Genomic DNA, 109,367 nt, shown 5'->3' on the forward strand with positions numbered 1-109,367 from the left:
TCCGCAACTCTCCGATGTGCCCGCGCCCAGCCAGGCGATGCGCGATAGCCAGTTGCTGTTTAACGAGCCCAAATACATTCGCCTGGACGAAGGCGAATTGCATACGCTGGAATCGAACGGTCTCGTGATGAAAGAGGGGGTGTACTACTAATGGCTTACAACACTATTGTCGAAAACAACATCGACATCCTCGTCGTCGGCGCGGGCCTGGGCGGCACGGGTGCTGCGTGGGAAGCGCGCTACTGGGGGCAGGACAAGAAGATCGTCATCGCCGAAAAGGCCAACATGGACCGTTCGGGTGCGGTGGCGCAGGGCCTCTACGCGATCAACTGTTACATGGGCACGCGTTGGGGCGAGAACCAGCCTGAAGACCACGTCCGTTACGCGCGGATGGACCTGATGGGGATGGTGCGCGAAGACCTGCTTTTCGATATGGCGCGTCACGTCGACTCCGCCGTTCACCAGTTCGAAGAGTGGGGTCTGCCGATCATGCGCAACCCCAAGACCGGCACCTATCAGCGCGAAGGGCGTTGGCAGATCATGATTCACGGCGAATCCTACAAGCCGATCGTCGCCGAGGCCGCCAAGAAATCCGCCGACAAGGTCTTCAACCGGATCTGCGTCACCCATTTGCTGATGGATGACGCCAAGGAGAACCGCGTGGCCGGCGCGGTCGGCTTTAACGTCCGTACCGGTGATTACCATGTCTTCAAGTCGAAGACGGTGATTGTCGGCGCGGGCGGCGCTTCCAACATCTTCAAGCCGCGCTCAGTGGGTGAAGGCGCGGGTCGCGTCTGGTATGCGCCGTGGTCGTCGGGCTCGGCCTATGGCCTGATGATCCAGGCCGGCGCGAAAATGACCCAGATGGAAAACCGTATCGTACTGGCGCGATTCAAGGACGGTTACGGTCCGGTGGGCGCCTACTTTCTGCACCTGAAGACCTACACGCAGAACTGCAATGGCGAAGAGTACGAGTCGAAGTGGTTCCCCGCGCTGACTGAAATGGTCGGCAAGGAATACCTGGATACCGAAGGTCAGCATCTGTCCCACAAACCGATTCCGACCTGTCTGCGCAACCACGCCTTCATCTCCGAAGTGAACGCCGGTCGCGGTCCGATCCACATGGTGACGATGGAGGCCTTCCAGGATCCGCACCTTGAGGAGATCGGCTGGCATAACTTCCTCGGCATGACCGTGGGTCAGGCCGTGCTGTGGGCGGCGACGGATGTCAATCCGAAGTATGAAAACCCTGAACTGACCACCTCCGAGCCGTATGTGATGGGCTCGCACGCGACCGGTTGCGGCGCCTGGTGTTCGGGTCCGGAGGACCTTTCCCCGCCGGAGTACTACTGGGGCTACAACCGCATGACCACGGTCGAAGGTCTGTTCGGCGCCGGCGATGCCGTCGGCGGTACGCCGCACGCGTTCTCGTCGGGCTCGTTTACCGAAGGGCGTCTGGCGGCCAAGGCGGCGTGCAAGTACATCGACGACGGCAAGGCCGAGGGCATCCGGGTATCCGATGAGCAGATCCAGCGTCGCGGCGAAGAAATCTTCAAGCCGATGGAGCACTACCGGGTCAACCGAAACGAAATCACCGCGGGCAGCGTCAACCCGCACTACATCAACCCCAGACAGGGTCTGGACCGGCTGCAAAAGTTGATGGACGAGTACTGCGCAGGGGCGACGGTCAACTACATGACCAACGACAAACTGCTGCAAATCGGCCTGAAAAAACTCAAGATCATGGAAGAAGACCTTGAAAAAATCGCCGCCGAGGACATCCATGAACTGCTGCGCGCCTGGGAACTGAAGCATCGCCACCTCACCTCCGAGGCGGTCATGCAACACACCCTGTTCCGCAAGGAAACCCGCTGGCCGGGCTACTACTACCGGGGGGATGCGATGAAGCTCGACGATGCAAACTGGCACGTTCTCACCGTATCGCGTCGCGATCCCGAGACCGGCGAATACACCATGGAAAAGGCCCCGTGCTACCACCTGGTCGGCAAGGACGAATAAGCCGAAGCCCCGGCGGTGCGCCTGCTGGCCGCTGCTGGCCTCCCTAAAGACCCGCACGTTTATTGCGCAGTTATTTTTTAGCGAACCATCAGGAATGACTCATGAGCAGTTCTGTTGTCGAAGCCACACCCAAGACCTCCATCAACATCATCGATCACACAGACGAGGCGATTCTGGAGCTCGCCCACCCCATGTGGAACGACCTGATCAAATACTCCAACCAGGGGCAATACGGCAAATTCATCCGCAAGTTCTCCTACGACCTGCTGCTCGGCCTCAATGAAATCGAAGTCGGCAAACAGTTCGCCAACAGCGAACTGACCCGAAGCCTGCACAAAGAATGGGATTACCTTGGCATCATCCGTAGAGGGCAGCATGTCACGGTGCTATACCGGGTCCGAAGCACGAAGCGGGAAGGGGAATGGCTCGGCCGGCTGGTCCTGGGCTATGAACAAGGCGAGGTGCGCATCTTTGCCGCCTCCATTTTCTGAAACCTCGGGATACCCATGAAAGCCATCATCGAAGCCAACAAATATGTCGAACTGACCTACAAGGTCATCGACCAGAAAACACGCCAGGTGCTGACGCAGGTCGAGTTTCCGCTGGGCTATGTTCATGGCGTCAACGAGATCTTGTCACCCCGGGTCATGGACGCGCTGGAAGGCAAATCCGAGGGCGATATCATCGAAGTGCACATCGACTGCAACGACATCTATGGCCCCCGCGATGAAGCACTGGTGATTATCGAAGCCATCGCGAACGTCCCCGAGGCCTACCGTGAAGTCGGCACCGCCATCCTGATGGAAAACGACAATGGTCAAACCAGGAGTTTTCTGGTGACCCGAGTGGACAAAAAAACGGTGACGATTGACGGCAATAACCCGCTGTGCGGCCGGGAAGTGATTTTCAAGCTTGAGATCCTGATGGTGCGTGATGCCACAGACGCGGAAATCCAGTACGGCGGCAAGGTGGAAGCGGCCCCTGACCTAAACAACTGTCGCGCCGTTCCCGTTTGAATGATTTGCAAACTGCCGGATACGGTGTTTCCAAGCCCAATTTTCCAATGAGACGAGGTAAACCATGAGCGAACCCACCAAAATCAAGCGTCCAGTCCCGGAAGGTAAATCACGCTTTGTGACCACCCGGCAAAAAGCGCCGACCGAGAAGGGTTACGTCGGCTACGACACCATCTGGGAACCGTTCCATAAAGTGGTCAAATACACCACGCCCAAGAAGCCGTAAATCCGGCGGCCACGCGGATCTGACCGGTCGCGCGGAGATCCGCAATGACGTAGAAACGGCCCGCAACCGCGCAGGCCGTTACAAGATAACGTCAACATCAGGCAGTTGGCTCCCGAGCCAAAAGCAGACATGAAAAAGGCCCGCATCACTGCGGGCCTTTGTATTTTGGCTCCCCGAACTGAGCTCGAGCCCGGGACCTGCGGATTACAGCTGCTTGGTACCCATGCCTCGAAGCATTTCGATATACAGCGATTCCACACGCTCCCGTGCCCACGGGGTACGACGAAGAAATTTGAGGCTCGACGCAATACTCGGGTCATGGGTGAAACAGCGGATTTCGATTTTCCGCCCCAACGCATCCCAGCCATAGAACGTAACCAGTTCGTTCAATACCTGTGCAAGCGTGACACCGTGTAGCGGATTGTTGGGCTGGATCTCTTGCATGGTTGCAAACCTTGTCAGACAACGCCTGGCATATCGATGCGATAACAGCTTGATGGGGTGGCTGACGCGTTGATCGATTCCCAGCTGTGCAGTGCGTATGCTGATTGCATAACCCACCGGGCAAGCGTGGGCTGTACGGATCCAGACGCTATCAGGCTTCGGCCCGCAGGGTCAGCGTGCGCATCCTGTCCAGCTTCTCGACTACAGCCTGATAGAGATCGCCGTCGGAATCGGGATTGCGGTCAGGGTGGTGGGCGCTGCGGATCTTTTTCAGCGCAGTCGCATCATCGGGCAGGTCATGCACCTTGGTCACCCGGTCGCCGTTCTTGGCCATCTCGCGCTGAAGCTCGGCTTCTGCGCTTTCGCGGGTGTCGTGCAACCGCTTGCTGCCAAGACGCCAACCATCCTGGTTCTTGCGCGGGGATTGATGTTTCTCGCCATCAAACCAGATCCATTTTCCAGTTTCAGGATTCAATTCAAAACGCACGGTGGTGATGTCGTAGGTGTAGACGGGCGGCTTGAGGTCCCTGGCGAACATCTTGAACGTGCCGACAGTATTCACGGAAGCAAGGTAATACGCGCCCGCCTCATGGGGGCAGAACACGCTGCTGGGCGTGGGTATAGGCGTAGGCTCAGGCTGGCTGGCGTTACCTGAAGACTTCTCTTTGGCCTGCCTGGCGAGCCAGGCAGCTCGGCGTTGTGCGTTGGTCACGGGGGGTGCTCTTAAAATTGGTTGAAACCCACTGGGATCACCCCTCGCTGAAGGGATCACCCGCTGGACTCCTGGACCGAATATGCTTCGATGGCTGCCGCGTTGCTAGTCGGATGAGACGCTTTTTCCAGCCTTGCGACCGGGTGCGACGGGCGGCACATAACCCGAAATACGGCACTGAAACCCCTCAACACGCTTGTTGCCGTTGAAGTGGGTGACGCTGCACTGGGATATTTCCTTGCGTGCCATCAAGTCAGCAAGTACTTTGCGTACCTGAGGCAGTGCGATGCCGGTTGCCGAGGCGATTTCCAGGTCGAGAAGCTGGCCATGTTTTTTCAAGTGGTTTAGAACCTGGTCTGTCTGCATGTCGATTCCTTTGACGTGTGGATGAGCGAGAGACGCTAACCGGGCCCCCTGGAGCGGCCTGCACAGACCCGGAGAACGCAAAAAGACCACCCCTGAGGTGGCCTAAGTGCATGAATTCGTGGCTCCCCGACCTGGGCTCGAACCAGGGACCTGCGGATTAACAGTCCGTCGCTCTACCGACTGAGCTATCGGGGAATAGGGAAGCGCGCATTCTAGAGATGACGGGCGTTCCGGTCAAGTCTCAACCGTCACTTTCCACCTGCAATTCGGGCACATGGCTGAAGGCGATGCGCATGGGCGCGGCGCCGCGGCCATGGTGGGCGCCGCCAAAATACAGGGTATTGGGGCCGTAGCGCTGGTTGATCCGGTCGAGCACGCTGTTGAGGGGCGCGTGCTGGTCCTCGGGGTCGAACAGGTCGCGGGTGACCTGGTTGTGCTCGACCAGGTGGGTGAGGACGACGCCGACCTTGAGGAGGGGACCGGGATCGGGCGGGCGGCGCTGCCACAGTTCGGCCAGCACGGGGTTGAGCCGGAGCGTGTCGGCGTGCGGCGAGAAGCGGGCCTGGTCGACCCAGTGGGCGTGGCCGGCGGCGGTTTTGAGATAGCTTAGGTGCAGGCCGAGGCCGCCAGCGCAATAGCCGTAGTGGCGCAGACGCATGGCGGCTTTGTGCAGCAGGCGGTGGAGCACGGCGAGTGCGGAATCGGGCGTGCGCAGTTCGGGCGCGAGCACATGCGAATGGCCGATGCTGGCGCGCTGGGTGGGCAGCGAGGCGAGTACGTCGCCGCGCAGTTTGGCGTAATAGCGCTCGCCCTCGACGCCGCCCCAGGCGTGGCGCAGGGTTTCGCGGCTGGCGGTGCAGAGCTGCTCGACGCTGTGGATGCCGAGCTGGTTGAGGCGCTGTTCCATCGCGCGGCCGATGCCGTTCAGGGCGCCGAGTTTCAGGCCGTACAGCCGCTGCGGCAGTTCGTCCTGGCGGATGACGACGAGGCCGTCGGGCTTTTGCATGTTGGACGCGGTCTTGGCGAGGAAGCGGTTGGGCGCGATGCCGACCGAACTGTGCAGCACTTCACCGACCTGGGTGTAGATCGCCTGCTTGATCTCATTGCCGAGTTTGACGGCATGGGCTTCCTGGCGGTCGCTGCCCATCAGTTCGCAGGCCATTTCGTCGATCGACAGCACTTCGCCGACCGGGGTGCACGACTCGACCGCGGCAATGATGCGATGGTGGATCTCGACATAGGCGGCCGGCCGTGCCTGCACGAAGACGATGTCCTTGCACAGCTTTCTGGCCTGCCACACCGGCGTGCCGGTTTTGATGCCAAAGCGCTTGGCGTCGATGCTGGCGGCGATGCAGCAGGTGGTGTCGGCCATCACCGGCAGCACGCCGACCGGGCGGCCGCGCAGCTCGGGTCGCAACTGCTGCTCGGCCGAGGCGAAAAAGGAATTGAGGTCGACGTAAAGCGAATGCAGGGACATGGGGTGCTCCGGGGGAACACTCAATCCTCGCCCGGCTTTTTTCCGGGACGACGACAGATGTTAAATATACTGTATATGCATACAGTATATCCGATCCTCAGCCCGGGTTCGCCAGGTTCATCCGCTCCAGCCGCTGGCACAGGATGTCGATGATGCGGCGCGACAGCGGGGCCGAGTGGCGCATCAGTTCTTCCATGATCTGCGGCGGCAGCGCCAGCACGGTGATCTCGGTTTCGGCCACCACTGAGGCGGTGCGTTTCTCGCTCAAGAGATAGGCCATTTCGCCGAACAGCTGGCCTTCGCTGAGGGCACCCAGATGGCGCCGTCCGCTGTCGGTGTTCTTGTAGACCACGGCGGTGCCGGCATAGAGGAAATAGGCGGTGCGCGAGTCGTCGCCTTCCTCGATCAGGATATGGCCGGGGGGATGAACCTGGCCGTATTTTTCCAGCAGGCGGTGGGCGTCGCCGAAGACGAAGCCTTCGAGCTTGCTGGCGCCTTCGCCGCTGCCGCCGAGAAACAGCTTTTCCAGCGCGGTGATGTCGGCCTTGCCATAGGCATACAACGCCTGCGCCCACAGATACAGCAGCAGGAAGGCGAAAAAGGCGCCGATCAGCACGAACACCACGCCGCCGACCGCGCCGTACAGGCTGTTGTAGTTTTCCAGCTTGAAGAAGGCGCCGAACAGCACCAGCAGCAGCGCCAGGTTCACGGTGGCCAGCAGCGCGAACACGGCGGCGACGCGCGCGCGCGGATGCTGGCGCGGCAGCCGCCAGTAGGCGGCGAACAGCAGCATCCACACCATGGCAAAGCCGAACAGCGCGTTGAGCGCCTGGAGCACCAGCGCATTGCCGGTGCCGATGAAGTCGTTCTGCGCCAGAAAGTTCAGCGCCACCTGGGCCACGGCGGCTAGCCCCATCAGCAGGAACAGCACCGGCAGGATGATCAGCGGCAGCACCCACGACAGCACCATGTTGTGTTTGCCCTGGCTGGGGAACAGGACGCGGAAGGCGCCTTCGACCGAATGCACCAGCCCGCGCGACGACACGATCAGGGTGACGAGGCCGACGCCACCGGCGGCAAGCTGGGTCTGACGCGGGATGAAGCCGAGCGTGGTCAGGCTGTCGAGTTGCAGCTGGCTGTAGAGCGCGGCCATCAGGATGCTGGCGGGCACCGAGTTTTCGGCGAGCTGCCCCAGCAGTTGCAGCGCGTAGCTCAGCAGCAGCAGCAGCGGCGTGGCCGACAGCAGGAAATAGAACGAAGTCGCCGCGGCGTGGTTCTGCAGACTGTTCTGCTTGAACAGGCGCGCAGTGGTATAGCCCAGCTGCAGCAGCCAGGACAGCGTGCCGCGCGGAGGGGGCAGGGTGGGAGTGCGCATGGTCGCTAGCCTACCTGCGCGGCGGGCACGAGGCTAGGCCAGTGCCTGGGCGATGCGTTTGAGCGCCTTTTCCAGATTGGCTTGCGAGGTGGCGAACGACAGCCGGATGTAGCCTTCGGCGCCGAAGGCCGAGCCGGGGACGACGGCGACGTCGGCGGATTCCAGCAGGTATTCGGAAAACGCGATGTCGGTCGGCGCTTCGATGATGTCGCGCGCCAACAGGTTCATGATCGCGGGACGCACGTCGGGAAAGGCGTAGAAGGCGCCGCCGCTGTCGACGCACTTGAAGCCGGGGATGGCGTTGAGCGCATCGACGACGTAGCGGTGGCGAGCCTTGAAGGCGTCGAGCATCGGGGTGATGCAGCCCTGGTCGCCGTTCAGCGCGGCTTCGGCGGCCACCTGCGAGATCGAGGTGGGGTTGGAGGTCGACTGCGACTGCACGTTGGTCATGGCGCGCATGATGGCTTCGGGGCCGGCGGCGTAGCCGATGCGCCAGCCGGTCATCGAATAGGCTTTCGACACGCCGTTCAGCACCAGGGTGCGGTTGTAGAGGTCGGGGCAGGCGTTGAGGATGTTGACGAACGGCACGTCGTCCAGGCGGATGTGCTCGTACATGTCGTCGCTGGCGATCAGCACGTGCGGGTGCTTCTTCAGCACTTCGCCCAGCGCGGCCAGCTCGTCGCGGGTGTAGACCGCGCCGGTGGGGTTGGACGGGCTGTTGATGACGAACAGCCGGGTCTTCGGGGTGATCGCCGCGTCCAGCTGCGCCGGGGTGATCTTGAAGCCCTGCTCGATGCCGGCCTCGACGATCACCGGCTTGCCGTCGGCAAGGATGACGATGTCGGGATACGAGACCCAGTACGGCGCCGGGATGATGACCTCGTCGCCGGCATTGATGACGGCCTGGACCAGGTTGAAGAAGCTCTGCTTGCCACCGCACGACACCAGGATCTGCTTGGGCGTGTAGTCGAAGCCATTGTCGCGCTTGAACTTGGCGATGACCGCCGCCTTCAGGCCGGGGGTGCCGTCGACCGCGGTGTATTTGGTGAAACCCGCGTTGATCGCCCCGATCGCCGCGTCCTTGATGTGCTGCGGGGTGTCGAAGTCGGGTTCGCCGGCGCCGAGGCCGATGATGTCGCGGCCGGTCGCCTTGAGCGCAGCGGCGCGGGCGGTGACGGCCAGGGTGGGCGAGGGCTTGATGGCCTGTACGCGGCGGGAGAGTTCCACAGTGGTTCCTTCAGAGCATCCGCCAAGGCGGAAGTGCTACTATCGTCAAGTTTGAGCCGCGCGATTTTACCTGTGTTCGTCACCTTCCCCAATAGCCCCTTCCGTCTGTTTCAGCCGTTTCCGCCGGCCGGCGACCAGCCGGCTGCGATCGCCCATCTGGTCGAGGGCATCGGGGACGGCCTCGCCTACCAGACGCTGCTGGGGGTGACCGGTTCGGGCAAGACCTTCACCATGGCCAACGTGATCGCGCAGACCGGCCGCCCGGCGCTGATCATGGCGCCCAACAAGACACTGGCGGCGCAGCTGTATTCCGAGATGCGCGAGTTCTTCCCGGAAAACGCGGTCGAGTATTTCGTCTCCTATTACGACTACTACCAGCCCGAAGCCTACGTGCCGGCGCGTGACCTGTTCATCGAGAAAGACTCCAGCATCAACGAGCACATCGAGCAGATGCGGCTGTCGGCGACCAAATCGCTGCTGGAACGGCGCGACACCATCATCGTCTGCACCGTGTCGGCGATCTACGGTATCGGCGACCCGTCCGACTACCACAGCATGATCCTGCTGTTGCGCGAGAACGAGAAAATGACGCAGCGCGACGTCATCACGCGGCTGACACAGATGCAGTACGACCGCAACGACGTCGAGTTCAAGCGGGGCGTGTTCCGCGTGCGCGGCGATGTCATCGACATTTTCCCGGCGGAACACGCCGAAACCGCGATCCGCGTCGAGCTGTTCGACGACGTGCTGGAGACGCTGCACCTGTTCGACCCGCTGACCGGGCAGATCTTGCAGAAGGTGGCGCGCTTTACCGTGTTCCCGTCGAGCCATTACGTGACGCCGCGCGAGACGACCTTAAAAGCGATTGAGAAAATCAAGGTCGAGCTGCGCGATCGGCTGGAGTGGTATTACGCCAACGGCAAGCTGGTCGAGGCGCAGCGGCTGGAGCAGCGCACCCGTTTCGATCTGGAAATGATGCACGAACTGGGCTTCTGCAAGGGCATCGAGAACTATTCCCGCCATCTGTCCGGGCGCCAGCCTGGCGAGCCGCCGCCGACGCTGATCGACTACCTGGCGAAGGACGCGCTGATGTTCATCGACGAATCGCACGTCACCGTGACCCAGGTCGGCGGCATGTACAAGGGCGACCGCTCGCGCAAGGAAAACCTGGTCGATTACGGTTTCCGCCTGCCGTCGGCGCTCGACAACCGGCCGCTTAAGTTCGAGGAATTCGAGGGGTTGATGCCGCAGACCGTGTTCGTCTCCGCGACGCCTGCGAAATACGAGGCCGAGCACGCCGGCCAGGTGGTCGAGCAGGTGGTGCGTCCGACCGGCCTGGTCGATCCGCTGATCGAGGTGCGCCCGGTCGGGACGCAGGTCGACGACCTGATGAGCGAAGCGAAGAAACGCACCGCCGTCGGCGAACGTGTGCTGGTCACCACGCTGACCAAGCGCATGGCGGAAGACCTGACCGACTACCTCGCCGAGCACGGCATCAAGGTGCGCTACCTGCATTCGGATATCGACACCGTCGAGCGCGTCGAAATCATCCGCGACCTGCGGCTGGGCGAGTTCGACGTGCTGGTCGGCATCAACCTGCTGCGCGAGGGCCTCGACATTCCGGAGGTGTCGCTGGTGGCGATTCTGGACGCGGACAAGGAAGGCTTCCTGCGCTCTGAACGCTCGCTGATCCAGACCATCGGTCGCGCCGCGCGCCACCTGCACGGCACCGCGATCCTCTATGCCGACCGCATCACCGATTCGATGCGCCGCGCGATGGACGAAACCGAGCGCCGCCGCAACAAGCAGATCGCCTTCAACACCGAACATGGCATCGTCCCGCGGGGCGTGGTCAAGCGCATCAAGGACATCATCGACGGCGTCTACGATGCCGACGCCACGCGCCAGGAGCTCAAGGCGGCGCAGACGGTGGCCGAATACAAGGTATTGGACGAAAAGACGCTGACCAAACGAGTCAAGAAGCTGGAAAAAGAGATGCTGGACGCGGCGAAAAACCTGGAATTCGAAAAAGCTGCGGAACTTCGCGACCAGTTGAAGCAACTCAAGCAGGTGTTATTTGGCGTGGAAGAACATGACTAAGGTTTTGATGGTGTGCATGGGAAACATTTGCCGTTCGCCGATGGCGGAAGGCATGCTGCGCAAGGCGCTGCAGGGCGCGGGGCTCGACCGGCACGTGGAGGTGGATTCCGCCGGCACCCATGCCTATCACATTGGCTCGTCGCCCGATCCGCGTGCGCAGCAGGCGATCCGCCAGCGCGGTGTGGACATCAGCCAGTTGCGCGGACGCAAGGTGGAGGACGCCGATTTCGAGCGCTTCGACTACATCCTGGTGATGGACGGCGATAACTATGACCGGCTGATCGATCGTGCGCCGGCGCACCACCACGCCAAGATACGCCGCCTGCTGTCGTTCAGCCGCAAGTACCCCAACCTCGACGTGGTCGACCCGTATTACGGGGGCGCCCATGGCTTTGAGGAAAACCTCGACATGATCGAGGACGCGGTGCAGGGACTGGTCCGCGAGATCAGCGGGGAGAGCAGGGTGAAAATGCGCCCGGGCGCCTGACGGCTTTTTCGGGCCAAAAAAACGGGGCCGCTGTCAGCGGCCCCGTTTTTTTGTGTGGGTGCGGCTTTATTTCGCCTGCGTTTCCACCTGTACCAGCGGCTCCTGCACCGGCACCGCCTGCGGCCGCGAACGTCTGCGGGTGGGGTGGGGTGCAGACGACTCGGTCGTTTCCACGACCGGGGCGACCGGCTCGGTGGTTTCCACCTGCATCAGACTGACCGGCTCGGCCTCGGCCTTGACCGTGGGGCGACGACGGCGACGCGGACGGCTCGGCTCGCTGCCGGCAGCTGCTTCGGCGGCGGCCTGGGTTTCCACCTGTTGCAGATCGGCCTTGCTGGTCGCCAGATCAGCCAGGATGGCAGCGGGCGACGCCGTGACGGCGCCCGGCAGCGGTGCGGCCGCCGGCGTGTCCAGTTGCAATGCCTGCTGCGCGGATGCCGCAGCCGGTGCCCGAGTGGGGCGTGGCGCGCGCGCGATTTCGATGATCGCGCGGTAGCCGGCAAGCTCGATGACGGCGTGCGGCGCACCCGATCCATTCGCGCCGGTCTCCGGACGGCCTTCACCGCGACCGCGGCGGCCGCGTCCACGACGGCTGCGCGGCTCACGTTTCTCTTCGCCTGCAGCGTCGTCACGCGGCGTGTCGGAGACGAGGGCCTCGTGCGGCGCGGCTTCGGGGCGCGGCTGCTTGGGTTGGCGCGGCGGACGCGGCTGCTTGGGCTGCTCGCCACCGCGTGTCTCGCGCGGTTCACGGGGCTCGCGCGCTTCCCGCGGCTCACGCGGTTCGGCCGTGCGTGCGCCGGGCTGGCGCGCTTCGCCGTTGCGACCTTCACCACGGCCTTCACTGCGGCCGCGGCGCTGGCCGGGCTTGCGGTCACGTCCACCCGAGCGTTCGCCCGCCGGACGTTCGCTACGCGTGAGCGCGGCCACCGGTGCGGGGGCGGGCGCGGCTGCCGGCGCATCGTCGCTGCGCTTTTTCAGCCAGCCGAAAATGCGGTCGAACAGGCCACCCTGTGCAGCGGGTGCAGCCGGTGCGGTCGGCACGACGGCGGCCACGGTCGGCATCGGCTGCTGCAGCGGCGCGATCGATTTGACCGCGGCCACCTGGCGTGCGGGCGCGGATTCCTGCGCCGTCTGGTAGACGGATTCGGTTTCCGGCACCAGCGCCATCTTGTAGCTGGGCTCGGCGGCGCCGCTCAGGTTGAGCTCGTCGTGGCGCAGCCGGGTGATGGTGTAGTGCGGGGTTTCCATGTGGACGTTGGGGATCAACACCACATTCACCTTGAGGCGCGATTCCAGCGTGTGGATGTCGACGCGCTTCTCGTTGAGCAGGAAGGTGGCGACATCGACCGGCAGCTGCACGTGCAGGGCGCCGGTGTTTTCCTTCATCGCCTCTTCCTGCAGGATGCGCAGGATGTGCAGCGCGGAGGATTCAGTGCCGCGGATGTGGCCGGTGCCGTGGCAGCGCGGGCAGGGGTTGTAGCTGGTTTCGCCGAGCGAGGGCTGCAGCCGCTGGCGCGACATTTCCAGCAGGCCGAAGCGCGAGATCTTGCCGGTCTGCACGCGGGCGCGGTCGTAGTGCAGGGCATCGCGCAGGCGGTTCTCGACTTCGCGCTGATGCTTGGGGTTTTCCATGTCGATGAAGTCGATCACGATCAGGCCGCCAAGGTCACGCAGGCGCATCTGGCGGGCGATTTCATCGGCCGCTTCGAGGTTGGTGTTGTAGGCGGTCTGCTCGACGTCGCTGCCCTTGGTGGCGCGCGCCGAGTTGACGTCGACCGAGACCAGCGCCTCGGTGTGGTCGATCACGATCGCACCGCCGGCCGGCAGGTTGACCTGACGCGAATACGCCGACTCGATCTGGTGTTCGATCTGGAAGCGCGAGAACAGCGGCACGTCGTCGTGGTAGAGCTTCACCTTGTTGACGTTGCCCGGCATCACGTTTTCCATGAATGCGCGCGCCTGTTCATAGACGTCTTCGGTGTCGATCAGAATTTCGCCGATGTCGGCCGAGAAGTGGTCGCGAATCGCCCGGGTAATCAGGTTGGATTCGAGGTAGATCAGTTCAGGCGCCCGGATCGTCTTGGCCGCGCCGTCGATCGCTTCCCAGATGCGCAGCAGATAGCTGAGGTCCCACTGGAATTCCTCGGCGGTGCGGCCGATGCCGGCGGTGCGGGCGATCAGGCTCATGCCTTCGGGGATGTCGAGCTGCGCCAGGGTGTCGCGCAGTTCGTTGCGTTCCTCGCCCTCAATGCGGCGCGAAACGCCGCCGCCGCGCGGGTTGGTTGGCATCAGCACGACATAGCGGCCGGCCAGCGAGATGTAGGTGGTGAGGGCAGCGCCCTTGTTGCCGCGTTCGTCCTTTTCCACCTGGACCAGCAGTTCCTGGCCTTCTTTCAGGTTTTCGGGGACGCGGCCGCCGTTGGGCAGGCAGGTGCGGGAAATTTCCTTGAATGGCAAAAAGCCGTGGCGTTCGCAGCCGTAATCGACGAATGCGGCTTCCAGGCTGGGCTCGACGCGGGTGATGACACCCTTGTAGACGTTGCCCTTGCGTTGTTCCTTGCTGGCGGACTCGATGTCAAGGTCGACGAGTTTTTGCCCGTCGACGATGGCAACCCGGAGTTCTTCCGCCTGGGTTGCGTTGAATAGCATGCGCTTCATTGTTTACTCCCGCGCGCGTGCATACGGGACAGGGCAGACTGCCGCTCGCCTAGAGCGGGCGGCTCATGCGATCACGGTTAGTTGAGGTGAAACGGCATGGAGATTGGGTGTCCTGTTCCTGGAGAGTGTCACCGGCAATGCCGGGGCGGTCTTTCCGGTTCCCGCTGCAGGCTGGGCCTGGGCGTGAACGTTTATTTCGTATGCTTGTGGTCGCGTCATTGATAACATCGCTGCTTTGCCGACTGGCGGGGCGTGTGGTTTCGACTGTTCGTGTCAGCCTGATGTGGGCTGGGCGGCAGGAATCCAGACGGGCCGGGCAGGCGGCGGCCGGTGAGCGTTGTAACCGGCGTGATCTCAAAATTTCCGGCATGAATGCCGGGCAAATTGGTCAGGCAAAACTCAGCCCGAACCGGCGGTAGTGTATATGAAAAAGAATGACTTAGAGAAAGATTCGGTCCGGCGCGTGAAGATCGACGACAGCGCTGACGGCCAGCGTCTGGACAACTTTCTGATGGCACGGCTGAAAGGCGTGCCCAAAAGCCGCATTTATAAGCTGGTGCGGGGCGGTGAGGTGCGCATCAATGGCGGTCGTGTCGAGGTCAGCTACCGCCTGCAGCTGGGCGACGAGGTGCGCATTCCGCCAGTGCGCACCGCGGTCCCGGTCATCACCCCCGCCACCCATTTGCCGCAGGGCGGCATCCGCCTGCTGCCGCACATTCTCTATCGCGACGACGCCCTGATTGCGCTGAACAAGCCGTCCGGCATGGCGGTGCATGGCGGCAGCGGGATTTCGCGCGGGGTGATCGAGCAGATGCGGCTGGAACTGCCGGAATGCCGCTACATGGAGCTGGTGCACCGCCTCGACCGCGAAACCTCGGGGGTGCTGCTGATTGCGCTGAAGCGCCGCGCGCTGACCGGGTTGCATACGGCGATGCGCGACGGCAAGATCGAGAAGCGCTACCTGACGCTGGTGGCCGGGCGCTGGCCGAACCCGGTGCAGCACGTGAAGCTGCCTTTGCACAAGCGCGTGACCGATGACGGCGAAAAGCGCGTCACCGTGCGCGACGAGGGGCAGACCGCGCACACCATCTTCCGCCGTCTGCAACAATTCGCGGACTTCACCCTGCTGGAGGCGGAACTGAAGACTGGGCGTACCCATCAGATTCGCGTCCACACCTCGCACCTCGGCTTTCCGATCGCGGGAGACGACAAATACGGCGATTTCGAACTCAACAAGCGGCTGATGAAGCAGGGGCTGAAGCGCATGTTCCTGCATGCTGCGCAGCTCAGCTTCGAACACCCGATTTCGGGCGAGCGGCTGCTGATCGAAGCGCCGCTGCCCGCGGAACTGGCTTCATTTCTGGATACTTTAAACAATGCGCCATGATTATTAAACCCAGGCAGTTTGACTTACTGATTTTCGACTGGGACGGTACCCTGATGGATTCCGCCGGGGTGATCGTCGATTCGATCCAGCGCGCCTGCGAGGACATTGGCCTGCCCGCGCCGAGCGACCGCGCCTCGCGCCAGATCATCGGCCTCGGCCTGATCCAGGCGCTGCAGACCCTGCTGCCGGACCTGCCGGCCGATGACTATCCGCGGCTGGTCGAGCGCTACCGCCACCACTACCTCGGGCGCGACGCGCAGATCCCGCTGTTTGCCGGGGTGGACAGCGGCATTCGCGAACTGCACGCCAGCGGCTTCACACTCGCGGTGGCCACCGGCAAAAGCCGACTCGGCCTGTCCCGCGCGCTCGAGAGCAGCGGGCTGGAGTCGTGGTTTGCCGCCACCCGCTGCGCCGACCAGACGCATTCCAAGCCGCATCCGGCGATGGTGCTGGAGCTGATCGCCGAACTCGACGCCGACCCGGCGCGCACGCTGGTGATCGGCGACACCAGCCACGACCTGCTGATGGCGTCGAGTGCCGGCGTCGCCAGCCTTGGGGTGACCTATGGCGCGCACGAGGCGGGCGATCTGCATCCGCACGCGCCGCTGGCGCTGATGGACAGTTTCGACGAGGTATATGCGTGGCTTGCCGCGAACGCCTGATCTGCGCCGCCGCCGATCTGGCTGAACTGGGCCGCGGTGTGCGCTTTGAGGTGGTGCGCGCGGGCCAGCCGCAGCCGGCCTTCGTGGTCCGCTTCGGCGGCCAGCCGCGCGCCTTCCTCAACCAATGCGGCCACGTGCCGGTGGAACTCGACTGGCAGGAAGGCGAGTTCTTCGACGACTCGCGGCTATACTTGATCTGCTCCACTCACGGCGCGCTCTACCATCCCGCGAGCGGGCACTGCGTGGGCGGACGCTGCGCCGGGCGTGGCCTGATTTCCCTGTCGGTCGTCGAACGTGACGGCCATGTTTATCTGATGGAAGAACAATGAGCGAGCAACAAGACCCCAATTGGGAGCGCAGCGTGCTGGAAAAACTGGCCCTGTCCGCGATCCAGGAACAACGCCGTAGCCGCCACTGGAGCATCCTGTTCAAGACGCTCGGTTTTCTGTACCTCTTCATCGTGCTGTTTCTGGCGGCCGGCTGGTTCCAGGGCGACGGCGTCAGCATTCCCCAGGAACACACCGCGCTGATCGACCTGCAGGGCGTGATCTCGTCCGACGCAACCAGTTCCGATTCGATCATCTCCAGCCTGCAGGGCGCCTTTGACGACAAGAACACCCGCGGCGTGATCCTGCGCATCAACAGCCCCGGCGGCAGTCCGGTGCAGGCCGGGCAGATCTACGACGAGATCAAGCGCCTGCGCGCCAAGCATCCGAAAACGCCGCTGTATGCCGTGATCGACGACATCTGTGCCTCCGGCGGCTATTACGTCGCCGCCGGCGCCGACAGGATTTACGTCGACAAGGCCAGCATCGTCGGCTCGATCGGCGTGCTGATGGATGGCTTCGGCTTCACCCAGACCATGGAGAAACTCGGCGTCGAGCGCCGCCTGCTCACCGCCGGTGAAAACAAGGGCTTCCTCGACCCCTTCTCCCCGGTCGATCCCGAGCAGCAGGTGTTCGCCAAGCAGATGCTGGAAGAAATCCACGGCCAGTTCATCGCCGTGGTGCGCGAAGGCCGCGGCAAGCGCCTGAAAGAAACCCCCGAAACCTTCAGCGGCCTGGTGTGGAGCGGCGAAACCAGCATCGAGCTGGGGCTCGCCGACGCACTCGGTTCGGTGGAGTCGGTCGCGCGCGACGTCATTAAGGCGGAGCACATTGTTGACTACACCGAGCGTCCCGGCTTCGCCGAGCGCCTCGCCGGCCGTTTTGGCGCCAGCATGGCGAAGGCGTGGTCGCCGTTCGGACAGGCGGGCGTCAACCTGCGTTGAGCGACGCGCCGTATCAGCCCATCCCCTGCGCCCAGCATGAGCGGCTGGAGTTTGCCGCGCTGACGCAGCAATGGCTGGACGTGCGTGTGGGCGGCGAGGCGCAACGCCTGCTGCCGCTGGATGTGTATACGCGGGATGGCGCCGAGTGGCTGAAGGCGCAGACGCCCTCCGGCGAGCAATGGATTCTGCGGCTCGACAGCCTGCAGTTCTGAGCGTCTAAACCCCGATCCCGATTCCGAACACCACGAGCCGATCCTTGACCGCGTCGGTCTGGCCGCGCCAGGCTTTTGCGCTGCGGGTCTGGATCAGCTGGCCGGGCAGGCTGAGGTCGGCGCCGACGCTGATCAACGTGTCGGGTGCCAGTGCGCTGGCCAGCGCGTCGAGCAGGGCGACGCTGCGGTAAGGCGTTTCGATGAAGAGCTGGGTGGCGCGATCGCGCCGGGCCGTTTTTTCCAGTTCGCGGATGGACTGACTGCGCTCGGGCTCCTTCGCCGGCAGATAGCCGTGGAAGGCAAAGCGCTGGCCGCCCAGCCCCGAGGCCATCAGTGCCAGCAGAATCGACGACGGTCCGATCAGCGGCACCACCGGAATGTTTGCTCGATGGGCAGCCAGCACGAGTGCGGCGCCGGGGTCGGCCACGGCGGGGCAGCCGGCCTCGGACAGCAGGCCGACGTCATGGCCGGCCTTGAGCGGTGCCAGCAGGGCGGGAATGGCGGCAGCCGGGGTGTGCTCGTTGAGCTCTTCAATCTGCAGCGCCTGAATCGGCTGCGGGTGTCCCATCGCTTTCAGGTGTGCGCGTGCCGTTTTGGCACGCTCGACGACGAAGTGTTCGAGACGGCGCGCGACGGCGAGGGTGTCGGGCGGCAGACAGGCGTCCGGACTGACCGGACCCAGCGGTACCGGGATCAGGTAGAGGCTTGCCATGTGAGCACGTCGACGCCTTCATTCATGAGCATCTCGGTCAGCGCCATCAGCGGCAGGCCGATCAGCGCGGTGGGGTCGGGGCTGTCCATGCGTTCCATCAGCGCAATGCCGAGCGACTCGCTCTTGGCCGAGCCGGCGCAGTCGTAGGGCGTTTCCTTTTGCAGATAGGCCGCGATCTGCGCGTCGGTCAGCGGACGGATGTGCACCACGGTCGGCACGTCGCGCGTCTGCGCGTGGCCCGTGCGGCTGTTGAGCAGCGTCAGCGCGGTATGGAACACCATCGCGCGGCCCTGCATTTTTTTCAGCTGTGCAAAGGCATTGTCGTAGTTGCCGGGCTTGCCGAGCTGCTCAGAATCCAGCATCAGCACCTGGTCGGAGCCGATGATGAGCGCATCGGGATAAGCGCTGGCGGCGGCCTGTGCCTTCAGCACCGACAGGCGCAGCGCAGTGGCCGAGGGCGTCTCACCCGGCAGCGGGGTTTCATCGACGTCGGGCGAAAGGATGTCGAACGGCAGATGCAAGCGCGCCAGCAGGTCGCGCCGGTAGCGCGAGGTGGATGCCAGAACCAGCTTCATCGCGGCTTATTCCGGCTGGATTTCCACCAGCGCCATGTCCGGCGTCACCGCGTCGCCTTTCTTGGCGGAAATGCTGATGACGATGCCGGCGATCGGCGCCTGCACTTCGTTTTCCATTTTCATCGCCTCGATCACCAGGATGCCGTCGCCGGCCTTGACCGTCTGGCCGATGCTGACCAGCACGTCAACAATGGTGCCGGGCATCGCAGCGGTGACGTGGCCGGGGTGGCTGGCGCGCGGTTTCTGGCCGGCGGCGGGCGCGGCGGCCGCCTTGCGCGGCGTGCTGTCGCCGCCGTTGCCGGAGATGGCAACCTCGTTCAACGACTCGACCAGCACTTCTTCGGTGACGCCATCGATTGCGACGAAATAGGGCCGCTGGCTGGAGTCGCTGCGGCCGCTGCCCGACAGCTTGATGTGATAGGTCTCGCCGTGCAGCGTGATCTTGAATTCATCGGCGGCGTAGTGCGGCGCGCATTCCTGCTGCGAGCCGCTGCCGGGCGGCAGCAGCTGCTCGGGCTTGAGGCTGCCGGCAGCGCGCTCCTGCAGCCAGGTCTTGCCGATTTCGGGGAACATCGCATAAGTCAGCACGTCCTCGTCGGACTTGGCCAGGCCCTCGATTTCGCCGCGCAGCTTGTCGAGTTCGTCGCCCATGAGGTCGGCCGGGCGGCAGGTGGTGACTTCGAGGTCGCCGATCGCCATCTTGCGGACTTCCTCGTTGATGTGGCCCGGCGCCTGGCCGTAGCGGCCCTGCAGGTAGAGCTTCACTTCGTTGGTGATCGACTTGTAGCGCGCGCCGGTCAGCACATTCAGCGCGGCCTGGGTGCCGACGATCTGTGAGGTGGGCGTCACCAGCGGCGGGAAGCCGAGGTCTTCGCGCACGCGTGGGATTTCCTCGAGCACGGCGTCCATGCGGTCGAGCGCGCCTTGCTCCTTCAGCTGGTTGGCGAGGTTGGAAATCATCCCGCCCGGCACTTGGTTGATCAGCACGCGCGTGTCGGTGCCGGTGAATTCCGATTCGTATTGCCAGTATTTCTTGCGCACTTCCTTGAAGTAGGCCGAGATTTCCTCGATCAGCGGCAGCGACAGTCCGGTGTCGTAGGCGGTACCGGCAAGTGCGGCGACCAGGCTCTGCGTGGTGGGGTGGCTCGCACCCTCGGCAAATGCGCCGACGCAGGTGTCGATAATGGTGGCGCCGGCTTCCACGGCCTTCAGGTGCGTCATGTGCGACAGCCCGGAGGTCGCATGGCTGTGGGTGTGGATCGGCAGTTGGGTGGCTTCGCGGATCGCGCAGACGAGGTCATACGCGGTGTATGGCGTGAGCAGGCCCGCCATGTCCTTGATCGCGATGGTGTCGCAGCCCATCTCGGCCAGGCCCTTGGCGAGCGCGACGAAATGCGGGATGTCGTGCACCGGGCTGGTGGTGTAGCAGACGGTGCCCTCGGCGTGCTTGCCGGCGGCCTTGACCGCCTCGATCGAGACTCTGAGATTACGCAGGTCGTTCATCGCGTCGAACACGCGGAACACGTCGACGCCGTTGTCGGCGGATTTCTGCACGAAGGCGCGCACCACGTCGTCGGAGTAGTTGCGGTAACCGAGCAGGTTCTGCCCGCGCAGCAGCATCTGGATTTGCGTGTTGGGCAGCGCTTTTCTGAGCTTGCGCAGGCGTTCCCACGGGTCTTCACGCAGGAAACGCACGCAGGCGTCGAAGGTGGCGCCGCCCCACGCTTCCAGCGACCAGAAGCCGACCGAGTCGAGCTTGCTGCAGATCGGCAGCATGTCTTCGGTGCGCATGCGGGTGGCTATGAGCGACTGGTGGCCGTCGCGTAGAACGAGATCGGTGATGTGTACTTTGGCCATAGTTTACGTTTACAAACCCTGGTGTGCGGCGATGGCGGCGGCGATGGCGGCAGCCATCACTTCCGGCGGTTTCTTTTCAGTGTATTGGGTAAGTTCCGGGTGCTCGTCCACGAAGCTCGTGTTGAAGCGACCGCTGCGGAACTCGGGGTTTTTCAGGATTTCCTGGTAGTAGGGAATCGTCGTCTTCACACCGTATACCAGCATGTCGGCCAGCGCACGCTGTCCGCGTGCCAGCGCGGATTCCCAGGTCAGGTTCCACACCGTGAGCTTGGCGCACATCGAGTCGAAGTAGGGCGGGATCACGTAGTCGGTGTAGATCGCCGCGTCGACACGCACGCCGGGGCCGCCCGGCGAGTAGTAGCGGGTGATGCGGCCGAGGCTGGGAAGAAACTCGTTCTTCGGGTCTTCGGCGTTGACGCGGAATTCGATCGCATAGCCGCGGTGCTGGATGTCTTCCTGCTTGTACTGCAGCGGCTGGCCATCGGCGATGCGGATTTGCTCCTGCACGATGTCGACGCCGGTAATGGTCTCGGTGATCGGGTGCTCGACCTGTAGCCGCGTGTTCATTTCCATGAAATAGAACTGGTTGTCTCGGTCGAGCAGGAATTCCACGGTGCCGGCATTGACGTAGCCCACCGCCTTGGCGGCGCGTACCGCCAGCTTGCCGATGTACTGGCGCTGCGCCTCGGTCAGCTGCGGGCTGGGCGCAATCTCGATCAGCTTCTGGTTGCGGCGCTGGATCGAGCAATCCCTTTCAAATAAATGGATCACGTTGCCCTGCGTATCGCCCAGGATCTGCACCTCGATGTGCTTGGGCTGCACCACGCATTTCTCGACGAAGACCTCGGGCTTGCCGAAGGCCTTGCTGGCTTCCGACACCACGCGGTCGTAGTTCTTCAGCAGGTCTTCCTCGCTGTCGCAGCGGCGGATGCCGCGCCCGCCGCCGCCGTTGGTGGCTTTCAGCATCACCGGATAGCCGATCTTGCTGGCCAGCGTGCGCGCCTCCTCGACGTTTTCCAGGTTGTGGTCGGAGCCGGGCACCACCGGGATGCCGGCGGCGAGCATCGCGTTGCGGGCCTGGATTTTGTCGCCCATGCGGCGGATCACCTCGGGCGAAGGGCCGATGAAGCGGATGCCGCGGCGTGCGCAGATGGTCGCCAGATCGGGGTTTTCGGAGAGAAAGCCGTAGCCGGGATGCAGCGCGTCGCAGCCCGACGCGGCGGCCAGGTTGACCAGGGTGTGTGCGTTCAGATAGCCCAGAATCGGGTCCTTGCCTATGTGGTAGGCCTCGTCGGCCTTCTTCACATGCAGGGCGTGGCGGTCGGCGTCGGTATAGATGGCGACCGACTTGATCCCAAGCTCGGCGCAGGCGCGCACGATGCGTACGGCGATCTCCCCCCGGTTGGCGACCAGTATTTTCTTAAGCATGGTCACCGTTTCTTTGACAAAAATAACGCGAAATCATATCATTGCGGGCTAATGTTTAACCGGGTGCGTCATGTCGGGTCTGTCCGACGCCGCGCCAGTACGTTGATTGGATGCGCCAAGTGTCGATTTGCCATGCTACAGCCTGTTGAAATCGACCCCGGGCGTTTCTGCCGGGATGGGCAGACGTGGGAAACCCGGACCGAGGTGTCTGCGTTTCCGCGTCTCGCTCTGGAATTTACGCAAGGCGAGCTGTTCTGTCGAGTCACCGGACGGACGGATGCGCGTGGGGGCCGGTCGTTCAGGCTGGCGATCAGCGGCGAAGTCGAACTGACCTGCCAGCGTTGCATGGGCCCCATGCGGCACGCGGTCGAGATCGGCCGCACGCTGCACCTGGCGCGCAATGAAGCGGAGCTGGAGCGGCTGGATGCGTTGCCCGACAGCGATGCGATCCTGGTCGGCGAAACGTTGAATCTGGTCGATCTGGTTGAGGATGAAGTGTTGTTGAGCCTGCCGCTGGCAGCAATGCACGCAGAAGGTGAATGCCCCGTCTGAGGGGTGCACGAAATTTTTTTAGGAGCAAGAAATGGCAGTCCAGCAGAACAAAAAGTCCCCGTCCAAGCGTGGCATGCACCGTTCGCACGATTTTCTGACCAACCCCCCGCTGGCCATCGAGCCGACCACGGGTGAAGCCCATCTGCGTCACCATATCAGCCCCAACGGCTTTTATCGTGGCCGCAAGGTCGTCAAGGCCAAAGGCGAATAATTCCCTGACGCGCTGCGCTGTAGTCATTAGACGGCCTGGCGCGCTTGATTCAGCCCACGCTTCCGGCTGTATGAGAAACATCACAGTCGCCATTGATGTCATGGGGGGCGATCACGGCCCCCATGTCACCGTCCCGGCGGCGATCCGTTGTCTTGCGCGCTACGCCGACCTGAGTGTCATTCTGGTCGGACCGCAGGACATCATCGCCGCCGAGCTCAAGACGCGCCGTGCCACGCCCGGCCCCCGTCTCCTCGTGCGCCACGCCAGTCAGGTGGTGGCGATGGACGAGGCGCCCGCGCTGGCGCTGCGCGGCAAAAAAGACTCCTCCATGCGCATTGCCATCGACCTCGTCAAGTCCGGTGAGGCCGACGCCTGCGTATCGGCCGGCAACACCGGCGCCCTGATGGCGACCGCGCGTTTCGTCCTCAAAACCTTGCCCGGCATCGACCGTCCCGCCATTGCGGCCGTGATGCCGACGATCAAGGGGCATGCGTTGGTGCTGGACATGGGCGCCAACGTCGACTGCACGGCCGAACACCTGCTGCAGTTCGGCGTCATGGGCGCGATGCTGGTATCGGCCGTCGAGCACCGGACGAACCCGAGCGTGGGCCTGCTCAACATCGGCGAGGAAGACATCAAGGGCAATGAAGTCGTGAAGCAGGCCGCCGAACTGTTGCGCGCGAGCCACCTGAACTTCTACGGCAACGTCGAGGGCGACGACATTTTCAAGGGCACCACCGATGTCGTGGTGTGCGACGGCTTTGTCGGCAACGTCACGCTGAAAGCCTCCGAAGGCCTGGCCAAGATGATCGCCACCACGCTACGCGCCGAATTCAAGCGCAACCTGCTGACCCGCATTGCCGGCCTGATCGCGATGCCGGTGTTGAAGGCGTTCAAGCAGCGGCTCGATCCGCGCCGCTACAATGGCGCCACGCTCTTGGGGCTGAAAGGCGTGGTGGTGAAAAGCCACGGTTCGGCCGACCGCTATGCGTTCGAGCATGCGATCGAGACGGCCAGCGACGAAGTCCGCAACAATGTTCTGCAGCGCATCAGCGAACAGATTCAACTTATTCAACGGGTAGCCGCTTGACCTATTCCCGCATTCTCGGCACCGGCAGCTATCTGCCGGCCCGCATCCTCACCAACGCCGATCTCGAAAAACTGGTGGAGACCAACGATCAATGGATCGTCGAGCGCACCGGCATCCGCGAGCGCCATATCGCCGCCGAGGGCGAGTTCACCAGCGATCTGGCGGTCGAGGCGGCGCGTGCCGCACTCGACGCGGCGGGCCTTGCGATCGACGACATCGACCTGCTGCTGGTCGCCACCACCACACCCGATCTGGTGTTTCCCAGCACCGCCTGCATCGTGCAGTCCAAGCTCGGCATGACCAATGGCCGCCCGGCGTTCGACCTGCAGGCGGTGTGCAGTGGTTTCGTCTACGCAATGAGCGTGGCCGACCAGTTCATCAAGACCGGCGCAGCCAAACACGTATTGGTCATCGGCGCCGAGACGCTGTCGCGCATCACCGACTGGAACGACCGCGGCAACTGCATCCTGTGGGGCGACGGCGCCGGCGCGGTGGTGCTGGGCGCATCTGCTGAGCCTGGCATCATCGCCACCCATATCCACGCCGACGGCCGCCACAAGGAATTGCTGCGCACCACCAATGGCACTTCCACCGGGATGAAGGAACCTGCGCTGATGCGGATGGAAGGCAATGCCGTGTTCAAGATGGCGGTCAACACGCTCGACCGCATCGTCGACGAAACGCTCGAAGCCAACGGTCTGCAGAAATCTGACATCGACTGGCTGGTGCCGCACCAGGCCAACATCCGCATCATTTCCGCCACCGCGAAGAAGCTCGGCATGAGCATGGACAACGTGGTGACCACCGTCGCCGGCCATGGCAACACCTCGGCCGCCTCGGTGCCGCTGGCGTTTGACGTGGCGGTGCGCGACGGGCGCATCAAGCGCGGCCAGACGGTGCTGATGGAGGCCTTTGGCGGTGGTTTTACATGGGGCTCCGTGCTCCTGAAGTACTGATTCCATGGAAGAGGGCAATGCTGTGAAACTGGCTTTTGTATTTCCCGGGCAGGGCTCGCAATCGGTCGGCATGCTGCAGGGTCTCGCCGCACGGCCCGAAGTGCGCCTCACCTTTTCCGAAGCCTCGGACGCGTTGAGCCAGGACCTGTGGACGCTGGTGAGCGAAGGGCCGGCCGACGCGCTGAACCAGACCGTCAACACCCAGCCCGCCATGCTCGCCGCCGATATCGCGACCTGGCGCGTATGGCAGGCGATGGGCGGGCCGCAGCCCGAGTGGCTGGCCGGCCATAGCCTTGGCGAATACGCCGCGCTGGTCGTGTCGGGCGCGATGAGCTTCCCCGATGCCGTCAAGCTGGTGCGTTTCCGCGCCGAGGCGATGCAGGTGGCAGTGCCCGAGGGCAGCGGCGCGATGGCGGCGATCCTCGGCCTCGACGACGACGTGGTGCGGGCCGTGTGCCTGGAGGCGGCAGCCGGCGACGTAGTCGAAGCGGTCAACCTCAACTCGCCCGGCCAGGTGGTGATCGCCGGCAGCCGCACGGCGGTCGAGCGCGCCATGGTGCTGGCGAAAGAGAAGGGCGCCAAGCGCGCGCTGCCGTTGCCGGTGTCGGTTCCTTCACATTCCTCGCTGATGTTGCCGGCCGCCGAGAAATTGCTGGCGCACCTGCAGGACGTGGCGATCATCGCGCCGACGATTCCAGTGCTGCACAACACCGACGTCGAGACGCACGCCAGCCCGGAAGCCATACGCGTGGCGCTGGCCAGGCAATTGCATACCCCGGTGCGCTGGGTCGAAACCGTGCTGGCGCTGAAAGCCGCTGGCGCCGAGCGCGTGATCGAATGCGGCCCCGGTAAGGTGCTGGCGGGCCTGACCAAGCGCATCGACGACAGCCTGCCTGCCGTGGCGCTGGTGGATGAAGCCAGCCTACAAGCTGCACTCAGCCAATAAGGAGACATCATGCTGCAAGGACAGATCGCTTTAGTAACCGGCGCCAGCCGTGGAATCGGCCAGGCCATCGCACTGGCGCTCGGCCAGGCCGGCGCGACCGTGGTTGGCACCGCCACCAGCGAGAAGGGCGCGCAGGCGATCACCGATTACCTGGCCGCCGCCAGCATCAAGGGCAGCGGCATGAAGCTCAACGTCACCGACGCCGCCGAAGTCGACGCCGTGATCGCGGCGATCGAAAAGGATTTCGGCGCGATCGGCATCCTGGTCAACAACGCCGGCATCACCCGCGACAATCTGTTGATGCGGATGAAGGACGAGGAGTGGGACGACATTATGGCGACCAATCTGACTTCGGTGTTCCGCCTGTCGCGCGCGGTGCTGCGCGCGATGATGAAGGCGCGCACCGGCCGCATCATTTCCATCGCCTCGGTGGTCGGCGCCATGGGCAATGCCGGACAGACCAACTACAGTGCGGCCAAGGCCGGCATCATGGGCTTCACCAAGTCGCTGGCGCGCGAAGTCGGCAGCCGCAACATCACGGTCAATTGCGTCGCGCCGGGCTTCATTGACACCGACATGACGCGCGCGCTGCCCGACGCGCAGCGTCAGGCGCTGCTTGCGCACATCCCGCTGGGACGCCTCGGCGCAGCGGAAGATATTGCGCAGGCAGTCGCGTTTCTGGCCTCACCCGCAGCAGGGTATATCTCGGGCACCACATTACATGTCAACGGCGGCATGTACATGGCGTAATCGCCCCCTCAAGTTTGGTAAAATCGTCCGGCTTCAATTTTGTTGAAGCCTTATTTCAAGAGAGGATCAGGAATGGATAACGTACAGCGTGTAATCAAAGTCGTCGCCGAGCAACTGGGCGTGAACGAGGCAGACATCAAGAACGAGTCTTCCTTCGTCGGCGACCTGGGCGCTGACTCGCTCGACACCGTTGAACTGGTGATGGCGCTGGAAGAAGAGTTCGGTTGTGAAATTCCCGATGAAGAGGCCGAGAAGATCACCACCGTTCAGCAGGCCATTGATTACGTCAACAGCCACTCGAGCTGATCACCCGCGCAATTGATCGGTCTTCGCCCGGTTCGGCGAGCCGCATCAAGCCAGCGCAGATTTCAATGTGGATCGATTCGGCATGCGCCAAGCCCGCTCTGCAACGGCAGGCGGGCCTGCCACCCGGCCATTCAATTCCGGTTGTGCCGAATCCCTGAATAAGGACTGACTTTTGTCCAAACGTCGCGTCGTCGTCACTGGCCTGGGGATCATCTCCCCGGTCGGCAACACCATCCCGGAAGCGTGGGAGAATCTGGTGGCTGGTCGCACCGGCATCGCCCGCATCGCCCGCTTTGACCCGTCTCCTTTCGCCTCTCACATGGCGGGCGAAGTCAAAAACTTCGATGTTGATCAGTATCTCAACCCGAAAGAAGCCCGCCGCATGGATACCTTCATCCAGTACGGCATGGCGGCCGGCATCCAGGCGATCCGCGACTCGGGCATCGAAATCACCGATGCCAACGCCGAGCGTATCGGCATCAATATCGGTTCCGGGATCGGCGGCCTGCCGCTGATCGAGGAAACGCACACCCTGTTGCTGGAATCCGGCCCGCGGAAGATTTCCCCCTTCTTCATTCCGGGTTCCATCATCAACATGATTTCCGGCAACCTCTCGATTCTGTATGGAATCAAGGGGCCCAATCTGGCAGTGGTCACCGCCTGCACCACCGGCCTGCATGCGGTGGGTCTGTCGGCCCGCATGATCGAGCACGGGGATGCCGACATGATGGTCGCCGGCGGCGCCGAGTGCGCGATTTCGCCGTTGGGTCTCGGTGGTTTTGCCGCGGCGCGCGCGCTGTCCACCCGCAACGACGACCCGGCCACCGCCAGTCGCCCGTGGGACAAGGACCGCGACGGCTTCGTGCTGGGCGAGGGCGCCGGCGTGCTGATGCTGGAGGAGTACGAGCATGCCAAGGCGCGCGGCGCGAAAATCTACGCCGAGGTCTCCGGCTTCGGCATGAGCGGCGACGCCTATCACATGACGGCGCCGAGCACCGACGGCCCCAAGCGCTCGATGCTGAATGCGCTGCGCGATGCGGGCGTGAATGCCGACCAGATTCACTACATCAACGCGCACGGCACCTCGACCCCGTTGGGCGACAAGAACGAGACCGATGCGATCAAGCTTGCGCTCGGCGAGGCGGCCTACAAGGCGGTGGTGAACTCGACCAAGTCGATGACCGGACACCTGCTCGGCGGCGCCGGCGGGGTGGAGTCGGTGTTCACCGTGCTGGCGGTGCATCATCAGGTCTCGCCGCCCACCATCAACATCTTCTCGCAAGACCCGGAATGCGACCTCGATTACTGCGCTAACACGGCGCGTGATCTCAAGATCGACGCCGCGCTCAAGAACAATTTCGGGTTCGGCGGCACCAACGGCTCGCTGGTCTTCAAGCGCGTTTGACCGTCGCCGCGGAGTGCATGCATACGCCCGAAATCCGGGAATGGCCGCTGCGGCCCGAACAGCAGCGGCCTGACCTGATCGGGTTGCAGGCGGCCCATCCGCAGCGTTATCCCGGACTCTTTCTCAGCAGCGGCGATAGCGGCTGGGACATCTTGTTTGCCTTTCCGCAAGACCCCACCCGCATCGATGCCGCAGACGGCCTCGCGCGCCTGCAGGCGCACCCGGCGATGCAGTGCCGACCCGTGCCGGCCGGCACGGCGTCCGCGCTGCCTTTCAGCGGTGGCTGGCTGTGCGCATGGGCCTATGAACTGGGCGGCCTGTTCGAGCCCAGCGCCGGCGCGGTCGCGGACGATGCCGACTTTCCCGTTGCGTGGCTGGTGCGCATTCCGGCGGCGATTCTGTTCGATCGCGCCAGCGGCCGCTGCCTGCTGCTGGCCGAAGCCGGCCAGTCTGCCCTGTTCGATCGGATGCAGGACGATCTGGCCACGGCTGTGCCGCCGCTGGCTGAGGTGCCGGCCCTGCGTGTGCTGCAGGAAGATGACCCCGCCGCGTTTCTGGCAGGCGTTGCACACATTCAGGATTACATCCGTGCCGGCGACGTGTTCCAGGTCAACCTGTCGCGCGGCTGGCGCGCCGAATTCGCGGCGCCGGTCTCTGCCGCCGCGCTGCTGGAACGCCTGATGCTGAAAAACCCGGCGCCGTTTTCCGCGTTGCTGCAGATGGAAGACTGGGCCATCGTGAGTTCTTCGCCGGAGCGGCTGGTGCGCCTCGGGCGGGACGGTGTGCTCGAAACGCGCCCGATTGCCGGCACCCATCCGCGCAGCGAAGATGCGGCGGAGGACGCTGCGCTGCGCGCGCGCCTCGAAGCCCATCCGAAGGAGCGCGCCGAACATGTCATGCTGGTCGATCTCGAACGCAACGACCTCGGGCGGGTCTGTGAACCGGGCAGCGTGGAAGTGGCGGCGCTGATGGAAATCGCCAGCTACCGCCACGTCCACCACATCGAATCGACCGTGCGTGGCCGGCTGCGTGACGGCGTCAGCGTGTTCGATGCCTTGCGCGCGGTGTTTCCCGGCGGCACCATTACCGGCTGTCCCAAGGTGCGCACCATGCAGATCATCCGTGAACTCGAACAGACACCGCGACGCAGCTATACCGGCAGCGTCGGCTATATCAACTGCGACGGCAGCTTCGACTTCAACATCCTGATTCGCAGTTTCCTGCTGCGCGGGGACACAGCCGATTTTCGCGCCGGCGCCGGCATCGTTGCCGATTCGGTGGCGACGCGCGAACTCGATGAAACGCGTGCCAAGGCACGTGGCCTGTTGCGTGCGCTTGAACCTGGAAACGGCAGTTGACCGCTCATCTGCCTTCGTCAATTCGCAAGGATGCCCAATGAGTGCCTCCGACATACTTTTTCCTATGGATAAGGTTCCGACATGACCCTCGTCAACGGCCAGCCTTGCGAAAGCATCGACGCGCACGACCGAGGTCTTGCTTACGGTGATGGCGTCTTCCGCACGCTGCGCACGCAGGCCGGCCAGCCGCTGTGGTGGTCCGACCATTACGCCACGCTCGCTGCCGACTGTGCAGCACTGAAGCTGGCGTGTCCCGACGAAGCGGTGTTGCACCGCGAAGCCTGCGCGGTGGCCGAAGCCGGGGCGGGCGTCGTCAAGATCGTGATCACGCGTGGCGTCGGCGTGCGTGGCTATGCTCCATCTGGCGGACAGGCCGTCACCCGGCTGGTGTTATCGGCGCCGCTGCCGCCGCATGCCGGCGCCGACGCGTCGCAGGCGATCACGGCGCGCTGGTGCAGCCTGCAGCTGGCGCGCCAGCCGCGGCTGGCCGGCATCAAGCACCTGAACCGGCTGGAGAACGTGCTGGCGCGGGCCGAATGGGACGACCCGGCCATTATCGAAGGCCTGCTGTGCGATACGGACGGCATGGTGATCGGCGGCGTCATGAGTAATCTGTTCTGGGCGCGGGACGGCGTGTTGTTCACGCCGGATCTCGGCCAGTGCGGCGTCGCCGGCGTGGCACGCACGCGTCTGCTGCGTGCGGCGGCGCGACGCGGCATCCCCACCCGTATCGAACGCCTGCCGCCTGCCGCTATACTCGCGGCAGACGAGCTGATGATCTGCAACAGTCTGATCGGCGTGCGCCGCGTCGCCCGGCTGGGTGACGCGAACTGGTCGCCCACCGGTTGGACCGACACCCTGAATGCGGCCTTGTATGAAGACAATTAAACGACTGCTCGCGCTGGTGCTGATCGCCGCGCTCCTGCTGGCAGGCGGCGTGGCCTGGTACGCCAGCCAGCCGCTGCGCATCGAGGCCTTGCCTAAAACCATCAACGTCGTGCCCGGCACGCACCTGCGGCAGCTGAGCACGCTGCTCGAGCGCGAGGGCGTGATCGACAACGCCCCGCTGTTCTGGCTGCTGGCGCGCGCGCTGGGCCGCGGCGACGCGCTCAAGGTCGGCGTCTACACCTTCGACCGGCCGCTGACGCCGCTGGCGCTGCTGGCCAGGATCGAGCGCGGCGAGGTGTCGCAGGTTGCGGTGCAGTTGATTGAGGGCTGGAACTGGCGCGAGGTGCGCGCCGCGCTCGCCGCGCAGCCGCTGCTGAAGAACGACAGCGCCGGCATGAGCGACGCCGAGCTGATGCAGGCGATCGGCGCCGAGGAAAGCCATCCCGAAGGCTTGCTGTTCCCCGATACCTATTTCTTTGCGCCGCACTCGTCCGACCTCAACGTGCTGCGGCGCGCCTATCGCCTGCAGCAGGAAAAACTGATGGCGGCGTGGGAGACCCGCGCGCCGGGCCTGCCGTATGCCACGCCCTACGAGGCGCTGATCATGGCGTCGATCGTGGAAAAAGAAACCGGCGCCGCGTTCGAGCGCCCCGAAATTGCCGGTGTGTTCGTCAACCGCCTCAGGCTGCGGATGCGCCTGCAGACCGACCCCACCGTCATCTATGGTGTAGGCGCGCGTTTCGACGGCAACCTGCGCAAGATCGATCTGCAGACCGACACGCCCTACAACACCTACACCCGCAGCGGGCTGCCGCCGACGCCGATTGCAATGCCCGGCGAGGCGGCGATCCGGGCCGCACTCAATCCGGCCACGACTGATGCGCTATATTTCGTTTCGCGCAACGACGGCACTCACGTGTTTTCCAGCAATCTTGAGGCGCACAACCGCGCCGTCAACCGCTACCAGAGACGATGAGCGCGCCCGGCAAATTCATCACCCTCGAAGGCGTCGACGGCGCCGGCAAGAGCACGCATCTGGACTTCGTCGCCGACTGGCTGCGCCGGCAGGGCAGGGAGGTCGTCGTCACCCGCGAGCCCGGCGGCACGCCGCTCGGCGAAACCCTGCGCGAACTGCTGCTGCATCAGGCCATGGATCCCGACACCGAACTCCTGCTGATGTTTGCCGCGCGCCAGCAGCACCTGGCCGAACTGATCCTGCCGACGCTGGCGCGCGGCGCCTGGGTGGTATCCGACCGCTTTACCGACGCCAGCTATGCCTACCAGTGCGGCGGGCGCGGCATTGCAGCCGAACGCATCGCCGCACTCGAAGCCTGGGTGCAGCGGGGATTTTCGCCCGATCTCACGCTGCTGTTCGACGTGCCGCCCGAGGTGGCCGGTGCGCGTCGCGCCGCCGCGCGCACCGCCGACCGGTTCGAGCGCGAAGCCGACAGTTTTTTCAGCCGCGTCCGGAATGCCTATCTTGAGCGGGCACAGGCCGAACCGGTGCGCATTCGCGTACTGGATGCGCGCCAAAGCATCGCGGCGCTGCAGGCCGAAATCGGCCCGCTGCTGCAGGCGCTGGCATGAGCGCACCCTACCCCTGGCTGGCGTCGCCCTGGCAGCGCCTGCTGGCCACCCGCGCCCGTCCGGCGCAGGCCCTGCTGCTGACAGGGCCGCGCGGCGTCGGCAAGGGCGCGCTGGCGCTGGCATGGGCGCAGGCCCTACTGTGCGAGGCGCCGCAGCCCGACGGCGCGGCCTGCGGCCAGTGCGCGGCATGTCACTGGTTCGAAACCGGCGGCCATCCCGATTTCCGCCTGGTCAGCCTGCAGGAAAAAACCACCAAGGACGGCGAAACCCGCCTGGCCACCGCAATCGAGGTCGATCAGGCGCGCGAGGCGGTCGATTACGTCCAGCTGTCCACCTACCGTGCCGGTTTCCGGGTGGTGCTGGTGAACCCGGCGGATAGCCTCAACCTCGCGGCCGCCAACGCGCTGTTAAAGGTGCTGGAGGAACCGCCGTTAAATACGGTGTTCGTACTGGTGTCGGATCAGCCGCGGCGCCTGCTGCCGACTATCCGCAGCCGCTGCACCCGGCTCGACATCGGCTTGCCGCCGCTCGATCTGGCTGCGCAATGGCTGGGGGCGCAGGGGGTGGCCGATGCGATCCAGCTGCTGGCGCTTTCGGGCGGCACCCCGCTCGATGCGCAGCGCTGGGCCGAGGGCAGCGAACTGGACGAACGCCGTGGCGTGCTGGAAAGTCTGGCGCGTCCCGCAAAACTCGATCCGGTGACCCTGGGCGAGCGCTGGAAAGCCGTCAGTCCGCAGACCTGGCACAACGTGGTGTACAAGTGGCTGGGCGACTTGCTGGCGGTCAGACTGCGCGGCAGTGTGCAGTTCAACCGCGACTTTGTCGACGTGCTGGCGCAGCTGGGCCAGCAGGCCGACCTGGCGAAGCTGCTGGCGCTGGCCCGCATGCAGGCGAACGAAGGCAGGACCCTGGCGCATCCGCTCAACCGGGCCTTGCAGCTGGAGGCCTGGCTGATTCAGTACCGGCACGTGTTTGATTGATGAGAGACAAACGATGAACGCAACAGCCAACGATACAGTAGGACAGGTCCGCCCCGGCGTGCTGTCGCTGTCGATCAAGGAAAAATCCGCCCTGTTCGCGGCCTACATGCCGTTCGTCAAGGGCGGCGGCCTGTTCATTCCCACTAACAAGAGCTACAAGATGGGCGAGGAAGTCTTCATGCTGCTGACGCTGATGGAGGACCCCGTCAAGCTGCCGGTGTCCGGCAAGGTGGTGTGGGTGACGCCCACCGGCGCGCACGGCAGCCGCACCCAGGGCGTCGGCGTGCAGTTCGCGTTCAACGAAAGCGGCAAGGCGGCGCAACACAAGATTGAAGGTTTGCTCGGCGGTTCGTTAAAATCGGTGCGTCCAACTCACACCATGTAGGGCAGGTACAAGATCCAAGTGACAAGAGCGGCGCCGAGCCCTTATATAAACCAAGGCGCCTTCAAGAACTTGTACCTTCTGCCTTGGATCTTGTACCTGAAATGTTCGTCGACTCCCACTGCCATATCAATTTCCCAGACCTTGCCGGCAAGCTGCCCGAGGTGTTCGCACGCATGGTGGCCAACCAGGTCAGCCACGCGCTGTGCATCAGCGTTGAACTGGAAAAATTTCCAGAAATCCGCAGCCTTGCCGAAACGCATCCCAATGTGTATGCCTCGGTCGGCGTGCATCCTGATCACGAGGACTGCACCGAGCCGACGGTGGACGAGTTGGTGATGCTGGCCGACCATCCGAAGGTGGTGGCGATCGGCGAGACCGGTCTGGATTATTTCCGGCTGACCGGCGACCTCGAATGGCAGCGCGAACGTTTCCGCACGCACATCCGTGCAGCGCGCGCCTGTCAGAAACCGCTGGTGATCCACACCCGTTCCGCTGCTGACGACACCCTGCGCATCATGCAGGAAGAGCACGCGGGCGAAGCGGGCGGCGTGATGCACTGCTTCACCGAGAGCCTGGCGGTGGCCGAGGCGGCCATCGAGCAGGGCTTCTACATCTCGTTTTCCGGCATCGTCACCTTCAAGAATGCCGTCAGCCTGCGCGAGGTGGCCGCCGCCATTCCGCTGGAGCGCATGCTGATCGAGACCGATTCGCCGTACCTGGCGCCGGTGCCGCACCGCGGGCAGACCAACGAGCCGGGCTTCGTCATGCATGTGGCCGAGGAAATTGCGCGGGTGCGCGGGATGCGCCTCGAGGCGGTGGGCGAGGCGACCACGCAGAATTTCTTCCGGCTGTTCGCCGCGGCGCGCCCCTGAGTCGGCCTGCGCGCGGCTTCAGGTAAGCTCGCGCAGCCGGATCCGCGCGGGTGATTGCTGCCCCATTTTTAGTTTTTCATTGAAACATAGAAGTATTTCGGCCAAGACCCAGCATTCTTAACTAGACGTGCTTGCCTGTGCAGCCAGACGGTCAAGCACCCGCGCTGCCGCCCGCAGGCCGAAACTGGCGGTGACGCACACCGAAGACCCGAAGCCAGCGCAGTTGAGCCCGTGCAGCGCCGCGTCCTCGGGCCGCTCGTCGCATACGGCGGCTTCGGCCTCGGGGTAGGCGAGTGGCTCAGTGGAATACACGCAGTCGACGCCGAACTTGCGGCCGGCTGCGGGATAGCCGTGCTCGCGGCGCAGGCGGCTGCGCACCTTGGCGAGCAGCGGATCCTCTGTGGTGCGGGCAAGGTCGGCCAGCGCGATGCGGCCGGGGTCGGTCTGGCCGCCGGCGGCGCCCACGCAGACCAGCTTCATGCGCCGCCGCCGGCAGTGGGCGATCAGCGCGACCTTGGCGCGGGCGTTGTCGATGGCGTCCACCACGTAGTCGAAGTCGCCTGCCAGCAGGTCCGCCACATTGTCGGGGGTCAGGAATTCCTCCACCCCCGTCACCCGGCAGTGCGGGTTGATGGCGTGGATGCGCTCGGCCATGGCTTGGGTTTTCGACTTGCCGAGTTCGTGCGTCAGCGCATGCACCTGACGGTTGATATTGGATTCGGCCAGATGATCGGGGTCGATCAGGGTCAGCCGGCCGATGGCGGTGCGCGCCAGCGCCTCGGCCGTCCAGGCGCCGACGCCACCGATGCCGATGACGCAGACATGCGACTGTTGAAAGCGCGTCAGCGCCGCCGCGCCGTACAACCGCCGCACGCCGCCGAATCGCCGTTCGAAATCGATTGCGTGTTCACCGGAAAAAAGCTCGGTCATGCAGCGGAAGGAAAAGGGGGGAGCGGAAAGTCAGCGGCCGGGAGAACCCGGCCGCTGAGGTTTACAGACTGGCGCTTTCCAGTTCGAACTGGATTGCCTGGATGCCGGCCTTGGCGCAGGCTTCGTCCTGCGCGCCGGTGGCCGCACCCGAGATGCCGATCGCGCCGATGATGTTGCCGGCGGCCTCGATCGGCAGGCCGCCTGCAGAGAACACTAGACCCTCGACCTTGCCGACCGAGAACGGCTGGGTGAAGCGGTTTTCCATGCTCGAGGTGGCGGCATTGAAGTTGACTGCGGTGTTGGCTTTTTGCTTGCTGATCTCCAGCGTGATGCGCGGCGCCAGGGTGTCACGCAACACCGCCATTGGATCGCCGCTGCGGTCCACCACGGTGACCCCGATCTGGATGCCTTCCTTGCGGCAGGCGTCGAGCGCGGCGCGCGCCATTTTTTCCGAAGCCTCGACCGTCAGTCGCGGAATCTTGACGATGACCGGGACATCGGCGGCCAGGGCGGGAAAGGCGGAAAAGGCGAAAAATACGGCACAGCTGGCAACGATCAGCGAGGGTTTGCGCATGTTCATGTCTCCTTGGTGTGGTGGAAGCAAGGCGGATCCCGCTCCGGAATCTCCGAGGCGTGAACCCGGAGTTTACTGCCCGAAGAAGGATTTCACCTTGTCCATGAACGACTGCGCGCGCGGGTTATTGTTCCGCCCTGGGCTCAGCGCCTCGAATTCCCGCAGCAATTCGCGCTGACGCTCGGACAGGTTGACCGGCGTTTCGATCTGCATGTGGCACAGGAGGTCGCCCGGCGCATTGCTGCGCACACCCTTGATGCCCTTGCCGCGCAGGCGGAACACCTTGCCCGACTGCGTCTCGGCTGGGATCTTGATCTTGGCGTGGCCTTCCAGCGTGGGGATCTCGACCTCGCCGCCGAGCGCGGCGGTGGCAAAGCTGATCGGCATTTCGCAATGCAGGTCGTCGCCGTCGCGCTTGAACACCGGGTGGTCTTTCAGGTGGATGACCACATAGAGGTCGCCCGCCGGTCCGCCGTTGACGCCGGCTTCGCCCTCGCCGCCAAGACGGATGCGGTCGCCGCTGTCGACCCCGGCGGGAATTTTCACCGACAGCGTCTTGTGCTTCTTGACGCGTCCTTCGCCGTGGCAGGCGGTGCAGGGATCGGCCACCATCTTGCCGGTTCCGCTGCAGCGCGGGCAGGTTTGCTGCACCGAGAAAAAGCCCTGCTGGATGCGCACCTGGCCGTGGCCGCCGCAGGTGGCGCAGGTGGTTGGCGTGGTGCCCGGCTTGGCGCCGCTGCCGTGGCAGGTGCCGCATTCCTCCAGCGTCGGGATGCGGATCTTGGTCTCGGTGCCACGCGCGGCTTCTTCCAGCCCGATTTCCAGGTTGTAGCGCAGGTCGGCGCCACGGTAGACGCGGTCGCGGCGATTACCGCCCGCGCCGCCGCCGAAGATGTCGCCGAAGATGTCGGAGAAGGCATCGGAAAACCCACTGCCGCCGCCACCCATGCCGGCCTGCTGGTCGACCCCGGCATGGCCGAACTGGTCGTAGGCCGCCCGCTTGTCGGCGTCGGACAGGACTTCATAGGCCAGCTTGGCTTCCTTGAATTTTTCTTCCGCACCCTTGTCGTCCGGGTTGCGGTCGGGGTGGTGCTTCATGGCCAGCTTGCGGTAGGCCTTCTTGATGTCTTCGTCCGAGGCATTCTTGGCGATGCCGAGGACTTCGTAGTAGTCGCGTTTTGACATGGGGTGATAAGAAAAGTGGGAAGGGTAAAGGGGGAAGGGTGAAAGGAAAAGGGAAAAGGGAGACTGGTTTTACCCTTCTCCCTTGAGCGCCGCAGACGCGGTCCCTTCCCCCTTCACGGACTTACTTGTCCTTCACCTCTTCGAACTCGGCATCGACCACATTGTCGTCGGCTGCGCCCGCGTTGCCGCCGGGTGCGGCACCGGCCGGCTGCGCCTGGGCCTGCTCGGTCTTGTACATCTCCTCGGCGAGCTTGTGGCTGGCGGTGGCGAGCGCCTGGGTCTTGGCTTCGATCGTGTCCTTGTCGCCTTCGCGCACGGCCTCCTCGCACTCCTTCAGTGCGGTTTCGATCGCAGCCTTTTCGTCGGCCGACACCTTGTCGCCGTAGTCGGCGAGTGACTTCTTCACCGAGTGGATCATGCCGTCGGCGGCGTTGCGTGCAGTCGCCAGTTCGACGGCCTTGTGGTCTTCGGCGGCGTTGGCTTCAGCGTCCTTCACCATGCGCTGGATTTCTTCTTCGCTCAAGCCCGACGACGCCTGGATCTTGATCTTGTTCTCCTTGCCGGAAGCCTTGTCCTTGGCCGACACATGCAGGATGCCATTGGCGTCGATATCGAAGGTGACCTCGATCTGCGGCATGCCGCGCGGCGCCGGCGGGATGTCGGACAGGTTGAACTGGCCGAGGCTCTTGTTGCCCGAGGCGATTTCACGCTCGCCCTGCAGCACGTGTACCGTCACCGCGCTCTGGTTGTCGTCGGCGGTGGAGAACACCTGGCTCGCCTTGGTCGGGATCGTGGTGTTCTTCGGGATCAGTTTGGTCATCACGCCGCCCAGGGTTTCGATGCCCAGGCTCAGAGGCGTCACGTCGAGCAGCAGCACGTCCTTCACTTCGCCCTTCAGCACGCCGCCCTGAATCGCGGCGCCCACGGCCACGGCTTCGTCCGGGTTGACGTCACGACGCGGGTCCTTGCCGAAGAAGTCCTTCACCGCGTCCATCACCTTGGGCATGCGGGTCTGGCCGCCAACCAGGATGACGTCGTCGATCTGCGAGGTGGTCAGCCCAGCGTCCTTCAGCGCCATCTTGCACGGCTCGATGGTGCGGCTGATCAGGTCTTCCACCAGCGCCTCGAACTTGGCGCGGGTGATTTTCACAGCCAGGTGCTTGGGACCGGACGCATCGGCCGTGATGTAGGGCAGGTTGACTTCGGTCTGCTGCGCCGACGACAGCTCGATCTTGGCCTTCTCGGCGGCTTCCTTCAGGCGCTGCAACGCGAGCACGTCCTTCTTCAGGTCGACGCCCGAGTCCTTCTTGAATTCTTCCGCGATGTAGTCGATCAGGCGCTGGTCGAAGTCCTCGCCGCCGAGGAAGGTGTCGCCGTTGGTCGACAGCACTTCGAACTGGTGCTCGCCGTCCATTTCGGCAATTTCAATAATGGAAATGTCGAAGGTGCCGCCGCCAAGGTCATACACCGCAATCTTGCGGTCGCCTTCCTTCTTGTCCATGCCGAAGGCGAGCGCGGCTGCGGTCGGCTCGTTGATGATGCGCTTGACGTCGAGGCCGGCGATGCGGCCGGCGTCCTTGGTCGCCTGACGCTGGCTGTCGTTGAAGTAGGCCGGCACCGTGATCACGGCTTCGGTCACTTCTTCGCCCAGGTAGTCCTCGGCGGTTTTCTTCATCTTGCGCAGGGTCTCGGCCGACACCTGCTGCGCCGCCATTTTCTGGCCGCGGACTTCCACCCAGGCATCGCCGTTGTCGGCCTTGACGATCTTGTAGGGCATCAGGCCGATGTCCTTCTGTACTTCCTTCTCTTCGAACCGACGTCCAATGAGCCGCTTCACCGCATACAGCGTGTTCTTCGGGTTGGTCACCGCCTGGCGCTTGGCCGGCGCGCCGACCAGAATTTCGCCGTCTTCGGTGTAGGCGACGATGGACGGCGTGGTGCGCGCGCCCTCGGCGTTCTCGATGACTTTCGGCGTGCCGTTTTCCATCACCGCCACGCAGGAGTTGGTGGTACCCAGGTCAATGCCAATAATGCGTCCCATGATGCGTTCCTTCTAAAAGAGATTGAATTGATTCAAATGTGGGGGAGGTTCGGTTTATTTCAAGGCAGCGCTACCCAAGCTCGGCCGCAGTGTCTTTCGCGGCTCAGCCGCCGGGGCCCTTGGCCACCATTACCAGCGCCGGCCGCAGCGTGCGCTCGTTGAGGCGGTAGCCTTTCTGCAGCACCGTCACCACGGTGTTGGCCGGCTGGTCGGACTCGACCACCTGGATCGCCTGATGCAGGTGCGGGTCGAATTTTTCGCCCAACGGGTCGATGTCGTTGAGATTGAATTTGCCGAATGCGGCGGTCAGTTGCTTCAGCGTCAGCTCGACGCCGTCGCGGAGGTTTTCCACGCTGGGCGACTCGGCGGCGAGCGCGGCTTCCAGGCTGTCCTTCACCGCCATCAGTTCGCTGGCGAAGTTTTCCACTGCAAACTTGCGTGCCTTGTCGACGTCTTCCGCCGCGCGGCGGCGCATGTTCTCGGTTTCCGCCTTGGCGCGCAACCAGGCGTCGTGGTGCTCGGCCGCCTGCAGTTCGGCTGCCTTCAGCAGCGCTTCCAGGCTCGGCATGGTGTCTTTTTCGGGGTGCTCGCTGGCGTCGGCGTCGGTTTTGAGTTCGTCCTGCATGTGGGCTCCAATTGGGTTCTCGCGAAGACATGGGGGCGCCTGCAGGCTTTTCAAGCCCCCGGTGCAAATTAGCGGGCGGGCCCGCTTTCAGCGGAAGACCGGAATAAAGCGGCGTGCGCTGCCGTTTTGATCAAAGGGAGGGCGAAGCATGGAACGATACTGATCGAGGGCTTCACGCCCACCGCTGGCCGCCGTGGCGATGCGCAACGCCTCCCCGCATCAGCCGGCGTGCCTTGGATTGCGGCGCCTCTCCGGTTTGCCTTAACCCGGCCGCTCGATTAGAATGCGCGGCTCCCGGAGAGGTGGATGAGCGGTTTAAGTCGCACGCCTGGAAAGCGTGTTTAGGATAATATCCTAACGCGGGTTCGAATCCCGCCCTCTCCGCCAGCATTCGCGGTATCGCCTGTTTCCCGCCCCCTCAGCCGCATCTCGCGGCATTACGTTCCAGCCTTTTTACCTGAACGCCCGAATCGAGCTGCCCTGCCACGGCGCCGTCGAAATCGGCGCGTTGGTATAAATGAACTAAAATACCGACTGCCCAAACCCGCGCGTCAGCGTGCCGCCAGCGCGATCACGCCATACAGCAATGCCGAAACATGCCTATCACGGCAGGTTGTCCGTGGTCGTACCCGTCAAGAACGAGCAGGACAACGTCGAGCCGCTGGTGCGCGAAATCGCGGCAGCACTGTCCGGCAATACTACGTTTGAAATCCTCTATATCAACGATGGCAGTACGGATGCCACGCAAGCACGTCTGCAATCGCTGAAAACCGAATTCCCGATGCTGCGCGTGCTTCGCCACCGCGAGTCGTGCGGGCAGAGCCGGGCGGTGACCACCGGCGTAACGGCGGCGCGCTACGAATGGATCGTCACGCTCGACGGCGATGGACAGAACGATCCGGCCGACATTCCCGCGCTGCTGGCCGAATTGGCTAATCCAGCTCAACCGGCGAATCTGGAACTGCTGGCGGGCTGGCGTGCCAAGCGCAACGATACCTTCGTGCGCCGCCTGTCGTCGAAAGTCGCCAACGGCGTGCGTTCGCGCATGCTGAAGGACAACACGCCGGACACCGGCTGCGGCCTCAAGCTGTTCGCCCGCGAGACGTTTCTGCAACTGCCCAACTTCGATCACATGCATCGCTTCCTGCCGGCGCTGGTGCTGCGCAACGGTGGTGCGGTGGTGTCAGTGCCGGTATCCCACCGCGCGCGCGAACGCGGTATCTCCAAATACGGCGTGCACAACCGGCTGTGGGTGGGAATCGTCGACCTGTTCGGCGTCGCCTGGCTCCAGCGGCGGGTGCGCCTGCCGCAGATCGAGCCCGACTCCGATCTTTAAATGAAAGCGCGACTTATTTTCAAGGGTCTGGCGCTCATATTTAGCCTGGCTCTGCTGGGCTATCTGTTCCATACCAGCGATCTGGGTGGCAGCCTCAATGAAGCCTGGATCGATAGGCGGGTACGCGGTCATGGCGTCAGCGGTGAACTGTTGTTTTTGCTGATGGGCGGGTTGTTCACTGCCATCGGCCTGCCACGCCAGATCATCGCCTTTCTAGGCGGCTATGCTTTCAGCGTGGAAATGGGCACGCTGCTGGGCGCGATGGCGGCCTTGCTGGGTTGTATGTTGACCTTTGCTTACGCGCGTTTTTTCGGCAGAGAACTGCTGCGCGCGCGGATGGGCGAGCGTGCCGGACGGTTTGATCGATTCATTCACGAACACCCCTTTACCATGACGGTGCTGATCCGGTTGATGCCGGTGGGCAACAACCTGCTGACCAACCTGGCCGCGGGTCTTTCGAGCATCCGACCGCTGGCTTTCTTTTCCGGCACTTTCATTGGCTATCTGCCGCAGACGCTGGTGTTTGCGCTGGTTGGCAGCGGCGTGCATATCGCGACTACGCAAAAAATCACCTTGGCCATGGCCCTGTTTGTGATTTCCGGCGCGCTGGGCGCTTATCTCTATCATCGTTTTCGCCACGGCCAGAGCCTCGATACACGGATCGATGCCGCGCTGGACGAAACTGAACCTTCACCCGATGAATCTGAAACAAAGCTCTGACGCCTCCAGGCGGGGCCTGCTGCTGAGCCTGCTGCTGCTGGTCGTGCTGGCCGCTGTGGCGCTGTGGGTGCGCCCGCTGACCCCGATCGACGAAACGCGCTACGTCAGCGTGGCGTGGGAGATGTGGCTGCGCGGCGATTTCCTGGTGCCCTACAAGAACGGCGAGCCCTACAGTCACAAGCCGCCGTTCATGTTCTGGATGTTTCACGCCGGCTGGGCGCTGTTTGGCGTCAACGACGCGTGGCCGCGGCTGGTGATGCCGCTGTTTTCCGCCGGCGCGCTGGTGCTGACCTTCCTGCTTGCCCGCCGCCTGTGGCCGTTGCATGTCGGCCTCGGCGGGCAGGCCACGTTGATACTGGTCAGCGCGCTGCTATGGATTGTTTTTTCCACCACGGTCATGTTCGACGTGATGCTGGCGTTCTGGGTGCTGGTTGGCATGCATGGCGTGCTCGCCGCTGCCGAGGGCACGCGGCGCGGCTTCGTCATGCTGGGCATCGCCATCGGACTCGGCGTGCTGACCAAGGGCCCGGTGATCTTGCTGAACCTGCTGCCGATCACCGTGCTGGCGCTGTGGTGGAATCCTGGCCTGAACTGGGGGCGCTGGTTCGGCGGCGTGGGGCTGGCGGTGTTGCTGGGCGCGGCGATTGCGCTGGCATGGGCGATCCCGGCGGGACATGCCGGGGGCGAAGCCTATCGCAATGCGATTTTCTGGGGGCAGACTGCCGATCGCATGGTCGAGTCCTTCGCTCACCGGCGTCCATTCTGGTGGTATCTGCCTTTGCTGCCCTTGCTGCTGTTTCCGTGGTTCGTCTGGCCGGGCTTCTGGAAGGCGCTGGTCCATCACCGGAAAATCGGCCTGGACCGCGGCACGCGCTTTTGCCTGGCCTGGATGGTGCCGGTGTTCGTCGCGTTTTCCTTCATCAGCGGCAAGCAGCCGCATTATCTGGTGCCGATGTTCCCGGCGTTTGCCCTGCTGGCGGCGCGCGTGCTGGCTGATCGACCTTCATCCCGGGTCGGCGTGCCCGCTTTACTGACAGCGGTTTTGGGCGGTGTGCTGATGGTCGCGGCCAGCGGGCAGATCGCCGCGTTGCAGAATGAAGTCGCTGCTGTGCCACCGCTGTGGCCGGGTGCGCTGCTGGGGGTGGCGGCGCTGGCGGGCTGGGCGGGGGGCCGGCGCGGCGTGCAGCCGGTGGTGAATCTGGCGCTGCTGGGTGTGGCGGCCCTGATCGTGCTGCAGTTCACCCTGATGCAGTCGCTCAGGCCGTTCTACGACATCAAGCCGATGGCGCTGGCGATCAAAGCGGTGCAGGACGAAGGCGGACGGGTCGCCAATGACGCCAAATATCACGCCCAGTATCAGTTCCTGGGCCGGCTGGAAGCGCCGCTGGACGAACTGCAGGGCAATGAATTGGCCCCGTGGCTGGAAGCGCACCCCGATGGGTATGTGGTGATGTATCTGAAAGACAGGCAGGCGCTCGAGTCGATCCCCGCCCGCTACGGACAGGGCTATCGGGGCGGAGCGGTCGTGCTGGTAGACGCGCCGACGGCGGCCAGTTTGCTGGCCGCCCGGGTCGAATAAACGGTCAGGCCTCGGCGTCGCGCGGCGGCAGCACCACTTCGCGCGACGGCGATATGGTCGAGATGGCGTGCTTGAAGATCATCTGCGCGGCCTGGTCCTGGCCCTTGAGCAGCACCACGAACTGGTCGAAGGATTCGATTCGTCCCATCAGCTTGATGCCGTTGACGAGAAACACCGACACCGGAATGCGCTCTTTGCGCAGCGTGTTGAGAAAAACGTCTTGCAGTTGATTATGTTCTTTGGCCATGTTCGGCTCCCTGTCAGGTGAAGGCCGGTTGATGCCGGCCTTGACTCATTATTAGTCGTTTATTCGATTTTTGCACTGGCGCGTGCTTTGAGGATGGCATCGCGCACGCGCGTTTGCTGCACCTGCTTGACGATTTCACCGCGCACAGCGTCCAGCGGCGGGATCTGCGGCTTGCGCGTGTCGTCGAGGCGAATGACGTGGTAGCCGAACTGGCTCTTGACCGGCGTCTTGGTGGTTTCGCCTTTTTTCAGGGTGGCCAGCGCGTCGGAAAACTCGGGGACGAACGCACGGCGGTCGGACCAGTCAAGTGCGCCGCCGTTCTTGGCAGAGCCGGTGTCGAGAGACTGTTTCTTCGCCAGATCCTCGAATTTGGCCTTCTTGCCGAGGTCGGCAATGATTTTTTTCGCTTCCGCCTCGGTCTTCACCAGGATGTGGCGGGCCCGGTATTCCGGCTCGGTGGCGCCGGCCTTGGCCTGGTCGTAGGCGGCCTGGATTTCGGCGTCGGTCACCGGGTTGGCTTTCACGTAGTCTTCCAGATAAACCTTGGCCAGCGTGTCCATGCGGCGGATGTCGAGGCTGGCGGCGACGCGTGCGTCCTTGTCGAGGCCCTTGTCGACGGCGGCACGCGACAGCAGCTCCAGATTGACCAGCGACTCGCGCACGCGGGCGTCAAGCTCCGGCGAGTCGGGCTGGCCTTGCGCCATTTCGCGCTTGACGATGTCCGCATAGATCGGGGGAATGGCCTTGCCGTTGACGACGGCCATGGGCGCGCTCGGGGTTGCAGGGGCTTGCGCCTGCGCCAGCGGGGCGAGGGCAAGCAGGATCAGGGTGGGGAGTAAGGCAATACGCATTCGAGTTCCTTTTAGAGTTCTTCGGGGGTGAGGGCGGTGATCGACAGCGCATGAATCTCGCGCTGCATCAGTTCGCCCATGGTTTCATACACCAGCCGGTGGCGGGCGAGGGTGGAGAGATTACGGAATCTGGGTGACACCAGTGTGAGACGGAAATGCCCGCCGCCCGAGGCAGCGCCGGCATGGCCCTTGTGCTGGGCGCTTTCGTCTTCCAGGGTGAAGGTTTCGGGCTCCAGCGCGGCCAGGCGCTCGCGGATCAGGTCGGCCGTGCTCATGCGGGAAAGACTTTCTTGAAAGGTTTGACGCTGACGCCGGCATAGACGCCCGCCGCCACGTAGGGATCGGCATCGGCCCACGCCTGCGCATCGGCCAGGGTGTCGAACTCGGCGACGATCAGGCTGCCGGAAAAGCCCGCAGCACCCGGATCGGTGCTGTCGGTGTTGGGAAATGGGCCGGCCAGCAGGAGGCGGCCGGCCTGCTGCAGGGCCTGCAGGCGTTCCACATGCGCGGGACGGGCGGCAACTCGCAGATTCAGACTGTCGGGCACGTCCTGCCCGACGATGGTGTAGAACATTATTGCTTTTCTTCCTTGTCCAGTTTGGCCTGGTCCAGATCAGCCTGGTCCAGGTATTTGGTCAGCATCATGCTCTGACCGACGACGAACACCAGCATCAGCCCCAGGCTACCGAACAGCTTGAAGTTGACCCACGCATCCGTCGAGAAGTTGAAGGCGACAAACAGATTTGCAAGCCCCATGAACGCAAAAAATGCGCCCCAGCTTGCATTCAACCGACTCCAGGCGATGTCGGGAAGTTCCATCTGCTTGCCCATCAGGCTTCGGATGACATTGCGGCCGAAGGCTGCGGCGCCAAAGATGATGGCCGCAAAAATCCAGTACAGCACGGTCGGCTTCCACTTGATGAAGCTCTCGTCGTGCAGCCACAGGGTGGCGCCGCCGAATACCACGATGATGCCCAGCGTGACCCACAGCATGGTCTCGACCTTGTGGCCGCGCAACTTGACCCAGCCGATCTGCGCAAAGCTGGCGACGATGGCAACCAGGGTCGCGAGGTAGATGCCGGGCTTTTCGCCGGCCGCCCCGGGCTGCGGCAGGCCCACGCTCGCCATGAAGGCGCGCGTGGCTTCGACGTTGGCATCGCCGAGCTTGTAGGCGATGAAGAAGATGATGACGGGGAACAGATCGAACAGCAGTTTTTTCATCTGGCTTTTTATCGTTCAGGTGGCGCCTCGCCCCGTGTAATTCGGGCGGCCGCTTATTTTGCTATGATTCCCCCTCCTGACCAAGTGCTTTTGGCCCTGGTCGCCCGATCCCGATCATCGATGCTCAATATCGATCTGCATTGCCATTCCAACGTGTCCGACGGTGTACTGCCGCCCGCCGACGTGGTTGCCCGCGCCGCGGCCAACGGCGTGCACGCGCTCGCCCTGACCGACCATGACGACGTGGCCGGCATCGCTGCGGCGCAGGCGGCGGCTGAGACCGCCGGGGTGGTGCTGATCCCGGGCGTCGAAATTTCGGTCACCTGGCGCGGGCAGACCGTCCATATCGTCGGGTTGCGCATCGATCCGCTGCACCCGGACCTCGCAGGCGGTCTGGCCGGCATCCGCCGTGGTCGCATCGAGCGTGCCCGCCGCATGGGCGACGACCTGGCGCGGTCCGGCATCACCGGTGCCTATGAGGGCGCGTTCGGCTACGCCGTCAACAAGGAAATGGTGGGCCGAACGCACTTTGCGCGCTGGCTGGTGGCCCAGGGCCACGCGCCCGATATGCGCAGCGCGTTCAAGCGCTTCCTCACGCGCGGCAACCCCGGCTATGTCGAGCACGAATGGACCGCGCTGGAAAACGCCGTCGGCTGGATCCGCGCCAGCGGCGGCATGGCGGTGATCGCGCACCCCGGGCGCTATGCGTTCAACGCGCGCGAACTGCACCTGCTGCTGGATGCCTTCCGCGCGCTGGGCGGCGAGGGCATCGAGGTCATCACCGGTAGCCACCACCCGTCCGAATACGGCAAGTTTGCCGACCTCGCGCGCGCCTTTGGCCTCAAGGCCTCGCGCGGGGCCGATTTCCATGCGCCGGGCGAGAGCATCGACCTCGGCCGCCTGCCCGCGCTGCCGCATTATTGCCAGCCGGTGTGGCAGGGTTGGCCCGAACTGGCCGACCATTTTTCTCCTTCGCTGGCCTGAGACCGTATGGCGCAATTTTTCAATATTCACGCAGACAATCCGCAGCCCCGGCTGATCCAGCAGGCGGTCGACATCCTCAAGCGCGGCGGGGTGATCGTCTATCCCACCGACTCGTGCTATGCGCTGGGCTGCCACGTCGGCGACAAGGAAGCGGCGATGCGCCTGCTGTCGGTGCGCGGCCTCGACACCGGGCACGACCTCACGCTGATCTGCAGCGACCTGTCCGAGCTCGGGCGCTATGCCCAGGTCGACAACAGCCAGTTCCGCTTTCTGAAGGCGCACACCCCGGGCGCCTACACCTTCATCCTGCGCGGCACCCGCGAAGTGCCGAAGCGGCTGCTGCACAAGAAGCACGACACCATCGGCCTGCGGGTGCCGGATCATCCCATCGTGCAGGCGCTGCTGGCCGAGCTGGGCGAGCCCATCCTGTCGTCCACGCTGCTGCTGTACGGCGAGGACGTGCCGCTGACCGAGCCATGGGAAATCCGCGAACGTCTGGAACACCTGGTCGATCTCGTCATCGACGGCGGCGCCTGCGGACTGACGCCCACCACCGTGGTCGATCTCACCACCGATACGCCCATCGTGGTGCGCTTCGGCAAGGGCGACACGGCGGACTTCGAAACGTGATGTGTTTCCCGATTTCCCTCTACCCAACCCTGATGGGGCCACCAAGCAATCGACTCAGCCCACAAGCGGGCAAGTCGCTGCTAATCCTCCGCTTGCGGGGGAGGGGGCAACCGTGCCGCCATGCGGCGCCTGAAGCATGATCGAGCTCACGCTGATCCAGAAAATTGCGGTGTTCGCGCTGCCGGTGATTTTTGCCATCACCCTGCACGAAGCCGCGCACGGCTATGTCGCGCGCTATTTCGGCGACATGACCGCGGCCGCCGCGGGCCGTATCACCGTCAACCCGATCAAGCACATCGACCCGGTCGGCACGATCCTGGTGCCGCTGCTGATCCTGGTGGCCAGCAAGCTGCTGGGCGGCGGCGCGCTGCTGTTCGGCTGGGCCAAACCGGTGCCGGTCAATTTCGGCAACCTGCGCCGTCCCAAGCAGGACATGCTGTGGGTGGCCGCCGCCGGGCCCGGCATCAACTTCGTCATGGCGGTGTTCTGGGCGCTGATGATTCAGGTCGGCCATGCCCTCGGCAGCGGCTTTGCCAGCGCGCCCTTGATGCTGATGGGCGCCGCCGGCGTGTTCATCAACGTCATCCTGATGGCCCTGAACCTGATCCCGCTGCCGCCGCTCGACGGCGGCCGCATCGCGGTGAGCCTGCTGCCGGTGCGGCAGGCGATCCAGTATTCTCGCATCGAGCCCTATGGCCTGTTCATCCTGCTCGGCCTGCTGTTCACCGGCATCCTCGGCTTTGTCCTGTGGCCGCTCATCAGCGTATTCATCGGTCTCATCGCGCTGGTCACCGGCCTTGAACCCATGCAGCTCGCAGGCCTGATCAATGTTGTGCTGAAGTGAACACCCCCCTCATCCCTAGCCCCTATCTCCTAGCCCCTACTCCCTGACATGTATTCCGATCGCGTTCTCTCCGGCATGCGCCCCACCGGGCGCCTGCATCTTGGCCACTACCACGGCGTGCTGAAAAACTGGCTGCGCCTGCAGAGCGAGTACCAGTGCCTGTTCTTCGTCGCCGACTGGCACGCGCTCACCACGCACTACGACACGCCGCAGATGATCGAGGAAAACGTGCGCGACATGACCATCGACTGGCTCGCCGCCGGCGTCGACCCGGCGCAGGCCACGCTGTTCGTGCAGTCGCGTGTGATCGAACACGCCGAGCTGCATCTGCTGCTGTCGATGATGACCCCGCTGGGCTGGCTGGAACGCGTGCCGACCTACAAGGACCAGCAGGAAAAACTCTCCGAGAAAGACCTCTCCACCTACGGCTTCCTCGGCTACCCGCTGCTGCAGTCCGCCGACATCCTGATCTACCGCGCCAACCTGGTGCCGGTGGGCGAAGACCAGGTGCCGCACATCGAATTCACCCGCGAAATCTGCCGCCGCTTCAACCACCTGTATGGCCGCGAGCCGGGGTTCGAGGACAAGGCGCGCGCCGCCGTCAAGAAGCTCGGCTCGAAAAAGGCTCGGCTGTACGAGGAATGCCGCACCGCCTACCAGGAAAAAGGCGACGACGAAGCGCTGGAATCCGCCCAGGCCTTGCTGAACGACGCGCAGAACCTGTCGCTGAACGATCGCGAGCGCCTGTTCGGCTACCTTGAAGGCTCCGGCAAGATGATCCTCGTCGAGCCCGACGCGCTGTTGACCGAAGCCTCGAAAATGCCGGGACTCGACGGCCAGAAAATGTCCAAGTCCTACAACAACACGATTGCATTAAGGGAAGACCCCGAGTCGGTCACCAAGAAAATCCGCACCATGCCCACCGACCCCGCGCGCGTGCGCCGCACCGACCCGGGCAACCCCGCCAACTGCCCGGTGTGGCAGTTCCACATGGTGTATTCCGACGACGCCGTGCGCCAGTGGGTCACCGCCGGCTGCACCAGCGCCGGCATCGGCTGCCTCGACTGCAAGCAGCCGGTGATCGATGCCGTGCTGGCCGAACTCGCGCCGATCCGCGAGCGCGCGACCTACTACGAAGACAACCCCGACCAGGTGCGCAACATCCTCGCCGATGGCTGCGAAAAAGCGCAGGAACTTGCGCGCGACACGATGCGGGATGTGCGCGAGGCGATGGGGCTGACGTTCGGGTAAACCGCGTTGGCTATACCAATGCGATCCGGTTTCTATTTCCGGGCGCTCCACTGCTAAATAATTGAGCGGACATGAAGAACGGGTTGGTGGTGCTGTATTGCACGACCTGAGCCCGTCTCCTGACCCTGGTCGTCTCCTTGGTCAGGTTCGCTGTCGTTCATCCGGCGTCCGGGTGCGTGCTCCGGGCCGGATGGCGTTTCAGGCGACTTTCCGCATTGCAGGGGCTTCGACGCGGGGCAGGGTGCGCGCCGCCCGGCTCGGCGTCCGTGCATGGCGGGGCGCGGAGGTGATGTGCGTCTGGGTCTGCGCCGCAATGTCGGCTTCGATGCGGAACACCGCGACGGCTTCGACGAGCTCGCGTGCCTGCGAGCTGAGGCCGGTGGCCGCGGCGGCGATTTCCTCGACCAGCGCGGCATTCTGCTGGGTGGTTTCGTCCATCTGGGTGACGGCTTCGACGACTTGCGTAACGCCGGCGCTCTGCTCGACGCTCGCTGAGCTGATCTCGCCCATGAGGTCGGTGACGCGGCGGATGCTCGCAACCACGTCCTGCATGGTGGCGCCGGCGCGATCGACCAGCGTCGAGCCCTGATCGACGCGCGCGACGCTTTCCTCGATCAGGTGCTTGATCTCCTTGGCGGCCTCGGCGCTGCGCTGCGCCAGGGTGCGGACCTCGCCTGCGACCACGGCGAAGCCGCGGCCCTGCTCGCCGGCGCGCGCGGCTTCGACTGCGGCGTTGAGCGCAAGGATATTGGTCTGGAAGGCGATGCCGTCGATGACGTTGATGATGTCGCCGATCTTGCGGCTTGATTCGCTGATGCCGCGCATGGTGTCGACCACCTGTGCCACCACGTCGCCGCCCTGTTCTGCGACGCCGGCGGCGCTTTTCGCCAACTGGTTGGCCTGCTGGGCATTGTCGGCGTTCTGCCGCACGGTCGAGCCCACTTCTTCCATCGAGGCGGCGGTTTCTTCGAGTGCGCTGGCCTGGCTTTCGCTGCGCGAGGAGAGATCCTGGTTCCCTTGCGCGATTTCGGCGCTGGCTGTGGCCACCGATTCGGCGCCCTGGCGCACCCGGCCCACAACCTTCGTCAGTGCAGTCTGCATCTCGTCTAGCGAGGCCAGCAGAGGGCTGAATTCGTCGCGCGCATCGTCGTGGATGTGGACGGTCAGATCACCATCTCGCACGCGGTTGGCGACTGCCTGCGAGATGGCCACCCGGCGTTTGAGCACGCTGCCGATGTGCCAGGTCATGGCCAGCAGGCCGAGCGTCACCGCCAGTACGGCAGACACGACCAGGATGCGGGTGCTGTCGTTGCCTGCCTTGATGACCTCAAGCTCCTTGTCGAGGTGCTCGGTCTGGTAGGTCTTCTCGGCTGCCAGCACGTCGAGCAGAAGGTTGCGTGCAGGGATGGTATCGTTGACCAGCATCGCGAAGGCGGCGTCCTTGTCGCCGGATTCGATCAGCCCGATGTTCTCGCCGCCGATGCGCCAGAAATCGTCCATCAGAGGCGCGGCCTTGGCAAACAACGTGCGTTCGGCCTCATCGATGATCCCGGACTCGAATGCCTTGATCGCATCGTCGATCTGGCGGCGCTTGTCGGCAATGTCGGCGAGCGTCGTGCGCAGGTCGTCTTCCGAAGTGACCAGCATGGCGTGGCGAATCTGCAGGGAGACGCGGGTGATGTTCAACTCGACCGAGGCGATGCGCATCAACTGCGGCATGCGGATTTCGCCGGCCCGGTCGGCGAGGGCGGCATCCTCCTTCAGGGCGATCCAGCCGCTGATCGAGACGGCGGCGAGCGCGGCGATCAGAAGGAAGGAGATCAGGTAAAGCCGTTTCGCGATGCTGAAATTGAAGAGCGTGTGCATGGTCTTGTCTCGGTTGGTTATCGATAGTGTTTCCGGTGCGGTTCACTGGATCGAGTTGCCTGTGCACCCTGTGGCCGCGTGCAGAACGACCGGATGGATGACCCCTAACAAAGATATCGTCTGTCCTAGACAAAACTTTAACTAAACTGGCAATATAAGTATTTATGTACGATATTGAGTAGACAAATCGAGCGTAGCACGCGAGCAGGACTGAACACCATGGCGGCCATCGCCGAGAATATTGCTGTGCATTCTTAGACGGTGAACAGAATAGTGGCGCGTTATGAGCTGCTCGGGCGTGAGAGGCCTGCCTCGGCTGGTATTCGTGCCGTTTACTGCCTGAAATCCACGCGCCCGACCCCATGCGGTGCTTTGCCGGCCTGCAGTTGCAGCAGCACGCCCTCGCCTGAGCCGACCCCGGAACCGGCGATCGCCTGGATGTTGACGAAATGGGTCACCAGGATGATCAGCGGGCCGTCCACCGGTTGCCGCGCGAAAAATGCGTTCAGCGCGACGAGGCGGCTCATGCGCTCATGTTCGCGCTCGAAAAACGAGTTGAGCGCGGGCAGCGGCGTCACCGGACCGAGGTCGATCAAACGCGCGGTCTCCAGGCTGCGGCACCATTGGCTGGAATAGACGCGCGCGTCCCGCACCCCCTGACGCCGCAGCCATTCGCCTATCGCTGCGGCCTGGACACGACCGCTGGCATCCAGATTGCGCTGGGTGCTGCAGTCGTCGAGTTTGAATTGCGCCGGATCACCAAAGCCGGGGGCGTGTGCGTGCCGCAACATCAGGACGTGACCGCCTTGTTGCAGGCGCGTTGTGAGGTCGATTTCGCTCGCATAGGCGAGCGCAGGCAGCAGTAGGCCCAGTAACAGCATCCACGCGCCAAGCCGTCGTATCCAATATGTTCGCAAGGGGGTCATGGCGAATCCTTTCCTGAATTGTTCGTGCAGCTGGATAACCTGCTTGCGAGCGTCGCGCTAGCTTTGTAGCACCGATTCGAAATGATCATCAAGACTCGGCACGTGTACCCGGAGGCTTCAAGTGTCCGTCCCCGGCTTCACCGTCCGCAGTTTCTTGGTTTCTCCCCGCCGCTGCTTGCTGTCCAGCCGCCGCTTCTTCGACGCCAGCGTGGGGCGGGTCGGCCGGCGCGGCTTGTCGACTTCGCAGGCTTCGCGGATCAGCTCGAGCAGGCGTTCCAGCGCGTCGTCACGGTTGCGCCGCTGGCTGCGATAGCGTTCGGCTTCGATGATCAGCACGCCGTCCTGGGTGACGCGACGGCCGGCCAGGGTGATCAGGCGGGCACGCACCGGATCGGGCAGCGAAGGGGAGCGGGCGACGTCGAAGCGCAGTTGCACCGCAGTCGACACCTTGTTGACGTTTTGCCCGCCGGGGCCCGAGGCACGCACGAAGTCCTCCTGGATTTCGCGCTCGTCGAGCTCGATCTGGGCGTTGACCCGGATCATGCGGAGGGCGGGGCGACTACCACTTCACCACGTGCACGTTGTTGAGCGTGCGGCCGAGAAAACGCTCGCCGATGGTCTGGAAACGCAGCGGCAAGTCGGTGACGTAGAAATCGTAGCGTGGCTGGGCGGGACCGGGGTTGGCCAGCTTTTTGTCGGCCAGCACCGCGGCGACCTGCTCGGCCATGGCTTCGGCCGAGTCGACCAGTTGCACGCCGTCGCCAAGCACCTGCCGCAGCAGCGGCTTCAGCAGCGGGTAATGGGTACAGCCGAGCACCAGGGTATCGATGTGTTCGGCCTGCAAAGGCTTCAGGTAATCCTGCGCAGTCAATCGCGTCACTTCGTGGTCGAGCCAACCTTCCTCGACCAGCGGCACGAACAGCGCGCAGGCCTGCGAATGGATGCGCGAATCGGGCGCGTAGTCGTGGATGGCGCGCGCGTAGGCGTTGCTGTTGATGGTGGTGGGGGTGCCGATGACGCCGATTTTCTTGCCGCCGCGCGCCGACACCGCGCCGGCGTCGATGACGTCGAGCACCGGCACCGGCGACAGGTCCTTGACGATCTGCGAGGCCACCGCCGCCATGGTGTTGCAGGCGATGACCAGGAGCTTGACGTCCTTTTCCAGCAGGAACTGCGCGATCTGGGTGGTGAAGTGGGTGATGGTCTCGACCGATTTCACGCCGTAGGGCACGCGCGCGGTGTCGCCGAAATAGACGATGTTTTCAAAGGGCAGGCGCTCCATCAGCGCGCGCACCACCGTCAGTCCACCGATGCCGGAATCGAATACGCCGATCGGGGAGTTTGTATTCGTGGACATGGGTGGCAGGATGACGGAATGAGAAAGACGGCATTTTACCTGCAGGGCCCGATCCGTAGGCATTCAGCATGAGCGGCTGCGGCTGCGATTCGGTCTGCGGCAGCGCGCCGCCCGACCCGCGCTACCGGCGCGCGTTGTGGATCGCGCTGGTGCTGAACGCGCTGATGTTCTTCGTCGAGATTTTCGCGAGTTTCGCGGCGCAGTCGGTGTCGTTGCTGGCCGATGCGGTGGACTTCCTGGGCGACGCGGCGAACTATGGCGTGGCGCTTTTCGTGCTGGGCCTGGCGCCGGTGTGGCGCTCGCGCACCGCGCTGTGGAAAGGCTGGCTGATGGTGGGCTTCGGCGTCTTCGTGCTCGGCAAATCGGCCTGGCAATGGTCGGCCGGCGTGGTGCCCGAGCCTTTCATCATGGGCTGGGTGAGCCTCGTGGCGCTGGCGGTCAACGTCGGCGTGGCGGCGCTGCTGTATGCCCACCGCCAGGGCGACGCGCAGGCGCGCTCGGTGTGGCTGTGCTCGCGCAACGATGCACTCGGCAACCTGGCGGTGATGGGCGCGGCGGGCGGGGTATGGGCGACGGCGCACGGCTGGCCGGATATCGCGGTGGCCTTGCTGCTGGCCTGGCTGGCGCTGAGCTCGGGGGTGTCTGTGATACAGCATGCGCAGCGTGAGCTGCGCGTGAAATAAGACAGCGCCAAGCAGGAATTAAAGTAGGCTTAAACCGTTTGCTGGCCTTTTAGCGCCCATGCCACGTGCTCGCGCACCAGCTCGGACGGATGATCCCGACGCGCGCCGAGTGCTGACTGGATCTCAGGCGAAGCCGGCGCATTCCCCAGCGCGACCGCAATGTTCCTCAACCAGCGCGCGTGGCCGATGCGGCGGATCGGTGAGCCCGCCAGCCGATCGTTGAAATCCGTTTCACCCCAGCCAAACAGGTCCACCAGCCGCGCACTGTCGAGGCCGTTTCGCACGCCGAAATCCGCCAGTTCGGCGGTCTGCGCAAAACGGTTCCACGGGCATACCAGCTGGCAGTCGTCGCAGCCGTAGATGCGGTTGCCGATGAGCGGACGCAACTCGACCGGGATGCTGCCCTTCAATTCGATGGTCAGGTAGGAAATGCAGCGCCGCGCATCGAGTGTATAGGGGGCGACGATGGCCTGCGTCGGGCAGACGTCGATGCAGGCCTGGCAGGTGCCGCAGTGGCTGGCTTCAGGCGCGTCGACCGGCAGCGGCAGGTCGGTATAGATCTCGCCGAGAAAGAACCACGAGCCGTGCTGCCGGTTCAAGAGCAGCGTGTGTTTGCCGCGCCAGCCGAGCCCGGATTGAGCGGCAAGCTCGACTTCCATCACCGGCGCGCTGTCGGTGAAAACGCGGAAATGGTGCTCGCCAACTTTCGCGCTGATTTTTTCGGCGAGACTCTGCAGCCGGTTGCGTAGCACTTTATGGTAGTCGCGTCCCAGTGCGTAGCGAGCCACATAGGCGGCGTCGGGGTCGGCCAGCACGGCGTGCGGATCGGCCGACGCCGGCGGAAAATAATCCAGCCGCGCGCTGATGATGCGGACGGTACCGGGCACCAGTTCGGCCGGCCGGCTGCGCTTGGTGCCGTGCGCCGCCATATAATCCATCTCGCCATGAAAGCCCCGATCCAGCCATTCCTGCAGACCGGCCTCGGCCGCGCCCAGTTCGCTGTCGGCAATGCCCACCGCGGCAAAACCGAGCTCGCGCCCCCAGTGCTTGATTTGCTGCGCCAGTCGGCTTAGCTCAGTTTTATTTAAGGCCTGCTCATGCATACATCCGATGATACCGTGCGCTGCCATTGCCATCTGGCCGATGAGGCCGCGACGCTGGCGTTTGGCGCGCAACTGGCGCGGGAACTGATTCCCGGGCTGACGTTCTACCTCGAGGGCGACCTCGGTGCCGGCAAGACCACACTGGTTCGCGGCATGCTGAGGGGGCTGGGATACAACGGTCGGGTAAAAAGTCCGACCTATACCCTTACCGAAACCTACAGCCTGCCGGCGTTTGAGCTGTATCATTTTGATCTGTATCGGATGCACGACCCGCGCGAGTGGATGGACGCCGGGTTTCGCGAAGTCAGCGACGGCCATGCGGTCAGCCTGATCGAATGGCCGGACAAGGCTGCCGGCTGGCTGCCGCAGCCGGATGTGATCATCCGGCTGCGGGTTGCCGACGAGGCACGCGAAATCGAGTGCGAGGCCGCAAGCGCGCGCGGCGCACATTATCTGGAGACGAGTTGCACGCTTTGCTGAAGGTTTTCCTGTTGTGCGGTGTGTTGGCGTCGGGCTGGGCCCAGGCGCTGCAGCTGACCGCGACCCGCCTGTGGCCGTCGCCCGACTACACGCGGATCACGCTGGAGGCGCCGCAGCAGGTTAAGCACACCTATTTCAGCCTGGCGAATCCCGAGCGGCTGGTGATCGACCTCGAAGGCGTCGAGGCGGGTCACGCGCTCAATGCGCTGGCCGGACAGCTGGGTGCGGACGACCCCTATATCAGCGCAATCCGCGTCGGCCTGAACCGCCCCGGCGTGATGCGCGTGGTGCTGGACCTGAAAACACCGGTCAAGCCGTCGATCTTTCAATTGCAGCCGCTGGCGCAGTATGGCCACCGCCTGGTGGTGGACCTCTATCCGGCCCAGCCGGGCGTAGCGGCGTCGAACCCGGCGATCGCGCAACCCGCGACGGCGCAGCCCTCCAGGCCGGCGGCGGTGCCGCAATACGCCCGCCTGATCACCGTGGCCATCGATGCCGGCCACGGTGGCGAAGACCCCGGTGCCATCGGCGCGAAGGGCTCGTATGAAAAACACATCACGCTGGCAGTGGCGCGCAAGCTCAAGGAAAAGATCGACGCACAGGAAAATATGCGCGCGGTGCTGATCCGCGATGGCGATTATTTCGTGCCGCTGGCGCAACGCGTCAACAAGGCGCGTGCGGTCAAGGCCGATCTTTTCCTGTCGATCCACGCCGACGCCTTCATCAAGCCGCACGCGCACGGTTCGTCGGTGTTCGCGCTGTCGGAAACCGGGGCCACATCGGTCGCCGCGCGCTGGCTGGCCAAGAAGGAAAACGACGCCGACCTGGTGGGCGGCATCAATATCGACGTCAAGGATCCCTTCCTCAAACGCACGTTGATCGACCTGTCGCAGACGGCCACCATCAACGACAGCCTCAAGCTGGGTCATGCCGTTTTGAAGGAAATCGGCACCGTCAACAGGCTGCACAAGCCACATGTCGAGCAGGCGGGGTTCGCGGTGCTGAAGGCGCCCGACATTCCGTCCATCCTGATCGAGACCGCCTTCATTTCCAATCCGGAAGAGGAAAGGCGCCTCAACGATCCCGGCTACCAGGACAAGCTGGTCAATGCCATCGTCGTCGGCGTCAAAAACTACTTCAACACGCACCCGCTGACCGCACCGGCGCGGCTGACCCTCAATCCATGACCGCCAGCCTGCTGGGCGCGGCGGCCCCGGGTTTCGACCGGCCGCTGGCGGTGCTTGAGGCCTGCCACGGCCGCATCACCAAACAGTGCAACACCCTCGAAAAACTGCTCGCCCATTTGCCCGAACACGGCGCTGACGCCCAGGCGCAACAGGCCGCGCGCGCGGTGCTGGCTTACTTCGACACTGCGGCGGTGCACCACCACGACGATGAGGAGCGCAACCTGTTTCCGCTGCTGGAGCAGGCCGGCGCCCCCGGCGCCTGTGAGCTGGTCGAAACCCTGACGCTGGAGCACGACGCGCAGGCGCTGGTCTGGCGGCGTCTGCGAACGGAGTTGCAGGCGATCGCAGCCGGCACGGTAGCCGCGCTGGACGCGGATCTGACGCGCCGCTTTGTCGACATGAACCGTACCCACCTCGAATTCGAGAACACCCATGTGCTGCCGCTGGCGCGCCAGGCACTCGGCGCGGCCGATCTCGAACGCCTCGGCCGCGCGATGGCGGCGCGGCGCGGCGTGTCGTACGAAGGCCGGCTGTGAACATCCGCGTCCTGCCCGATGTGCTGATTTCGCAGATCGCCGCCGGTGAGGTGGTCGAGCGCCCCGCTGCGGCGCTGAAAGAGATGCTCGAAAACAGCCTCGATGCCGGCGCCACCGACATTCAAATTGATCTCGAGCAGGGCGGCATCAAGCGCATCCGTGTGAGCGACAACGGCTGCGGCATTGCGCGCGACGAGCTTGCGCTCGCGCTGACCCGACACGCCACCAGCAAGATCGCCAGTTTGGCCGACCTCGAGCAGGTGGCGAGCCTGGGTTTCCGCGGCGAAGCGCTGGCGTCGATTGCCGCCATCGCGCGGGTCACGCTCACCAGCCGCAGCGCCAACGTCAATCACAGCGCCGCCGAGCACGCCTGGACGCTGCAGGTCGAAGGCGGCCGCCTTGGCGAGCCGGTGCCGGCCGCGCGTGCGACTGGCACCACCGTCGATATCCAGGATCTCTTTTTCAACACGCCGGCGCGGCGCAAGTTTCTCAAGACCGAGGGCACCGAATACGCGCACTGCGCCGAAACCGTGCGGCGGCTGGCGCTGGCGAACCCCGAGCTTGCGTTCACGCTGACCCACAACGGCCGCGTGCAGCTGCGGCTCAATGCCGAGCCGGCCCACGCGCGGGTGCGCCAGGTGATGGGCGAGGCGTTCGAGAGCCATGCGATTGCGGTCGATGCGGCCGGCGGGGCGCTGCGGGTGAGCGGCTGGGTGATCCGTCCCGGCGCCGCCACCGCCAGCCGCGACAGCCAGCACGTGTTCGTCAACGGCCGCTACGTGCGCGACAAGCTGATCGTCCATGCGCTGAAGGAAGCCTACCGCGACGTGCTGCATCACCAGCTGAACCCGGCGTATTGCCTGTTCATCAGCCTGCCGCCCGACGGTGTCGACGTGAACGTGCACCCGGCCAAGACCGAGATCCGCTTCCGCGACAGCCGCGGTGTGCACCAGTTTCTGTTCCATGCGGTCGAGCGCCTGCTGTCGGCACCGGTCGAGGCCGGGGCGACGGTTGTGCCGGATGGACAGGCGCCGGCCGGGTTCAGGCCAGCCTGGGGTGCACCGCAGCAGGCGTCGATGCCGCTGCAGGTGAACGAGGCGATGGCGTTCTATGCGCCTCTTCAGGGGTCAGGGGTCAGGGGTCAGGTTTCAGGGGAGGGTGTTGCGCCTGTGGCGCAGCCCTTGCCTGAAGGGGCCGACTCGCCGCCGCTGGGCTATGCGCTGGGGCAGCTGCACGGCGTCTACGTGCTGGCGCAGAACGCGCAGGGGCTGGTGCTGGTCGACATGCATGCCGCCCACGAGCGCGTCGTCTACGAAAAGCTCAAGATCGCGCTCGATGCCCGTGCGGTGCCGGCGCAGACGCTGCTGATTCCGGTCGCGCTGACGGTCGATGCGCGCGACGTTGCGGAAATCGGCCCGCATCTGGAGGCGCTCGCCGGCATCGGCTTCGAGCTGTCGATCACTTCGCCGACCTCGGTGGCGGTGCGCTCGGTGCCGTGGCTGCTGAAGAATGCCGATCCGGTCGAGCTGACGCGCGCGGTGCTGCGTGAAGTCGCCGAATTCGGCGTCGCGCGCCTCTTGGCCGAACGACGCAACGAACTGCTGGCGACGCTGGCCTGCCACGGCGCGGTGCGCGCGAACCGGATGCTGACGCTGCCAGAAATGAACGCGCTGCTGCGCGAGATGGAAGCCACCGAGCGGGCCGGGCAGTGCAACCATGGGCGCCCCACCTGGTTCCAGATCAGCCTCAAGGAGCTCGACGGCATGTTCATGCGTGGGCGCTGATTTGGCACCTGGCGCTTTTGAATATAAGCTTGAGCTAATTAGTCAGGTATTAACGAGATTCCCATGAGCGAACGCAACGAACGCAAGACCATTCCGATTCAGGACGTCAACGAGGCCAGCAACTGCGCCAGCGCCGAACCCTATGCATTGATGGTGCTGGGCGACTCGATGCTGCCCGAATTCGAGGAGGGCGAGATCATCGTGGTCGAGCCGTCCGGTCTGGTCAAGGATGGCTCCTACGTGGTGGCCTTCGTCAACGACGAATACATCTTCCGCCAGATCGTGAAGCACGACGACGGCTGGATGCTGAAGCCGCTGAACCCGATCTACGAGAATATTCCGGTCGCAGACATCGATGTTGCCAAGGGTGTGGTCATCCTGAAGAAGCGCCCCGGCAAGCGCAGCGAGCAGAAGAGCTACATCTAATTGTCAACAAACATCCACATCTTGTTGATAATGTTAGATATACACAGAATCACCATTCATTGTTTTTATTGATCACCCCATTAAACTATTAAATAAATTAGTTGACTGATTTAGTAGGAATTAATACACTGACGCCTGTTCAACCTTAACCAACAGCAGGAGGCGTAACCATGAGTGGACTGATCGCAAATTTTCCCAACGACGGTGTTGTGACCATCAACCGGGTGATTCTCAAGCCCGAATACACGGTCGACGACCTGCAGGAACGGGTGGCGTTTCTCTGCGAAAACGTCAAAACCTATCATTCGGATACAGGCTTTGTCGGCGGCTTCGTCGCGCTGAACTCGGGTGCGGTGTCGAATGAAGGCTCGACCATCGGCCAGGCCGTCGAAAGCCCGATGAAGGGCAAGGAGGCGCTGATCGTGACCTTCTGGACCACCTTCGATGAGCACGAGAAGTCGCACCAGTCGGAAACCTTCCAGCCGCTGTTCCAGAAAGTGCTGGACCTGTGCGAGAACGGTAACGAAGAAATCGCCTACGAAATGCTGTGGTCGGGCAAGGCCTACGGTCCTGATGAAATCGCGGCAGCGCGTCAGGCCAAGGCGCAATACGCCAACGCGAGCTGATCGCGGCAGTAGCACGCCAAAGCAAAGCGGCGGGGGAAACCCCGCCGCTTTTTATTGTGGCAGCCGATCGCGCTGTCCCGTTCGGCTCAGGCGGCGTTTTCCATGCTGCGGGCATATTTGCCGGCACGGGCCAGGCCGTTCAGGTGGCAACGATTCAACAGCGCACGCTGCGCGGCGACGACGTTGTCCTCCTGCCCCAGCCAGGCCTCCAGCACCGGCGCCTGCAGCGCGCGCCCATAGGAAAAGCTGACTTGCCAGGGTTGTGGCTCCATTGCGTTCATCGCGTTGAGGTGATCGGTCGCATCGGCGGCGCTTTGCCCGCCGGAGAGGAACACAATGCCGGGAACCGCCGCCGGCACGGTGCGCCTTAGGCAGCGCAGCGTGGCCGCCGCCACCTCCAGCACGCTCGCCTGGACCGGGCACAGCTTGCCGGCAATCACCATGTTCGGCTTCAGCAGCATGCCCTCGAACACCACCCGGTGAGCGTCGAGCTCGGCAAACACCGTCTGCAGCACCTGTTCCGTCACCGCCTCGCAGCGCTCGATGCTGTGGGCGCCGTCCATCAGCACTTCCGGTTCCACGATCGGCACCAGCCCCGCTTCCTGGCACAGCGCGGCGTAGCGGGCCAGCGCATGGGCGTTGGCGCGGATGCCGAACGGCGAGGGGATGTCGTGTTCGTCGATTTCGATCACGGCCCGCCACTTGGCGAACTGCGCGCCCAACTGCCGGTATTCGGCAAGCCGCGCGCGCAGGCCGTCGAGGCCCTCGGTCACCTTTTCACCCGGATACAGCGCCAGCGCCTTGGCGCCCTGGTCGACCTTGATGCCGGGAATGATGCCCCGCTCCGCCAGCAGCTGGGGGAAGGGGACACCCTCATGCGAGCACTGGCGCAAGGTTTCGTCGTACAGGATGACGCCGCCGACCGTGGCTTCGATGCCGTAGGCGGTGAACAGGATTTCGCGGTAACGCCGACGGTTTTCCTCGGTGGATTCCACCTGGATCGAAGCGAAGCGCTTCTGGATCGTGGGGTTGCTTTCGTCCGCCGCCAGCACACCCTTCTGCTCCGCGACAATGGCATTGGCCACGGATTTGAGTTCGTCGATATTCATTTGAGAGGACTCCGGTCTGGAAAAGTGATCAGGCAGCGCATTCATGCCCACCTCGCACTTTAGACGCTGTTTGTGACGCTGGGCCCGGCCGCGGCGTGCCGGCGCAGCGCCGGCGACCGCCAAGCTGGGGGATAATCGCCCTTCATGTCCGCCCCCAGCCTGCCTCCCGCCATTTTCCTGATGGGCCCGACCGCGTCGGGCAAGACCGCGCTGGCGGTGAGTCTGGTCGAGCGTTTTCCGCTGGAAATCATCAGCGTCGACTCGGCGCTGGTGTACCGCGGCATGGACATCGGCACCGCCAAGCCCGACGCCGCCACGCTGGCGCGCGCGCCGCACCATCTACTGGATATCCGCGACCCCACCGACGCCTATTCGGCAGCCGCGTTCCGCGACGATGCGCTGGCGCTGATGGTCGACATCGTCGCGCGCGGGCGCGTGCCGCTGCTGGTGGGCGGCACCATGCTGTACTTCCGCGCGCTGCTGCAGGGCCTGGACGACCTGCCGCGTGCCGACGCGGCGCTGCGCAAGCAGCTGGAAGCCGAGGCCGCGGCCCGTGGCTGGCCCGCGCTGCACGCCGAGCTGGCCGGGATCGATCCGGAAACCGCTGCCCGGCTGGCGCCGAACGATTCCCAGCGCATCGGCCGCGCACTGGAAATCTTTCGCCTCAGCGGCAAGCCCATGTCCGCGCTGCTCGACCGTACCCAGGCCGACTTGCCCTACCGCGTGCTGCAGCTCGCGCTGATCCCGTCCGACCGCGCCGTTCTGCACCAGCGCATTGCCGAGCGTTTCGATGCCATGCTGGCCGAAGGCCTGCTCGACGAAGTGAAGGTGCTGCGTCAGGCCTTTGCGCTGACCCCCGACCTGCCGGCGATGCGCGCCGTTGGCTACCGTCAGGCCTGGGCCCACCTCGACGGTGAAATCTCGCTGGATGAACTGCGCGAAACGGGCATCGCCGCCACCCGCCAGCTCGCCAAGCGCCAGCTCACCTGGCTGCGCTCATGGCCGGATGCGGTGGCGCTGGATTGTCTGGCGGAGGATCTGGAAGCGCAGGCGACGACGCGGGTGGCGCGCCATTTGAAGGCCTGAGCGGCCTTAATCCTTGCTGGTTGAATCGATCGTGGCGCGGGCCTGTCCGCGGTGGAAACGGATGCCGATTCTTTCGCCGGCATTCAGCGCTGAAGCATCCTGCACCACTGCGCCGTTGTCCTGCAGCACGATGCTGTAGCCGCGCGCCAGCACGCCTTCCGGGTTGAGGTGGGCGAGGCTGCTGGCGTAGCGGTCCAGCGTGAGTTGACGCTGACCGAGGCCACCCGCGACCGCGCGTCGGGTGCGCAGGCCCAGCGCGTCCAGGCGCTGCTGGTCGCGCCGGATGACGTGGATCGGCGTCACCAGCCGCTGACTCAGCCGCGCGATGCGCAGCTGGCCGCTCGCCAGGCGCGTGCTGGCGGCGTGGCGCAGGCGCTGTGCCAGCTGGGTGAGTTCGGTCCGGCGGCGACGCAACTGCTCGGCCGGGTGGACCAGGCGGCGTGCCAGGTAATCCAGGCGCTGCATCTCAGTCTGTTGCCGGCGCACAAGATGCTGCTGCAGCCGGCGTGCCAGCTGCTCCAGCTGCATCAGCAGTTCGGCGCGCACCGGGCTGGCAAGTTCGGCCGCCGCGGTCGGCGTCGGTGCGCGCAGGTCGGCGGCAAAGTCGGCCAGGGTGAAATCGGTCTCGTGGCCGACCCCGCTCACCACCGGCATCGGGCTTGCCGCGATCGCACGCGCCACCGACTCGTCGTTGAACGCCCACAGGTCTTCCAGCGAACCGCCGCCGCGGCACACCAGCAGCACGTCGCATTCGGCACGCGCGCCGGCGGTGCGGATTGCGGCGGCGATCTGCGCGCCGGCGCCGGCGCCCTGCACCGGGGTGGGGTAGAGGATCACCGGCAGGCCCGGCATGCGGCGCGCCAGCGCAGTCAGCACGTCGTGCAGCGCCGCCGCCTGCGGCGAGGTGACGATGCCGATGGCGCGCGGAAAACGGGGCAGGGCGCGCTTATTCGCCGGGTCGAACAGGCCTTCGGCGTCGAGCTTGGCTTTCAGCTTGAGGAAGGCTTCGTACAACCGCCCGGCGCCGGCGCGGCGGATCTGCTCGGCACCGAGCTGAAATTCGCCGCGCGCCTCGTACAGCGAGGGCAGGGCGCGGATTTCGACATGATCGCCGTTGGCCGGGGTGAAATCGGCGAACTGGTTGCGGCCGCGAAACATCACGCAGCGCACCTGCGCGGTGGCGTCCTTCAGCGAGAAATACCAGTGGCCGGAGGCGGCGCGCATGAAGTTGGACACTTCGCCTTCCACCCACAGCAAGGGCAATTGCGACTCGAGTGCGCGGCGCGCCATGCGGTTGAGCTCGCTGACGGTGAGCACGGGCAGGGCCGCAGGGCTGCCGGGAAGGTCGTCCGAAAATTCCATGGCGCCGAGGATAACGGGTTCGCGCCGGCATGCTTCATGCACAGTCACGGTTTCGCCATAAAAATTATTTTGATCACCCTATTGACGATAGTCGTGTTTTTATAAGCCCTTGATACTTATACAAAAACCGGATTGGCTACTTTTTGTGCCGAAACGGTTTTCCCTTTGTGGCCGGGCCTTTAGGGCATGCGGTTGGCAGTTCCTCACAGACTTATCCACACGAATTGTGGAGAAGTCGATGGCTCTGCGAAATCTGCTGCTGCCGACAATTCGTGCTTGCCCAAACCTGCACGCGGGGGCTACATTTCGCCTGGTGTTTTCAATGTGGAGTGGTATTCAGTGTTAGCCATCATCGAGGCGGCCGGTTGGCCGATCTGGCCGTTGATCCTGGCGTCGGTCATTGCCGTCGCCATCATCATCGAGCGTGCCTACAGCCTGCGCATCTCGGAAGTGGCGCCCGCCGGCCTGCTGCTGGACACGGTCAAGCGCTATCAGGAACGCGGTGTCACCCAGGAGCTGGTGACCCAGCTGGCCGAGGGGTCGCCGATGGGCCGGATTTTCGCGACCGCGCTGAAAAACGCGCACAATTCGCGCGAGGTGATGAAGGAATCGATCGAGGAATCCGGCCGTGCCGTCACCCATGAGCTCGATCGTTTTCTCACTTCGCTCGGCACCATTGCCAGCATGGCGCCGCTCCTGGGCCTGCTCGGCACCGTGATCGGCATGATCGAAATCTTCGGCGCGCAGACCTCCACCGGCACCAACCCCGGCCAACTGGCGCACGGCATTTCGATCGCGCTGTACAACACCGCCTTCGGCCTGATCGTGGCGATCCCGGCGATGATCTTCTACCGCTACTTCCGCAACAAGGTGGAATCGCTGGTGGTCGACATGGAACAGCAGGCGATCAAGCTGGTGGAGATCGTCCACGGCGAGCGGAAATAAATCAGTCTTATGAACTTCAGACGTGGCCGCCGCGAAGACTATCCGGAAATCAACCTGATTCCGTTCATCGACATCCTGCTCGTCATCGTGATTTTCCTGGCGGTGACGACCACTTACGCGCGCTTTGCCGAACTCAAGATCAACCTGCCCACCAGCAGTGCCGAGCAGACGCCCAGCCCGCCCAAGCAGATCGAAGTCGCCGTCGCCGAAAACGGCCGCTACCAGATCGACAACATGGCCATCGGCGATGCCTCGGTCGAGGAACTGGCCGCCGCGCTGCAAAAGGCCGCCGGCTCGCTGTCCGAGCCGGTGGTGGTGATCAACGCTGATGCGCGGGCCGCGCATCAGTCGGTGGTGAACGTGATGGAAGCGGCGCGCCGGGTCGGGCTGTCCCGCATTACCTTCGCCACCCAAACCGCCCCCTAAGCGGGCCACGCATGCTGTCCGTGCAAACACTGTGGGCGCGCACCGGCGTGCTCACCCTGCTGCTGCTTCCTTTCTCCGCCGTGTTCGCCGCCGTATCCGGGCTGCGCCGCCTGGCGTATCGGCGCGGCTGGCTGGCCTCGGTGGCGGTAGGCGTGCCGGTGATCGTGGTCGGCAACCTTACTGCCGGTGGCAGCGGCAAAACCCCGCTGGTGATCTGGCTGGTGCAGCAGTTACGCGCCCGCGGCCATCGCCCCGGCGTGGTCAGCCGCGGCTACGGCGGCGCCGCCCGCGGCTGCGTCGAGGTGATGCCCGACAGCGCCGCCGCCGAAGTGGGCGACGAGCCGCTGCTGATCCGCACCAAGGCGGATGTGCCGGTGGTGGTGGGGCGCGACCGGGTGGCGGCGGCGCGCACCCTGCTGTCCCGTCATCCCGGCGTCGACGTGATCGTGTCCGACGACGGCCTGCAGCATTACCGCTTGCAGCGCGACCTCGAACTGGCGGTGATCGACGCGGCGAGCGGGCTCGGCAACGGCTGGCCGCTGCCGGCCGGACCGCTGCGCGAACCGCCCAGCCGCCTCGCCCGCGTCGATGCCGTCGTCCAGGTGGTGCGCGGCACCGCCGTGCCGCGCCCCCTCGAAGGCGCTTGGCGCGCCGACTACCGCGCAGGCCTTGCCTATCGCCTGCAGGCGCCGCAGCACAAAGTTGCGCTGCACGAACTGCCGCAACACGACTGGATTGCCGCCACCGGAATCGGCCGGCCGCAGGGTTTCTTCGATATGCTGGCCGCGCAGGGCATCCGTTTCAGTCCGCGCGCCTTTGCCGACCATCATGCTTTTCAGGCCGGTGATCTGCCGACCGACGCTGCCGTGCTGATGACGGAAAAAGACGCGGTAAAATGCCGGACGATCGCAGGAGCGAACTGGTGGGCGGTGGAACTCGACGTTGCCCCCGAAGCCGGTTTCATGGACTGGTTGGACGCACGCCTCAAACGATAACAATCCGGGCGCGCGCGAAGGAGGGAACGATGGGAAAGCCATACACAGACTGGAGCGACCGCCGCCATCCGTGCCGCTGGGAATCGATCGAGGGCGAGGCCGGCTTCTGGATGCCCGACCGCTCCGAAATCGTCACACAGTTCTTCACCCGCTATCTGTTCTTCTCGCTGGCAGTGATCTATTTCTCCACGCTGGAGAGCGTGCCCTCGGTGCTGTTCACCATCGAGCAGCTGCTGATTGCGCTAGGCGTTTATTTCCTCTTCAACACCTGGTTTTTCAGGCAGGCGCTACAGGGCGTCACGCTGCTGAATATCCGCAGCGCAATGACCGCCGACCTGATCATCGTCGCCCTGTGCGTGATCCACGACCCCAATCCGATTCCGCCGTCGGCGCTGGCCTTTTTGATGGTGCTGCTCGGCAACGGCATGCGCTACGGCATGCGCCTGTTTGCCGAAGTGCTGGGCGGCGCCTTCATCGGCATGGCGCTGTCCTTTGCCATGCGCTACCGCATCGGCGGTTTCGAAATCAGCGCCGGCGACGTGTTCTTCGGCGTGTTCTGGGTCAGCCTGGCCTTGTATGCCTACATCCTGATGGGGCGCATCGAAAGCCAGCGCAGCCAGCTCGACTACCGCAGCCGTTTCGACACGCTCACGGGCCTGCTCAACCGCCACGGTCTGCTGGCGGCGGCCGACCGCATTTTCGACAAGGCGAATCCCGACGTGCCGGTCACCGTGCTGTTTGCCGACCTCAACCAGTTCAAGGCCGTCAACGACCGCTATGGTCATGGCGTCGGCGACCGCGTGCTGGCCGAGTTCGGGCAGATCTTCAGCGAATCGGCCGAAATGGGCGTGTGCGGACGCTGGGGCGGCGACGAATTCGTCGCCATCCTGCCGCAGCGGAACGAGGCGGACATGCAGCAGATTTTCGACCGCATCGAGACGCGCACCCAGGCCTGGAGCAACAGCAACGGCCTGCCGATGGCGGTGAGCCTCGGCACCAGCCAGGCGCCGCAGGACGGCCATGATCTCAACACGCTGCTCTCGGTTGCCGACATCCATCTCTACAAGAGCAAATCGCAGCAGCCGGAAACGGACGCTGCCCCCGCGTTTTACAGGACCCTGACGAATGAACCCGAAGCTACTTGATATCCTTGTCTGTCCGGTCTGCAAGGGTCCCCTCGACTGGAAAAAACCCGCGCAGGAACTGGTCTGCCGGGCCTGCCGCCTGGCCTATCCCATTCGCGACGACATCCCGGTGATGCTGCCGGAAGAAGCGCGCACACTGAATCCAGACGAAATCCACGGCAGCTGAGCATGCATTTCAGCGTCGTCATTCCCGCGCGCTATGCATCGAGTCGACTGCCGGGCAAGCCGCTGGCCGACATCGGCGGGCGGCCGATGGTGCTGCATGTGCTCGATCGCGCGCTGCAGGCGGGGGCCGAGTCGGTCGTTGTCGCCACAGATGACGTGCGCGTGCAGCAGGCGGTCGAGGCCGCCGGCCACCGCGCGCTGATGACCTCGCCCGATCACCAGTCCGGCACCGAGCGCCTGGTCGAGGTGGCCGAAACCCTCGGCTGGGCGGACGACACGCTGGTGGTCAACGTGCAGGGCGACGAGCCGCTGATCGATCCCGACCTCATCCGCGAAGCGGCGCGGCAACTGATTCTGCACGACGACGCGGTGATGGCCACGCTGGCGCATCCGATCCACGACCACGCCGACTTCATCAATCCCAACGTCGTCAAGGTCGTCGCCGACGAGGCCGGCTACGCGCTGTATTTCAGCCGCGCGCCGGTGCCGTGGCCGCGTGACGCCTTTGCCGACCGGCAGCCGATGCCGCACGAATTCGGCGCGCTCCGCCACATCGGCCTGTATGCCTACCGCGCCGGTTTCCTACGCACCTATGCCAGTCTTGCCAGCTCGCCGCTGGAGCGTCATGAAATGCTGGAACAGCTGCGCGTGCTGTGGCACGGTTACCGCATCAGCCTCGGCATCACGCCCATGGCGCCGGCTCCCGGCGTCGATACGCCGGAAGACCTGGCACGCGTGCGCAGCCTGTTTGCCGCGGCATAGCAGCCGCTTGAATCCCCCAATAAAAATTTTTAAGTGTTGCTCGCATCGCGCTTGGCTTAGGCTTAGGCGGTTTGGCATCGTCATATCAATCAAGGGAGACTCGCAATGCGTTTGATTCTGTTGGGCGGCCCTGGCGCCGGCAAAGGCACCCAGGCCAATTACATCAAGGAAAAGTACGGCATCCCCCAGATCTCCACCGGCGACATGCTGCGTGCGCAGATCAAGGCCGGCACCGAGCTCGGCATGAAGGCCAAGGCCATCATGGACGCCGGCGGCCTGGTGTCCGACGACATCATCATCGGCATGGTCAAGGCCCGCCTGACCGAAGCCGACTGCCAGAACGGCTACCTGTTCGACGGCTTCCCGCGCACCATTCCGCAGGCCGAGGCAATGAAGGCCGCCGGCGTGCCGATCGATTTCGTGGTCGAGATCGACGTCCCCGACGCCGAAATCGTCAAGCGCATGTCCGGTCGCCGCGTCCACGTGGCCTCCGGCCGCACCTACCATGTCGTGTTCAATCCGCCGCGTCTCGAAGGCAAGGACGACGTCACTGGTGAAGCCCTGATCCAGCGCGACGACGACACCGAAGCCACCGTGAAGAAGCGCCTCGACATCTACCATGCGCAGACCGAGCCGCTGGTGAAGTACTACGGCGACTGGGCGGCGCGTGGCGATGCCGGCGCACCCAAGTACATCAAGGTTCCCGGCACCGGCAAGGTCGAAGGGATCCGCGATTCGATCTTCGCCGCGCTGGGTTGATCGGGACAGCGTTAATCTTCACGCCAGACCGCCATGCCGCAGCAGATTCATCCGATGACCGACACCGAACGCTGGATCGTGACCGGCGCGGTGAAGGAACGCTACGGCAAGGCGGTCGAGATCCAGGATGTCGAAACCGAAATCCGCCTGCATATCGACGACCGCGAACTGACCCTGTGCCCGGGCTTCTACTGGAACGAGCGCGGCTGTCATTTCGTGTTGTCCAAAACCGGTGACTCGCGCTATCGCAGCATGTTCTTCTACCGCATCCGCGACCGCTTCGCGACCGGCCGCGAGGAATACGACGACATCGGCGACTGCGTCACCACGCTGCTGAAAATGCAGGCCGACGAGGAAGCCAAGCGTCTCGCCGAGAACGAGGCATCCGGCAACAGTTGAATTTTTAAGCCAGCACGCGCTGGCTTTTTGTTTTGCAAACGACCACACAGATAATCAAGGAGACAGCACCATCATGGCGAAAAAAATGAACGCCTTTTACGCACAGTCCGGCGGCGTCACCGCAGTCATCAACGCGTCCGCCAGCGGCGTGATCGAAACCGCGCGCAAGCACAAGGACAAGATCGGCAAGGTCTACGCCGGCCGCAATGGCATCATCGGCGCGCTCACCGAAGACCTGATCGACACCAGCAAGGAATCCGCCGCCGCCATCGCCGCGCTGCGCAGCACGCCGTCCGGCGCGTTCGGTTCCTGCCGCTTCAAGCTCAAATCATTGGAAGCCAACAAGCGCGAATACGCCCGCCTGATCGAAGTCTTCAAGGCACACAACATCGGCTACTTCTTCTACAACGGCGGCGGCGATTCGGCCGACACCTGCTTCAAGGTCAGCCAGCTGTCCGAACAGATGGGCTATCCGATCCAGGCCATCCACGTGCCGAAGACCGTCGACAACGACCTGCCGATCACCGACTGCTGCCCCGGCTTCGGCTCGGTCGCCAAGTACATCGCCGTGTCCACGCTGGAAGCCAGCTACGACGTGCGCTCGATGGCCAAGACCTCGACCAAGGTGTTCGTGATCGAAGTGATGGGTCGCCACGCAGGCTGGATCGCCGCGGCCGGCGGCCTGGTCGAAGACCACGGCATTCCGGTCGTGATCCTGTTCCCCGAGATTGAATTCGATCAGAAGAAATTCCTCGCCCGCGTCGACAAGCTGGTCAAGGAACACGGCTACTGCACCGTCGTCGTCTCCGAAGGCTGCCACTACCCGGACGGCAAGTTCCTCGCCGAGCAGGGCACGCGCGACGCCTTCGGCCACGCCCAGCTGGGCGGTGCCGCCCCGGTGGTCGCCAACATGATCAAGGAAGCGCATGGCCACAAGTTCCACTGGGCCGTCGCCGACTACCTGCAGCGCGCCGCGCGTCATATCGCCTCCAAGACCGACGTCAAGCAGGCCTACGAGCTGGGTAAGAAGGCCGTCGAGCTGGCCGTGAAAGGCCACAACTCGGTGATGCCCACCGTCGACCGCATTTCCGACGTGCCCTACAAGTACAAGATCGGCATGGCCGATTTGAAGGATGTCGCCAACGTCGAGAAATTCATGCCGCGCGACTTCATCACCAAGGACGGCTTCGGCATCACCGACAAGTGCAAGCGCTACCTGACGCCGCTGATCCAGGGCGAAGACTATCCGAAGTACAAGAACGGCCTGCCGGTCTACGTGACGTTGAAGAACGTCGCGGTGGCGAAGAAGCTGGCAGCGTTCAAATTGTGAGGAACTAGGGATCAGGGGTCAGGATTCAGGGATCAGGGGAGGGGCGGGCATGGCCCGCGCCCTTTAAATTACGGCGAAGCCGCACATTCCCTGACCCCTGGCCCCTGAATCCTGACCCCTAAAAACAATGACCCTCGACCGCGCCAGACAACTGCTCAAGGTCCAAGCCGACTTCGGCGGCTTCTACAACGGCAATTCGGCCAAGCTGATCTTGTCCGAGGTGCAGCGCGAGCATGGGCAGGGGGCGGTTGATCAGATGATCCGGGAGTTGGAGCTTGACCGGATCTTCGGGTTCGAGCCCGGCACGCGCTTCGAGGGCGGGCTGGCGATGGGCAAATAATAGGAATGACGGCAGCGCAAGCTGCCGTTTCGTTTTTCATGTAGCGCTTCGTAGTTCCACAAAATGACAAGGAGGAGTAGATGGAGACGCAGTTGATATGGGTGTTGGCCAGTGCAATTCTGGCCCTGCTATACGGTGTGGTATCAATCGGCTGGATCCTGAAGAAACCGGCTGGCAACGCGCGCATGCAGGAAATTGCGCTGGCGATCCAGCAGGGGGCTCAGGCCTACCTCAACCGCCAGTACACCACCATCGGCATGGTGGGTGCGGTGCTGTTCGTTGCGCTGTGGCTGGCGCTGGGTGCGCACACCGCGATCGGCTTCCTGATCGGCGCGGTGCTCTCGGGCGCGGCGGGCTACATCGGCATGAACGTCTCGGTGCGCGCCAACGTGCGCACCGCCGAAGCCGCTTCGCACGGGCTGAATGCTGCGCTCAACGTCGCCTTCAAAGGCGGCGCCATCACCGGCATGCTGGTGGTGGGCCTGGGCCTGCTGGGTGTGGCCGGTTATTACGCCGCGCTGACCGCGATGGGCTCGACGCCGATGGATGCCATCCATGCGCTGGTCGGTCTCGGCTTCGGCGGCTCGCTGATTTCCATCTTCGCGCGTCTCGGCGGCGGCATCTTCACCAAGGGCGCCGACGTCGGCGCCGACCTGGTGGGCAAGGTCGAAGCCGGCATTCCCGAGGACGACCCGCGCAACCCGGCGGTGATCGCCGACAACGTCGGTGACAACGTCGGCGACTGCGCCGGCATGGCGGCCGACCTGTTCGAGACCTATGCGGTGACGCTGATCGCCACTATGCTGCTCGGCGCGCTGATGTTCTCTGGCACCGGTGCGGTCATCTACCCGCTGGCGCTGGGCGCGGTGTCGATCGTCGCCTCCATCGTCGGCTCCTTTTTCGTCAAGGCGCGCGACGGCGGCAAGATCATGAACGCGCTCTATCGCGGCCTTGCGGTCGCGGGTGGCCTCAGCCTGATCGCCTTCTATCCGGTGACCACGATGCTGGTCGGCGATGGCCTCACGATGAGCGACGGCACCACGATCTCGGCAATGAGCCTGTATTACGCCGCGTTGATCGGCCTGGTGCTGACTGCCGCGATGGTCGTCATCACCGAGTACTACACCGCCACCGAATACGCGCCGGTACGCCACATCGCGCAGGCATCGACCACCGGCCACGGCACCAACATCATCGCCGGCCTCGGCGTGTCGATGAAATCCACCGCGGCGCCGGTGCTGGCGGTCTGTCTGGCGATCTGGGCGTCCTACACGTTCGCAGGTCTGTACGGCATCGCGATCGCCGCCACCGCCATGCTGTCGATGACCGGCATCATCGTCGCGCTCGACGCCTACGGCCCGATCACCGACAACGCCGGCGGCATCGCCGAAATGGCCGACCTGCCGAGTTCGATCCGCGACATCACCGATCCGCTCGACGCCGTCGGCAACACCACCAAGGCCGTCACCAAGGGCTATGCCATCGGCTCTGCGGGCCTTGCCGCACTGGTGCTGTTTGCCGACTACACCCATGCGCTGGAAGCGATGACCGGCGACGTCACCCTGTTCGACCTGTCGAATCACATGGTCATCATCGGCCTCTTCATCGGCGGCATGATTCCCTACCTGTTCGGCGCCATGGGCATGGAAGCGGTCGGCCGCGCCGCCGGCTCGGTGGTGGTGGAGGTACGCCGCCAGTTCAAGGAAATCCCCGGCATCATGGCCGGCACCGCCAAGCCCGATTATTCGCGCGCGGTCGACATGCTGACCAAGGCCGCGATCAAGGAAATGATCGTGCCCTCGCTGCTGCCGGTGCTGGTGCCGGTGCTGGTCGGCGTCATCCTCGGTCCGCAGGCACTCGGCGGCGTGCTGCTCGGCGCCATCGTCACCGGCATCTTCGTGGCAATCTCGATGACCACCGGCGGCGGTGCGTGGGACAACGCCAAGAAATACATCGAGGAAGGCAACCACGGCGGCAAGGGCAGCGAAGCGCACAAGGCCGCCGTCACCGGCGACACCGTGGGCGATCCCTACAAGGACACTGCCGGCCCCGCCATCAACCCGCTGATCAAGATCATCAACATCGTGGCCTTGCTGATCGTGCCGTTGATTGCGTGAAACCAGCCGGGCCTGGCCCGGCTGCCCAATAAAACAGTGCGCCTGCGGGCGCACTGTTTTATTTTCGATGGTAATGGCATTTTCTCGACGGCCTGAAAGCCGCATCCAGACGCCATTTTTGATGCAAACGTTGTCTTGAAACAACACAAATCCAGACGATTAAAATAAATGTTTGCAAACGGCCTCAAGAAGCCTACAGAAGCCGCAAACGGCGTCGTAACAGCCAATACGGTTGTGTATCCCTCGTTGGAATCGACCGGTAACGCTGTCCGCACGCTGATCGTACTATTGACTTCGATTTGTATCTTGAAAGTTTGTCGAGAGTGCACGAAGTGATCAGCGGATTAAGGAAGAGAAACAGAAGGGGGCTGTTGTCATGCGCACGCTGAACCCGCGCGCGCGTCATGGCAGACCCTGGGCGGATGGCGATTTATCCAATCGTCAAAGGAGAACGAAAAATGAGCAATATGAGCGCGAAAGACCGTATTACCCGCACCGTCATTGCCGCGGGCCTGATTTATTGGGCGATGACTCCCGCCGGCCCCACGCTGGCTGCGGGCTACACCAGCATGTTCATGCTGGCCACCGCCATCATCGGCTGGTGCCCGCTCTACTCGCTGGTCAGCTTCAAATCCAAAAAGCAGTAAACTTCCGCAGCGCCGCAAGGTCTGCATAAGTGCGCCCCCGTGGCGCACTTTTTTATTTCCGGAATCCTGATCCCATGCGTCTACTGTTCCTGCTCTTCGCGTTCGCCCTCGGCGGCGCAGCCCACGCTGGTGGCGTCGACCGTCTGCAGGCCTTCATTGCCGGCGCCAAGACCGCCGAAGCCGACTTCACCCAGACCGTGGCCGACAAGAACGGCCGCGTCACGCAACAGGCCAGCGGCAAGATGGCCTTTGCCCGCCCTGGCAAATTCCGCTGGGACTACAGCAAGCCCTACGAACAGGTGATCGTCGGCGACGGCGTCAAGCTGTGGCTGTACGACACCGACCTCGACCAGGTCACCGTCAGGACGCTCGGCGACGTCATCGCCGGCACCCCGGCCGCCCTGCTGGCCGGCGACAACGCCATCGAGAAATACTTCGTCCTGAAAGACGCCGGCGTGGCCGACGGCCTGGAATGGCTGGACGCCACCCCCAAAACCAAGGACACCAGCTTCGAGCGCATCCGCATGGGCTTCAAGGGCGACATGCTGGTGCAGATGGAACTGTTCGACTTCTTCGGCCAGCGCACCACGCTCAAACTCAGCAAGATGGTGCGCAACCCTGCCATCCCGGCGTCGCGCTTCACCTTCACCCCGCCCAAAGGCGCCGACATCATCGGCGAGTGATCGCGTCGGCACCGCCCGCAACGGCGCCCGGGTTCTGGGGGATAATTTCGCGCACATGAGCACCCCCGACCTGTTCCAGACCGACACCCCCGCGCCCGCGCGCGACGACCCGCATGCGCCGCTGGCCGAACGTCTGCGCCCGCACACCCTCGCCGACGTCGTCGGCCAGACCCATCTCCTGGGCCCCGGCAAGCCGCTGCGGCTTGCATTCGATTCCGGCAAGCTGCATTCGATGATCCTGTGGGGGCCGCCCGGCGTCGGCAAGACCACGCTGGCGCGGCTCACCGCGCAGGCCTTCGGCGCCGACTTCATCGCGATCTCGGCCGTGCTCTCCGGCGTCAAGGACATCCGCGAAGCCGTCGAGCGCGCGCGCATGAACCAGACCCTGGCCCGCACCACCATCCTGTTCGTCGACGAAGTCCACCGCTTCAACAAGTCGCAGCAGGACGCGTTTTTGCCGCACGTCGAATCCGGGCTCTTCACCTTCATCGGCGCCACCACCGAAAACCCCTCGTTCGAAGTCGTCGGCGCGCTGCTGTCGCGCGCCCAGGTCTATGTGCTGAAGTCGCTCACGCCCGATGAACTCGGCCAGCTGATGCAGCGTGCGCTCACCGAACTGCCGGACCTGAAGCTGGGCGAGGGCGTCGACAAACTACTGGCCGCTTACGCCGACGGCGACGCCAGGAAGCTCCTCAACCTGCTGGAACAGCTCGACACCGCCGCGCGCACCTCGCAGGTGGAGTCCGTCGATGCCGCCTTCGTCGAAAACGCGCTGGCGCAATCGATGCGCCGTTTCGACAAGGGCGGCGAAGCCTTCTACGACCAGATTTCCGCGCTGCATAAAAGCGTGCGCGGCAGCGACCCCGATGCCTCGCTCTACTGGCTGGTGCGCATGCTCGACGGCGGCGCCGACCCGCGCTACCTCGGCCGGCGGCTGATCCGCATGGCAAGCGAGGACATCGGCCTGGCCGACCCGCGCGCGCTGCGACTCGCGCTCGACGCCGTCGAAACCTACGAAAGACTGGGTTCCCCCGAAGGCGAACTCGCGCTCGCCCAGGCCTGCCTCTACATGGCCTGCGCGCCCAAGAGCAACGCCGCCTACGTTGCCTACAACGCCGCGCGCGCCTTCGTGCAGTCCAATCCCTCCAACGACGTCCCCATCCATCTGCGCAACGCCCCCACCAAGCTGATGAAGGAACTGGGCTACGGCCGCGCCTACCGCTACGCCCACGACGAGCCCGAAGCCTACGCCGCCGGCGAGCGCTATTTCCCCGACGACATCGATGAACAGCAGTTCTACGCACCCACCCCGCGCGGCCTCGAAGGCAAGATCGCCGACAAGCTGGCGCATCTGAAAAAGCTGGATGAAGAGGCGGGAAAATAGCGCCTGACGGCGCTGCGTTTGGCAAGAGCCGGCTTACAATGAATTGATAATATCGATCCGACCCATCACCACACCGTGCTCAAAAAAATCAGTACCAGCGATCTTCGACTCGGCATGTATCTGCACGAATTGTGTGGTTCGTGGATGGAACACCCGTTCTGGCGCAGCAAGTTCACCCTGACCGACCCCGAAGATATCAAGCGCATCCGCGAGAGTGGCATCGCCGAGGCCTGGATCGATACCGACAAGGGCCTGGACGTGCTGGGCGGAGCCAAGGCAGAGACCGAAGAATCGGTCACCGACCTGCTGATGGAGGCGGAGATCGCCCAGCACGGCAAGCCAATCGGGCCGGTGTCGATGAGCGAAGAGCTCAGGCGTGCCGCCATGATCTGTTCCACGGCCAGGAAGGCGATTGTCTCCATGTTCCAGGAAGTGCGCATGGGCAATGCCATCAGCGCCGAGGCAGCCGGCGAACTAGTCGAGGAAATCTCCTCATCGGTGTTGCGCAACCCGGGCGCACTGATCAGCCTGGCGCGGCTCAAGACCGCCGACGACTACACCTACATGCATTCCGTCGCGGTCTGCGCGCTGATGGTGTCGCTGGCGCGGCAACTGGGGCTGGACGAGAACGAAGTGCGCGAGGCGGGTATGGCCGGCCTGCTGCACGACCTGGGCAAAGCCCTGATGCCGATGGACGTGCTGAACAAGCCGGGCAAGCTCACCGACGACGAATTTCGCATCATCAAGAGCCATCCGGTCGAGGGACACCGCCTGCTGGTCGAGGGCAAGACCTACAGCGACATCGTGCTCGACGTCTGTCTGCACCACCACGAAAAGATCGACGGCAGCGGCTATCCCGACCGGCTCGGCGGCGACAGCATCAGCCTCTTCGCCAAAATGGGTGCGGTGTGCGATGTCTACGACGCCATCACATCCAATCGCCCCTACAAGGCGGGCTGGGATCCCGCGGAATCCATCCGGAAGATGGCCGAATGGAGCACAGGCCACTTTGACGAACGGGTGTTCCAGGCCTTCATCAAAAGCATCGGCATCTACCCGGTCGGCTCGCTGGTGATGCTCAGCTCCAGCCGCCTGGCCGTGGTGCTCGAGCAATCAGAAAAATCGTTGCTGGCACCGCGCGTCAAGGTGTTCTTTTCCACCAAGTCGCAGACCTACATCGTTCCCGAAGTGATCGACCTCTCTCGCCCAAGCGCCACCGAAAAGATCATCAGCCACGAAACCGCAGCCAAGTGGGGCATCAAGAACCTGGACGAGCTCTGGACAACCTGATCCGCCTTCGGCACGTTGCCACCTTTCTGCACAACGCCTCACCCAGTTGATGAAGCAACCCGACTAATCCGGCGCCTGAGCCCGGGTAGCCCGACATTGCCAAAAGTCCATAAATGGACTACCTTTCCATTATCAGTTCATTCCAGCACTGGCATGGAGGGCACAATGCAAACCCCAGCACACGCCGCAAAAGCCCAAAACAAACCCGATAGCCGCGCGCTTTCTGCCGCCGGCCTGCGCGCGTTCTTCAACATCGCGCGCGACTGGGGGCTCAACACCGACGAACAGATGGTGCTGCTGGGCACCCCGGGCCGGTCGACCTTCTTCAAGTGGAAATCCGCCCCCGAGAGCGCCGACCTCAAGCGCGACACCCTCGAGCGCCTGTCTTACCTGCTGGGCATCTACAAGGCGCTGCAGGTGCTGTTGCCGGCAACCGCCGCGGCCGATGCCTGGGTGAAAAAGCCCAATACCGCGCCGCTCTTTGGCGGCAAGAGCGCGCTCGACCGCATGCTCGGCGGCAACATCGCCGACCTGGTGGCCGTGCGCCAGTATCTGGACGCCCGCCGCGGTGGCTGGGCTTGACCACTCCCACCACGCGCCTGAGCTGGAACCCGGCCTGGCGCGTCATCCCCAGTCGCTTTCCTTCCATCGGCCTGTTCGAGCGCGTGGCCAGCCCCGAGGATTTTGACGCCCTCTATGCGCTGGAGGCCATGACCAACGACCGCATCCGAGACGAAGTCGGCGAGATCAACCTGGTTCCTCCCGACGAGCGGCTGTTTGGCCCCGGCAGCACCTGCATCATGGCCACCTTCACCCACCTGAACCCGCAGGGCAGCCGCTTCAGCGACGGCAGCTATGGCGTGTTCTATTGCGCACGCAAGCCCGACACCGCCATCGCCGAAACCCGCTATCACGCCGCCCTGTTCATGCAGGCCACCCGCGAGCCGCCGATGCGATTGCAAATGCGGCTCTACACCGTGGACGCGCAAGGCAAGGTGGCCGACCTGCGCAAGATCGCGCAAACCGAACCGCGCATCGTCGACCCCAACGACTACAGCTACCCGCAAACCATCGGCCGCACCCTGCGGGCCGAAGGCGCGCTCGGCATCGTCTACCCCTCCGTGCGCCACCCCGGCGGCCAATGCCTGGCCGCCCTGCGCACCGCGCTGGTAAAAAACTGCCTGCACGCCGCCTACCTGGAATACCAGTGGAACGGGGCGGGGATCGATGCGGTGTTCGAGGTCTCTCAATTGATATGACGCGCACAAGATTGCTCAGAAGTTGGCGCATCTGCGCAAGCTGGATGAGGAGGCGGGGAAGGGGTAGGGTCACTCGGAAATTGCTGCCAGCTTTAACGCCTGCCAGTGGATAACCTCGCCAGATGTGCGAAGATTCGGCAGAGAACAAAACAGGGGGCGACCCGGTGGCCTTGAAAAACAAGGTGACCGGTAGCGCAGTGGTTGCATTTGATAACTAGAAAATCCAAAGGCGCTTAAATGGATGATTTCAATACCTACACCCGGCAAAGCAACAAGAGCATGGACCCCATGCTCAAAGCGGTCATTGGCATTTTTGTCGTCGCGGCCGTTGTCTATATCGGCAACATTCTTTACACCAAATACATGATCCATCAGGTCGGCTAGGCGATGCAGCAGGCCATGACCGAGCTCCAAGCCAACTTGCGGGCGCAGGCCGAGTGGTCCCGACAGCATAAACTGGCTGTCGAGCGCGAAAGGCAGGCTGCACAGCAGGAGACCGAATGCCTCAAGGAGGCAGCCTAGAAACAGTTCTACAAAAAGCCCGGGCAATGCGAAAACGCCACCCGACACGATGTGATGGTCGAGTGCGGCAATCTCTACGTAAGAGAGAAGCGCAAGTTCGAGCAAATTTGGTTAAAGCGGCAAGCAAAGCTCTAGGCGAAATGACTAGCCCGCTACATCGTGGGTATGTATGCCGTGTTGTGTGAAGATTCGGTTAATAACAACAAAGGGGGAGTCGTTGGAGACGTTGGAAGTAATACCAGATCCGGTTTCGTTGATTGAGGCGATGCGTGCGGTTGGTTATTCCGTTGAAGCCGCAATCGCTGATCTTATTGATAACAGCATCTCCGCACGGGCTGATGAAATCGATATCAAGTACGACGCATCGGACAATCCATTTGTCGCCATTCTAGACAATGGCTGGGGCATGGCTCCTGACAAGCTGACCAATGCAATGCGTCATGGGAGTCAAAACCCTACGGATGAGAGAGGTCCGGACGATCTGGGTCGATTTGGGTTGGGTCTGAAGACAGCATCGTTGTCGCAGTGCAGAAAACTCACGGTAGTCAGCAAACAAAACAGTGTCATAAGCGCCAGATGCTGGGATCTAGATGTAGTTCAAGCATCAGGTCGCTGGCTGGTAGTAGTACCGGAATACCGGGAGCTGGAAACACTTCCGATGTTTTCTCGTCTGCAGATGCTTGAGTCGGGAACGCTTGTCATCTGGCAGGATCTGGACAGGTTGACTGCGGGCGCTTCCGATCCACAGGGGGAAATGACTACAAAGCTGTCTTCCCTGTATGAGCATCTGGCGCTTGTCTTTCATCGATTCGCACAGAGGGAGGACGGGATCGGGCCAGTCAGAATGGCCGTAAACGGACTTCAGGTCCCACCGCGGGATCCATTCCTGAAAAGCAACACGTTTCGCCAGCCTCTCGAAGGTCAGGTGATCAGACACGAGAGAGGGGACGTGCAGGTTCTGCCGTTTATTCTTCCCCCAGTCAGCCATCTATCTCCGGATGAGATCAGCCTGGCCGGAGGCAAGGAAGGTCTGAGAGGGACACAGGGCTTCTACATCTACCGCAATCGGCGGCTTGTCATCTGGGGAACATGGTTCAGGCTCGTGCCGAAGGAAGAGTTCTATAAGCTGACCAGGGTGCAGGTCGATATTCCAAATTCTTTCGACGATCTGTGGGCACTGGACATCAAGAAATCAGTTGCATATCCGCCCGATGCAATCAGGATGCGACTGAAGGAGCTCATTCCGCATTTCGCCAATACCAGCAAGAAAACGGTGACATACCCGGGCCGAAAGCAAGGAGTCAGGGGGTTTGTTCCGCTCTGGACGAGGATTGAACCGCAACATGGATCATTCCGGTATGAGCTCAACATGGAGCACCCGGTGATTCAGTCTCTTTCGGCCAGACTTGCCCAAGATGATCAGAGATATTTTCAGACGCTGCTAAGTCTGTTCGGAGATGCCTTGCCGTTCGAATCCATCTATGCAGACATGTGTGCGGACCGCAGGGGGGGGGACGACGACGAGACTGTTGCCGGCTTGCTTGAGATTGCGACAAATCTACTTGAGGTTACCGGCCTTGGCGTAGATCAGCTCCTGAACATCGACCCAATCGTGCGTTATCCACAGCATCACGACAAACTTCGTGCGGAGTTGGAAAAATGAGCAGTGATCCCTTTCTGATCGCGGTCGGCATCATCGGGAGCCGTGAGCTTACAGATGAGTTGCTCAACGAGGTCATGGGCATGTTGCCCAAAATAACCGCTGATGTCGATGCGGAAGCTCTGGACATGATTCGCAAGCAGCTTGAAGCCACCATTGGGATAAGCATGGTGACTGGACAGGGACTTCATGGCGGCGACCAGGATCCGTGGCTTGAAGAGGTCAAGGCTTCGATCAAGTGGAATTACTGGAACGCATACACAACCGAGCTCAAGTCAAAGGGCTTCGGGAGAGAGGTAATCCGGGTTCTCGATGAGGATACTGACAATATCCTGAACGAGTGTGGTAATCCCGGAACCGGGCTCGGGTGGGGAGTACGGGGGCTCGTCATGGGGGATGTCCAGTCCGGCAAGACGGCGAACTACTGTGGTTTGATCAACAAGGCAGTCGATGCCGGTTACAAGTTCGTCGTTCTGCTTACCGGAATGATCGAAGAGTTGCGCGCCCAGTCCCAGGAACGGATGGACGTCGGATTTGTAGGGCGCGACAGCCGAACCATCTTTGAAGGCGAGCGCGAGAACAAGGCAATTGGTGCGGGGCGGTTCCGCACTGCCATGCCTAACGTGCTTACCTCGATTGATTTCGACTTTCTGGCTGCAAACAAGAAGGTTCTGGGAGGCATCCCACTGGAAAACATCAACGAGCCCGTGCTGCTCGTGATGAAGAAGAACAAGTCCCCGTTGCAGAATCTGATTGCGTTTCTCGATTCTCAGATGTCACAGGGGAAACATCTGCTTGCCCTGCCGCTTCTCCTTGTTGATGATGAGGCCGACAATGCATCGGTTAATGCAAAGAAGGATGAGGATCCGGCGACGATCAACAGACTGATTCGTGAGGTTCTCAAACGCTTCACTAAATCGACTTATGTTGGCTACACCGCAACGCCTTTTGCGAATGTCTTTATCAATCCGGACAAGGATGATGATCTCTTTCCGCGGAACTTTGTCTATTCACTCAACACTCCCAATAATTACATCGGCGCATCCAGCATCTTCTCCGAATCAGGAGCTCACGAATATCAGGTTCAAGACATCGACGATGCAGATCCCGTTTTCCCATACAAGCATAAGAAGGACCTGGTCATTGCGACCCTGCCTCGATCCTTTGGGGAGGCGCTGGAAACCTTCCTGCTCTCTTGTGCAGTTCGCGATCTGAGAAAGGAACCCCTCAGACATCGATCCATGCTGGTCAATGTGACCAGGTTCACGGATGTCCAGGCAAGACTCGCGACTCACATCAAGAGTGATCTGTATGCACTGACCGAAGACATCAAGCAGTATCTCGCAGACGATCAACTATGGAGCAGGCATTCGCGATTGAATGTGCTGTATGAGACTTGGCAGAAGCACTATTGCGGGAGTGGAGTAACTTGGGACCAAGTGAGGATGAGCCTTTATGAATCGATCGCTTCGGTAAAGGTCCTCACGATCAACCAGAAAAGTGAAGAGGCAGACCGACTGAACTACGGGGTCTACAAAAAATCCGAGAAAGGGAGGCGCGTGATTGCCGTTGGTGGCCTTACGTTGTCCCGCGGGTTGACGCTTGAGGGGCTGTGCGTCAGCTACTTTTACCGGAACTCGAAGGCATACGACACACTGCTCCAGATGGGCCGCTGGTTCGGCTATCGCCCGGGTTATGACGATCTCTGCAGAATCTGGATGGATCCCGACGTGCAAGAATGGTTTGCGTATGTGGCAGATGTTGTCGGGGAGCTGCGTCTGGATATTCGGCGCATGCATGCAAACCGCCAGCCGCCTAGCCGCTTCGGCATGAGGGTGAGATCACATCCGGATGCTCTGGTCGTGACGGCACTCAACAAGATGCGAAATTCCAAGCAGGTCGAGATAGCTGTTTCCTACAGTGAGTGTGGCGCCGAAACGCCATTTGTTCCGCGTGCCCCAGCTTCAAATGCAAAGAATCTGGTTTCGGTGGGCACATTTATCGATGCACTTGGCCCTACAGAGATGATCGGAAACAGATGCTACTGGCGGAAGGTGGGGGCACCGGTCGTTGCGGGCTTCCTGGAGAAGCTGGAAATATCCAACATGAACATGCATTTCATACCGGACATCTCCGGTCGGGAGCGCCCCATTCTGTCTTTCATCGGAGGGAACGGCATCGAAGCGCTGGATTCTTGGGATATCTGTCTTCCTCAGGGTGAAGGCAGCCAATTGTCTGAAATTGTCGTCCGCAGCATGGGTGGTGAAGTCACACATGCTCGCCCGCGCAAGCGTCAGTTCGAAAAGGTTCCAGAAGGGGCGGATTACCTGAAGCTGAACAAACAGCGTGTCGGAGAGATCAGTGACGAGATGGTTGATCTTTCCAAGGAAGATCTAGAGGCGGCGAAACTGGAATGGGAGGAAGAGAGGAGGAGCGATCCTGACAAGGGGGCCACGATTCCAGGCTACTTGTACAGACGGTATAGGCAGCGCCCGTTGCTGACCATCCACATCATCGAGCCCCGGGACCCCAGGCCTGATGCAAAACACAAAGATCGAATGATGTCGGCCGCAGATATCGAATCGTCGACGCTTGTTGCAGTCGGTCTTACGTTTCCAGGATTTGATGGGGGGAAAAAAGCGCTCGTGCCATATCAACTCAACAAGGTTGCCTTGCGCACCATGGGGTTGATTTCAGATCAGGACGACGAAGATGATGACGAAGATTGAAGAACTCTGGCGCGATGCCCTCCAACTGGCCAGAGACAAGCCGATTGAGGCTAATGGATATCGTCTGACCAGGATGGCGCCGGAAGCACGTTTCGACATATATGCCGGCGTCGATGCGTCATCCTTCGTGCTTCTGGCTATCGGTGTTCACGTGCGGCCGCCCAACATCACGATCGACTCGTCGTCGCTGGATTATTTTAGGCAACAGCGTCAGGATGGTTCGTGGCTGATGGTGCTGAGGCTTCGGCAAAATGGGCTCGAGGCTGTTTTCGGAAGACTGTGTCAGGATCTGGTCGATGCTGCTGAGGGCGTGCCTGATGAAAAGGCTCTTGTTGCCCTTTTCAAAGAGCGGCTCAACTTGTGGAAAAGATTGTTTCAGCATGGCGGAAGCGGATTCCTGCAGCCGCACGAGATCAAGGGCCTTGTCGCCGAAATGCTTGTGCTTGAGTCGTTGATTCAGGACGTTGCGCGAGATCTGCACGAGACCGTTTCCGGCTGGATAGGCCCGAAGGGAGCTGACCAGGATTTCATGTATTCGGACAGGGCACTTGAGGTGAAAGCATTGGGCCCCGGCGCCGAAAGTATTTCGATCTCGTCACTCGAGCAGCTCGATTGCGCTGTGCCGATGCATCTTGTCGTCATCGTGCTCAGACAGGCTACCCCTGGCGAACCGAGGGCAATTGGACTCAATTCACTGGTGGCGAGAATAGAGGGCATGATTGCCTCAAGCCCGGAAGCCCTGAACACCTTCAAGGAGCGTCTGCTCGAAGCATGCTACGTCGAGCATGAATTCTATGAAACAGTGCTGTTCGAAGCTGTGTCTCGTACCTGTTATCGGGTTGGTGATACTTTCCCCAAAATTACTGGTGACATGGTGTCTCCTGGCATAGTCAGCGCAAGTTATGCCATAGCAATCGATGCCATTGCCGCATTCAGGGATGGCGCACTGGCATGATGACCGACAAGTCGTTTCTTGATGAGCTTCGGCAGATTGTCATTCGACGGGCTGCCGCAATGCATCTTGTCGATACGATGGCATTCGTTTCAGAAGTTGCCGAGCGCCTCGAAGAGGATCCGGTGTTTGGTCAGTTTGTTCCAGTGGAGTACTCAGGAGTGGGCAGCAGAAACAAGCGGCAGCTCAGGGTCCATGGTTTTACCGAGTTGGACGAGTCGGACGGGACAATCGGACTGGTCATCGGGAAATGGTCTGATGCAGACGCGCCAGAGACGCTGACAACCGCTGCGATGAATCAGCTTTCAGGTTGGCTTGAGAATTTTGTCCTTGAGGCAGTCGATTCTGGGCTCAACGAACGCATCGCCGAGGCCAATCCGGCCTATGAGCTTGCCACCCAGTTGGGGAGTCTTGGGAAAAAAATAAACCGGATACGCTTGCATATATTTACTAATCAGCCTTTGAGTCAGAAATTCAAGGAGGAGGTATACGGGGAGGTTGCCGGAATCCCAGTTGAGAGACACATCTGGGATCTGCAGCGCCTGAAATCGATCTACGAGTCATCCCGGGAGCGCGAAGCAGTTGAGATATTCCTTTCGGATTTTGGTGTGGGGGGAATACCTTGCATCGAAGCGGTTCGCACCGACAATCTGCGATCCTTTCTTTGCGTCATTGAGGGGACATTGCTGGCCGACCTTTTTGAGCGTTATGGAAGCAGGCTACTCGAGGGCAACGTGCGAGCATTCCTCGGAATGAAGGGTGGCGTCAACAAGGGCATTCGCGCAACGATCCAGGATTCCCCATCATTGTTCTTCGCTTATAACAATGGCATTGCAGCTACTGCGGCAGATGTGACTGTAGAGAATGTTGATGGCAGACAGCTTGTGACTGGACTGGTTGATCTCCAGATCGTCAATGGCGGCCAGACTACCGCGAGCATTCTCAATGCGAGAAAGAAGGACCGTCTATCCCTGAGTGGCGTGACCGTCCAGATGAAGCTGACAGAGGTTAACCGCGACGATGCTCACGACCTGATCCCGAAGATTGCCCAGTATGCGAATACGCAGAACAAGGTTGCTGTGGCGGACTTCTTCGCCAATCACCCGTTTCACAGAAAAATCGAAGAAATATCACGAAGGATTCAGGTGCCAGCCAAGGCCGGTGCGAGAGTCCAGAGCAAGTGGTTCTACGAACGATCGCGTGGTCAGTTCCAGAATGAGCGCCTCTATCTGACCAAAGCCAAGAAGGATGCCTTCGATCTTGAGTATCCGACAGAACAGGTCATCAACAAGACTGAACTCGCCAAATATGACGGTGCTTGGCGAGAAAAGCCTCATTGGGTAAGCCTTGGTGCGCAGAAGAACTTCACTAAGTTTGCGGCGCAATTTTCAAGCAACGATCCCGATGTGACCGAGAGTGAATACTGGAACAAAGTCAGTCCGAACTATGGCGAATCCTACTATCAGCAAATTGTTGCGGTTGCCATCCTTTGGAAACGCACTGAATCGATCGTTTCGGCCGGTCGTGGTGACTGGTACGAGGGAGATTATCGACCGCAGATCGTGGCCTATTCCCTTTCCCTGCTGTTCCATTCTCTGCGTCACTCCGGGAATGAATTCGACCTCGGCCAGATATGGGCAAGACAAGGCATCGACGGGGGGCTTGAAAACTGCATCCGCAATCTGGCTCTCGCAGCTCAGAAGGCGATTCTCAATCCTCCGCAAGGCATGACTAACGTCGGCGAATGGTCCAAGAAAGAAGCTTGCTGGGAAATAATTAGGCAGATTTCAGTACCTTGCACCCAGCAGCTGGAGCAATGGTGCGTAGGCAAGGAAGAATACAAGAAGGTAAAGGCCGAAGGTAAAAAGCTTGGCATGCAAGATGACGGGATTGTCCTGCAGAAAACGGTCTATGAACTGAGTGGGGGGGGGTATTGGCTGGCGCTTCTCAAATGGTCGAAGATTTCAGAATATGTTTCCCCGGCTGAACGTACCCTGTTGGTCAGGGCCAGCACGGCTCAGGGCGTAATGAAGATCAACATCGAGAAGGACTGGCGTATCCTTCTCGAAATCAGAAAGCGGTGCGAGGACGAAGGGTTCAGGAAAGGTTGAGAATGTTTCTCACAACCTGGGCTATTTTGACTGCAAGCAACGGCGGCACGGCGTTACCAACCTGATGAAATTGCTGTGTGCGGTTGCCTTGGAAAAAATAATTGTCTGGAAAAGTCTGTAGACGCGCTGCTTCCCTGACCGTCAAGCTGCGGCACTGTATGGGATCAGGATGGATAAAGTAGTGCCCATCCTTGGAGATGTGACTCGTTATGGTAGTGGCCGGGCGATTGCCCAATTGGACCTTGAAGCGATCAGCAAACTTTCCGCTCTCCCAATTCTTGTGAGCGGGGCGAAGTCCCGGCAGATCGAATGCCGCATGTCCTTTTGGAGAGTATCCATGGGCGATTGCGTAGGCGGCAGCATATAGATAGCGACGAAGATCCGTTGTCATGTGGCTTCTGGCTTCATGATTCAGCCACACCCGTAGCTTCTTGTCTTTATACCAATCATTCAGTCTTGAGGCCGGCGCTTTGGCACCCCCCGTTTGGTTCAGCCGTAAAGCACCGGGGCTGAGGTCACTTGTTATTTTCATCTCAAGTGCACGTAACACCGCAACGAGCTTATCCAGATCATTTCTTGAGGCTGTTTGGTTCTGGAGTTCGCGCAAATGCTGCCTTACAGCAAAGGCCCATTTCTCGGAACTGTCCTGCTGCTTGCTTAGTTTGCTGCGCAATGGTGGCATGTCAGCGATTGCGTCACTCACGGTTGCCATGGTTGTCTCTTTCAAGGGACTAGGTGAGACCTTGATATCGTCTCTGATACCCAGAAGGATGACCCTGTGCCTAGCCTGTGGAATTTCGAATTTCTCGGACCGGATGATGTAATCATGAACGTCAATATCATCGGGCTCCATGCCCCGCTCATACACTGTCGGCGTAACCAGTGAGTGGATTCTGTAACCGCGACCAGACGCCTTCCCGAAAGCCAGGTTCGGATCAGCCAGATCACGCAGAATGGTATGAAATATCTGCTGCCCGCCAACTTTGGACGACAGGATGCCCTTTACGTTTTCCATAATGAAAACGGCTGGCTTGTATCGCTGAATGATTTTTAGATATTCCCGATACAGAAAGTGGCGATGATCATCCTCAGCGCAGTAATCGGTTTTGCCGCGATTTCTTGCACGTCCAACCAATGAATAGGCTTGACATGGGGGACCGCCAATCAGAATCCATGGTTCAGATGGCCCCAATCCAGACTTGTCCAGAATCGTGTTCAACTCCCGATTTCCTTCAACTGTACCGAGAGTGATACGACGAGCTTCCTTTTCTGCCTCTTTCCAAGCTTCTACCGTCTCGCGGTTCCATGGTTGTTCTGATTCGCCATTGCAGAATTGATAGTAACTATCTAGAGCCTGGCCACCTAACCGTTGCAAAATGCGATAAAAAGAACGCAGACGAAGTGTCTTGTGCGCGGATTCTTCCATTTCGGCAGAAACAAGAATCCTGAAGGCCTTTCCACCGTCAAGGGATGAAAAGCCTTCCCCTAGGCCCCCGGGGCCTGCAAAGAGATCAACAACGGGGATTGGCTTATTTCCTGACATTTACTGCAGTGTTAACTTTTGAAAATTCATGCCAGGTTACCAGGGATGGTGGACATAGTCGATAGCAGAACCCGCTCACGCATGATGGCGGGTATCAAAGGTAAAAATACGAAGCCAGAACTGGTTGTGCGGCGCTATCTGCACTCGAAAGGATTTCGCTATCGACTGCATGACAGCAAGTTGCCAGGCAAACCCGACTTAGTAATGCCCAAATACAAGCTGCTGATATTTGTGCACGGGTGCTTTTGGCATAGGCACCTAGGGTGCCGATATGCAACAAGCCCTGAACAGAATCGGGAGAAATGGGAGGAAAAGTTCAAGCGAAATGTCAAAAGAGATCAGCAGCAGATTAAGCAGTTGATTGACCAAGGGTGGAGGGTGCTTGTCATATGGGAATGCGCACTAAGATCACCCACGCCAGATCTTTCATGGCTACCCAAGTACATTAATTCAGCGAATGGATTATATGCGGAATGGCCACATGGTTCTTCTTGATTTAACAGCGCGTGAGGCGGTTGTAGTGACTGTCCGAGGTCAACCAGCGGGTGCATTCCTCAAAGACTGGTTGACGGGTATGCGGTCGTGCAGGGGGCATGTGTTAAAAATTGAGGTCTGTTCTGAGCGAGGTTTACACGGGCACATCTACTGCGTATATCAAGATGAACCAAAGCACCAAAATGCATGAAACGCTTTTCGCCAGCACCGAAGGCCGGATGCTGGGCATCGGCCTGGCGCTCACCGGGCTGATGCTGCTGGCGTTCGGGATCGGGTGGCACCTGTATCCGGACCACATTCTTCCCTACGCGATCATGACCGGGCTGAACCTGATCATCGGCCGCGAGGCGGGGATGTCCTTCGGCTATGCCAGCGGTTTTGGTCATGCCCAGGTGGTGCCGCTCAACATCCTGATCGAGACGATCCAGGTGCTGGTGATCTACCCACTGTTCGTGCAGAGCACGCGGCACCTGATCAGGCTGCGCAGGCTGGAGCCTTTCATCACGCGCATCCACCGCGCGGCGGAGTCCGGTGGGGGCGTGGTGCGCAAGTTCGGCATCGCCGGCCTGTTTGTTTTCGTGTTTGCGCCGTTCTGGATGACGGGGCCGGTGGTGGGGGCGATCATCGGGTTTCTGATCGGCTTGCGCCCCTGGGTGAATCTGGCGGTGGTGCTGGTGTCGACCTATATCGCGATTGGCCTGTGGGCGCTGCTGCTGAACGAGCTCAATGTCTGGGCGTCGGCCGTCAACCAGTACGCACCCTACCTGTTGTTCCTCGCGATCCTGCTGATCGCTGCCGCGATCGAGTGGGTGGCCCGGCATCGCGAGCGAGCCGCTCGAAGTGAACATGACTGAATACGCGCTGTTCCATGCTTTCGGTACTTGTTCATAACGACCGAAACGATGGAACCACAACGAATTGAAACAATGAGCGCTTCGCCTGATCCCTACGCCAGAATCTTCCTGCTGAGCCACATGCGCGCCTTCACCAGCCTGGCGGGGCATATTCTCGGCTCGCACCCGCAGATCAATGGCTATTACGAAATGCACCTCGGCTACGAGGAACCCGCTGCGCTGGACAGGCAGCTGGCGGCGTTGCGGCAGGACGAGGCGCTCAAACCGGGCAGCCGCTACCTGTTCGACAAGCTGCTGCACAACGACTATGCGCTAAAGCCCGAGCGGCTGGGGCGGGCCGATATCAAGATCCTGGTGGCGCTGGCGGAGCCGGCGCACACGATCAGGAGCATCGTGCATCTGTTCGCGCAGAAGCCGGACCCGGACCTGTATGCCTCGCCGGTGGCAGCGGCCAACTACTACATCGAGCGGTTGCGTGCGCTGGCCGGGTTTTGCCGGACGACCGATTGGCCCTACCGCTACTTTGATGCAGAGCTGCTGCAGCGCACGCCGGAGACGCTGCTGCCCAGGCTGACGGCATGGCTGGAACTGGATTCGCCCTTGAGCGAGCGCTACGAGGTGTTCAGCCAGACGGGGAAGGCGCGCCGGGGGGATACATCGGAGCGGGTTCGCAGCGGGCGGATCGACCGGGGGCGGAGCGATTATTCTGGGGTGGTGATTCCGGAGGAGGCGCTGCAGGCAGCAGCGGAGGCTTATCGGGAATGCCGGGAGGAGATTGTTGCGGGGGCGCGGGATTCGCTGGTGCTGTGAGGGCGGGCCGTTCCACAAGTCCACAGAACCCCAGCATCGTCACCCCGGTACCGTCACCCCGGCGCACGCCGGGGTCCAGCGCTTTGTTTGACTGGATTCCGGCCTTCGCCGGAATGACGATTCAGGGTGGTTAGCGTTTTCCTGCTTCTCCGTCAGAACAAACCATCCCACGCATCCCGCTCGGCACGGTAGTTCATCAAGGCCTCGACGATCTGCCGACGGCGCTCGGCGCGATGCCCGGCGGACTGGATCTGGTGCCAGGCGGTGGCGTGCTCGCCAAAGTTGCGGTCGATGTTGTCGACAAACGTGCGCACCTGCCCGAGTGCGTGGGCGATGGCGGGCGCGTGCTCGCCGGCATGCAGCCACCAGTGGCCGGCGTCGAACACCAGCGCGCGCAGTTGCCGGCTTTTCTCGCCGATGGCCTGGTGCTTGTGCTGGTACAGCGCCAGCAATTCGGCTTCTTTCTGCGCGAGGGCGGCTTCGATCGCGTCCCGGGCAAAGGGTTGGTTCACGTCGGCGCGCTTCACCAGGTCTTCGGTGGCAAACAGCATCAGGTCGCCGAAGAACTGGCGCTCAAATTCGTTGGATACATCGACGCTGGCCTCGCCCACGTCCACGCCGGGGCGAAAGTCGTCGCCGGGGCCCGCCGCGGTGGTGCGCCGGTGCAGGTTGGGCATGTTGAACGAGGCAAAGCGGGGGCCGATTTCGGCGGCGATCAGCCGCCCGGCGGTGGGGCCGGACATGCGCAGGCGCAGGTGGCCAAAGGGGATGACGTATTTCAGCCCGGCGTAGTTGACGATGTAGTTGCCGGGATACACGGTGCGCGCGGGGGCAAGCTGGGTGTAGCCGTTGCCGTAGGCGAACTGGGTTTTGCGCGTGAGGTGCTCGCCAAAGAAGAAGGCATTGAGCCGCTGCGCAAAATCCGCCAGGCACGCGCTGTGGTCGTGTTCGCCGGCAAGGCGGCAGGCATAGGGAAAGGTCGCCGGCTGGGTGTCAAAGCCGAACAGCTTGGCCATGTCGTGATAGGCGGCGTCGCCGGCCACCGGCCCCTGCGCGCCATGGAATGTGCACGGGTCAGCGCTGCCCAGCGTGGCCAGCCGCGCGAAGAAGGCGGCGACGTCGTCGAGGAAGTTGGCGGCCATCACCGCCGGCGACACCGGCGGGTCGCCGACCATCTTGCCGGTGAGCATTAGGGTGTCGGTGCTGCGAAAGATGCGGTCGATGGCGTGGAAGTAGGGCAGTGCGTAGACGATTTCTTCGCCGGTGCCGGTCTGCCGGTTCACGCACAGGCTCTCGTCGCTGTCGACCAGGTAGTACAGCGTGCGGTCGCGGTCCTGCGTCAGCTGCAGAAACTTGAGGTAGCAGAGATTGCGGTTGGCGGCCTGGCCCTTGAGGTAGAAGCGTTCCTTCGGCTGCGTGGTGAGGAGATTCCCCAGCCGTTCGCGCTGCGGCGGCGGCAGTGCGTGCAGCAGGTCGTATTGCTCGTCGAGCCCGTAGTGGACGACCTGCAGGCCTTTCTGCCGGTATTCGTCGACCAGCGCCTGGTGACGGCGCACATTGGCTTCGTCGCGGCTGTCTTCGGCGACGACGACCTGGATCATTTCCCATACGCCCGAGGCGTGGCCGCCGTAGTCGTACAGCGCGCACACCTGGTAAATGCTTTCGAGGCAGGCGCGCAGGTGGGGCGGGCGGTCCGCCACCGGGATGGCGAGGACGAAATGATGGCGGTCGTCGGGGGTTGGGCGATGCTGCCGGAGCAGCACTTCCTGCTCGCGGAACAGCGACTGGTAGGTCGCCAGCAGCGGGTGGAAGTCGGCTTCGCCGGACCACATGGCCTGTTCCAGCAGGGGGGTGCAGGTTTCGTAGAGCGCGAGGCAGGCGTCGGGGGCGTCTGCACGCTGCAGTTGCGTGCCCAGTTCATTCAGTTCGGGGATGACGGCGCGATAGCGCGCGATGCAATCCCGCAGGCAGGCGGTGGCCGTTTCCTTCCAAGCGCCCGCGCTTGCCGGAAAGTGGAGGGGGCGTTGGTTTGCCGGAAGGTTTATCGACACTGAGGCTGCGCGTGCGGAGCGCGGGTACGAAGCAAAGGCCTAATAGTACCCGCCCACGACGCAAACCCGGATGGCCTGCCCGCATCCTGTAGCGTTCGCCCGCCTGGCGACTAAATTGAAATTGCAACCATCAATACGGATACATAAATAAAGGACAGGCCATGAATACACGCATTTTGCTGCTTGCCTTGTGCATCGGCTTGGCGCTGCCCGCGGCAGCGCAGGACGCGGTGCGCGGCAAAGCGCTGTTTGAGTCGAACTGCATGCGCTGCCACCGCGATGGCGCGACCAGCCTGAAGACGGCGCCGGCGGACCTGCCGGCGTTGCTGGCGGACAAGTCGGTGCGGGCACATCGCTTTACGCTGACCGAGGCCGAGGTGCAGGACATCGTGGCCTGCCTGGCCGCGACCCGGGCGCCGCAGTAGTCGGCCGGGGGTCTGGCCGCAGCCATCTTGCGGACGGCGTTCGTGGAGCGGTCGGTTCATGGGCACTGGGGCGGCGCATGTGCGTGCCCGCTGCGAGGCAGAGGCGTAACACTACCTCCCTGCGCATCAAACACGGGTGCTTAGGGTGGGGTCCACCACGCGGAGGCGTCCGGGTCTCACCCGCGGAATAACCAGCAAGTGAATACCGATGCGCGACTTTACAGGGCCCAGGGATTGAACGCCTGCGGGTGCAGGCCAAAGTCCTGCACGTTGCGCGTGACCACGGTGAGGCCGTGGCACTGGGCGGTGGCCATGATCAGGCCATCCATCACCGGAAGGGGGCGCCCGGCGAGTTCGGACTGGGCAGCGAGTTGCGCCCAGCCGTGCAGGGCAGCGGCGTCGAGGGGCAGGATGCGGCCGGCGAAGCGTTGTTCCACCTTGCCAAGCCAGGCGGTGAGTTTCTGGCTGCGGCGGGGATCGGTGGCTCGCAGCTTGAGGATGCCCTTTTCGATCTCGCCCAGGGTAACGACGCTGAGGTGGAGGCTGGATTCGTCCTGCTCATCCAGCCAGGCGATGACCTGTGGCGCGGGCGATTTCCTGAGGTATTCGGAGAGGACGCAGGTGTCCAGCAGCCAGCTCATAGCTCGACGTTGCGGCCGGTGTCCGGGCTGCGGGTGAAGTCCAGGTCCTCGCCTGCGAGGTCGGGCTGCAACAGCGCGGTGGAAAGCTTGCCCCGGCGCGGGCGGGTGAGCTTTGCGTAGGCTTCCGCCGACACCACCACGGCGGTCGGCTTGCCGTGCACAGTGACGACCTGGACGTCGCCGCTTGCGGCGTCCTTGATCAGCTGGCTCAGATTGTTCTTCGCTTCCTGCAATTGCCATTCGCTGTGCATGATGCGCTCCTGCTTATTCTGGCTAGTCTGGCCAGAATATAGCACGGTGCGGGCGGGTTGGCCATCGCCCGCTGCATCGGGCGATCGGTTCATGCTCGCAAGCGCACCCGCCGCTCCACCGTCAGCACATCGCCCGCAGCGTCCAGCACCGCATACAGCCGCGGCTGCGGACGGCCGGCCCAGGTGGGGGCGGGAATGGGGCTGTCCAGATAGACCACCTGCGCGCCGTCGAACTGCTTTTCGACCTGGCCGCGGGCGAGCAGGTCGTTAAGGGCGGCGATGGAAATCCCGCGCTGCTTCATGCGGCTGAAGGCGAGGGGGCTGATCTTTCCGAGTTTCATCATGAGGGGGCTCCTGTTTGGCTGCGCGGGCGGTAGGCCATCGCGCAGTGGCGTTTTCCGGATTGGGTATTTATACTGTACACACATACAACTGTACATGCATACAGTATTTGGAGGAAGCCCCATGAAAGATCTGACCCCCCGCCAGGAAGAAATCCTGAATCTGATCCGCGAATGGATCGAGACCACCGGTGGGCCGCCGACGCGGGTGGAGATTGCGCAGCACTTCGGCTTCAGTTCGCCCAACGCGGCGGAGGCGCACCTCAAGGTGCTGGCGAAAAAGGGCGTGCTGGACCTGGTGCCGGGGACCTCGCGTGGCATCCGGCTCAAGGGTGGTGGCGGGCTACCGCTGGTGGGCCGAGTGGCTGCCGGCAGCCCGATCCTGGCGCAGGAAAACATTGAGCGGCACTACCAGCTCGACGCCGCGATGTTTTCGCCGCGCGCGGACTATCTGCTGAAGGTGCAGGGCATGAGCATGAAGGATGCCGGCATCCTCGACGGCGACCTGCTCGCGGTGCACCGCATCGGAGAGGCCCGTGCCGGGCAGGTGGTGGTGGCGCGCATCGGCGACGAGGTCACGGTCAAGCGCTTTCAGCAGCGCGGCCACACGGTGCGGCTGCTGCCGGAAAACCCCGAGTTCGAGCCGATCGTGGTCGACCTCAAGCGCCAGGAGCTGGTCATCGAGGGCATTGCGGTGGGGGTGATCCGCAGCGGCAAGAGTCTGTGAACGCGCGCTGAAACGGCTGTGCCTGGGCGGCAGCCGTACAACTTCAGTTTGAACAGGGAGGCATCACAATGAGCACAGGGCTGGGTGAAATCGTTCTGTACCGGGCGGCCGACGGCGGGCCGGCGTTGGATGTGCGGCTGGAGCGGGAGACGGTGTGGCTCTCACAAGCTCAGCTTGTGGATTTGTTCCAGCGAGATCAATCCGTTATTTCCAGACATTTACGCAATGTCTTCAAGGAGGGCGAATTGCCGGAAGAAAGCAATATGCAAAAAATGCATATTGCCGGTTCTGACAAGCCAGTCGTCTTCTACAACCTCGACGTCATCATCTCCGTCGGCTACCGGGTCAAATCCCTGCGCGGCACCCAGTTCCGCATCTGGGCCACCAACGTGCTGCGCCAGCATCTGGTGCAGGGCTACACCGTGCACGCGCAGCGGCTGAAGGAGCTCAACCAGGCGGTGCGACTGGTTGCCGACGTGGCGCATCGCCGCACGCTGAGCGGTGACGAGGCGACCGCGCTGCTCGAAGTGGTGGCCGACTATGCCTACGCGCTGGAGGTGCTGGACGACTACGACCACCAGCGGGTGCGGCTGGGCGAGGTGTCGGCCGGCCCGGTGGCGGCGCTGGATCTGGACGAGGCGCGCCAGGTGATCGCCCGCATGGGGGAACGCTTCGGCGCCACCGGTTTGTTCGGCCGGGAAAAGGACGAGGGGCTGGAAGGTTCGCTGGCAGCGGTGATGCAGAGCTTCGGCGGGCAGGAGATGTATCCCAGTCTGGAAGAAAAGGCGGCGCACCTGCTGTATTTTCTGGTGAAGAACCACCACTTCGTCGACGGCAACAAGCGCATCGCGGCAGCGCTGTTCCTGTGGTTTTTGCAGAAGAACCTGGCGCTCTACCGTGCCGATGGCGGCAAGCGCATCGCAGACAATGCGCTGGTGGCAATGACGCTGCTGATCGCCGAGAGCCGGCCGGACGAGAAGAACGTGCTGACGCGGGTCGTGGTGAACCTGATCAACCGGCAGAACGCGTGACCAAGAGGGATGCCGGCTGTCCTGCCACGCATGCCGGTGGTGCCGACAGGAATGGACGCGCTGATCGCAGAATGGCATTCTGTTGCCGATGGACCGCCGGATAAACACCTTGGAACGCCGCAAACCGAGCCGCTTTGAAGGCTTGATCAAAGTCGCCGGCATGCTGCCCTGGTGGTTCGGCGTGGCACTCGCGCTTGGGGTGTATTTCGGGCTGCACAGCATGGTCGCCAGCGAGGGGACGCTCGTCTGGCAGCCGGACATGACGGACCCATTCCCCAGCCAGGACATTTTCATCACGCTGGCCATGATCGGCCAGTATCTGTTGCCGCTTGTTTTGCTGCTGGTCGCGGCGGTGTCGGCCTACGACCGCTACAAGAACCATGCCTTGCACAAACGGGTGGCGACCAGCCCGGACCGGCGTGCGCTCAGCAATATCAGCTGGCGGCAGTTCGAGGCCCTGGTGAGCGATGCGTTTCGGCGCCGGGGCTATTCGGTGCGGACGACGGGCAGCGGGATGCCCGATGGCGCTGCAGATCTGACGCTGAAGAAGGACGGCCAAACCTATCTGGTGCAATGCAAGCAGTGGCGCGCGTCGCGGGTGGGCGTCAACACGCCGCGCGAACTCTATGACGTGATGGCATCCCGCAGCGCGGCCGGTGGTTTTGTGCTGACGTCGGGCATTTTCACCGACGAGGCCCGCGCGTTTGTCCGCAGCAAGAACATCGAACTGATGGACGGCAAGGCGCTGCTGGAGTTGATTGGCAAGGTGCGTGCGCCGGTCAAGTTTTTTCGGGACCCGCTCAGCATCAATACGACTGGCGCGCCTTTTTGCCCGGAATGCCAAAGCCGGATGGTGATGCGCAAGGCCAAACACGGCCCCAATATGGGCAAGGACTATTGGCGCTGCGCACGCCACCCGGACTGCAAGGGCACGCGGCAGGCCTGAACGGGTGGCCGCTGTCCATTTTCACCGTGGCTGACGAACCCAATCAAGTGGAGTACCTCCTGAGCGAAGCCAGCCTGCGCGATTTGACGACGCGCTTTCCCCGTCCCGGTCGCATCGAGGCGATCTACCTGCGGCCGCAGCGCCGCGGCGAGGTGGCGGCGGTGGATTCCGTGATGGCGATAGCCGGGGTGGGGCTGGATGGCGACCACTACGCACAGCCGTCACGCAGCCGGACAGAAGGCGGCAAGCGGCAGGTGACGCTGATCCAGGCCGAGCATCTGCCGGTGCTGGCGGCCCTGTCCGGACAGGCGCAAGTGGACGCGGCCGGGCTGCGGCGCAACCTGGTGGTGGCGGGGCTGAATCTGCTGGCGGCGCGCACGCTGTTTCGCGACCGGCCGCTGGTGCTGCGCATTGGCGATGCGGTGATGCTGGAACTGACCGGCGAGTGCGATCCCTGCTCGCGGATGGAAGCGGTGCTGGGGCCGGGCGGGTATAACGCCATGCGCGGGCATGGCGGCGTCAATGCACGCATTCTGACGGGCGGACTGATCCGGGTGGGCGATGCGGTGGGGTGTGAAGCGGCACCGGGCTAGCATGCTGCATCGAGACAGGTGCGCCGCGCGCGCCCAGTCTGGCTATCATGAGAACGTATATTCCGGTGCCGGCCTGGCCAGGCGCCGCAACGCAAGCAACCAGGAGGAAGACGTATGAAAATCGGACACATTGCATGGCCGTTGTTGGGAATCGCCGGCATGGCGATGGCGCAGGGGGACTACTCGACGACCGCGCCGGCCGCAGCAGTGGTGCAGGAACCCACACCGCAACAGGTGGTGGTAAGAACCAGCACCCGGCCGCTGAAAGAAACCGGACCGGATCTGCGGCGTTGCCTCGAGCTGAAAACCCAAGCGGCGATCATCCGCTGCGCCGAGACCGGCCGCAGACGGTAAGCGGAAAACCGGCACGCGAGGTGTTCTGGAGGGAGACTCGATCGATGCGTCAGGGCAGTCGTATGCCGCAGTTGCGATCAGTACAGCTGGTTCTGGTTGCCGGCGTGGCCGGATTTCTGGTCGGGCTGGCGGGCATTCTGCTTGCGCAGGATGTGCTGTGGATCCGTTTTTTCGACAACCTGCACTGGACGGCGGGAACCCTCACCGCGGCGGCCCTGGCGTGGTTCGGGGTGCGCGCGGCGCCGGTCGATAGCGCACGGGGGCTGCGCTGGATCGCGATCGGCCTCAGCGCGTATGCGGTCGGGCAGCTGATCTGGAACGTGCAGACGCTGCTTGGCTTTACCGGCTTCCCGACACCTTCCGACCTGTTTTATCTGTGGCTGGGCCCCTGCGTTGCGGCAGGCTTGCTGATCGAGGCCTTTCGTCTGGCCGACCGCACCCAGCGCAAGACCCTGGCGCTGGATGCCGCCATCCTTGCCATTGCCGTCCTGACGCTGGTGCTGGTGCTGTATCTGCCCAGGCGCGGCGATACGGCGCTGCTGCCGCTGGCCGTGCTGGTGACTTATCCGGTGAGTCTGCTTGCGGCAGTATGTATCGGCCTGGTTGCAGCGCCCACCCTGCGTTTGAAGTTTTCGTGGAGCTATGCGCTGTTCCTGCTTTCGCTGCTGGGCACGGGCGCGTGCTGGATGGGGTGGAACGCGCTGGCGCTTGATGGCACTACCCTCGACGGGGCCTGGTTCAACAGCCTGTTTTCCGTGTCGGTGATGGGAATGGGCCTGGCCACGCTGTACTGGAACATCGAAATCTCGAGCAATGCCGCATGGGAGCGATGGAGCGAAGGGGCGCTGCGTGTGCTGCCGCTGGCAGCGGTCGTGCTGGCCAGCCTGGCGGTGCTCCTGTCTGAACCCAACGACGGCATACCCCAGGCGGTCCATCACGTAATCGACATGGGTGCGCTGGTGGTCATCGTACTGGCCATGCTCAGGCAAGGCATGCTGCTGAAGGAACACGCCCTGCTGAAAACCGTTACCCGCAAACTGGAAGAAAGCGAGCAGCAAAAACACCAGATCCTGAATACATTGCCCGACCTCATCTGGCTCAAGGATGCGAATGGGGTCTACCGCATGGGCAATCCGGCTTTGGCGCGTTTTTTCGGTGTCCCCGAAGCGGAGGTTGTGGGCAAGACCGATTTTGATTTTTTTGAACCCGAGCAGGCGCGCCTGTTTCGTCAGATGGACCAGGCGGCCGTGGATGCCGGGCGGGCCAAGCAGAACGAGGAATGGGTGATCGCTGCAGACGGAGGCACGATACTGGTCGAGACCATCAAGACACCCCTGTGCGACCGCAGTGGCAAGGTCATCGGTGTGCTGGGCGTTGCGCGCGACATCACTGAACGCGAGCGCGCAAGCCGTCAAGTGGCGCTGCTGGATTTCGCACTGGACCATGTAAAGGAAGCGGCCTATATGGCCGACGAGCAAGGCTGTTTTCACTATGTAAACAGTGAGGCGTGCAGGGTGTTGGACCATACGTGCGACGCGCTCATGAACATGCGGGTGATAGACGTCGACAACGTGATCACGCAGCCCGAGCAGTGGCAGGCGCTCTGGGATCAACTTAAGGAGCTCAAGACCCTCATCTTCGAGAGCCATCACAAGGCGCGCGATGGCACGGTGTTCCCGGTGGAAATCAACGCCAATTATTTCGAGTTTTCCGGTCAGCCCTATGTGCTGGGCCTGGTGCGCGACATCACCGAGCGCAAGCAGGTGGAGCAGCAGATCCGTGACCTGGCCTATTTCGATGTGCTGACCCAGTTGCCCAACCGGCGGTTGCTGATGGACCGCCTCGGCCATGCGCTGGCTACCAGCGAGCGCAGCCAGGCGTACGGCGCGCTGATGATCCTGGATCTGGACCATTTCAAGACGCTCAACGACACCCAGGGCCACGATGTCGGCGACCGGCTGCTGGTTGAAGTGTCGCGACGCCTGACTGCCAATGTGCGCCAGCAGGACAGCGTGTGCCGCCTGGGCGGCGACGAATTCGTGGTGCTGCTGGAAGGCCTGGGCCCGGACGAGGCGCACGCCGTCAGCCAGGCTGAGACGATCGCGGAGAAGGTGCGTTTCGCGCTCAACCAGCCCTATGCGCTGGACGTCAGCGGCATGAAATTCCACAGCACCACCAGCATCGGCCTGGCGCTGTTCCGCGGGCAGGGGGCTTCGACCGATATGCTGATGAAACAGGCCGATGTTGCGCTCTACCAGGCCAAGGATGGCGGACGCAATCTGGTCCGTTTTTTCAACCCGGCGATGCAGGCGGCGATCGACTCGCGCATGGTGATGGAAGCGGCGTTGCGTCAGGCATTGGACAAGGGCGAATTCCGGCTCTATTACCAGCCCCAGGTTGATCAGGACGGCGGCCTGATTGGAGCCGAGGCCCTGCTGCGCTGGCTGCCAGCGAACCCGGGCATGGTGTATCCGGCCGAATTCATTCCGCTTGCCGAGGAGACCGGACTCATCCTGCCGATCGGAAAATGGGTGCTGGATACGGCCTGCGCCCAGCTCAAGATATGGGAGCGCGATCCGCGTACGCGCGCGCTCCAGATGTCGGTCAATGTCAGTGCGCGGCAATTCCATCAGCCCGACTTCGTGGAAACGGTGCAGCAGAGCCTCACGTCGAGCGGCATCGATCCGTCCCGCCTCAAACTTGAGCTAACCGAGAGCGTGGTGCTCGACAACGTTGATGCGGTGATCAGGCAAATGCAGCAGCTCAATGCGCTGGGGGTGAGCTTCTGCCTGGATGACTTCGGGACCGGCTATTCGTCCTTGTCCTACCTCAAGCGCCTGCCGCTGGACCAGGTGAAGATCGATCAATCCTTTGTCCGCGATGTGACGGTGGATGCCAACGATGCTGCCATCGTGCGGGCCATCATGGCGCTGAGCCGCTCGCTGGGCTTGCAGGTCATTGCCGAGGGCGTGGAAACCCAGGCGCAGCGGGATTTTCTGCTGGCGAACGAGTGCAGGGCGTATCAGGGGCTGCTGTTCTGCCGCCCGATCCCAATCGACGAATGGGCCAGCCTGCTGGCCCCGGCTGCCTGATTATTCAGGCGCGGGGTCGATTGCCGGTTACTGCACCGGCATCGGCTTGTTGTCGTTGAGGTTGAGCCAGCCCTTGGCGATGCGGTAGATATACCAGACGAAGGCCACGCCCCACACCACCCAGCCGATCAGGATCAGGAAGGTGATCCAGCCCACCACGAACCACAACAGGCTCCACCAGAAGGTGCTGATCTGCCAGCGGAAGTGGCTTTCGAGCCAGGTGCCCTGGACGTCTTCCCGCTTGATGTAGTTGAGCACGATGGCGACGATGGCGGAAACGCCGATAAACAGCGACAGCGCATACAAGGCATAGGTGACCGTGGTCAGGGTCTTGAGGCTGGCGATCTTGCTGTCGGCGACGGGGGCGGTGTCCATGTTCATCAGCGTGCTTTCTGGTAGATGGGCATCATTTGGGGCACCAGCGCGTTCAGGGCCTGAATGCGGTTGGCGGGCGCGGGGTGGGTGCTGAGGAACACGGGCGGGCCGCCGCCGCTGGCGGTGGCCATTTTTTCCCACAGCCGCACGGCGGCATTCGGATCGTAGCCGGCGCGGGCGGCGAGCTCGATGCCATAGCGGTCGGCTTCGCTTTCGCCTTGGCGGCTGTTGGGCAGGGTCAGCGCAATGTCGGCCACCGGCGCCAGGATGCTGAGATCGCGGCCGGCGACGATGGAGCCGAGCGCCACGCCGCCCTGCATGGCCATGGCGCGCGACATGCGCTCGCGGCCGTGTCCGAGGATGGCGTGGGCGATTTCGTGGCCCATGATCTGGGCGATTTCGTCATCGCTGAGCTTCAACTTTTCGACGATGCCGGTGTAGATCGCCATCTTGCCGCCGGGCATGCACCAGGCGTTGAGTGAAGGGTCGTCGATCACCGCCACTGACCATTTCCACTCGCGGCTGGGCGCATACATGTTGCCGGCCTGCACGATCAGCCGGTCGGTGATGCGCTTGACGCGGGCATTCAGCGCGGCGTCGCTGCTGAGCTTGCCTTTCTTTTGCGCGTCGGAAATCGTTTGCGTGTAGGCCTGCGCTGACGCGGATTGTGCCTGTTCTTCCGACACCAAAGACAGCTGACTCCTACCTGATACCGGGTTCTCCTGGCAGGCCGCCAGGCTGGCGACGGCGACGATGCCGGTAAGTGCGAGCTTGAATTTCATGATGACTCCTAAAATGGTTTGATGCCGAACCTACCCGAAAGGGCGTTAAACCGGCAATTGCCGGACCCGCACTCCGGGTAAGGCGTCAGGTTGGACAACAATCCACCTTAGCAAATCTGGAGTCAAATGCCGCGCAAGAGTTCGTTGATGCCGACCTTGGACAAGGTTTTCTCGTCGACCTTCTTCACGATCACCGCGCAATACAGACTATAGCTCCCATCCTTGGAGGGCAGGTTGCCGGATACCACCACCGAGCCCGCGGGCACGCGGCCGAAATGGACTTCGCCGGTTTCGCGGTCGTAGATCTTGGTCGACTGACCGATGTAGACACCCATCGAGATCACGCAGTTGTCTTCGACGATCACGCCTTCGACCACTTCGGAGCGCGCGCCGACGAAGCAGTTGTCGCCGATGATGGTGGGGTTGGCCTGCACCGGTTCGAGCACGCCGCCGATGCCGACGCCGCCCGAGAGGTGCACGTTCTTGCCGATCTGCGCGCAGGAACCGACCGTGGCCCAGGTGTCGACCATGGTGCCGTCGCCGACGTAGGCGCCGATGTTGACGTAGCTGGGCATCAGCACCACGTTCTTGCCGATGTAGGAACCGCGGCGTGCGGCCGCCGGCGGCACCACGCGGAAGCCGCCTTCACGGAAGTCGCGGCTGTTGTAGTCGGCGAACTTCGACGGCACCTTGTCGAAATAATTGGTAAAGCCACCCTTGATGAAGGCGTTGTCTTCCAGGCGGAACGACAGCAGCACCGCCTTCTTGATCCATTGGTGGGTGGTCCAGTTCTGGCCGTCGGTGCGCTCGGCGACGCGCAGCTGACCCTTGTCGAGCATGTCGATCACCGACATGACGGCATCCTTGACCTTGGCGTCGGCGTTGCGCGGGGTGATGTCGGCACGGCGCTCGAACGCGTCTTCGATGATTTGCTGCAGTTCTTGCATGGTGGTTTCCTGTCGTTGAGTAGTGGGAATTCAGTAGAGAACCAGGTGCTTCACACCTGGCCGACGAAGCGGACGATGCGCCCGGCCGCCTCGACGCAGGCGTCGTGGCTGTCAACCAGCGCGATGCGAACGAAGCCCTTGCCGGGGTTGACGCCGGCGGCGTCGCGCGCGAGATAGCTGCCGGGCAGCACGGTGACGTGCTGTTTTTCATACAGGCCGCGGGCGAACGCGGCATCGTCGCCGCCCGGCACCCGCCCCCACAGGTAGAAGGCGGCGTCGGGTGCGTCGAAGCTCAGCACATTTTTCAGAAGCGGCATCACGGCGGCGAATTTTTCGGCGTACTGGCGGCGGTTGTCGGCCACGTGCGCCTCGTCGTTCCATGCGGCGATGCTGGCCGCCTGCACCGCCGGGCTCATCGCGCTGCCATGATAGGTGCGGTAGAGCAGAAAGGCCTTCATCAGCGCGGCATCGCCCGCCACCATGCCGGAACGCAGGCCGGGCACGTTGGAGCGCTTGGACAGCGAGTTGAAGACGATCAGGTTTTTGAAGCCGCGGCCGAGCTGCTGTGCGGCGGTCAATGCGCCGAGCGGCGGAGCACCTTCCTCGAAGTAGATCTCCGAATAGCATTCGTCGGCGGCGATGACGAAACCATGCTGGTCGGACAGCGCGAACAGTTCTTTCCAGTCGGCCAGCGACATCACCTTGCCGGTGGGGTTACCGGGCGAGCAGACGTAGATCAGGTTGACCTGCTCCCATAAATCTTCCGGCACGCGCGACCAGTCCATCCTGAAATCGTTGTCCGGCAGCGTGTTGAGGAAGAAGGGGCGGGCGCCGGCCAGCAGCGCGGCGCCTTCGTAGATCTGGTAGAAGGGGTTGGGCGAAATGACGACGCGGCGGCCATGGCGACTGGAATCGACGCTGGCCTGGGCAAAGGCGAACAGCGCCTCTCTTGATCCATTGACCGGCAGCACCTCGGTGGCAGGGTCGAGCTTGACGCCGTATCGGCGCTCGGCCCACGCGCAAATCGATTCGCGCAGCGCATCCGAGCCCTGAGTGATGGGATAATTCGCGAGCCCGCCCAGCCCTGCGATCAGCGCGTCCTTGATGAACTGCGGCGTGGGATGTTTGGGCTCGCCGATCGACAGGTTGATCGGGCTGAGGTCGGGATTCGGCGTCACCCCGGCAAACAGCTCGCGCAACTTTTGAAACGGATAGGGATGGAGTTGTTCGAGACGCGGATTCATTGCAGCGTAGAGTCTGATTAAGCCCCACATTATAAAGCCCCATGCCCTCGATTCCCCTGCAGCGCACCCTTGCCATCAGCAGCCTGTTCTATGCCGCCACCTTGTGGGGGCTGATGTGGTATCCCTACCGGCTGCTCAACGACGCGGGCGTCGGCGGTATCGCGTCGAGTTTCATTACCTATGTCGTGCCGCTGCTGGTGGTCGGCTGGCTGCATGCCCGCGAGCTGCAGCACGCGCGCGGCCGCTGGATATGGCTGGCCGCGCTGGGGCTTGCGGCAGGCTGGACCAACCTGGCCTATGTGCTGGCGATGCTGCAAGGCGAGGTGGTGCGCGTGCTGCTGCTGTTTTTTCTGTCGCCGCTGTGGACCGTGCTGTTCGCGCGTTTCCTGCTGCACGAAAAACTCAACCGCGCCGGCTGGGCGGTGATGGCGCTGGCGGCGGGCGGCGCGATGGTGATGCTGTGGCAGCCCAACGGCGACCTGCCGTTGCCGACCAACCGGGCCGAGTGGCTGGCCTTGTCGGCGGGCGTGATGTTTGCGATGAGCAATGTCATCAGCCGCCACCTGGGCGGCGTCACCGAAGGCGCCAAGTCGGTGTCGGTGTGGGCCGGCGTGGGCGTGCTGACGGTGGTCGGCCTCGCGCTCTATCCGGGCGAGCTCGACTTCATCGCAGGCGCAGATAGCTACACCTGGCTGCTGCTGCTCGGCGTGGGCATCGCGATCGGCAGCATGACATATGCGGTGCAGTTCGGCCTGGCGCGCGTGCCGGCCAACCAGGCCATCGTGATCTTTTTGTTCGAACTGGTGGTGGCGGCGGTGGCGGCGTATTTTTTGTCCCGCGAACGCATGGGCCCGCAGGAGTGGGTGGGCGCGATCATGATCGTGGCCGCCAGCCTGTTCTCCGGCCACATGGAAGATGACCAGGTGAAAGCGAAAACCGATGTCTGAACCCTCCCCAATGTCTGTCACGGCCCTGCTGCACGCCGGCCTGCTGGTGTCCGATCTGGCGCGGGCCCGGGTTTTTTACGAATCGGTGCTGCAGCTGACGCGCGACCCCAACCGTCCCGACCTGCCGTATCCCGGCGAATGGTACGACCTCGGCAACGGCCAGCAGCTGCACCTGATGCGGCTGGACAACCCGGACGCCGCGTCGGTGCGCCCCGAACACGGCGGCCGCGACCGTCATATCGCGCTGGGCGTCAGGAACATGGAAGCGCTGAAAAGTCGGCTCGACGCGGCCGGGGTGAAATACACCGCCAGTAAGTCGGGGCGCGCGGCGCTGTTCTGCCGAGATCCGGATGCCAACACGCTCGAGTTTGTTGAAGTCAGCTGAGCGGATCAGGCTTCGCGCTCCCGCCCCCGGTGCTACGCACCCGCCGAGTCGCCGCTCGCATCCGGATTCGAACACCTTGGAGCTTGTTGAAGTCCCCTAACCGGATCAGGCTTCGCGCTCCCGCCCCCGGTGCTGCGCGCCCGTATCAGTCCGTCAGATCAGCCCGATAGGTGCGCATGAAGCGTTCGAGTTCGGTGTTGAGTTCGACCGAGAACGGCCAGGCATCGGCGTTTTGCGGCGACAGGGTGCGTTTCTGCCGGTGGACCCGCTGCGTGCTGCAGTCGAACAAGCGCAGACTCAGTTCCGGCCAGTAGGCACTTTCGACGGTTGAGCTGCTGTAAGACGCCTCGACGCGCGCGGACAGCAGGGCGCGCGGTGCATTCGGGCCGGCGCACAGTTCACGGCTACGCGGGTGCTGGTTCGACTCGTTCCACCAGGCGTTGAAGGCCTGCTCGTTCAGCGCGAGCGCGCGCGGCTCCATTTTCAGCACGTCGCGCCCGGTCTGTTGCAGGCTGGTGTGGATGCGCTGGGTATAGCTTGAGCGCGTTTCACCTGACCAGAAATCACGTTGGGCCGGCAGGCCCAACGCTGCATAGGCGAGCGCGGGACGTGCCGGTTTTGCCGGTGGGGATTCCACCGGTGCCGATGGAGCGGGCGTGGCGGCCGGGCGGGCGAGTGCGAGCTGGGGGGCTGCGGGTTGGGGTGCAGAGGGTAGCGGTGCTGCAGCGGGTTTGGGTTCCGCGGGTTGCGATGCAGCCGTGGGCGGTGTGGCGATGCGCGGCTTGGCCGCAGGCGCAGTTTGGACAGGGGCGACACGGGAAGGCGCCGTGGCTACAGGGGATGGCGCGGGGGCGACACGAGATGGCGCGGGGGCCGGCGCGGGCGTTTGCATGGCGGCATACGGTCGGGGCGAGAGGGTCGGGGCGGTGCTGGGGGTGTCTACCGGGGCAGACGGGGCGGGGCGTGTGGCGGCTGCCGGGGCCGGGTCGGGCGCATTCGCGGAGGGGGGCGTGTCCGGGCTTGTGCCTGTGCGGGCGTCAAGGGATTCGCGGCTGACTTCGGCGATGGCCGCCGGCGGGTTCGGCATGCCCGGCAGCCCGGGCAGCAGCCGCGGCGCCAGCATCAGGCCGACGCCGGCAAGCACCAGGATCAGCGAGGGGTGGGTGACGTTGAGCTTGATGCCGAAGGCTTCGACCGACGACGCCTGCGTGCTGGTCTTGCTGTAGATGAACATCACCAGCCCGGTGGCCACCAGCGCCAGGCCGGCCAGTACCAGCACGGTGTCGATCAGGGCGGAAAAGTCGGTGGGCATGGTGGCTCCTGTGGACTCAGTAATGCAGGTCGCGCGCGGTGAACAGCATTTTCGGCGCGCTGCCGAGCACGCGGGTGAGCACCGAATTCATGGTGGCGCAGTCGTTGTCGAAACCACCGTGGGTGTGGCTGATCGAGGCGCCCTGTTTGATTGCGGCGAGCTCTTGGGCCGGATCGATCGGGATGCCCTGGGAAACCACCAGCGCCGGGCGGCCGTCGACCTGTCCGCTGAAGATTTTGGCCAGCTGGGCGTCGGCTTCGAGGCAGGCGTGCATCCCCAGTATAGGCACCTCGCGCATGCCTTCGAAGGCATTGGACACGAGATAGAGCAGGGATTTTCCATACGGCCCGACGCAGTCGCCGCGTTCCAGTTTGTCGGACAACAGATACAGGCTTGGCAGCGGGATTTCTCCCGCGTCCAGGCCGGGCAGCAGCAGCTGCTTGAAGGTGTCGGTGCGGATCGCGGGCGCGAGGAACTGCACGCTTTTCAGTGGGAGGCCCAGATTGCCCAGCAGCGGCATGGCGTGGGCGGCGAAGATGCTGCCCGCCGAATGGCCGACGATGTGCAGCTCCCAACCGGTCTTGTCGGCCTTGTCCAGTTTTTGCCTGGCCAGTGCGACGTACTGCGCGACCAGCTGGATGCCGCCGATGTTGTGCGGGTGGACGGACGCCAGCTGGGCGTTTTGCTTCATTTCGCCCCACAGCCGGTGGCCGACCCGGGCGAGCGTGAGTTCGAGCACGCGGTCCTTGGCCTCGGTCAGATTTTCCAGAAAGCCGCCGCCGGCGAGCTTGTCGGCCTCGGTGAACAGGTCCTTGAACAGGCCGGCGACGCTGGAAAGAAAGTCGCTCTCCCACATGATGTGCAGCGGGTAGATCTCGTTTTCCAGCATCACGTCGCGCATGGCGATGATGCGCTTGGCGCAGCCGGACTCGGAATTGAGGCCGCCGTGCAGATAGAGCAGGATGCGGCGTTTCTTCCAGCCGCGGGTTTTGGCGGGGATGGTTTCGCAGAACAGGCGCTCGATGTCCGACTCGGTGGTCCAGTACTCGCCGTTGTCCGACAGCTCGCCGTTGTTGGTGACGTTGATGACGTAGGGCCGGATCTCGGACAGTGGGATGGTGCGGCTGGTGCGCTGCAGGCCGGAGGTGTCGATGCTCTTGTCGTCAGCCCACAGGTCCATCGTTACCGGCACGCCGAGCTGCGCGACCCAGACATCGGTGGCGTGCATCAGAAAGTCTTCGTAGGGCAGTAGCGCAAAGCCGCCGGCGCCCCAGCCCGGCCCCCAGGAATTCTGGACGATGAAGCCCTGCGGGGTGTAGCCGACGAGGGCGACGGCATGGCCGCCGTCGGCGCTGCCGCTGCGCTTGATCACCGGCAGCCTGAGCGTGGTCTTGCGGCCGCGGTGCACGTAGCTGACCGGCACTGGTTTGTCGCTCTTGTTGCCGCCGGGGTTGGCCCAGCCCGAGTGCACCATCAGCGTGGCGTACAGAATGCCGGTTTCCTTCAGCGCGGTGTGCATGTCGCGCACGTTGTAGGGGCGGATGCGGTAGTACGCACCGCCCGGCGTGCTCATCGCCTGCTGGATGATGGGGTCGCTCATGTGGGTGATGCCATGCTGGTCGTCCTTCCACGCCGAACGCAGACACACGCCGTGCTTGGACCAGGCCTTGATCGCGCCGCGCGCGGACGAGCCTTCGTAGGCTTCGCCTGGCCATTCGTCGTAGCGGCGCGCCAGTTCGTACAGCATGCGCGGGCTGACGATGGCGGTCCGCTTCTGTTTGGCGCGCAGGAAATTGACCACGGCCGCCAGCGCAAAGCCGGTGCAGGCGCCTTCGCGACCCTGGTCGAGAATCATGGCTGGCTTGATGAAGGCGCAGCTGACCAGTGAATCGGGCAAGGAAATCAGCGCCGGCTGATAAAACCAGTCGCGCAGGTCGATGCGGTCGGGAAACGCGTCGAGCCGCTGGCGGGTGGCTTTTTCGGCGCTGGTCTTGAGCGGGCGATCCGAGAGCGAGGCGGGGGCTTTCTTGGCCATGAGGGGCTCCTTGGTCAGTTTTTTCTGTTCCAGATGCGGCGCGCGACGACGGAATCGATGCCGGCATGGATGAGGTCGAATGTCAGGCGGTTCGGCGTGCACACGCCTGCTTCCATCAGGGTACGGATGCCTTCCATCATGATGTCGCGCACCTCTTCGAAGCTTTTGTCGGTGGTGCCGGCATGGTGGCAATCGAACAGCCAGTCATGGATCAGGAAGGCGGGGGCGTAGGTCCAGGGCGACAGGTCCTTGACGAACCACAGTGGACGCGGAATCGAGCCGCCGTCGGTGAACAGCCTGCCGGGCTCGATCACTTCGCCGGTGCTGCGGATGAAACGGAAGCACGGTGTCTGCGGTTCCATGCGGAAAATGTCCGGCTTGACCCAGACCAGATAGGGCTCGCCTTCGAATTTCCCGATGGGGAAATCCGGATAGAACTTCTGCGTTGCTTCGCCCCAGGTGGACATGGCTAGGGCCGGGCCGGCTTTGCCGCCGACCTTCTTTTTCCTGGCCGGCTTCTC

At 63.0% G+C, this 109,367-nt stretch carries 116 protein-coding genes and 2 tRNA genes (2 of these 118 only partly in view); 76 read left to right on the top strand and 42 right to left on the bottom strand.

All coding sequences use genetic code 11. The features are described from left to right. From aprB to Q8R61_RS01325, 5 genes are all read left to right on the top strand, one after another. Positions 1 to 151, top strand: partial view of an adenylyl-sulfate reductase subunit beta gene (aprB, locus tag Q8R61_RS01305; protein ID WP_305533505.1) — the end only. 332 nt of this gene lie to the left of the window's left edge; 151 of the gene's 483 nt are visible here — the last part of the coding sequence; its start codon lies beyond the left edge, outside the window; it ends in the stop codon at positions 149 to 151. Next, positions 151 to 2,019, top strand: a complete 1,869-nt coding sequence (aprA, locus tag Q8R61_RS01310) for an adenylyl-sulfate reductase subunit alpha (protein WP_305533506.1) — start codon at positions 151 to 153, stop codon at positions 2,017 to 2,019. Before aprB ends, aprA begins: the two co-directional genes overlap by 1 nt. A gap of 101 nt (positions 2,020 to 2,120) precedes the next feature. Further along, on the top strand, positions 2,121 to 2,510 hold the full coding sequence (locus Q8R61_RS01315) for a hypothetical protein (protein WP_305533507.1): 390 nt from the start codon (positions 2,121 to 2,123) through the stop codon (positions 2,508 to 2,510). Between the two features lie 15 nt (positions 2,511 to 2,525). Beyond that, positions 2,526 to 3,035: a peptidylprolyl isomerase gene (locus Q8R61_RS01320; RefSeq protein ID WP_305533508.1), complete on the top strand. Its 510-nt coding sequence runs from the start codon at positions 2,526 to 2,528 to the stop codon at positions 3,033 to 3,035. Between the two features lie 64 nt (positions 3,036 to 3,099). After that, positions 3,100 to 3,261: a hypothetical protein gene (locus Q8R61_RS01325; protein WP_305533509.1), complete on the top strand. Its 162-nt coding sequence runs from the start codon at positions 3,100 to 3,102 to the stop codon at positions 3,259 to 3,261. Positions 3,262 to 3,465: 204 nt separating this feature from the next. Here Q8R61_RS01325 and Q8R61_RS01330 read toward each other — a convergent pair whose 3' ends face one another. From Q8R61_RS01330 to Q8R61_RS01360, 7 genes are all read right to left on the bottom strand, one after another. After that, complete coding sequence (locus Q8R61_RS01330; RefSeq protein WP_305533510.1) at positions 3,466 to 3,705, bottom strand: VF530 family protein; 240 nt, start codon at positions 3,703 to 3,705, stop codon at positions 3,466 to 3,468. Between the two features lie 151 nt (positions 3,706 to 3,856). Beyond that, positions 3,857 to 4,417, bottom strand: coding sequence for a hypothetical protein (locus Q8R61_RS01335; RefSeq protein ID WP_305533511.1), 561 nt, complete (start codon positions 4,415 to 4,417; stop codon positions 3,857 to 3,859). A gap of 105 nt (positions 4,418 to 4,522) precedes the next feature. Further along, entirely contained in the window at positions 4,523 to 4,783 is a 261-nt protein-coding gene (locus Q8R61_RS01340) for an ArsR family transcriptional regulator (protein WP_305533512.1), read from the bottom strand. Between the two features lie 119 nt (positions 4,784 to 4,902). Continuing rightward, a tRNA-Asn gene (locus Q8R61_RS01345) sits at positions 4,903 to 4,978 on the bottom strand. Between the two features lie 46 nt (positions 4,979 to 5,024). Then, positions 5,025 to 6,260 carry a DNA polymerase gene (locus Q8R61_RS01350; RefSeq protein WP_305533513.1) on the bottom strand — a complete coding sequence of 412 codons (1,236 nt, stop codon included), beginning with the start codon at positions 6,258 to 6,260 and terminating at the stop codon, positions 5,025 to 5,027. Between the two features lie 97 nt (positions 6,261 to 6,357). Beyond that, a complete protein-coding gene (locus Q8R61_RS01355; RefSeq protein ID WP_305533514.1) occupies positions 6,358 to 7,635 on the bottom strand; it encodes a YhjD/YihY/BrkB family envelope integrity protein in 1,278 nt (425 codons plus the stop codon). A gap of 33 nt (positions 7,636 to 7,668) precedes the next feature. Further along, entirely contained in the window at positions 7,669 to 8,862 is a 1,194-nt protein-coding gene (locus Q8R61_RS01360) for a pyridoxal phosphate-dependent aminotransferase (protein WP_305533515.1), read from the bottom strand. A 72-nt stretch (positions 8,863 to 8,934) separates the two neighbouring features. On the opposite strand from Q8R61_RS01360, the gene uvrB reads away from it, so the two are divergent. Both uvrB and Q8R61_RS01370 read left to right on the top strand, forming a co-directional pair. Then, on the top strand, positions 8,935 to 10,962 hold the full coding sequence (gene uvrB / locus Q8R61_RS01365; protein ID WP_305533516.1) for an excinuclease ABC subunit UvrB: 2,028 nt from the start codon (positions 8,935 to 8,937) through the stop codon (positions 10,960 to 10,962). Positions 10,963 to 10,969: 7 nt separating this feature from the next. Next, positions 10,970 to 11,449, top strand: a complete 480-nt coding sequence (locus Q8R61_RS01370; protein WP_305533888.1) for a low molecular weight protein-tyrosine-phosphatase — start codon at positions 10,970 to 10,972, stop codon at positions 11,447 to 11,449. A gap of 66 nt (positions 11,450 to 11,515) precedes the next feature. Here Q8R61_RS01370 and Q8R61_RS01375 read toward each other — a convergent pair whose 3' ends face one another. Further along, positions 11,516 to 14,107, bottom strand: coding sequence for an Rne/Rng family ribonuclease (locus tag Q8R61_RS01375; RefSeq protein WP_305533517.1), 2,592 nt, complete (start codon positions 14,105 to 14,107; stop codon positions 11,516 to 11,518). A gap of 424 nt (positions 14,108 to 14,531) precedes the next feature. On the opposite strand from Q8R61_RS01375, the gene Q8R61_RS01380 reads away from it, so the two are divergent. From Q8R61_RS01380 to Q8R61_RS01400, 5 genes are read left to right on the top strand one after another with little or no spacing between them, the layout of a single operon-like run. Next, positions 14,532 to 15,494 (top strand): RluA family pseudouridine synthase, encoded by a 963-nt coding sequence (locus tag Q8R61_RS01380; RefSeq protein WP_305533518.1) that lies wholly within the window; start codon positions 14,532 to 14,534, stop codon positions 15,492 to 15,494. Beyond that, positions 15,491 to 16,156, top strand: a complete 666-nt coding sequence (locus Q8R61_RS01385; protein ID WP_305533519.1) for an HAD-IA family hydrolase — start codon at positions 15,491 to 15,493, stop codon at positions 16,154 to 16,156. Before Q8R61_RS01380 ends, Q8R61_RS01385 begins: the two co-directional genes overlap by 4 nt. Then, the gene (locus Q8R61_RS01390) at positions 16,135 to 16,485 is read left to right on the top strand and encodes a Rieske 2Fe-2S domain-containing protein (RefSeq protein WP_305533520.1); all 351 of its coding nucleotides are present in this window, start codon (positions 16,135 to 16,137) and stop codon (positions 16,483 to 16,485) included. The genes Q8R61_RS01385 and Q8R61_RS01390 overlap by 22 nt, the downstream gene beginning before the upstream one ends. Beyond that, positions 16,482 to 17,426 carry a S49 family peptidase gene (locus Q8R61_RS01395; protein WP_305533521.1) on the top strand — a complete coding sequence of 315 codons (945 nt, stop codon included), beginning with the start codon at positions 16,482 to 16,484 and terminating at the stop codon, positions 17,424 to 17,426. Before Q8R61_RS01390 ends, Q8R61_RS01395 begins: the two co-directional genes overlap by 4 nt. Then, positions 17,423 to 17,638 carry a transcriptional antiterminator, Rof gene (locus Q8R61_RS01400; protein ID WP_305533522.1) on the top strand — a complete coding sequence of 72 codons (216 nt, stop codon included), beginning with the start codon at positions 17,423 to 17,425 and terminating at the stop codon, positions 17,636 to 17,638. The genes Q8R61_RS01395 and Q8R61_RS01400 overlap by 4 nt, the downstream gene beginning before the upstream one ends. Positions 17,639 to 17,642: 4 nt before the next feature. Here Q8R61_RS01400 and Q8R61_RS01405 read toward each other — a convergent pair whose 3' ends face one another. The 4 genes from Q8R61_RS01405 to Q8R61_RS01420 are packed head-to-tail and all read right to left on the bottom strand — an operon-like array spanning position 17,643 to position 22,210. Beyond that, positions 17,643 to 18,350, bottom strand: a complete 708-nt coding sequence (locus Q8R61_RS01405; protein ID WP_305533523.1) for an SAM-dependent methyltransferase — start codon at positions 18,348 to 18,350, stop codon at positions 17,643 to 17,645. Further along, positions 18,332 to 18,925 carry a Maf family nucleotide pyrophosphatase gene (locus Q8R61_RS01410; RefSeq protein WP_305533524.1) on the bottom strand — a complete coding sequence of 198 codons (594 nt, stop codon included), beginning with the start codon at positions 18,923 to 18,925 and terminating at the stop codon, positions 18,332 to 18,334. Before Q8R61_RS01410 ends, Q8R61_RS01405 begins: the two co-directional genes overlap by 19 nt. Positions 18,926 to 18,931: 6 nt before the next feature. Next, positions 18,932 to 20,782, bottom strand: a complete 1,851-nt coding sequence (oadA, locus tag Q8R61_RS01415; protein ID WP_305533525.1) for a sodium-extruding oxaloacetate decarboxylase subunit alpha — start codon at positions 20,780 to 20,782, stop codon at positions 18,932 to 18,934. 9 nt (positions 20,783 to 20,791) lie between these two features. Further along, positions 20,792 to 22,210 (bottom strand): acetyl-CoA carboxylase biotin carboxylase subunit, encoded by a 1,419-nt coding sequence (locus Q8R61_RS01420; RefSeq protein ID WP_305533526.1) that lies wholly within the window; start codon positions 22,208 to 22,210, stop codon positions 20,792 to 20,794. Between the two features lie 132 nt (positions 22,211 to 22,342). On the opposite strand from Q8R61_RS01420, the gene Q8R61_RS01425 reads away from it, so the two are divergent. From Q8R61_RS01425 to Q8R61_RS01495, 15 genes are all read left to right on the top strand, one after another. Further along, positions 22,343 to 22,762, top strand: a complete 420-nt coding sequence (locus Q8R61_RS01425; RefSeq protein ID WP_305533527.1) for a DUF177 domain-containing protein — start codon at positions 22,343 to 22,345, stop codon at positions 22,760 to 22,762. 31 nt (positions 22,763 to 22,793) lie between these two features. Next, a complete protein-coding gene (gene rpmF / locus Q8R61_RS01430; RefSeq protein WP_305533528.1) occupies positions 22,794 to 22,973 on the top strand; it encodes a 50S ribosomal protein L32 in 180 nt (59 codons plus the stop codon). 70 nt (positions 22,974 to 23,043) lie between these two features. Continuing rightward, complete coding sequence (gene plsX, locus Q8R61_RS01435) at positions 23,044 to 24,063, top strand: phosphate acyltransferase PlsX (RefSeq protein ID WP_305533529.1); 1,020 nt, start codon at positions 23,044 to 23,046, stop codon at positions 24,061 to 24,063. Further along, positions 24,060 to 25,019, top strand: a complete 960-nt coding sequence (locus Q8R61_RS01440; protein WP_305533530.1) for a beta-ketoacyl-ACP synthase III — start codon at positions 24,060 to 24,062, stop codon at positions 25,017 to 25,019. Before plsX ends, Q8R61_RS01440 begins: the two co-directional genes overlap by 4 nt. A gap of 22 nt (positions 25,020 to 25,041) precedes the next feature. Continuing rightward, entirely contained in the window at positions 25,042 to 25,965 is a 924-nt protein-coding gene (gene fabD, locus Q8R61_RS01445; protein WP_371133529.1) for an ACP S-malonyltransferase, read from the top strand. 9 nt (positions 25,966 to 25,974) lie between these two features. Next, positions 25,975 to 26,715 (top strand): 3-oxoacyl-ACP reductase FabG, encoded by a 741-nt coding sequence (fabG, locus tag Q8R61_RS01450; protein ID WP_305533532.1) that lies wholly within the window; start codon positions 25,975 to 25,977, stop codon positions 26,713 to 26,715. Positions 26,716 to 26,787: 72 nt separating this feature from the next. Then, positions 26,788 to 27,021, top strand: coding sequence for an acyl carrier protein (acpP, locus tag Q8R61_RS01455; RefSeq protein WP_305533533.1), 234 nt, complete (start codon positions 26,788 to 26,790; stop codon positions 27,019 to 27,021). Between the two features lie 172 nt (positions 27,022 to 27,193). Further along, on the top strand, positions 27,194 to 28,426 hold the full coding sequence (gene fabF / locus Q8R61_RS01460; protein WP_305533534.1) for a beta-ketoacyl-ACP synthase II: 1,233 nt from the start codon (positions 27,194 to 27,196) through the stop codon (positions 28,424 to 28,426). Positions 28,427 to 28,443: 17 nt separating this feature from the next. Beyond that, positions 28,444 to 29,784: an aminodeoxychorismate synthase component I gene (locus Q8R61_RS01465; protein ID WP_305533535.1), complete on the top strand. Its 1,341-nt coding sequence runs from the start codon at positions 28,444 to 28,446 to the stop codon at positions 29,782 to 29,784. 81 nt (positions 29,785 to 29,865) lie between these two features. After that, the gene (pabC, locus tag Q8R61_RS01470) at positions 29,866 to 30,672 is read left to right on the top strand and encodes an aminodeoxychorismate lyase (RefSeq protein WP_305533536.1); all 807 of its coding nucleotides are present in this window, start codon (positions 29,866 to 29,868) and stop codon (positions 30,670 to 30,672) included. After that, the gene (mltG, locus tag Q8R61_RS01475; RefSeq protein ID WP_305533537.1) at positions 30,659 to 31,648 is read left to right on the top strand and encodes an endolytic transglycosylase MltG; all 990 of its coding nucleotides are present in this window, start codon (positions 30,659 to 30,661) and stop codon (positions 31,646 to 31,648) included. Before pabC ends, mltG begins: the two co-directional genes overlap by 14 nt. Beyond that, on the top strand, positions 31,645 to 32,259 hold the full coding sequence (gene tmk, locus Q8R61_RS01480; protein WP_305533538.1) for a dTMP kinase: 615 nt from the start codon (positions 31,645 to 31,647) through the stop codon (positions 32,257 to 32,259). The genes mltG and tmk overlap by 4 nt, the downstream gene beginning before the upstream one ends. Next, on the top strand, positions 32,256 to 33,239 hold the full coding sequence (gene holB / locus Q8R61_RS01485; RefSeq protein ID WP_305533539.1) for a DNA polymerase III subunit delta': 984 nt from the start codon (positions 32,256 to 32,258) through the stop codon (positions 33,237 to 33,239). Before tmk ends, holB begins: the two co-directional genes overlap by 4 nt. A 13-nt stretch (positions 33,240 to 33,252) precedes the next feature. Continuing rightward, a complete protein-coding gene (locus Q8R61_RS01490) occupies positions 33,253 to 33,624 on the top strand; it encodes a PilZ domain-containing protein (RefSeq protein ID WP_305533540.1) in 372 nt (123 codons plus the stop codon). Between the two features lie 101 nt (positions 33,625 to 33,725). Beyond that, a complete protein-coding gene (locus Q8R61_RS01495) occupies positions 33,726 to 34,496 on the top strand; it encodes a TatD family hydrolase (RefSeq protein ID WP_305533541.1) in 771 nt (256 codons plus the stop codon). 117 nt (positions 34,497 to 34,613) lie between these two features. On the opposite strand, the gene tcdA is transcribed toward Q8R61_RS01495, so the two are convergent. From tcdA to grpE, 5 genes are all read right to left on the bottom strand, one after another. Then, entirely contained in the window at positions 34,614 to 35,426 is an 813-nt protein-coding gene (tcdA, locus tag Q8R61_RS01500) for a tRNA cyclic N6-threonylcarbamoyladenosine(37) synthase TcdA (protein WP_305533542.1), read from the bottom strand. A gap of 61 nt (positions 35,427 to 35,487) precedes the next feature. Next, entirely contained in the window at positions 35,488 to 36,000 is a 513-nt protein-coding gene (locus Q8R61_RS01505) for a heme-binding protein (RefSeq protein ID WP_305533543.1), read from the bottom strand. A 72-nt stretch (positions 36,001 to 36,072) separates the two neighbouring features. Further along, on the bottom strand, positions 36,073 to 37,185 hold the full coding sequence (gene dnaJ / locus Q8R61_RS01510; RefSeq protein WP_305533544.1) for a molecular chaperone DnaJ: 1,113 nt from the start codon (positions 37,183 to 37,185) through the stop codon (positions 36,073 to 36,075). Between the two features lie 121 nt (positions 37,186 to 37,306). Beyond that, a complete protein-coding gene (gene dnaK, locus Q8R61_RS01515; protein ID WP_305533545.1) occupies positions 37,307 to 39,226 on the bottom strand; it encodes a molecular chaperone DnaK in 1,920 nt (639 codons plus the stop codon). Positions 39,227 to 39,329: 103 nt separating this feature from the next. Further along, positions 39,330 to 39,851, bottom strand: a complete 522-nt coding sequence (gene grpE / locus Q8R61_RS01520; protein WP_305533546.1) for a nucleotide exchange factor GrpE — start codon at positions 39,849 to 39,851, stop codon at positions 39,330 to 39,332. 296 nt (positions 39,852 to 40,147) lie between these two features. Between grpE and Q8R61_RS01525 the strand changes: the two genes are divergently transcribed. From Q8R61_RS01525 to Q8R61_RS01540, 4 genes are all read left to right on the top strand, one after another. Then, positions 40,148 to 40,238 (top strand) — tRNA-Ser (locus Q8R61_RS01525). A 199-nt stretch (positions 40,239 to 40,437) separates the two neighbouring features. Further along, the gene (locus Q8R61_RS01530) at positions 40,438 to 41,187 is read left to right on the top strand and encodes a glycosyltransferase family 2 protein (RefSeq protein ID WP_305533547.1); all 750 of its coding nucleotides are present in this window, start codon (positions 40,438 to 40,440) and stop codon (positions 41,185 to 41,187) included. Further along, a complete protein-coding gene (locus tag Q8R61_RS01535) occupies positions 41,188 to 41,907 on the top strand; it encodes a TVP38/TMEM64 family protein (protein WP_305533548.1) in 720 nt (239 codons plus the stop codon). Next, positions 41,885 to 43,486, top strand: coding sequence for a glycosyltransferase family 39 protein (locus Q8R61_RS01540; protein ID WP_305533549.1), 1,602 nt, complete (start codon positions 41,885 to 41,887; stop codon positions 43,484 to 43,486). The genes Q8R61_RS01535 and Q8R61_RS01540 overlap by 23 nt, the downstream gene beginning before the upstream one ends. A gap of 4 nt (positions 43,487 to 43,490) precedes the next feature. Here Q8R61_RS01540 and hfq read toward each other — a convergent pair whose 3' ends face one another. From hfq to Q8R61_RS01565, 5 genes are read right to left on the bottom strand one after another with little or no spacing between them, the layout of a single operon-like run. After that, on the bottom strand, positions 43,491 to 43,733 hold the full coding sequence (gene hfq / locus Q8R61_RS01545; protein WP_305533550.1) for an RNA chaperone Hfq: 243 nt from the start codon (positions 43,731 to 43,733) through the stop codon (positions 43,491 to 43,493). 59 nt (positions 43,734 to 43,792) lie between these two features. Then, entirely contained in the window at positions 43,793 to 44,584 is a 792-nt protein-coding gene (locus tag Q8R61_RS01550) for a peptidyl-prolyl cis-trans isomerase (RefSeq protein ID WP_305533551.1), read from the bottom strand. Positions 44,585 to 44,595: 11 nt separating this feature from the next. Next, positions 44,596 to 44,859 (bottom strand): BolA family transcriptional regulator, encoded by a 264-nt coding sequence (locus tag Q8R61_RS01555; RefSeq protein WP_305533552.1) that lies wholly within the window; start codon positions 44,857 to 44,859, stop codon positions 44,596 to 44,598. Continuing rightward, positions 44,856 to 45,158, bottom strand: coding sequence for a YciI family protein (locus tag Q8R61_RS01560; protein WP_305533553.1), 303 nt, complete (start codon positions 45,156 to 45,158; stop codon positions 44,856 to 44,858). Before Q8R61_RS01560 ends, Q8R61_RS01555 begins: the two co-directional genes overlap by 4 nt. Continuing rightward, positions 45,158 to 45,805, bottom strand: a complete 648-nt coding sequence (locus Q8R61_RS01565) for a septation protein A (protein WP_305533554.1) — start codon at positions 45,803 to 45,805, stop codon at positions 45,158 to 45,160. Before Q8R61_RS01565 ends, Q8R61_RS01560 begins: the two co-directional genes overlap by 1 nt. 120 nt (positions 45,806 to 45,925) lie before the next feature. Between Q8R61_RS01565 and Q8R61_RS01570 the strand changes: the two genes are divergently transcribed. The 4 genes from Q8R61_RS01570 to Q8R61_RS01585 all read left to right on the top strand — a co-directional run bounded on the left by Q8R61_RS01570 (position 45,926) and on the right by Q8R61_RS01585 (position 49,514). Beyond that, complete coding sequence (locus Q8R61_RS01570) at positions 45,926 to 46,789, top strand: 3',5'-nucleoside bisphosphate phosphatase (RefSeq protein WP_305533555.1); 864 nt, start codon at positions 45,926 to 45,928, stop codon at positions 46,787 to 46,789. 6 nt (positions 46,790 to 46,795) lie between these two features. Beyond that, positions 46,796 to 47,419 (top strand): L-threonylcarbamoyladenylate synthase, encoded by a 624-nt coding sequence (locus tag Q8R61_RS01575; protein WP_305533556.1) that lies wholly within the window; start codon positions 46,796 to 46,798, stop codon positions 47,417 to 47,419. 139 nt (positions 47,420 to 47,558) lie between these two features. Next, on the top strand, positions 47,559 to 48,263 hold the full coding sequence (locus Q8R61_RS01580) for a site-2 protease family protein (RefSeq protein WP_305533890.1): 705 nt from the start codon (positions 47,559 to 47,561) through the stop codon (positions 48,261 to 48,263). 48 nt (positions 48,264 to 48,311) lie between these two features. Beyond that, positions 48,312 to 49,514, top strand: coding sequence for a tryptophan--tRNA ligase (locus tag Q8R61_RS01585; RefSeq protein WP_305533557.1), 1,203 nt, complete (start codon positions 48,312 to 48,314; stop codon positions 49,512 to 49,514). Positions 49,515 to 49,712: 198 nt separating this feature from the next. On the opposite strand, the gene Q8R61_RS01590 is transcribed toward Q8R61_RS01585, so the two are convergent. From Q8R61_RS01590 to murI, 4 genes are all read right to left on the bottom strand, one after another. Then, on the bottom strand, positions 49,713 to 51,380 hold the full coding sequence (locus tag Q8R61_RS01590) for a methyl-accepting chemotaxis protein (RefSeq protein ID WP_305533558.1): 1,668 nt from the start codon (positions 51,378 to 51,380) through the stop codon (positions 49,713 to 49,715). 332 nt (positions 51,381 to 51,712) lie between these two features. Next, a complete protein-coding gene (locus Q8R61_RS01595; RefSeq protein ID WP_305533559.1) occupies positions 51,713 to 52,261 on the bottom strand; it encodes a histidine phosphatase family protein in 549 nt (182 codons plus the stop codon). A 162-nt stretch (positions 52,262 to 52,423) separates the two neighbouring features. Continuing rightward, positions 52,424 to 52,849 (bottom strand): alternative ribosome rescue aminoacyl-tRNA hydrolase ArfB, encoded by a 426-nt coding sequence (arfB, locus tag Q8R61_RS01600; protein WP_305533560.1) that lies wholly within the window; start codon positions 52,847 to 52,849, stop codon positions 52,424 to 52,426. Positions 52,850 to 52,865: 16 nt separating this feature from the next. Further along, positions 52,866 to 53,663: a glutamate racemase gene (gene murI / locus Q8R61_RS01605; protein ID WP_305533561.1), complete on the bottom strand. Its 798-nt coding sequence runs from the start codon at positions 53,661 to 53,663 to the stop codon at positions 52,866 to 52,868. A 68-nt stretch (positions 53,664 to 53,731) separates the two neighbouring features. Here murI and Q8R61_RS01610 point away from each other — a divergent pair, with 68 nt between their 5' ends. Continuing rightward, positions 53,732 to 54,346, top strand: a complete 615-nt coding sequence (locus tag Q8R61_RS01610; RefSeq protein WP_305533562.1) for a cation transporter — start codon at positions 53,732 to 53,734, stop codon at positions 54,344 to 54,346. Positions 54,347 to 54,375: 29 nt separating this feature from the next. Here the strand turns inward: Q8R61_RS01610 and queG are convergent, their stop codons facing one another. Continuing rightward, positions 54,376 to 55,449, bottom strand: a complete 1,074-nt coding sequence (gene queG, locus Q8R61_RS01615) for a tRNA epoxyqueuosine(34) reductase QueG (RefSeq protein ID WP_305533563.1) — start codon at positions 55,447 to 55,449, stop codon at positions 54,376 to 54,378. Between queG and tsaE the strand changes: the two genes are divergently transcribed. The 6 genes from tsaE to Q8R61_RS01645 all read left to right on the top strand — a co-directional run bounded on the left by tsaE (position 55,444) and on the right by Q8R61_RS01645 (position 60,488). Continuing rightward, a complete protein-coding gene (gene tsaE / locus Q8R61_RS01620; protein ID WP_305533564.1) occupies positions 55,444 to 55,929 on the top strand; it encodes a tRNA (adenosine(37)-N6)-threonylcarbamoyltransferase complex ATPase subunit type 1 TsaE in 486 nt (161 codons plus the stop codon). The genes queG and tsaE overlap by 6 nt on opposite strands. Beyond that, positions 55,914 to 57,116: an N-acetylmuramoyl-L-alanine amidase gene (locus Q8R61_RS01625; protein WP_371133530.1), complete on the top strand. Its 1,203-nt coding sequence runs from the start codon at positions 55,914 to 55,916 to the stop codon at positions 57,114 to 57,116. Before tsaE ends, Q8R61_RS01625 begins: the two co-directional genes overlap by 16 nt. Further along, positions 57,113 to 57,652, top strand: coding sequence for a hemerythrin domain-containing protein (locus tag Q8R61_RS01630; RefSeq protein WP_305533565.1), 540 nt, complete (start codon positions 57,113 to 57,115; stop codon positions 57,650 to 57,652). The genes Q8R61_RS01625 and Q8R61_RS01630 overlap by 4 nt, the downstream gene beginning before the upstream one ends. After that, positions 57,649 to 59,436, top strand: coding sequence for a DNA mismatch repair endonuclease MutL (mutL, locus tag Q8R61_RS01635; RefSeq protein ID WP_305533566.1), 1,788 nt, complete (start codon positions 57,649 to 57,651; stop codon positions 59,434 to 59,436). The genes Q8R61_RS01630 and mutL overlap by 4 nt, the downstream gene beginning before the upstream one ends. 63 nt (positions 59,437 to 59,499) lie before the next feature. Beyond that, the gene (locus tag Q8R61_RS01640) at positions 59,500 to 59,862 is read left to right on the top strand and encodes a S24 family peptidase (protein ID WP_305533567.1); all 363 of its coding nucleotides are present in this window, start codon (positions 59,500 to 59,502) and stop codon (positions 59,860 to 59,862) included. 170 nt (positions 59,863 to 60,032) lie between these two features. Then, entirely contained in the window at positions 60,033 to 60,488 is a 456-nt protein-coding gene (locus Q8R61_RS01645) for a ligand-binding protein SH3 (protein ID WP_305533568.1), read from the top strand. A gap of 86 nt (positions 60,489 to 60,574) precedes the next feature. Here the strand turns inward: Q8R61_RS01645 and Q8R61_RS01650 are convergent, their stop codons facing one another. Beyond that, positions 60,575 to 61,597 carry a class I fructose-bisphosphate aldolase gene (locus Q8R61_RS01650; protein WP_305533569.1) on the bottom strand — a complete coding sequence of 341 codons (1,023 nt, stop codon included), beginning with the start codon at positions 61,595 to 61,597 and terminating at the stop codon, positions 60,575 to 60,577. 144 nt (positions 61,598 to 61,741) lie between these two features. Here Q8R61_RS01650 and miaA point away from each other — a divergent pair, with 144 nt between their 5' ends. Continuing rightward, positions 61,742 to 62,683, top strand: a complete 942-nt coding sequence (miaA, locus tag Q8R61_RS01655; protein ID WP_305533570.1) for a tRNA (adenosine(37)-N6)-dimethylallyltransferase MiaA — start codon at positions 61,742 to 61,744, stop codon at positions 62,681 to 62,683. 6 nt (positions 62,684 to 62,689) lie between these two features. On the opposite strand, the gene xseA is transcribed toward miaA, so the two are convergent. Continuing rightward, on the bottom strand, positions 62,690 to 64,045 hold the full coding sequence (xseA, locus tag Q8R61_RS01660; RefSeq protein ID WP_305533894.1) for an exodeoxyribonuclease VII large subunit: 1,356 nt from the start codon (positions 64,043 to 64,045) through the stop codon (positions 62,690 to 62,692). A gap of 339 nt (positions 64,046 to 64,384) precedes the next feature. On the opposite strand from xseA, the gene Q8R61_RS01665 reads away from it, so the two are divergent. The 17 genes from Q8R61_RS01665 (at position 64,385) to Q8R61_RS01745 (ending at position 78,691) form a co-directional block, all read left to right on the top strand. Then, the gene (locus Q8R61_RS01665; RefSeq protein WP_305533571.1) at positions 64,385 to 64,990 is read left to right on the top strand and encodes a MotA/TolQ/ExbB proton channel family protein; all 606 of its coding nucleotides are present in this window, start codon (positions 64,385 to 64,387) and stop codon (positions 64,988 to 64,990) included. Between the two features lie 9 nt (positions 64,991 to 64,999). After that, on the top strand, positions 65,000 to 65,416 hold the full coding sequence (locus tag Q8R61_RS01670) for a biopolymer transporter ExbD (protein ID WP_305533572.1): 417 nt from the start codon (positions 65,000 to 65,002) through the stop codon (positions 65,414 to 65,416). 11 nt (positions 65,417 to 65,427) lie between these two features. After that, positions 65,428 to 66,411, top strand: coding sequence for a tetraacyldisaccharide 4'-kinase (lpxK, locus tag Q8R61_RS01675; RefSeq protein ID WP_305533573.1), 984 nt, complete (start codon positions 65,428 to 65,430; stop codon positions 66,409 to 66,411). 29 nt (positions 66,412 to 66,440) lie between these two features. Next, the gene (locus tag Q8R61_RS01680; protein WP_305533574.1) at positions 66,441 to 67,556 is read left to right on the top strand and encodes a diguanylate cyclase; all 1,116 of its coding nucleotides are present in this window, start codon (positions 66,441 to 66,443) and stop codon (positions 67,554 to 67,556) included. Then, positions 67,537 to 67,722, top strand: a complete 186-nt coding sequence (locus Q8R61_RS01685) for a Trm112 family protein (protein ID WP_305533575.1) — start codon at positions 67,537 to 67,539, stop codon at positions 67,720 to 67,722. The genes Q8R61_RS01680 and Q8R61_RS01685 overlap by 20 nt, the downstream gene beginning before the upstream one ends. Before the next feature lie 2 nt (positions 67,723 to 67,724). Then, positions 67,725 to 68,483 (top strand): 3-deoxy-manno-octulosonate cytidylyltransferase, encoded by a 759-nt coding sequence (kdsB, locus tag Q8R61_RS01690; RefSeq protein WP_305533576.1) that lies wholly within the window; start codon positions 67,725 to 67,727, stop codon positions 68,481 to 68,483. 105 nt (positions 68,484 to 68,588) lie between these two features. Further along, on the top strand, positions 68,589 to 69,242 hold the full coding sequence (gene adk / locus Q8R61_RS01695; RefSeq protein ID WP_305533577.1) for an adenylate kinase: 654 nt from the start codon (positions 68,589 to 68,591) through the stop codon (positions 69,240 to 69,242). 33 nt (positions 69,243 to 69,275) lie between these two features. Next, entirely contained in the window at positions 69,276 to 69,641 is a 366-nt protein-coding gene (locus Q8R61_RS01700; RefSeq protein ID WP_305533578.1) for a hypothetical protein, read from the top strand. 73 nt (positions 69,642 to 69,714) lie between these two features. Beyond that, complete coding sequence (locus tag Q8R61_RS01705) at positions 69,715 to 70,971, top strand: 6-phosphofructokinase (protein WP_305533579.1); 1,257 nt, start codon at positions 69,715 to 69,717, stop codon at positions 70,969 to 70,971. Between the two features lie 127 nt (positions 70,972 to 71,098). Further along, positions 71,099 to 71,311 (top strand): hypothetical protein, encoded by a 213-nt coding sequence (locus Q8R61_RS01710; protein ID WP_305533580.1) that lies wholly within the window; start codon positions 71,099 to 71,101, stop codon positions 71,309 to 71,311. Positions 71,312 to 71,391: 80 nt separating this feature from the next. Continuing rightward, positions 71,392 to 73,428: a sodium-translocating pyrophosphatase gene (locus Q8R61_RS01715; protein WP_305533581.1), complete on the top strand. Its 2,037-nt coding sequence runs from the start codon at positions 71,392 to 71,394 to the stop codon at positions 73,426 to 73,428. Between the two features lie 458 nt (positions 73,429 to 73,886). Next, positions 73,887 to 74,075, top strand: a complete 189-nt coding sequence (locus Q8R61_RS01720; RefSeq protein WP_305533582.1) for a DUF2892 domain-containing protein — start codon at positions 73,887 to 73,889, stop codon at positions 74,073 to 74,075. 74 nt (positions 74,076 to 74,149) lie between these two features. Continuing rightward, positions 74,150 to 74,758 (top strand): outer membrane lipoprotein chaperone LolA, encoded by a 609-nt coding sequence (gene lolA, locus Q8R61_RS01725; RefSeq protein ID WP_305533583.1) that lies wholly within the window; start codon positions 74,150 to 74,152, stop codon positions 74,756 to 74,758. Between the two features lie 55 nt (positions 74,759 to 74,813). Beyond that, positions 74,814 to 76,142, top strand: coding sequence for a replication-associated recombination protein A (locus Q8R61_RS01730; protein ID WP_305533584.1), 1,329 nt, complete (start codon positions 74,814 to 74,816; stop codon positions 76,140 to 76,142). Positions 76,143 to 76,217: 75 nt separating this feature from the next. Then, on the top strand, positions 76,218 to 77,432 hold the full coding sequence (locus Q8R61_RS01735) for an HD-GYP domain-containing protein (RefSeq protein WP_305533585.1): 1,215 nt from the start codon (positions 76,218 to 76,220) through the stop codon (positions 77,430 to 77,432). A 165-nt stretch (positions 77,433 to 77,597) separates the two neighbouring features. Continuing rightward, on the top strand, positions 77,598 to 78,014 hold the full coding sequence (locus tag Q8R61_RS01740) for an MbcA/ParS/Xre antitoxin family protein (RefSeq protein ID WP_305533586.1): 417 nt from the start codon (positions 77,598 to 77,600) through the stop codon (positions 78,012 to 78,014). Beyond that, the gene (locus Q8R61_RS01745; protein ID WP_305533587.1) at positions 78,011 to 78,691 is read left to right on the top strand and encodes an RES family NAD+ phosphorylase; all 681 of its coding nucleotides are present in this window, start codon (positions 78,011 to 78,013) and stop codon (positions 78,689 to 78,691) included. The genes Q8R61_RS01740 and Q8R61_RS01745 overlap by 4 nt, the downstream gene beginning before the upstream one ends. A 69-nt stretch (positions 78,692 to 78,760) precedes the next feature. Here the strand turns inward: Q8R61_RS01745 and Q8R61_RS01750 are convergent, their stop codons facing one another. Then, on the bottom strand, positions 78,761 to 79,318 hold the full coding sequence (locus Q8R61_RS01750) for a hypothetical protein (RefSeq protein ID WP_305533588.1): 558 nt from the start codon (positions 79,316 to 79,318) through the stop codon (positions 78,761 to 78,763). Positions 79,319 to 79,430: 112 nt separating this feature from the next. Here Q8R61_RS01750 and Q8R61_RS01755 point away from each other — a divergent pair, with 112 nt between their 5' ends. The 4 genes from Q8R61_RS01755 to Q8R61_RS01770 are packed head-to-tail and all read left to right on the top strand — an operon-like array spanning position 79,431 to position 86,665. Then, positions 79,431 to 80,876, top strand: coding sequence for an ATP-binding protein (locus tag Q8R61_RS01755; protein WP_305533589.1), 1,446 nt, complete (start codon positions 79,431 to 79,433; stop codon positions 80,874 to 80,876). Continuing rightward, entirely contained in the window at positions 80,873 to 83,602 is a 2,730-nt protein-coding gene (locus tag Q8R61_RS01760; RefSeq protein ID WP_305533590.1) for a Z1 domain-containing protein, read from the top strand. The genes Q8R61_RS01755 and Q8R61_RS01760 overlap by 4 nt, the downstream gene beginning before the upstream one ends. Continuing rightward, the gene (locus Q8R61_RS01765; protein ID WP_305533591.1) at positions 83,586 to 84,557 is read left to right on the top strand and encodes a PD-(D/E)XK motif protein; all 972 of its coding nucleotides are present in this window, start codon (positions 83,586 to 83,588) and stop codon (positions 84,555 to 84,557) included. Before Q8R61_RS01760 ends, Q8R61_RS01765 begins: the two co-directional genes overlap by 17 nt. After that, positions 84,554 to 86,665, top strand: a complete 2,112-nt coding sequence (locus Q8R61_RS01770; protein ID WP_305533592.1) for an AIPR family protein — start codon at positions 84,554 to 84,556, stop codon at positions 86,663 to 86,665. Before Q8R61_RS01765 ends, Q8R61_RS01770 begins: the two co-directional genes overlap by 4 nt. Here Q8R61_RS01770 and Q8R61_RS01775 read toward each other — a convergent pair. Further along, complete coding sequence (locus Q8R61_RS01775; protein WP_305533593.1) at positions 86,652 to 88,208, bottom strand: DNA cytosine methyltransferase; 1,557 nt, start codon at positions 88,206 to 88,208, stop codon at positions 86,652 to 86,654. The genes Q8R61_RS01770 and Q8R61_RS01775 overlap by 14 nt on opposite strands. A 45-nt stretch (positions 88,209 to 88,253) precedes the next feature. Here Q8R61_RS01775 and Q8R61_RS14915 point away from each other — a divergent pair, with 45 nt between their 5' ends. The 3 genes from Q8R61_RS14915 to Q8R61_RS01785 all read left to right on the top strand — a co-directional run bounded on the left by Q8R61_RS14915 (position 88,254) and on the right by Q8R61_RS01785 (position 90,367). Continuing rightward, complete coding sequence (locus tag Q8R61_RS14915; RefSeq protein ID WP_371133532.1) at positions 88,254 to 88,703, top strand: very short patch repair endonuclease; 450 nt, start codon at positions 88,254 to 88,256, stop codon at positions 88,701 to 88,703. 182 nt (positions 88,704 to 88,885) lie between these two features. After that, positions 88,886 to 89,557 (top strand): small multi-drug export protein, encoded by a 672-nt coding sequence (locus Q8R61_RS01780; RefSeq protein WP_305533594.1) that lies wholly within the window; start codon positions 88,886 to 88,888, stop codon positions 89,555 to 89,557. Between the two features lie 72 nt (positions 89,558 to 89,629). Beyond that, positions 89,630 to 90,367, top strand: coding sequence for a hypothetical protein (locus Q8R61_RS01785; RefSeq protein WP_305533595.1), 738 nt, complete (start codon positions 89,630 to 89,632; stop codon positions 90,365 to 90,367). 152 nt (positions 90,368 to 90,519) lie between these two features. Here Q8R61_RS01785 and Q8R61_RS01790 read toward each other — a convergent pair whose 3' ends face one another. After that, positions 90,520 to 92,418 (bottom strand): hypothetical protein, encoded by a 1,899-nt coding sequence (locus Q8R61_RS01790; protein ID WP_305533596.1) that lies wholly within the window; start codon positions 92,416 to 92,418, stop codon positions 90,520 to 90,522. Between the two features lie 161 nt (positions 92,419 to 92,579). Between Q8R61_RS01790 and Q8R61_RS01795 the strand changes: the two genes are divergently transcribed. Then, on the top strand, positions 92,580 to 92,843 hold the full coding sequence (locus Q8R61_RS01795) for a cytochrome c (RefSeq protein WP_305533597.1): 264 nt from the start codon (positions 92,580 to 92,582) through the stop codon (positions 92,841 to 92,843). 218 nt (positions 92,844 to 93,061) lie between these two features. Here the strand turns inward: Q8R61_RS01795 and Q8R61_RS01800 are convergent, their stop codons facing one another. The 3 genes from Q8R61_RS01800 to Q8R61_RS01810 all read right to left on the bottom strand — a co-directional run bounded on the left by Q8R61_RS01800 (position 93,062) and on the right by Q8R61_RS01810 (position 94,079). Further along, positions 93,062 to 93,484 carry a type II toxin-antitoxin system VapC family toxin gene (locus Q8R61_RS01800; protein WP_305533598.1) on the bottom strand — a complete coding sequence of 141 codons (423 nt, stop codon included), beginning with the start codon at positions 93,482 to 93,484 and terminating at the stop codon, positions 93,062 to 93,064. Further along, positions 93,481 to 93,735, bottom strand: coding sequence for a type II toxin-antitoxin system Phd/YefM family antitoxin (locus Q8R61_RS01805; protein WP_305533599.1), 255 nt, complete (start codon positions 93,733 to 93,735; stop codon positions 93,481 to 93,483). The genes Q8R61_RS01800 and Q8R61_RS01805 overlap by 4 nt, the downstream gene beginning before the upstream one ends. 89 nt (positions 93,736 to 93,824) lie before the next feature. Further along, the gene (locus tag Q8R61_RS01810; RefSeq protein ID WP_305533600.1) at positions 93,825 to 94,079 is read right to left on the bottom strand and encodes a hypothetical protein; all 255 of its coding nucleotides are present in this window, start codon (positions 94,077 to 94,079) and stop codon (positions 93,825 to 93,827) included. Positions 94,080 to 94,200: 121 nt separating this feature from the next. Between Q8R61_RS01810 and lexA the strand changes: the two genes are divergently transcribed. From lexA to Q8R61_RS01840, 6 genes are all read left to right on the top strand, one after another. Further along, positions 94,201 to 94,803: a transcriptional repressor LexA gene (gene lexA / locus Q8R61_RS01815; RefSeq protein ID WP_305533601.1), complete on the top strand. Its 603-nt coding sequence runs from the start codon at positions 94,201 to 94,203 to the stop codon at positions 94,801 to 94,803. A 263-nt stretch (positions 94,804 to 95,066) separates the two neighbouring features. Further along, the gene (rhuM, locus tag Q8R61_RS01820; RefSeq protein WP_305533602.1) at positions 95,067 to 95,834 is read left to right on the top strand and encodes a virulence protein RhuM/Fic/DOC family protein; all 768 of its coding nucleotides are present in this window, start codon (positions 95,067 to 95,069) and stop codon (positions 95,832 to 95,834) included. A gap of 88 nt (positions 95,835 to 95,922) precedes the next feature. After that, on the top strand, positions 95,923 to 96,780 hold the full coding sequence (locus Q8R61_RS01825; protein WP_305533896.1) for a restriction endonuclease: 858 nt from the start codon (positions 95,923 to 95,925) through the stop codon (positions 96,778 to 96,780). 47 nt (positions 96,781 to 96,827) lie between these two features. Next, positions 96,828 to 97,373, top strand: a complete 546-nt coding sequence (locus Q8R61_RS01830) for an MOSC domain-containing protein (RefSeq protein ID WP_305533603.1) — start codon at positions 96,828 to 96,830, stop codon at positions 97,371 to 97,373. 114 nt (positions 97,374 to 97,487) lie between these two features. Next, a complete protein-coding gene (locus tag Q8R61_RS01835; RefSeq protein WP_305533605.1) occupies positions 97,488 to 97,727 on the top strand; it encodes a hypothetical protein in 240 nt (79 codons plus the stop codon). 62 nt (positions 97,728 to 97,789) lie between these two features. After that, positions 97,790 to 100,819: an EAL domain-containing protein gene (locus Q8R61_RS01840; RefSeq protein ID WP_305533607.1), complete on the top strand. Its 3,030-nt coding sequence runs from the start codon at positions 97,790 to 97,792 to the stop codon at positions 100,817 to 100,819. Between the two features lie 27 nt (positions 100,820 to 100,846). Here the strand turns inward: Q8R61_RS01840 and Q8R61_RS01845 are convergent, their stop codons facing one another. From Q8R61_RS01845 to dapC, 4 genes are all read right to left on the bottom strand, one after another. Continuing rightward, positions 100,847 to 101,200, bottom strand: coding sequence for a hypothetical protein (locus Q8R61_RS01845; RefSeq protein ID WP_305533609.1), 354 nt, complete (start codon positions 101,198 to 101,200; stop codon positions 100,847 to 100,849). Then, a complete protein-coding gene (locus Q8R61_RS01850) occupies positions 101,200 to 101,976 on the bottom strand; it encodes a M48 family metallopeptidase (RefSeq protein WP_305533611.1) in 777 nt (258 codons plus the stop codon). Before Q8R61_RS01850 ends, Q8R61_RS01845 begins: the two co-directional genes overlap by 1 nt. 122 nt (positions 101,977 to 102,098) lie before the next feature. Beyond that, complete coding sequence (dapD, locus tag Q8R61_RS01855) at positions 102,099 to 102,923, bottom strand: 2,3,4,5-tetrahydropyridine-2,6-dicarboxylate N-succinyltransferase (RefSeq protein ID WP_305533613.1); 825 nt, start codon at positions 102,921 to 102,923, stop codon at positions 102,099 to 102,101. A gap of 50 nt (positions 102,924 to 102,973) precedes the next feature. Further along, positions 102,974 to 104,167 (bottom strand): succinyldiaminopimelate transaminase, encoded by a 1,194-nt coding sequence (gene dapC, locus Q8R61_RS01860; RefSeq protein WP_305533615.1) that lies wholly within the window; start codon positions 104,165 to 104,167, stop codon positions 102,974 to 102,976. Positions 104,168 to 104,208: 41 nt separating this feature from the next. Between dapC and Q8R61_RS01865 the strand changes: the two genes are divergently transcribed. Beyond that, on the top strand, positions 104,209 to 105,114 hold the full coding sequence (locus Q8R61_RS01865) for a DMT family transporter (protein WP_305533617.1): 906 nt from the start codon (positions 104,209 to 104,211) through the stop codon (positions 105,112 to 105,114). Between the two features lie 10 nt (positions 105,115 to 105,124). Beyond that, positions 105,125 to 105,499 carry a VOC family protein gene (locus tag Q8R61_RS01870; protein WP_305533619.1) on the top strand — a complete coding sequence of 125 codons (375 nt, stop codon included), beginning with the start codon at positions 105,125 to 105,127 and terminating at the stop codon, positions 105,497 to 105,499. 145 nt (positions 105,500 to 105,644) lie between these two features. Here Q8R61_RS01870 and Q8R61_RS01875 read toward each other — a convergent pair whose 3' ends face one another. The 3 genes in view from Q8R61_RS01875 to Q8R61_RS01885 are tightly spaced (at most 16 nt apart) and all read right to left on the bottom strand, a layout consistent with a single transcriptional unit that may run on beyond the window. Continuing rightward, positions 105,645 to 106,811: a hypothetical protein gene (locus tag Q8R61_RS01875; protein WP_305533621.1), complete on the bottom strand. Its 1,167-nt coding sequence runs from the start codon at positions 106,809 to 106,811 to the stop codon at positions 105,645 to 105,647. Positions 106,812 to 106,827: 16 nt separating this feature from the next. Beyond that, positions 106,828 to 108,846, bottom strand: coding sequence for a C1 family peptidase (locus Q8R61_RS01880; RefSeq protein WP_305533623.1), 2,019 nt, complete (start codon positions 108,844 to 108,846; stop codon positions 106,828 to 106,830). A 14-nt stretch (positions 108,847 to 108,860) separates the two neighbouring features. Beyond that, a protein-coding gene (locus Q8R61_RS01885; protein WP_305533625.1) for a DUF1353 domain-containing protein crosses the window boundary here: on the bottom strand, positions 108,861 to 109,367 show its 3' portion. The gene runs 132 nt beyond the window's last position; only the last 507 of its 639 coding nucleotides appear in the window; its start codon lies beyond the right edge, outside the window — the gene reads right to left on this strand; its stop codon occupies positions 108,861 to 108,863.

Source organism: Thiobacillus sp., from assembly GCF_030696885.1.
In the GTDB taxonomy this organism is placed as follows: domain Bacteria; phylum Pseudomonadota; class Gammaproteobacteria; order Burkholderiales; family Thiobacillaceae; genus Thiobacillus.

What these genes read in the sequence shown, in the direction of transcription:
- aprA (WP_305533506.1), top strand. Translation starts at nt 151, where the DNA reads ATGGCTTACAACACTATTGTCGAAAACAACATCGACATCCTCGTCGTC.
- Q8R61_RS01315 (WP_305533507.1), top strand. Translation starts at nt 2,121, where the DNA reads ATGAGCAGTTCTGTTGTCGAAGCCACACCCAAGACCTCCATCAACATC.
- Q8R61_RS01320 (WP_305533508.1), top strand. Translation starts at nt 2,526, where the DNA reads ATGAAAGCCATCATCGAAGCCAACAAATATGTCGAACTGACCTACAAG.
- Q8R61_RS01325 (WP_305533509.1), top strand. Translation starts at nt 3,100, where the DNA reads ATGAGCGAACCCACCAAAATCAAGCGTCCAGTCCCGGAAGGTAAATCA.
- Q8R61_RS01330 (WP_305533510.1), bottom strand. Translation starts at nt 3,705, where the DNA reads ATGCAAGAGATCCAGCCCAACAATCCGCTACACGGTGTCACGCTTGCA.
- Q8R61_RS01340 (WP_305533512.1), bottom strand. Translation starts at nt 4,783, where the DNA reads ATGCAGACAGACCAGGTTCTAAACCACTTGAAAAAACATGGCCAGCTT.
- Q8R61_RS01350 (WP_305533513.1), bottom strand. Translation starts at nt 6,260, where the DNA reads ATGTCCCTGCATTCGCTTTACGTCGACCTCAATTCCTTTTTCGCCTCG.
- Q8R61_RS01355 (WP_305533514.1), bottom strand. Translation starts at nt 7,635, where the DNA reads ATGCGCACTCCCACCCTGCCCCCTCCGCGCGGCACGCTGTCCTGGCTG.
- Q8R61_RS01370 (WP_305533888.1), top strand. Translation starts at nt 10,970, where the DNA reads ATGGTGTGCATGGGAAACATTTGCCGTTCGCCGATGGCGGAAGGCATG.
- Q8R61_RS01375 (WP_305533517.1), bottom strand. Translation starts at nt 14,107, where the DNA reads ATGAAGCGCATGCTATTCAACGCAACCCAGGCGGAAGAACTCCGGGTT.
- Q8R61_RS01380 (WP_305533518.1), top strand. Translation starts at nt 14,532, where the DNA reads ATGAAAAAGAATGACTTAGAGAAAGATTCGGTCCGGCGCGTGAAGATC.
- Q8R61_RS01385 (WP_305533519.1), top strand. Translation starts at nt 15,491, where the DNA reads ATGATTATTAAACCCAGGCAGTTTGACTTACTGATTTTCGACTGGGAC.
- Q8R61_RS01395 (WP_305533521.1), top strand. Translation starts at nt 16,482, where the DNA reads ATGAGCGAGCAACAAGACCCCAATTGGGAGCGCAGCGTGCTGGAAAAA.
- Q8R61_RS01405 (WP_305533523.1), bottom strand. Translation starts at nt 18,350, where the DNA reads ATGGCAAGCCTCTACCTGATCCCGGTACCGCTGGGTCCGGTCAGTCCG.
- Q8R61_RS01410 (WP_305533524.1), bottom strand. Translation starts at nt 18,925, where the DNA reads ATGAAGCTGGTTCTGGCATCCACCTCGCGCTACCGGCGCGACCTGCTG.
- oadA (WP_305533525.1), bottom strand. Translation starts at nt 20,782, where the DNA reads ATGGCCAAAGTACACATCACCGATCTCGTTCTACGCGACGGCCACCAG.
- Q8R61_RS01420 (WP_305533526.1), bottom strand. Translation starts at nt 22,210, where the DNA reads ATGCTTAAGAAAATACTGGTCGCCAACCGGGGGGAGATCGCCGTACGC.
- Q8R61_RS01425 (WP_305533527.1), top strand. Translation starts at nt 22,343, where the DNA reads ATGCTACAGCCTGTTGAAATCGACCCCGGGCGTTTCTGCCGGGATGGG.
- rpmF (WP_305533528.1), top strand. Translation starts at nt 22,794, where the DNA reads ATGGCAGTCCAGCAGAACAAAAAGTCCCCGTCCAAGCGTGGCATGCAC.
- plsX (WP_305533529.1), top strand. Translation starts at nt 23,044, where the DNA reads ATGAGAAACATCACAGTCGCCATTGATGTCATGGGGGGCGATCACGGC.
- fabG (WP_305533532.1), top strand. Translation starts at nt 25,975, where the DNA reads ATGCTGCAAGGACAGATCGCTTTAGTAACCGGCGCCAGCCGTGGAATC.
- acpP (WP_305533533.1), top strand. Translation starts at nt 26,788, where the DNA reads ATGGATAACGTACAGCGTGTAATCAAAGTCGTCGCCGAGCAACTGGGC.
- Q8R61_RS01465 (WP_305533535.1), top strand. Translation starts at nt 28,444, where the DNA reads ATGCATACGCCCGAAATCCGGGAATGGCCGCTGCGGCCCGAACAGCAG.
- pabC (WP_305533536.1), top strand. Translation starts at nt 29,866, where the DNA reads ATGACCCTCGTCAACGGCCAGCCTTGCGAAAGCATCGACGCGCACGAC.
- mltG (WP_305533537.1), top strand. Translation starts at nt 30,659, where the DNA reads ATGAAGACAATTAAACGACTGCTCGCGCTGGTGCTGATCGCCGCGCTC.
- tmk (WP_305533538.1), top strand. Translation starts at nt 31,645, where the DNA reads ATGAGCGCGCCCGGCAAATTCATCACCCTCGAAGGCGTCGACGGCGCC.
- holB (WP_305533539.1), top strand. Translation starts at nt 32,256, where the DNA reads ATGAGCGCACCCTACCCCTGGCTGGCGTCGCCCTGGCAGCGCCTGCTG.
- Q8R61_RS01490 (WP_305533540.1), top strand. Translation starts at nt 33,253, where the DNA reads ATGAACGCAACAGCCAACGATACAGTAGGACAGGTCCGCCCCGGCGTG.
- Q8R61_RS01495 (WP_305533541.1), top strand. Translation starts at nt 33,726, where the DNA reads ATGTTCGTCGACTCCCACTGCCATATCAATTTCCCAGACCTTGCCGGC.
- tcdA (WP_305533542.1), bottom strand. Translation starts at nt 35,426, where the DNA reads ATGACCGAGCTTTTTTCCGGTGAACACGCAATCGATTTCGAACGGCGA.
- Q8R61_RS01505 (WP_305533543.1), bottom strand. Translation starts at nt 36,000, where the DNA reads ATGCGCAAACCCTCGCTGATCGTTGCCAGCTGTGCCGTATTTTTCGCC.
- dnaJ (WP_305533544.1), bottom strand. Translation starts at nt 37,185, where the DNA reads ATGTCAAAACGCGACTACTACGAAGTCCTCGGCATCGCCAAGAATGCC.
- dnaK (WP_305533545.1), bottom strand. Translation starts at nt 39,226, where the DNA reads ATGGGACGCATTATTGGCATTGACCTGGGTACCACCAACTCCTGCGTG.
- grpE (WP_305533546.1), bottom strand. Translation starts at nt 39,851, where the DNA reads ATGCAGGACGAACTCAAAACCGACGCCGACGCCAGCGAGCACCCCGAA.
- Q8R61_RS01530 (WP_305533547.1), top strand. Translation starts at nt 40,438, where the DNA reads ATGCCGAAACATGCCTATCACGGCAGGTTGTCCGTGGTCGTACCCGTC.
- Q8R61_RS01535 (WP_305533548.1), top strand. Translation starts at nt 41,188, where the DNA reads ATGAAAGCGCGACTTATTTTCAAGGGTCTGGCGCTCATATTTAGCCTG.
- Q8R61_RS01540 (WP_305533549.1), top strand. Translation starts at nt 41,885, where the DNA reads ATGAATCTGAAACAAAGCTCTGACGCCTCCAGGCGGGGCCTGCTGCTG.
- hfq (WP_305533550.1), bottom strand. Translation starts at nt 43,733, where the DNA reads ATGGCCAAAGAACATAATCAACTGCAAGACGTTTTTCTCAACACGCTG.
- Q8R61_RS01550 (WP_305533551.1), bottom strand. Translation starts at nt 44,584, where the DNA reads ATGCGTATTGCCTTACTCCCCACCCTGATCCTGCTTGCCCTCGCCCCG.
- Q8R61_RS01555 (WP_305533552.1), bottom strand. Translation starts at nt 44,859, where the DNA reads ATGAGCACGGCCGACCTGATCCGCGAGCGCCTGGCCGCGCTGGAGCCC.
- Q8R61_RS01560 (WP_305533553.1), bottom strand. Translation starts at nt 45,158, where the DNA reads ATGTTCTACACCATCGTCGGGCAGGACGTGCCCGACAGTCTGAATCTG.
- Q8R61_RS01565 (WP_305533554.1), bottom strand. Translation starts at nt 45,805, where the DNA reads ATGAAAAAACTGCTGTTCGATCTGTTCCCCGTCATCATCTTCTTCATC.
- Q8R61_RS01570 (WP_305533555.1), top strand. Translation starts at nt 45,926, where the DNA reads ATGCTCAATATCGATCTGCATTGCCATTCCAACGTGTCCGACGGTGTA.
- Q8R61_RS01575 (WP_305533556.1), top strand. Translation starts at nt 46,796, where the DNA reads ATGGCGCAATTTTTCAATATTCACGCAGACAATCCGCAGCCCCGGCTG.
- Q8R61_RS01585 (WP_305533557.1), top strand. Translation starts at nt 48,312, where the DNA reads ATGTATTCCGATCGCGTTCTCTCCGGCATGCGCCCCACCGGGCGCCTG.
- Q8R61_RS01590 (WP_305533558.1), bottom strand. Translation starts at nt 51,380, where the DNA reads ATGCACACGCTCTTCAATTTCAGCATCGCGAAACGGCTTTACCTGATC.
- Q8R61_RS01595 (WP_305533559.1), bottom strand. Translation starts at nt 52,261, where the DNA reads ATGCTGTTACTGGGCCTACTGCTGCCTGCGCTCGCCTATGCGAGCGAA.
- arfB (WP_305533560.1), bottom strand. Translation starts at nt 52,849, where the DNA reads ATGATCCGGGTCAACGCCCAGATCGAGCTCGACGAGCGCGAAATCCAG.
- murI (WP_305533561.1), bottom strand. Translation starts at nt 53,663, where the DNA reads ATGTCCACGAATACAAACTCCCCGATCGGCGTATTCGATTCCGGCATC.
- Q8R61_RS01610 (WP_305533562.1), top strand. Translation starts at nt 53,732, where the DNA reads ATGAGCGGCTGCGGCTGCGATTCGGTCTGCGGCAGCGCGCCGCCCGAC.
- tsaE (WP_305533564.1), top strand. Translation starts at nt 55,444, where the DNA reads ATGCATACATCCGATGATACCGTGCGCTGCCATTGCCATCTGGCCGAT.
- queG (WP_305533563.1), bottom strand. Translation starts at nt 55,449, where the DNA reads ATGCATGAGCAGGCCTTAAATAAAACTGAGCTAAGCCGACTGGCGCAG.
- Q8R61_RS01630 (WP_305533565.1), top strand. Translation starts at nt 57,113, where the DNA reads ATGACCGCCAGCCTGCTGGGCGCGGCGGCCCCGGGTTTCGACCGGCCG.
- Q8R61_RS01640 (WP_305533567.1), top strand. Translation starts at nt 59,500, where the DNA reads ATGAGCGAACGCAACGAACGCAAGACCATTCCGATTCAGGACGTCAAC.
- Q8R61_RS01645 (WP_305533568.1), top strand. Translation starts at nt 60,033, where the DNA reads ATGAGTGGACTGATCGCAAATTTTCCCAACGACGGTGTTGTGACCATC.
- Q8R61_RS01650 (WP_305533569.1), bottom strand. Translation starts at nt 61,597, where the DNA reads ATGAATATCGACGAACTCAAATCCGTGGCCAATGCCATTGTCGCGGAG.
- miaA (WP_305533570.1), top strand. Translation starts at nt 61,742, where the DNA reads ATGTCCGCCCCCAGCCTGCCTCCCGCCATTTTCCTGATGGGCCCGACC.
- xseA (WP_305533894.1), bottom strand. Translation starts at nt 64,045, where the DNA reads ATGGAATTTTCGGACGACCTTCCCGGCAGCCCTGCGGCCCTGCCCGTG.
- Q8R61_RS01670 (WP_305533572.1), top strand. Translation starts at nt 65,000, where the DNA reads ATGAACTTCAGACGTGGCCGCCGCGAAGACTATCCGGAAATCAACCTG.
- lpxK (WP_305533573.1), top strand. Translation starts at nt 65,428, where the DNA reads ATGCTGTCCGTGCAAACACTGTGGGCGCGCACCGGCGTGCTCACCCTG.
- Q8R61_RS01680 (WP_305533574.1), top strand. Translation starts at nt 66,441, where the DNA reads ATGGGAAAGCCATACACAGACTGGAGCGACCGCCGCCATCCGTGCCGC.
- Q8R61_RS01685 (WP_305533575.1), top strand. Translation starts at nt 67,537, where the DNA reads ATGAACCCGAAGCTACTTGATATCCTTGTCTGTCCGGTCTGCAAGGGT.
- kdsB (WP_305533576.1), top strand. Translation starts at nt 67,725, where the DNA reads ATGCATTTCAGCGTCGTCATTCCCGCGCGCTATGCATCGAGTCGACTG.
- adk (WP_305533577.1), top strand. Translation starts at nt 68,589, where the DNA reads ATGCGTTTGATTCTGTTGGGCGGCCCTGGCGCCGGCAAAGGCACCCAG.
- Q8R61_RS01700 (WP_305533578.1), top strand. Translation starts at nt 69,276, where the DNA reads ATGCCGCAGCAGATTCATCCGATGACCGACACCGAACGCTGGATCGTG.
- Q8R61_RS01705 (WP_305533579.1), top strand. Translation starts at nt 69,715, where the DNA reads ATGGCGAAAAAAATGAACGCCTTTTACGCACAGTCCGGCGGCGTCACC.
- Q8R61_RS01710 (WP_305533580.1), top strand. Translation starts at nt 71,099, where the DNA reads ATGACCCTCGACCGCGCCAGACAACTGCTCAAGGTCCAAGCCGACTTC.
- Q8R61_RS01715 (WP_305533581.1), top strand. Translation starts at nt 71,392, where the DNA reads ATGGAGACGCAGTTGATATGGGTGTTGGCCAGTGCAATTCTGGCCCTG.
- Q8R61_RS01720 (WP_305533582.1), top strand. Translation starts at nt 73,887, where the DNA reads ATGAGCAATATGAGCGCGAAAGACCGTATTACCCGCACCGTCATTGCC.
- lolA (WP_305533583.1), top strand. Translation starts at nt 74,150, where the DNA reads ATGCGTCTACTGTTCCTGCTCTTCGCGTTCGCCCTCGGCGGCGCAGCC.
- Q8R61_RS01730 (WP_305533584.1), top strand. Translation starts at nt 74,814, where the DNA reads ATGAGCACCCCCGACCTGTTCCAGACCGACACCCCCGCGCCCGCGCGC.
- Q8R61_RS01740 (WP_305533586.1), top strand. Translation starts at nt 77,598, where the DNA reads ATGCAAACCCCAGCACACGCCGCAAAAGCCCAAAACAAACCCGATAGC.
- Q8R61_RS01760 (WP_305533590.1), top strand. Translation starts at nt 80,873, where the DNA reads ATGAGCAGTGATCCCTTTCTGATCGCGGTCGGCATCATCGGGAGCCGT.
- Q8R61_RS01765 (WP_305533591.1), top strand. Translation starts at nt 83,586, where the DNA reads ATGATGACGAAGATTGAAGAACTCTGGCGCGATGCCCTCCAACTGGCC.
- Q8R61_RS01770 (WP_305533592.1), top strand. Translation starts at nt 84,554, where the DNA reads ATGATGACCGACAAGTCGTTTCTTGATGAGCTTCGGCAGATTGTCATT.
- Q8R61_RS01775 (WP_305533593.1), bottom strand. Translation starts at nt 88,208, where the DNA reads ATGTCAGGAAATAAGCCAATCCCCGTTGTTGATCTCTTTGCAGGCCCC.
- Q8R61_RS14915 (WP_371133532.1), top strand. Translation starts at nt 88,254, where the DNA reads ATGGTGGACATAGTCGATAGCAGAACCCGCTCACGCATGATGGCGGGT.
- Q8R61_RS01780 (WP_305533594.1), top strand. Translation starts at nt 88,886, where the DNA reads ATGCATGAAACGCTTTTCGCCAGCACCGAAGGCCGGATGCTGGGCATC.
- Q8R61_RS01785 (WP_305533595.1), top strand. Translation starts at nt 89,630, where the DNA reads ATGAGCGCTTCGCCTGATCCCTACGCCAGAATCTTCCTGCTGAGCCAC.
- Q8R61_RS01795 (WP_305533597.1), top strand. Translation starts at nt 92,580, where the DNA reads ATGAATACACGCATTTTGCTGCTTGCCTTGTGCATCGGCTTGGCGCTG.
- Q8R61_RS01800 (WP_305533598.1), bottom strand. Translation starts at nt 93,484, where the DNA reads ATGAGCTGGCTGCTGGACACCTGCGTCCTCTCCGAATACCTCAGGAAA.
- Q8R61_RS01805 (WP_305533599.1), bottom strand. Translation starts at nt 93,735, where the DNA reads ATGCACAGCGAATGGCAATTGCAGGAAGCGAAGAACAATCTGAGCCAG.
- Q8R61_RS01810 (WP_305533600.1), bottom strand. Translation starts at nt 94,079, where the DNA reads ATGATGAAACTCGGAAAGATCAGCCCCCTCGCCTTCAGCCGCATGAAG.
- lexA (WP_305533601.1), top strand. Translation starts at nt 94,201, where the DNA reads ATGAAAGATCTGACCCCCCGCCAGGAAGAAATCCTGAATCTGATCCGC.
- rhuM (WP_305533602.1), top strand. Translation starts at nt 95,067, where the DNA reads ATGCAAAAAATGCATATTGCCGGTTCTGACAAGCCAGTCGTCTTCTAC.
- Q8R61_RS01825 (WP_305533896.1), top strand. Translation starts at nt 95,923, where the DNA reads ATGGACCGCCGGATAAACACCTTGGAACGCCGCAAACCGAGCCGCTTT.
- Q8R61_RS01835 (WP_305533605.1), top strand. Translation starts at nt 97,488, where the DNA reads ATGAAAATCGGACACATTGCATGGCCGTTGTTGGGAATCGCCGGCATG.
- Q8R61_RS01840 (WP_305533607.1), top strand. Translation starts at nt 97,790, where the DNA reads ATGCCGCAGTTGCGATCAGTACAGCTGGTTCTGGTTGCCGGCGTGGCC.
- Q8R61_RS01845 (WP_305533609.1), bottom strand. Translation starts at nt 101,200, where the DNA reads ATGAACATGGACACCGCCCCCGTCGCCGACAGCAAGATCGCCAGCCTC.
- Q8R61_RS01850 (WP_305533611.1), bottom strand. Translation starts at nt 101,976, where the DNA reads ATGAAATTCAAGCTCGCACTTACCGGCATCGTCGCCGTCGCCAGCCTG.
- dapD (WP_305533613.1), bottom strand. Translation starts at nt 102,923, where the DNA reads ATGCAAGAACTGCAGCAAATCATCGAAGACGCGTTCGAGCGCCGTGCC.
- dapC (WP_305533615.1), bottom strand. Translation starts at nt 104,167, where the DNA reads ATGAATCCGCGTCTCGAACAACTCCATCCCTATCCGTTTCAAAAGTTG.
- Q8R61_RS01865 (WP_305533617.1), top strand. Translation starts at nt 104,209, where the DNA reads ATGCCCTCGATTCCCCTGCAGCGCACCCTTGCCATCAGCAGCCTGTTC.
- Q8R61_RS01870 (WP_305533619.1), top strand. Translation starts at nt 105,125, where the DNA reads ATGTCTGTCACGGCCCTGCTGCACGCCGGCCTGCTGGTGTCCGATCTG.
- Q8R61_RS01875 (WP_305533621.1), bottom strand. Translation starts at nt 106,811, where the DNA reads ATGCCCACCGACTTTTCCGCCCTGATCGACACCGTGCTGGTACTGGCC.
- Q8R61_RS01880 (WP_305533623.1), bottom strand. Translation starts at nt 108,846, where the DNA reads ATGGCCAAGAAAGCCCCCGCCTCGCTCTCGGATCGCCCGCTCAAGACC.